Here is a 115343-nt window from a genome sequence, read left to right as displayed (position 1 = left end):
TTCGAGCAACTTTAGGGTTAACCCATAGGTTATTTTCACTTTTAAGGGCATTTAAATTAGGATTATTTGCTGTTCTACTAAAAGTGTGCATAGGAGATCTACCATAGTTTAATCTATAAAATCCTTGAGGTGGTTCAGGATGTGCTGTATAGGTTGGCATTGGGTCAAAACCTAGATCTTTTAATTCTTGAGAGTAAAATTCTATTTTGCCACTAGCTGTTCCAAATTGATGTGTTTCATCCTCATTTAAATACATTGGTCCAGATTTTCTTGGGTATCTTTTTACGCCAATTTTTGCCATCTCTTCTTTTGAAGTTCCTAATTCTTTCAGTTGCCAATCAATTACCTCATCAAAATCTTTATAATTATAATATTTGCTTAAGCCTAAACGTTCGCCTATTTCTTTTGCTATCCAAGCTCCTGGTTTAGAGTTGTATTTAGGAGTGACAGCGGCAAATCTAACAGCAATAGAAGGTTGTCTGTTGGTTGCTGAACGTACAATATCTGAACGTTCTAAATAAGTACATTCTGGCAAAATAACATCAGCATAACCAGTAATGTCTGTAGGCATAGTATCTATAACAACTAAAAAATCTAAAGCGTCCATTGCCTTTTTTAATTGTATTGTATCAGGAATTGATTTAATTAAATTTGTTCCAGCAACCATCCATGCTTTAATAGGGTATTTGTTGTTTTTATTTGGTATTGAGGCGTTTATTAATTCATTTGTGATTCCCATTTGAGCTAATGGAAAATTTTCTCCAATTTCTTTCCAACCCCATTTTGGTTCTGGATATGCTGGATGTGGAAAATTAGGAACATTAATTTTTTCTTTAAAATAGAATCCACCACGTCTTCCCCATGAACCTAATAAACCATTTAAAATAGCAATGGCTCTTTCTCGTTGGGTATCATCTCCATACCAAACCACATGACGGCCTGGATGAACAATTGCAGCTGGAGCTGCATGCCCCATTGCTCTAGCAGTTTTTCTAATTTCTTCTGGTTTAATTGTTGTAATTCCGTAGGCCCATTCTGGTGTAAATTGACGTACATATTCTTTTAATTCATTAAAACCTAAACCATATTTTTCTACATATTCTTTATCATATAATTCTTCTTTAATTAATACATGCATCCAAGAAAGTAATAATGCTATGTCTGTAGAAGGTTTAATTGCTAACCAATGTTTTGATTTACTTGCCGCGGTTGAAAAACGAGGGTCAACAGTAATAATGGTTGCTCCATTATCAATAGCATCAGACATTTCTTGTACTTGAGAATTGTGCATATTCTCTCCAATATGAGAGCCTATTAACACCAAACATTTTGTATCTCTAATATCAGTTGGTTCGGGAGAACCTACCCAAGAACCAAAAGTTAAAGCAAAACCAGTTTCTCTAGGACCTCTACATTGTGCGTAAGCAGGCTCAGCTATAGTATCAGAACCAAGAGATTTATATAAATGTTCAAAATGCCAACCAGGGCATCCATGTTTTAGTAAAGCTAGAGATTCGGCACCATGTTTTTCTTTTATTCCGTTAAATTTTGAGGCAATTAAATCTAAAGCTTCATCCCAACTAGCTTCTCTAAAAGTTTCTTCGCCATTAACAGTTGTTCTAATTAATGGAGTTTTTAAACGGTCTTCATCAGTATACATTCCTACACCACCTGTACCTCTAGGACATAAGCGTCCATGACAGTGTGGGTCATCTTCATTACCAATAATTTTTTTGATTTCTCCGTCCTCGTTGGTATATGCCCAAGCAGCACATTTCCAAAAACAAACTTCGCAATAAGTAGGAGTAATTTTAAATTTTTCACCAACATTTTCTTTTACAAGCGTATTTAAATATGAATTTGAACCAAACATATTAATGGCACTTGTTGTTGCTGCAACACCTCCTAAACCCAAAGCTGAAATTTTAATAAATTTTCTTCTTGAAGTAGTCATATGGTTATTTGTTTGTTTTAATGTAAAGATATTTACAAGAGTAACTTTATAGTATGACAAAAGTCATAAAACCTAAACAGGCATAGTAACATAGGTTACATAAGGCATTGATACTGAGTTTTTAAAATGTAACAAATGTAGCTAAACCCACTAAAACAACTAATCCTAAGGTGTTTATGCGATAATTTCAGTTTTATTGAAGATTTTAAAATGTTGTAGCTTTGTTATAAGTATTACTTATGAAGAAAAAGGGTTCTATATTTTGGTTTTTATTGGTTGTTATTGTTGGAATTGCATTGTTTTATATTCTTAAGAATGTGAATACTATAAATTCCATAATTGTTGAAGATGAAAATTATACAATTATTGAAAACAATTTAAAAGAATCTTGTTTAAAATGTCATGAGAATACAAAGGGATATTCCAAGTATCATAATCCAGATTTAATTGGTTGTTCAAGTTGTCATTTAGGGAATACAACCACAAATGATAAGGCTGAATCACATAAAGGAATGGTTTTAATTCCGGGAAATCTGAATGATGCAGGGCAAACTTGTGGAAAATGTCACCCAAAAGAACTTCATAAAATTAAAAATTCTTTAATGACTACCAATAGTGGTTTGGTTGCAGTAGATAAATATATTTTTGGAGAGGCTGATTCACCAAATTATCAGTATCATATTCAACAAATTAAGAATTCAGCATCTGATAACCATTTACGTGATTTATGTGCAAATTGTCATTTGGGAGCAGAGAAAAAGGATTTTGGGGCAATTACTCAATTAAGTAGAGGTGGAGGTTGCAATGCCTGTCATTTAAATTATTCAACAGAAGCAACAAAAGATCTTCAGACATATATTACTTCGAACAAAACAAAATTACCAGAGGCGCACCCATCAACAGATATTTTTATAACAAATGAGCATTGTTTTGGATGTCATAGTAGATCTAGTAGAATTTCCACAAATTATGAAGGGTTACAAGAAACTTTATTAGATGAAGATGAAATTATTGATAAAACTGGCTATGAAGTAATGGAGGACAAGCGTGTGTATAAGTATATTGAGGAAGATGTGCACCATACTAAAGGATTGTTATGTATTGATTGTCATTCTTCTCATGAAGTTATGGGAGATGGTAAAAAATATACACATGAAGAACAAGCAGTTATGGTTCAATGTTCGGATTGTCACTTTAAAGATCAGCCTAATACCATGCCTTATGATTCATTAGATATTGAAAGTATATTGGTATTCATGCATAGAGAATATTCTCATAATGACAAACAAATTATTTCGGTAAAAAATGGAGGGCATCCACTTGTAAATACTTTTATTGATTCTGTTGGGAATGCATTTCTAATAGGTAAAAAAGATGGGGAATTACATAAAATGAACCCTCAAAGTGAAATATGTTCACGAGATAATGTACACAAAAATGTTAGTTGTTCTACTTGTCATTCTTCTTGGACTTCACGTTGTATTGGCTGTCATAATGAATATGATAAAAATGAGCCAAGAGCCTTTGATTTGTTAGATAAAAAGTATAAAAAAGGACAATGGAAAGAATTTGTAGCCGAATTTAGTTCATCTCTTCCTGCTATGGGAGTTCGCGAGAATGGAGAGGTAAAGAAAATTGAACCTGCTGTTCCTGGTATGATTTTAACTATTGACAAAGGGAGTTATGTAGGAAAAGAACTTGGCGATGATGTATCTTTTCATAGATTGTATGCGCCAAATTCACCACATACAACTATTTCAAAGGCAAGAGATTGTAAAAGCTGTCATTCAAACCCAGCTACTTTAGGTTATGGAAATGGAGCTTTAGTTTATGAAATTAATAAAGGAGTAGGTAAGTGGCATTTTAAAGCTGAATACGCTTTAAATGAGAATGATAATTTACCAGAAGATGCTTGGGTGCCATTTTTAACCGAAAGTTCAATAGGACAGGTAAATTCAACCAGAACAGATTTTAGACCGTTTACATTAAAAGAACAAAAAGAATTATTAACAGTTGGGGCTTGTTTACAATGCCATAAAGAAGATTCTAAAGTAATGAATAAAAGTTTAATAATAGGATTGAAACCTTTAATGAACCAAATTAGTGATAAATGCGTGCTGCCAAATTGGGATTAAAACTTTATTAATTTTCCAATTATAGGGATTTTTTTCCGTTCACACCAAAGGACTATTAAACTCAATAAAAACAAGAATAAGGCCATAAAGAATAGTAAACCTCCATCATTGTTTATCTCTATTCCAAGTAGTGTTAAATGCATTAAAACTGCACCAGATATAACACCAAAAGTTAATAAAGCTCCTGCCCAAACTGTTTTAGGAATTAGAACTAAAATAGCTGCAATTAATTCAATCATTCCAATTGTGATTCTACCAAATGGTTCTAATCCAACTTTTGTGAATATGTAAACGCTATCTGGGTGTGCGGTGAATTTAAAACGTAAAGTTTGAATTAATAGAATTGCAATAACAATTCTAATAATAAGCAGTAATTTTTTGTTCATTGTCTAAAGTTTTAGGTTTAGACGAATTTTTGTAGAATTATTACAATTACCAATATAAATATCTAAAATTGAAGTTGTTAAAATTGTAACTTAATATCAATAAGTTTTGAGATGTCAGAAATTATAGTCTCATTTTTTATAGGTATTCTTATTCCTCTTCCTTCAGTATATTTTTTAGCTTCACTTAAATCATTTTTAATGAATTCAGAAACATTACTTTTTAAGATTTCTTCAAAAGCCTTATTTCCAAAAACAAAAGCTACCTTAAAATTATCCTTAAGAGGTAAAAAGTAAATAATCGCTCTTTTTTTATCTTTTATTCTATAGCTCCATCCATATTTTTTACCTGGAAAGTTCCACTGAGCTAAACCGTTTGGATATTTGAAGAAAACTAAATCGTAAATATTCTTCCACAATTTAAATGAATCACCTAATTTTTCAATTAAATCGGCTTCTGTTGGTATTACAGTTTTGTCCATAAATATACTTGTAGGTTCCATTATATCAGTTATTTAATAAAATTACAATAATTAATGTTTTTTACTTAAAAGTAAGTGATTAACGTTTAAAAATTTGATAGACAGAAGTTTAATTTGTAATTAATATAGTTTGTTAGAAAATTAAATTTTAGGTTTAATCAACTAAAAACTCAATAATTTTTTCTAAAATTGGATTGCGATTGTTTTTACTCCAAACAGCTGATAAAATTGTTCTTTGTGGAATAGATTTTAGTTCAATAAATTTTGCGTTTAAAGTATTTCCAAGTTGAAGAGAAGTAGGAACAATAGAAATTCCAAAGTTATGTTCTACCAATTTATAAATTGAAGATGCATGAACTGTTCTGTGAGAAATAATAGGTGTAAAACCGTAATAATCAAAAATTTGCATTATTTTTTGGTGATAGTTTGGGCTGTAAGATGGATCAAACATTATAAAAGGTTCATCTTTTAGTTGAGATAAATCCTTAAAATTATTAGAATTTAATTTATGATTTTTGGGCAATACCAATGAAAAAGTATCTTCTAAAATAGGTTGAATTTTTAATTCATTAGGAACTCGTTCCAATCTTACAAACCCTATGTCAATTTCTTGCGTATGTAGGTTGTCTAGTTGTTTTTGATTGTCCATTTCTTTTAAATTGAAATGAATATTGGGGTATTTACTTCGTATTTTAACTAAAAGTTCTGGAATAATATTTTGCATTGCCGAGCCAACATAACCAAAATTTAAATTACCATCAATTCCCTTATGAATTCGTTTTGCATTTTTTAAAACTGTATCTAAAACCTTTAAATTTATGGATATTTCCTTTTGAAGATATTCTCCAGCTTTTGTTAAAGTTACATTTCTATTATCTCGTTCAAATAAAACAATGCCTAAATCTTGCTCCATTTGTTTTATTTGTCTGCTCAATCCAGGTTGTGAAATAAATAGTTTATCAGCCGCCTTCCTAAAATGTAATTCTTCTGCAACGGCTAAAAAATAACGAAGATGTCTCAATTCTAATTGATAACTCATAATTATTAAATATTGATAAAGATGGTATTAATAAGCATCAAATATAATGGTAAATTTGTTATAAGAAAAACCATATATATATGTTTAAATACGGGCTAGATTCTCTTACTGTTGGTAAGGTGTTACATATTCTTAAAGGAAAACTAAAAGGTGTTATAACTAATGAGGCAAAAAACAACATTAAAAAATGTCATGATATAGTTATTGCTACAGCAAAAAAAGATAAAGCAGTTTATGGTATTAATACAGGTTTTGGACCTTTATGTGATACCATTATTTCAAAAGAAAATACAAGTATTTTACAGCGTAAAATTCTATTAAGTCACGCTGTAGGTGTTGGGAAACCAATTGATAAGGATTTAGCTAAACTAATGCTTATTTTAAAAGTTCACTCACTTTCAAAAGGGTATTCGGGTATTTCAATTAAAATATTAAACCGTATAATATGGTTTATAGAAAATGATATTATACCTATGGTTCCTGAGCAAGGTTCTGTTGGAGCATCAGGAGATCTTTGTCCGTTGGCACATTTATTTTTACCATTAATTGGAGAAGGTAAAGTGTATTATAAAAATGAATTAGTACCAACTCAACAAGTTTTATTAGAGTTTAAACTTCAACCAATAATATTGCATCCAAAAGCTGGTTTGGCATTAATAAATGGAACTCAGTTTATTTTGGCGCATGCAGTTATGGTTGTTGACAAAATGTACAAATGTTTATCGCATGCCGATTTAATAGGTAGTTTAATGATTGAAGGTTTAATGGGGTCTCAAACACCATTTTATAAAGAATTACACCAAACGCGTCCTTTTAAAGGAATTATTCATGTAGCAAGTAGAATGAGAACTTTTTTAAAGGATTCTGAAATTGGAGCCTCTCATCAAAATTGTGGAAAAGTACAAGACCCTTATTCAATGCGTTGTATTCCTCAGGTTCATGGTAGTTCAAGAAATGCTTGGTTGCATTTAAAAGAAATGGTTGAAACCGAAATGAATTCTGTAACAGATAATCCAATAATTATTTCAGAAGATTTAATTATTAGCGGAGGTAGTTTTCACGGACAACCATTGGCAATGCCTTTAGATTATGCGTGTTTAGCGGTGGCGGAATTAGGAAGTATTTCAGACAGACGTATTTATTTATCCTTAGGAGGGAAATATGAGGGAACTCCAAGATTATTGTTAAAAGATACAGGATTAAATTCAGGGTTTATGATTTTACAATATGCATCAGCTGCTTTGGTTAGTGAAAATAAAGGCTTGTGCTTTCCGTCAAGTGCAGATAGTATACCAACTTCTTTAGGGCAAGAAGATCACGTAAGTATGGGGTCTATTTCCAGTAGAAAAGCATTACAGGTTATTGGTAATTTAGAAAAAATTTTAGCAATTGAATTATTGTGTGCAGCACAAGCATTTGATTTTAGAAAACCATTAAAATCGAGTAAAACATTAGATGAGGTTCACAATTTAGTACGTTCAAAAATTGAACATGCAACTGAAGATCGAATTTTTTCTTTAGATATTGAAAAAGCAATAGCAATTTTAAAATCTAATTCTTTATTAGAAATCACAAAACAAAATATAAATTCTTATAGCGAGTTTGATACTGAATTTGAAACTTATTAATACAGCAATATGAGTACTACTTATACTGATTTTCAAGAAATAATACTTCAAGGTATTCCAATAGAATTACCTAATAAAAAAGCTTATCCCAAAAATGGTAATCCAGCACCAAAGCGTAAAGATATTCTTACAATTGAAGAAAAAAAATTAGCAATTAGAAATGCACTACGTTACTTCCCTAGTAAATGGCATGCTGTTTTGGCTGTTGAATTTGCTGAAGAGTTAAAAACATTTGGTAGAATTTATATGCATCGTTTTAAACCAAATTACGATTTATATGCAAGGCCCATTAAAGCATATCCTGCAAAAACACAACAGGCAGCTGGTATTATGTTAATGATTCAAAATAATTTAAATCCAGAGGTAGCGCAACATCCAAATGAGTTAATTACTTATGGTGGAAATGGGGCTGTTTTTCAAAATTGGGCACAATACCTTTTAACAATGCAATATCTGGCTATCATGACAGATGAGCAAACCTTAAATATGTATTCGGGTCACCCAATGGGATTGTTTCCTTCTTCAAAAAGTGCACCTAGAGTTGTGGTTACAAATGGGATGATGGTTCCCAACTATTCTAAACAAGATGATTGGGAAAAATTTAATGCTTTAGGAGTTACTCAATATGGGCAAATGACTGCAGGATCATTTATGTATATAGGACCTCAAGGGATTGTTCATGGGACAACTATTACGTTAATTAATGCCTTTAGAAAAATATTGAAAACAAATGAAAATTCTACAGGAAAAATATTTTTAACATCCGGTTTAGGCGGTATGAGTGGTGCGCAGCCTAAAGCAGGAAATATAGCTGGTTGCATTACAGTTTGCGCTGAAGTAAATGCAAATGCTGCAACAAAAAGATATGAACAAGGCTGGGTAGATGTTTTAACTGATAATTTAAAAGATTTAGTAATAAAAGTGAAACAAGCTCAAATTAAAAAGGAGGATGTTTCTATTGCGTATATTGGTAATGTTGTTGATGTTTGGGAGCAATTTGATAAAGAAAATATTTATATACACGTTGGTTCAGATCAAACTTCTTTGCACAATCCTTGGTCAGGAGGATATTATCCGGTTGATTTAACTTTTGAAGAAAGTAATATTTTAATTAAAAATAATCCAGAAAAATTCAAAAAACATGTAAAAGCTTCGTTAGTTCGTCAGGCTGATGCTATAAATAAACATGCCGTAAAAGGTACTTACTTTTTTGATTATGGAAATGCTTTTTTATTAGAAGCGTCTCGTGCTGGAGCAAATGTGTTTGCCAAAAATAATATAGATTTTAAATATCCTTCCTATGTTCAGGATATACTAGGGCCAATGTGTTTTGATTATGGTTTTGGTCCTTTTAGATGGGTTTGTGCTTCAGGAAAGCAAGAAGATTTAGATAAAACAGATGCAATTGCAATGAAGGTTTTAACTGAAATTATGATTGAATCTCCAAAAGAGATTCAATTGCAAATGCAAGATAATATTACTTGGATTAAAAATGCTAAAGCAAATAAATTAGTAGTTGGCTCAAAGGCTCGTATTTTATATGCAGATGCTGAAGGGCGTTCAAAAATTGCAGAAGCTTTTAACAATGCTATTTCAAAAGGTGAAATTGGAGCAGTGGTTTTAGGTCGTGATCATCATGATGTAAGTGGAACAGATTCTCCGTATAGAGAAACCAGTAATATTTATGATGGCAGTAGATTTACAGCAGATATGGCAATTCAGAATGTAATTGGAGATAGTTTTAGAGGCGCAACTTGGGTTTCAATTCATAATGGAGGTGGAGTTGGTTGGGGAGAAGTTATAAATGGAGGCTTTGGAATGTTGTTAGACGGAACCAAAGAAGCTGATGAACGTTTAAAAAACATGCTGTTTTATGATGTAAATAATGGAATTGCACGTAGAAGTTGGGCCAGAAATAATGAGGCGCTATTTGCTATTAAACGAGAAATGAAACGTAGACCCGAATTAAAAGTTACACTTCCAAATTTGGTTGAGGATTCACTTTTAAAAGGTTTATTTTGAGTGTTTTAGTTGTTAAAGGTAAATTGTTTAAAAGTAAATAAAAATTATCTGTTCTACTAAAATAAATAATAGTTACGGATTTTTTTACTTCCAAAGACTATTTTTGTGTTATAAAAATAGTTTAATACTTATGAAGTACATGAATATAGAATTGAATTTGAATAGAGTGTTTTTGATTATAATCACCGTAGTTTTATTTACTTCTTGTAGCAGCGATGATAATGCAATTGATGAAGATGATAATACTCAAATTAATGAAGAAGAAGATACTTTAAATAATGAAGGTGGAGATGAAGTTGATTTTACTAATATTGATCCAAACAAACCTTCTTTTGTATCCATAGATGATACAACTCCTAATGATATGAAATGGGTGAAAGTAGAAAGTTTATCAGATGAATTTGATTCATGGAATTCTACTAAATGGTTTAAACCTCTATGGAATTATGGTGTTCCTGTAAAAATGAAAGCTGAAAACTCAGGAGTTTCTGAGGGTAATTTATGGATAAAAGCAACGCTTGAAGAGGGGGATGAAAGATGGTTTAATACATCTAGAGTACAATCAAGAACGCAAATTAATTATCCAATGTATACTGAAAGTAGCATAAAAACTGCACATATTTCTGCATTTAATACATTTTGGTTGAATAATGGTAATAGCGCTGATAGAAATGAAATTGACATAATTGAAAATAACTCTAATCCATCATGTAATTGTAAGGAAGATTTTCCTTGGCAGATGAATTCTCAATATTTTCATGTTGTAGATAATGATGTTAAAAGAAATGATGGGAATTTTGATAATAGAAATTTATCAGAAAAGAATCCTTTAAAAGGAAAAAAATGGAATGAAGAATACCATACAGTAGGTGTTTGGTGGAAAGATGCTACTCATATTCAATTTTATTTAGATGGTGAACCTGCAGATAATGTTGTTTCTGAAAGAGATTTTACAAGAGATTTAAATATTATTTGGGATCTATGGACATTTGATGTAGATTGGTTAGGTGGCCTTGCAGTTAAAAATGATTTACTGGACACTTCAATAAATACTATGAAAATTGATTGGGTTAGAACCTGGGAATTGAAAAGTAAGTAGAAATTAAAAAAGTAACTTATTTTAGATTCTCAAGTGTGGTAATTTCCTTTTGCACTCTAAGAGTTACAAGGTATTACCTTTAAACTTCCATCTTTTTAATTTTTACTTTTACAGATTTAGAAGAAGGCGTATGACTAATATGGGCTGTTAATTCTAATGGAACTAACGGATTTGCTTCGGGGAAGTAAGTAGCCAAACAACCTTTTGGAATATTGTAAGGAACTACGGCAAAACCAGATACTTCACGTTTTGTATTACTATAATTATTATATAAACTTACTAAATCTCCTTTTTGTAGGTTTAGATTTGCAACATCTTCTTCATTCATAAAAACAACCATTCTTCCATTATAAATACCTCTATATCTATCATCTAATCCATAAATTGTTGTGTTAAATTGATCGTGACTTCTTGTAGTCATCATAATAAATTCATTATTATCAAATTTTGTTTGGCTCACTTTATTTACAGTAAATTTCGCTTTTTTTGTTGGGGTTGTAAAGTTTCCTGTTCTGGCACCATTTGGTAATTCAAACCCAATTGGATTTTTAACGCGTTCATTATAATTTTCAAAACCTGCAATTGTTTTGTCAATTAAATCTCTAATATTTCCAAAATCATTGGTTAAAAAATCCCAATCTACTTTACTTTGTTTTAAGGTTGCTTTTGCAATATTAGCGACAATAAGAGGTTCACTTTCAACCATTGAAGATGGTGGAGTAAGTTTTCCTTGTGAAGAATGCACAATTCCCATGGAGTTTTCAACAGTTACAAATTCTTCTTTTCCATTTTGTATGAATTTATCAGTTCTACCCATTGAAGGAAGAATTAATCCAATTTTTCCATGAGTTAAATGAGAACGATTTAATTTAGTTGAAATATGAACTGTTAAATCACATTTTTCCAATGCTTGTTCTGTAAAATTAGTGTCTGGAGCTGCTGATAAAAAATTACCACCCATAGCTATAAATACTTTTACCTTTTCTTGATGCATAGCAGCAATAGATTCAACTACTGATAGACCACTTTCTTTTGGTGGGGTAAATCCAAAATTTTCACTAATTTTTTCAAGTAATTGTTTTGATGGTCGTTCAGCTATCCCCATAGTTCTGTCTCCTTGTACATTACTATGACCGCGCACAGGACAGGTACCAGCGCCTTCTTTACCAATACTTCCTTTCATTAATAAAAGGTTTACAACTTCTTGAATATTATCAACACCGTTTACGTGCTGTGTTAATCCCATTCCCCAACAAGCAATAATTTTTTTTCTTGGAACAATTAAATCAACAAAAGCATCTATTTCACTTTCATTAAGTCCTGTTCTAGTTATTAATTCTTCAATATTTTGCGAGGTTATTTCTTTCTTAAAACTTTCAAAATCTATTGTTTTATTATTGATAAAGTTAGAATCTATAATAGAAGGGGAGGTAGCTGCTTTTTTAAACAATTTATACATTACTGCTTTTAATAAGGCTACATCTTCATTTATTTTAAGCTGTAAGTATAAATCAGATATTGTAGTTCCTTTTCCTATAATTCCTTTTGCTGTTTGTGGATTTTTAAAATTCACCAATCCCGCTTCTTTTAGAGGATTAATAGAAACTATTTTCGCTCCATTTTTTTTAGCTTTTTCAAGAGCTACAAGCATTCTTGGATGATTTGTTGCAGGATTTTGACCAAATATTAGTATTAATTCGGCTTTATAAAGATCATTTAAAGTTACAGAACCTTTTCCAATTCCAACAGTATTATATAGAGCTGCACCACTAGATTCATGACACATATTAGAACAATCTGGCAGGTTATTTGTTCCATACATACGAACAAATAATTGGTATAGAAAAGCAGCTTCATTGCTAGTTCTTCCTGAAGTATAAAATGTAGCTTTATTAGGATTACTTAGATTGTTTAAATTTTCGCCAATAATTTTATAAGCTTTTTCCCAAGAAATTGGAGCGTAATTAGAATTTCCAGATTCAATAATCATGGGATTTGTTAATCGTCCTTGTTGACCTAGCCAATAATCACTTTGTTTTTTTAATTCGGATAATGAGTATTTAGAAAAAAAAGCAGAATTTGCCCTTTTATCCATAGCCTCCTCAGCTATTGCTTTAACCCCATTTTCACAAAATTCACCTAATTTAGATCTATGGGTAGGATCAGGCCAAGCACATCCTGGACAATCAGTTCCCTTTTTTTGGTTTAAATTCTTGAGTGCTTTAAAAGTATTATAAAAAGACATTCTTTTTGTAATTTGTTGTATTGAAATAAAAACAGCTTTTATTCCAGCAGCACTTTTTGGAGGAACTCCAATTGTAAGGTTTTTACTTTCTTTCATTCTTTTTTAATTAGTAATGCTAAAAATAAGAAGATTTACTAAATAATAGGTTTTATTGCGGTTTTAATTATAAAAGGTGTTGTAATTTAAAATAAACCTAAAGAAAGATGTGAAAGTATTGAGGATTTGTAAAAAAATAAATGTCTGTGAAATAGAAAAATCACAGACATTTAATTATAAAAATAATTTATTTTGAGAACACTTGGTTATGTTGTTCTTGAACTCTTATAAAAGTAGTTCTTTTTGTAAGTTCTTTTAATCTACTAGCACCAACATAGGTACAGGTAGATCTTAGTCCACCTAAAAAATCTTGAACGGTATTTTCAACAGGTCCTCTAAACGGAATTTCAACTGTTTTTCCTTCCGAGGCTCTATAATTTGCAACACCACCAACATGTTTATTCATAGCCGTTTCTGAACTCATACCATAAAACTGTTTAAATTTTTCGCCATTAATTTCAATAGTTTTACCGCCACTTTCTTCATGACCAGCTAACATACCACCTAACATTACAAAATCTGCTCCACCTCCAAATGCTTTAGCAATATCACCAGGAACTTTACAGCCACCGTCAGATACAATTTGACCTCCTAAGCCGTGCGCTGCATCTGCACATTCTATAATGGCGGAAAGTTGTGGGTAACCAACACCCGTTTTTACACGTGTTGTGCAAACAGACCCAGGTCCAATACCAACTTTTACAATGTCTGCACCGGCAAGAATTAGTTCTTCAACCATTTCTCCAGTTACTACATTTCCAGCCATAATTACTTTGTTAGGGTATTTTTGACGTGTTTTTTTTACAAACTTCACAAAATGTTCTGAATAACCATTTGCAACATCAATACATATAAATTTTAACTGTGGATTTTGCTCAAAAATAATGGATATTTTTTTTGCATCGGTTTCGCTAGTTCCAGTGCTTACGGCAATGTATTCTGAAATAGATTCATCTATAGAATCCATAAATACTTTCCATTCTTCTATTGAATAATGCTTATGAATTGCAGTGAAAATTTTATGTTTACCAAGAGCTTTAGCCATTTCAAAAGTACCAACCGTGTCCATGTTGGCAGCCATGATTGGAACTCCATTCCATTTATATTTGCTGTGTAAAAAAGTAAATTCTCTATCTAATGCTACTTGAGCTCTTGAGCTAAGTGTGGATCTTTTAGGTCTAATCATTACATCTTTAAAACCTAACTTCAATCCTGTTTCAATTCTCATCTTTATTTTATTTAACTTATTGTTTATTTTAAACGATAATACTTTTTCCTTTACTAGCGATGTTTTTATTACTATCAAAATAAAAATCTACGCGCCCTACATTTATTCCGTAACAACCAACTTGATTTATTAAAACATTTTCACCAATACTGTTTTTTGTAACTGTAGGTTTTGGTAAAAAAGTGTGGGTATGGCCACCAATTATTAAATCTATATTTTTTGTTTTTGCTGCTAAATTTAAATCACTAATTTTAGATGGAGCACTTTTGTAATAGTATCCTAAATGAGAAAGGCAGATAACTAAATCGCAATGTTCTTCATCTTTTAAAATACGGCTCATATCTTGGGCTATTTCAATTGGATCAAGATATTTAGTTTCTTTAAATAAATCTTTTTCAACCAATCCATCTAGTTTAATTCCTAAACCAAAAATTCCAATTTTAATTCCATCTTTAATAAATGTTTTATAAGGCTTAACGTGCGTATCTAAAACTGTATTTTTAAAATTATAATTAGCTGAAACAAAATTAAATTTAGCATGAGGTAGTTGGGCATATAATCCATTAATTCCATTGTCAAAATCGTGATTTCCAATAGTAGCAAGGTCATATTTTAGCATACTCATTAGCTTAAATTCTAATTCACCTCCGTAAAAATTAAAATAAGGTGTTCCTTGAAATATGTCACCAGCATCCAATAATAATGTATTTGGATTTTCTTTTCTAATATTTTCTACAAGAGTAGCTCTTCTTGCTACACCTCCTAAATTTGGGTATTTATAGTGATTTACATCAAAAGGTTGAATATGACTATGAACGTCATTTGTATGCAATATTGTAATATGTTTTCTGGTTGATTTACCAAATGATTCTAAACTTAAACCACCTAAGGTTAAAAATGCCGCTGTAGCTGTAGATTTTTGTATAAAATTTCTTCTTTTCATCTGCTATTTTATTTGAATAAATCTATTGTCTAAATTTGAATATATGGTGTCTTTTTCTGAAAAATAATCAATAATAGCATTACGCACTTTATAATCTAAAAGGTTTATAGAAACTGGATTGCTAAAAAAAGTCATTTGATCTCCACCTTTTTGTAAATAGTTTGAGGTAAGCACAAAATAGGTTTTGGCAGGGTCAAGTTTTTTATTTTTTATTTTTAAATCATAACTATTATCAGAAATTGCTAATTTAATATGTTTTGAAATTGGGTTTGCTATATGTTTATCAATTAAATATTGAACTAATTCATTAACTTTTTTAGCCGTTAATTCAACAACTACTAAAGAGTTTTCAAAAGGCATTAAATTAAACGCATTTGCAGTTGTAATGTCTCCTTTTGTTATACCAGCTCTTATTCCTCCATAATTAAATAGTGCAAAATCAATATTTTTTCCAGTTCTTGAATTAAATATAGGGTTGGCTCTTTCAAAACACATATCAGCCATTAAATTACCTAAAGAACTTTCTAATATTCCGTCAGTGCGTACCAAATCTTTTTTAGTATAGGAGAGTATGGTATTCATCTCTTTTTCAACCTTTAATTTGTAAGGTAAAATAAAAGAATCAATTTGTTGAACGCTTTTTATTTCTTTGGTAATTGGGAGTAATTTACCTTCAATTCTTACTAAAGATTGAGTTTCTTTTTTACAACTATTTAAGATAATTATTGATAAAAAGAAAAGAATATATTTTTTCATTGTTAAAATACTATAGATTTTATTTAGCTTTGTGAATCAAGCGTAAATATAAATGATTTTTACAGGAATAAAGCGGAAAAGCAATCAATTATTTTTTAACAAGAAAGCAAAAGAATTTGTTGAAAATAACGTGAATGAAAATTCGGGAAAAATAAAAAATGTTATTGTTTTATTAGATGATATTAATGAAAATGAAACTCTTGTTAAAGAGTTGAAAAAAGAATTAAATCTTAACGAGAAGGGGTTAAAAGTAGTAGTGATCCATCAACAAAACAATAAAAACAAAGAGGATGAAATAGGTTTTTATCCTCAAGATTTTGGTTGGTATGGGAAAATTAAATCAGAAGAATTAAAAAATATTTTAACAAAAAAATACGATTTGTTAATTAACTACAGCAAAATTGATAATTTATATAACAACCTAGTATTATTGCAGAGTAAATCTTCATTTAGAGTAGGGTTTGCACATTTAGACAATCGTTTTTATGATTTACTTATAGATTGTAAATCAACAAAAACAAGTCTTTTTAATAAGGAATTAAAAAAATACTTAACGATATTAAATAAATTATAATGCAAGAATTATTAGGAACCGGAGTAGCTTTAGTAACACCATTTAATAGTGATAAATCTGTTGATGTTGAAGGCTTAAAGCGTTTGGTAGAATTCCAAATTAACTATGGTGTAAATTATTTAGTTGTTTTAGGAACAACTGCTGAAGCTGCAACCTTAACTGCCGAAGAAAAGGAGTTAGTAAAGGCTACAATAATTAAAACTAATAACGGAAGGTTACCTTTAGTAATTGGTATTGGAGGTAATAATACCTTAAGTGTAGTTGCAGAAATACAAAATTCGGACTTAAGTAATTTTGATGCTATTTTATCTGTTTCACCTTATTATAATAAACCAAACCAAGAAGGGTTGTATCAGCATTTTAAAGCGATAGCACAATGTACTAAAACACCAATTATTTTATATAATGTTCCTGGAAGAACTGGACAAAATGTTTCTCCTGAGACTATTATTAGATTGGCAAATGACTTTGAAAATGTTGTTGCTGTTAAAGAAGCTGCGGGTAATTTGGTTCAAGCAATGAATATTATTCAGAACAAGCCAAAAGATTTTATGGTAATATCTGGAGATGATATGATTGCTTTACCCATTATTTTAGCTGGTGGTTCTGGTGTGATTTCAGTAATTGGACAAGGATTACCAAAAGACTTTTCAAAATTAATTCAATTAGGTTTAGAAGGTAAAAATGCAGAAGCTTTTAATTTACATTATAAATTAGCTAATAGTATTGATTATATTTTTGAAGAAGGAAATCCTGTAGGAATTAAAGCAATGCTAAATAAATTAAATATTTGTTCTGCAGAAGTACGTTTACCACTGGTGAAAGCCTCTGAAGAATTACAAGAAAAAATTAATAGTTTTATTGATAATTATTAGTAATTTTACTTCGGTTTTAATTAAAGTAATTTTAAAATAAGAAATATGTTATCAGAAAACATGCAAGCTGCATTAAATAAGCAAATTAGAATAGAAGCAGAGTCTTCTCAAATATATTTAGCAATGGCTTCTTATGCTGAAAGTAAAGGTTTAGAAGGTGCATCTCAATTTATGTATGATGCTTCTGATGAAGAACGTTTACATATGTTAAAAATGTTTAAGTATGTAAATGAACGTGGAGGACATGCAAAAGTTACTGAATTAAGTCAGCCAGCTTTAAAATTTGGTTCAATTAAAGAAATGTTTGAAACTTTATTTAATCACGAAGTTTTTGTGTCTAAAAGTATTAATGAGCTAGTTCATATTACATTAGAAGAAAAAGATTATGCTACACATAATTTTTTACAATGGTATGTTGCAGAGCAAATTGAAGAAGAAGCGCAAGCAAGAACTATTTTAGATAAAATAAATTTAATTGGAGACGATAAAGGTGGTTTATACTTATTTGATAATGATATAAAACAACTTAATGTTGTTAGCTCTGTAGCACCTGGAGCATAACATTAACAAACAATTAAGATAGCTGTATACTTTACTATAGTAAAAGCAAGTTATTTTTGTGGTTTACTAAAGGTTAAAAAATCATTTTAATAATCCATAATAAATAACTATTTTTGCCAAATGCTTAAAAATAAAATTTATATACTTATTTTATTAATACCTTTTGGGATTTCATCTTGTGGTGAATACCAAAAAGTATTGAATAAAGGTAAAGTAGAAGAGCAATATGCAATGGCTACTGAATTATACGAAGCACAAAAGTATAATAAAGCCATTCAATTATTTGAGAAAATAACACCTTCATACAGAAATAAACCTCAAATGGAGCGTATCCAATTTATGGTAGCGCAATCTCATTATAATGTTAAACTGTATACTTTAGCAGCATATTACTATGATAAGTTTGTGAAAAATTATCCTAAAAGTTCTAAAGTAGAGGAAGCTGCATATTTTTCAGCTCATAGTCATTTTTTAGCATCGCCAGTATTTAGTTTAGATCAAAAAGATACTAATGAAGCAATTACTTCTTTACAGAATTTTATGTATAAGTATCCAGAATCTGAACACATTGCCGAGGCAAATGACAATATAAAAATTCTAACAAAAAAATTAGAACAAAAATCATTTGAAATAGCAAAACAATACTATCATACTGAAGATTATATTGCTGCAATTGTAGCATTTGATAATTTATTAGGAGAATATTTAGGAACTTCATATAAAGAAGAAGCTTTGTATCTTAAATTTAAATCAGCTTATAAATTAAGTGTGAATAGTTTTATTTTGAAAAAAGAAACTAGAATAAAAGAAGCTGTTAAAGCTTTTGATAGATTTAAAAGAAGTTACCCAGAGTCTGATTATATGCCTGAATTAATTAAATTAGATAATATCTTAGAACAGGAGTTAAACTCTGTAATTGCACTAAAAACTGAAACAAATGGATTATAAAAACACAAAAGCTGCTTCATCAACTATTACTTACGATAAAACTAAAATTGAAGCACCTACTGAAAACATCTATGAAGCTATTACAATAATAGCAAAAAGAGCAGAGCAAATTGCTGGTGATTTAAAAAGCGAACTAATTGAAAAGTTAGAAGAATTTGCAACTTATACAGATAGTTTAGACGAGGTTTTTGAAAATAAAGAACAAATTGAAGTTTCTAAATTTTATGAAAAATTACCAAAATCTACTGCCATTGCTGTTGAAGAATGGTTAGAAGGTAAAGTTTATCATAGAAATCCTGAAACAGACATTAAAGAATAATTATGTCTGTTTTAAGCGGTAAAAACATACTTTTAGGAGTTACTGCTGGTATTGCTGCTTATAAAACAGCACATTTAGTACGACTTTTTATAAAAGCAGGTGCACAAGTTAAAGTTGTAATGACACCTGCTTCAAAAGATTTTGTTACACCATTAACATTATCTACACTATCAAACAATCCAGTATATAGCTCTTTTTACGAAAAAGGTGAACAGGGAACTGAAGAATGGAACAGTCATGTAGAATTAGGCCTCTGGGCTGACTATATGTTAGTTGCTCCTGCTACGGCAAATACATTGGCTAAAATGTCCAATGGGGTTTGTGATAACTTATTGTTAGCAGTCTATTTATCGGCAAAATGCAAAGTTTATTTTGCACCTACAATGGATTTGGATATGTATAAACATGCATCTACAAAAAAGAGCATTGCAAAATTACAAAGTTTTGGAAACGTATTTATTTCACCGTCATCAGGTTTTTTAGCAAGTGGGTTAATTGGTGAAGGTAGAATGGAGGAACCAGAAAATATGATTTCATTTATTGAAAATGATATTGTTAAAAGTCTTCCTTTAATCAATAAAAAAGTATTGATAACTGCTGGACCAACTTATGAAGCTATAGATCCTGTTCGTTTTATAGGAAATCACTCTTCTGGTAAAATGGGTTTTGAATTAGCAAAACAAGCAGCTAATTTAGGAGCTACTGTTTATTTAGTATCAGGTCCTTCAAATGAAACTGTATCAAATAAACGTATTAATAGAATAGATGTTATTAGTGCTGAAGATATGTATAATGAAGTACATAAATATTTTAATTCAGTAGATATAGCGATTCTTTCAGCTGCAGTTGCAGATTATAAACCAAAATTTGTATCAGATAAAAAGATTAAAAAATCTTCAGAAGAAATGTCTATAGATTTGGTTAAAACCAAAGATATTTTGGCTTCATTAGGTAAAGTAAAAAAATCTCAATTTTTAGTAGGTTTCGCTTTGGAAACAAATAATGAACTGGAAAATGCAAAGAAGAAATTAAACAATAAAAATTTAGATTTAATTGTTTTAAATTCACTTCAAGATAAAGGAGCAGGGTTTAAAAAAGAAACAAATAAAGTTACAATTATTGATAAATTAGAAAATATTTCGGAATTTGGGCTTAAATCTAAATCTAAAGTTGCTGAAGACATATTTAATGTGATTTTGAAAAAAAATTATGCGTAAAATTATTCAATTTCTTATTGTTTTTATTGTTAGTGTTCAATTATATTCTCAAGAATTAAATTGTACTATAACTGTGAATGCAGATAAAATTCCTGGATCAAATAAACAGGTTTTTACAACGCTTCAAAATTCATTAAATGAATTTGTAAATCAAAAGAGATGGACAAATTTAAATTATAAATCTCAAGAATTAATAAATTGTAATTTAACATTAACAATTTTAGAATATAATGGAGGGGATTTTAAAGGACATATTCAAATACAGTCTTCAAGACCGGTTTATAATTCTACATATTTAACACCCGTTTTTAATTTTAAAGATGATAATGTATCGTTTAATTACGCAGAATATGAACCAATTCAATTTAATGAAAATAGTTTTGAGTCTAATTTAGTATCGGTTGTTACTTTTTATGTATATACCATTTTAGGGATGGATGCTGATACTTTTACACTTAATGGAGGAACGCCTTATTATACAAAAGCACAAAATGTTGTTGTGCAAGCACAGCAAAGTGGTTATAAAGGATGGAATCAAAGTGATGGATCTAAAACAAGATTTACATTAATAGATAACTTGTTGTCACCAACGTATAAATTGTTTAGAGAATCAATGTTTCAATACCATTTAAAAGGGTTGGATATGATGAGTAAAGACAAGAAAAAAGCAAAACAATCTATATATGAATCTGTTTTAACTTTAAAATCAATTTACGATTCTAGGCCTAACGCATTTTTATTACGTGTATTTATGGATTCAAAATCAGATGAAATAGTTGATGTTTTTTCTGATGGTCCAAGATTTGATACAAGTAAACTAAAAGACGATCTGTTAAAAATGTCTCCTTTGAACGGAACAAAATGGAATAAAATAAAGTAACTTTTTTAAATAGATAGAATGCTTACAAACCTTTCCATAAAAAATTATGCTTTAATTGAAAGTTTATCTGTTAATTTTCAAGATAATTTATCTATTATAACAGGTGAAACAGGAGCAGGGAAATCTATTTTATTAGGTGCTCTTGGTCTGGTTTTAGGAAAGCGTGCCGATTTAGGAACTTTAAAAGATTCTAAAAGTAAGTGTATAATTGAGGCAAAGTTTTCAGTTTTAAATTATAAATTAGAAGGTTTCTTTGAAGAACATGATATTGATTTTGAAGAAGAAACAATAGTAAGACGTGAAATTTTACCGAGTGGAAAATCAAGAGCGTTTATTAATGATACTCCTACAACTTTACAAGTATTACAGGTTTTAAGTGGAAAATTAATTGATGTTCATTCACAACATCAAACATTACAACTTTCTGATGTGAATTTTCAATTTCAAATAATTGACGCTTTGGCTGAAAATTATAATAAAATTGAATCATATAAAAGAGGTTTAAAGTTATACAATCAATTGGTAAAAGAATTGAAATCTCTTAAGGATTCTGAGCAATCGGCAAAGGAACTTTACGAATATAATTTGCATTTATATGAAGAGTTAGAGGCTGCCAGTTTAAAGAAAGATGAGCAAGAAGTTTTAGAGCAAAATTTAGATAAAATTAATAATGTTGAAGAAATTAAATTAAATTTAACAGAGGCTCAAGCAACAACACTTAATGAAGAAGTTGGTATACAGGCTTTAATGGTTTCTTTTTCTGCTAATTTAAATAGAATTAAATCTTTTGCTCCCGAATATAAAGAATTGTTTGAAAGAGTCTCAAGTTTAAAAATTGAACTAGATGATATTTGTAGTGATATTGAAGTTTTAAATGAAAATGTTGAATTTGATCCAATTGAATTAGAGAAACTAAACAATAGATTACAATTAATATATAATTTACAAAAAAAGCACAGTGTTTCAACTATTGAAGATTTATTAGATATACAGGAAGCTCTTTCTGTAAAAGTAGATGCTGTAAAAAATTCTTCAAAAATAATAACAGAAAAAGAAAATGAAATAAAAGATGTTTCATTAAAGATTGATAAATTGGCAAAAACCATTTATTCAAAAAGAGAAAAAGCAATTCCAATTTTTATTAAAAAATTAGAAGGAATATTGTTTAATCTAGGAATGGAGAATACAAGGTTTAAAATGAATTTAATTCATTCAGATCAATATTTTTTAAATGGTAAAGATGAATTAGAGTTGCTTATATCAGCAAATAAAGGAACTAATTTTGGAGAATTAAAAAAAGTAGCTTCAGGAGGTGAATTATCTAGAATAATGTTATCTGTAAAAGCAATTCTTTCAGAATATTCTAATTTGCCAACTATAATTTTTGATGAAATAGATACAGGAGTTTCAGGAGATGTTTCGCAAAAAATGGCAGATATTATGAAACAAATGAGTGATAACATGCAAGTGATTACAATAACTCATTTACCTCAAATTGCTAGTAAAGGAAAACAACATTATAAAGTTTACAAAGAAGACATAAAAAATAATATAGTAACTAAATTAAAAGAACTAAATCAAGAGGAGCGAATTAATGAAATTGCAGAAATGTTAAGTGGTAAAAATGCTTCTGAAACTGCAATTGAACATGCAAAACAATTGTTAAACTAAGATTTTGCTATATTTGCATCCAATTAACTTAAAAATTGAAACCAAAAAACAACTATGTATAATTTATTAAAGGGTAAAAAAGGGATTATTTTTGGAGCGTTAGATTCAAATTCTATAGCCTGGAAAGTTGCAGAGCGTGCACATGAAGAAGGTGCAACTTTTGTATTGACAAATGCACCTGTGGCTATGAGATTAGGAACAATATCTAAATTAGCTGAAAAAACTGGTTCTCAAGTTATACCTGCAGATGCTACTTCAATGGAAGACCTTGAAAATCTTGTAGATAAATCAATGGAGATTCTAGGTGGTAAAATTGATTTTGTACTACATTCAATAGGAATGTCAGTTAATGTAAGAAGAGGAAACCATTATACTAATCAAGACTATAATTTTACAAAAACAGGTTTTGATGTATCAGCATTATCATTTCATAGAGTAATGAGTGTGTTATACAAAAAAGATGCAATGAATGAATGGGGAAGTGTTGTTGCTTTATCATATATGGCTGCTCAACGTGTGTTTCCAGATTATAATGATATGGCTGATAATAAAGCATATTTAGAATCAATTGCACGTAGTTTTGGTTATTTCTTTGGTAGAGATAAAAAAGTTAGAGTAAATACAATTTCTCAATCTCCTACACCTACAACTGCAGGAAGTGGAGTTAAAGGTTTTGATGGTTTTATTGCCTATGCAGAAAAAATGTCACCTCTAGGTAATGCAAGTGCATTGGAATGTGCAGATTATACAATAACATTATTTTCAGACCTTACAAAAAAGGTAACACTTCAAAATTTATATCACGATGGTGGATTTTCAAATATGGGAGTGAGTACAGGAATTATGAATGAATTTATGGAAAAAGAAATTCCTAAAGATGCAAAATCTGAATAAAAATAGTTTATTATGATATTTTAAAAAAAGCGATAATTTTTCAATTATCGCTTTTTTTTATACTTAATTTTAGAAATAAAAACAGCCTTTAAAATCTAAAGTTAAAGCGTGTTATTTAAAATTAAAAAAATTAAATTTGACCTACTAAAAATTAAATTTTGTGAAGTTTCAATTTTCAATAATTATTCCTGTTTATAATAGACCAAATGAAATTGATGAGTTATTGTCTAGTTTAATGAAGCAAACTTATTCTAATTCTTTTGAAATTATTGTAGTTGAGGATGGCTCTACAATTAGAGCAAATGAAGTAGTTTTAAAATATGTTGAGAACTTAAATATTCAATACTATTTTAAAGAAAATAGTGGGGCAGGAGCAAGTAGAAATTTTGGAATGGAAAAAGCTTCCGGGAATTACTTTATTATTTTTGATTCAGATTGTATTATTCCACCCAATTATTTAGTTGAAGTTGAAGATGCTCTTACCACATGTTTTACAGATGCATATGGAGGTGCGGATGCAGCTCATGATTCTTTTACAATTATTCAAAAAGCAATAAATTACAGTATGACTTCATTTTTTACAACTGGAGGAATACGTGGAAGTAAAAAAGCAGTTGATAAATTTCAGCCTAGAAGTTTTAATCTTGGTATTTCAAAAAAAGCATTTAAAATTACAAGAGGTTTTAGTAAAATGAAAATAGGAGAGGATATAGATTTAACTTTTAGATTGTGGGAGCATAATTTAGAAACTCAGTTTATTGAAAATGCCTTTGTTTATCATAAAAGAAGATCTACGTTTAAGCAATTTTTTAAGCAAACCTTTGCATTTGGAAATGGAAGACCTTTTTTAAATAGAAAGTACCCAAAAACGGCAAAACTAACCTATTGGTTTCCTTCATTATTTGTTTTAGGGTTAATTTTTTCAATAGCTTGTTCATTAATTGGATTCCATTTCTTTTTATATTTTTATGCTTTTTATTTTATAATACTGTTTGTAGATTCTTTATTAAATAGTAAAAATTTAAAGGTAGCTTTTGTAAGTGTTTTAACTTCAATAATTCAGTTTTTTGGGTATGGCTTGGGTTTTTTAAAAGGATTATTAGTTAAGAATTAAAAAATGCCGTTTATAATAGATTTAATAAAAAAATCCTGCTAAAAATATTTTTAGCAGGATTTTTTAGAAAGTTTAAAATTTATTTATTTTTCAGCTTTCTTTTTTCCTTTTTTTATTTTAATTGATAATTCATCTTTTTCTTTATCTAACTCCATAAAAATGGAATCTCCTTCACTTAGTTTTGAATTTACAATTTCTTCGGCTAAAGCATCTTCAATATATTTTTGAATTGCACGTTTTAAAGGTCTTGCCCCATATTGTTTGTCAAATCCTTTATTAGCAATATAATCTTTTGCATCAGAAGATAAGCTAAGATTATATCCTAGTCCTTCGATACGTTTTATTAATTTTTGCAATTCAATATCAATAATAGAGTGAATGTCTTCACGTTCTAAAGCGTTAAATACAATTACATCATCAATTCTATTTAAGAATTCAGGTGCAAAAGATTTTTTAAGAGCATTTTCTATAACTTTTTTAGCGTTTGCATCTGCTTGATCTTTTTTAGAAGAGGTTCCAAAACCAACACCAGTACCAAAGTCTTTTAATTGACGAGAACCAATATTAGATGTCATAATGATAATAGTATTTCTAAAATCAATTTTTCTTCCTAAACTATCAGTTATATGTCCATCATCTAAAATTTGCAATAGCATATTAAAAACATCAGGATGTGCCTTTTCAATCTCATCTAATAATACAATAGCATATGGTTTTCTTCTAATTTTTTCAGTAAGTTGACCACCTTCTTCGTAACCAACATATCCAGGAGGAGCACCAATTAATCTAGAAATTGCAAATTTTTCCATATACTCACTCATGTCTATTCTTACTAAAGCATCCTCATTATCAAATAATTCGGTAGCCAATACTTTTGCAAGTTGTGTTTTACCTACTCCTGTTTGACCTAAGAAAATAAATGACCCAATTGGTTTATTAGGATCTTTTAATCCAACACGGTTACGTTGAATGGCCTTAACAACCTTTGAAACAGCTTCATCTTGACCAATAACTTTACCTTTTATAAGGTTTGGTAAATCATGAAGTCTATGACTTTCAGCTTCAGCAACTCTATTAACCGGAATTCCAGTCATCATTGAAACAACTTCGGCTACATTATCTTCAGTTACAATTTCTCTATTAAGTTTAGATGATTCTTCCCATTTCTGTTGTTCAATCTTTAAAGAACTTTCAATTCTTTTTTCATCATCACGTAATCTGGCAGCTTCTTCATATTTTTGGCCATTAACAGCTGCAGTTTTGTCTGTTTTTACTTGTTCTAATTGTTTTTCTAAATGAAGAACTTCTTTTGGAACAACAATGTTTGTAATATGAATTCTAGATCCAGCTTCATCCATAGCATCAATAGCTTTGTCTGGTAAAAATCTATCTGTCATATATCTATTTGTTAAATTAACACAGGCTTTAATAGCGTCATCAGTGTAATCAACATTATGGTGGTCTTCATATTTATCTTTAATATTTTGCAATATTTGTATAGTTTCCTCTACAGAAGTAGGCTCAACAATTACTTTTTGAAATCTTCTTTCTAAAGCACCATCTTTTTCAATATTTGTTCTAAATTCATCTAAAGTTGTGGCTCCAATACATTGAATTTCACCACGAGCTAATGCTGGTTTTAACATATTAGAAGCATCTAAAGATCCAGTAGCTCCACCTGCACCAACAATTGTATGAATTTCGTCAATGAATAAAATTATATCTTCATTTTTTTCAAGTTCATTCATTAAAGCTTTCATTCGCTCTTCAAACTGTCCACGGTATTTTGTTCCTGCTACTAAACTGGCAAGATCAAGTGATACGATACGTTTATTAAATAAAATTCTTGAAACTTTTCTTTGTATTATCCTTAAAGCTAAACCTTCTGCAATTGCAGATTTCCCAACTCCAGGTTCTCCAATAAGCATTGGATTGTTCTTTTTTCTACGACTTAAAATTTGAGAAACACGTTCTATTTCTTTTTTTCTACCAACAACAGGGTCAAGGTTCCCTTCTTCTGCCATACGCGTTAAATCACGTCCAAAGTTATCTAAAACAGGAGTTTTAGACTTCTTTTGAGCCCCTTGATCTCCTTTTGGTTGTTCAAAAGGATTTGATTTTGGTTTGTCAAAATCATCGTCAGATCTACTTTCAGCTTTTGGTAAATCTATTTCTTCATTTAAAAAGAGCTGTTTAAAAATAGTTTTAACGTCTTCATAACTAGTATCAAAATTATGTAACAATTTTGTAGTTGGGTCGTTTTCATTTCTTAAAATACACAGTAACAAATGTGCTGTGTTTATTGATGGGCTGTGATACAATTTAGCTTCTAAAAAAGTAGTTTTTAAAGCTTTTTCAGCCTGCCTAGTTAAGCGAATATTTTTTGGGTCTATAGTAGGTTCTATTGTAGGATTTAAAGGACTAAGTCCTTCAATCTTTCTTCTTAAATGATCTAAATTAATATCTAATGTATTTAATATATCAATAGCTTTGCCTTTACCTTTTCTAATTAGCCCTAACATTAAGTGTTCAGTGCCAATAAAATCATGACCCAATCTTAGCGCTTCTTCTTTGCTATAGGCAATTACATCTTTAACTTTTGGTGAGAAATTATCGTCCATATGTATATGTTTATATTGTAAATTTAACTGATTTTTTTCTTTTTTTATTGCAAAAACAACACCAGTTTTATCTTTATGTGAAAAGTATGTCTAAATGTCAGTTTAAAAGTATTGAATATCAGTAGATTACGCAAGTAGATAAATAATGTTTTAATGTTGATAAATTTTATAAAAACATCTGGATAAATAAGTTCTAAAAAAATGAAAAATTGTATATTGCTTTGTTAAAAAATGACACTAAAATAAATTAAAAAACAAATGGCAGACGGAGAAAAACTGATTCCAATTAACATAGAAGATGAAATGAAATCTGCGTACATTGATTATTCAATGTCGGTAATAGTTTCAAGAGCATTACCAGATGTACGAGATGGTTTAAAACCAGTACATAGAAGGGTATTGTACGGGATGCATGAGTTAGGAATTAAAGCAACAGGATCTTATAAGAAATCGGCAAGAATTGTTGGGGAAGTACTTGGTAAGTATCACCCGCATGGAGATACTTCGGTGTATGACTCGATGGTGCGTATGGCTCAAGATTGGAGCGTACGATATATGATGGTTGATGGTCAAGGTAACTTTGGGTCGGTTGATGGTGATAGCCCTGCAGCAATGCGTTATACAGAGGTTCGAATGCAAAAAATATCGGAAGATATGCTTGCTGATATTGAAAAAGATACTGTAGATCATAAATTAAACTTTGATGATACTTTACAAGAACCAACAGTTTTACCAACAAGAATTCCTAACTTATTAGTTAATGGAGCTTCTGGTATTGCAGTTGGTATGGCAACAAATATGGCGCCGCATAACTTAACAGAAGTTATAAATGGAACATTGGCTTATATTGATAATCGTGAAATCGAGATTTCAGAGTTAATGCAACATATTACAGCTCCAGATTTTCCAACAGGAGGTACTATTTATGGATATGATGGTGTAAAAGAAGCTTTTGAAACAGGTAGAGGTAGAATTGTAATGCGTGCTAAAACTTCTTTTGAAGAGGTAAAAGGACGTGAGTGCATTATTGTTACAGAAATCCCTTATCAGGTTAATAAGGCAGATATGATTAAAAAAACTGCCGATTTAGTTAATGAGAAAAAACTAGAGGGTATTTCAAATATTAGAGATGAGTCTGATAGAAATGGAATGCGTGTAGTTTATATATTGAAAAGAGATGCCATTCCTAATATTGTTTTAAATAAATTATTTAAATACACAGCACTTCAAACATCATTTAGTGTAAATAATATTGCATTAGTAAAAGGTAGACCTGAGCAATTAAATCTAAAACAGTTAATCCATTACTTTGTTGAACATAGACATGAAGTAATTGTAAGAAGAACAGAATTTGAACTTAGAAAAGCAGAAGCAAGAGCACATATCTTAGAAGGATTAATAATTGCAAGTGATAATATTGATGAAGTAATTAAAATTATTAGAGCTTCTTCTAATGCAGATGAAGCTAGAGAAAGTTTAATTGAACGATTCGAATTATCTGAAATTCAAGCAAAAGCAATTGTTGAAATGAGACTGCGTCAGTTAACTGGTCTTGAGCAAGATAAGTTAAGAGCTGAATATGATGAAATTATTAAATTAATTGCTGATTTAAAAGATATTTTATCAAATGAAGTTAGACGGTATGATATTATAAAAGAAGAATTGGTTGCCATAAGAGATAAATATGGGGATGAAAGAAGATCGGTAATTGAATATGCTGGTGGAGATTTATCAATTGAAGATATGATTCCAAATTCTAACGTAGTTGTTACAGTTTCACATGCAGGTTATGTAAAGCGGACTAATTTAGATGAATATAAAGTTCAAAATAGAGGTGGACGTGGACAAAAAGGTGTTACAACCAGAAATGAAGATTTCTTAGAGCATTTATTTATAGGTACAAATCATCAATATATGCTATTCTTTACTCAGAAAGGAAAAGTATTTTGGATGCGTGTTTATGAAATTCCAGAAGGAAGTAAAACTTCAAAAGGAAGAGCGCTTGTTAATTTAATAAATCTGGAAAAGGATGATAAGGTAAAAGCTTTCTTGGTTACTGAAGATTTAAAGAATGAAGAGTATGTGAATAATCATTATATAATAATGGCAACTAAGAAAGGTCAGGTTAAAAAGACTTCATTAGAACAATATTCTCGTCCGAGAACTAATGGTATTAATGCTATTACTATTAAAGAAGGTGATGAATTACTAGAAGCTAAATTAACAAATGGTGATAGCCAAGTTATGATTGCTTTAAAATCTGGTAAATCTATTCGTTTTGAAGAAAGTAAAACACGTCCAATGGGTAGAAATGCTTCAGGGGTTCGTGGTATTAGATTATCAAATGAACAAGACGAAGTTGTAGGAATGATTGCTGTTAATGATTTAGATAGTAATATACTTGTAGTTTCAGAAAATGGTTATGGTAAGCGTTCAAGTTTAGAAGATTATAGAATTACAAACCGTGGAGGTAAAGGTGTAAAAACTATAAACGTAACAGAAAAAACAGGAGGTTTAGTTGCTATTAAAAATGTTACAAATGATGATGATTTAATGATAATTAATAAATCTGGTATTACAATTAGAATGGCAATTGCAGATTTAAGAGTTATGGGACGCGCAACTCAGGGTGTTAAACTAATAAATATTAAAGGAAATGATTCAATAGCTGCTGTAGCTAAAGTGTTGCATGAGGATGAAAACGAGGATGAAAATGATACGGAAATTGAGAATGGCACAGATATTGAAACAAACAATGACGAGAGTACAAATCAAGAATAATATATTAAGAATAAATTTACAAGGATGAGAAAACAACTATTAATTCTGTCTGCTTTTTTTATAAGCATGACAATTTTCGGACAAAAAAATGAAATTAAATCGGCAGAGAAGGCTATTAAAATAGCGGATTTTGCTACTGCAATTTCTTCAATTAAACAAGCAGAAGGGTTGATTGGTAATGCTGATCAAAAAACTAAGGCTAAGTTCTATTATTTAAAAGCGATGGCTTTGTATGAAGGAGGAAAAAATACAAATGTTAAAGAAATTTCTTCTGCTTTTAGTGATCTAATTAAATTTGAAAAAGAAACAAATAAACTAAAATACTCTAAAGAAATTAAAGGTTTAAAAAGTGCTTTAGTTCAAAAAACAGCTACAAGAGCTTCTGAAAATTATAAAAAAGCATCAGAATCAAAAGAACCTGGAGATTTTGTAAAAGCAGCTAAAGGATTTGAGCAAGTTTATACTTTAAGTCCTTCAGATACATCTTTTTTAGATAATGCAGCTTTAGTTTATTTTTTAGGGAAAGATTATGAAAATTCTAAAAAGTCTTATTCTAAACTTTTAGAATTAGGATATACAGGTGTTGCAACTGAGTATATTGCTACTAATAAACAAACAGGGCAAGATGTTAGTTACCCTGATAAAAAGAGTATGGATTTACAAGTTAAACTTGGTTTGGCTAAAGATCCTAGAGAAGAAGTTAAAGACTCAAGACGTGAATTAATCTTCAAAAATTTAGCTCAAAATTATACTAAATTAGAAAATAATGAAAAAGCTTTAGAAGTGATTGCTGAAGGTAGAAAAGAATTTCCTAAAAGTTATTCTTTACTAATTGATGAGGCTAATTTATATTATAATGCAGGAGATAATAATAAATTTAAAGAAAAATTAGAAGAAGCAATTAGTTTAAATCCAACTGAGCCTACTTTATATTATAATGTAGGGGTAATGAACATGGATCAAGGAAATACTGAGGAAGCTATTAAATATTTCAAAAAATCTATAGAATTAAATCCAACTTATGCTGATTCTTATAACAATATTGGTGCAGCAATTATAGATAAAGCAGCTCCAATTATTGAAGAAATGAATAAGAATTTATCAGATTTTGCTAAATATGATAAATTACAAGCTGAACAATTTGAGATATATAAAGAAGCTTTACCTTATTACGAAAAGGCTTATGAGTTAAGTTCTGATAATTTAAATATTGTACAAACTTTAATGGGATTGTATGAAAACTTAGATATGCAAGATAAATTATCTGCTATTAAAGAAGTGTATGAAAAATTAAAATAGTACTTAAAAATAGTATAAAAAAAACCTCTCAAGAAATTGAGAGGTTTTTTTTATACTATTTTTTTAATAACTCTAAGTTTATGAGAATGTTTTTGAGTGTCGAGATTAAATATTCCGCTATGATCAATCATATCTATTCTTACCTTTCCATGGGCATGAATAATATAATTATCTTTCATAATAATTCCTACATGAGTAATAACACCTTCACTATTGTCAAAAAAAGCTAGATCTCCCGGTTCACTTTCTTCAATAAAGCTCAAAACTTCACCTTGTGTAGCTTGTTGAGAAGCATCACGTAACAATTTATAACCACACAGTTTATAAACCATTTGTGTTAATCCTGAACAATCTATACCAAAAGGCGATCTTCCACCCCATAAATATGGAGTGTTTAAAAATTTAAATGCAACTTCAACAATAGAATCTTTTGAAAGTAGGCTGTTGAATACCATTCCTTCATAATGAAAACTAGTATTGTTAATTACAAGATTTTTACTTTGAAAAAATGGTAAATGCGAACCAATTACTACATTTGAAAATTTTTCATTTATATCTGTAGCAAAATCAATTAACTCCCCAGCAAGAGTAGTGCTTGAGTCTTTAATTTTATTATAAGTTTCTTCAGATATTTCTTCGTATTGTTTATTATCTACCCAGCCTTCATAATTATCAAAGGCAATTCTAATTTTGCTCCATTTTTTTCGCTGTTCTAGAACCTTAAAATGCTCTCCAAATAATAGCTGTGTAACCATTTCTGTAGCATCATTGGGTTCAATTCTAACAGGGATAATACTTAAATTACAAATACCGTATTGCATAAAATAAAATTACATGCGTTCAATTACAATTGCACTAGCACCGCCACCTCCATTACATATTCCTGCAGCTCCAATTTTCGCATTATTTTGATTTAATATTGATGTTAGAGCAATAACAATTCTAGCTCCAGACATTCCTAATGGATGACCTAAAGAAACGGCACCACCATTTACATTTACTTTTTTAGAATTTAAACCAAGTAGTTTAATATTTGCCAATCCAACAACAGAAAAAGCTTCGTTTAACTCAAAGTAATCAACTTCATTTATTGATACTCCGGCTTTTTTAAGGGCCTTTGGTAACGCTTTAGCAGGTGCGGTGGTAAACCATTTCGGTTCTTGAGATGCATCAGCATAGCCTCTAATTTTAGCTATTGGTTTTAAATTTAATTCGGTTGCTTTATCTAAACTCATTAATACTAATGCTGCGGCTCCATCATTTAAAGTTGAAGCATTAGCAGCTGTTACTGTACCATCTTTACTAAATACAGGTTTTAAAAAAGGGATTTTCTCTTCATTAAAAATTTTATATTCTTCATCTTCAGAAAAAAGAATTGGATCACCTTTTCTTTGAGGAATTTCTACAGGAACAATTTCATCTTTAAATAAGTTGTTTTTCCAGGCATTTGCAGATCTTTTGTAAGATTCAATAGCAAAATTATCTTGATCTTCTCTTGTGAAATTGTATTCTAAAGCACATAAATCACCACAAGTTCCCATATGTTTTTGGTCATAAACATCAGTTAAACCATCTACTAAAAGTCCATCGGAGACATTAATGTTGCCAAATTTTGTGCTTTTTCTTCCAGATAAATAATGTGGTATGTTACTCATACTTTCCATTCCTCCAGCAATAATAATATCAGCATCACCAATTGCAATTGATTGACTAGCTAACATAATTGATTTCATACCTGAAGCACATACTTTGTTAATAGCAGTACAAGGCACAGTATCTGGAATTCCAGCATAAATAGCAGCTTGTTTAGCCGGTGCTTGTTTTAATCCTGCTGAAATTACATTTCCCATATAAACTTCATCAACAGAGTTAGGATCCAAACTAATTTTATCTAAGGCACCTTTTATTGCAGTGGCTCCAAGTTTGGTAGCCGAAATATTGGATAAACTTCCTAAAAAGCTTCCAATTGGTGTCCTAGCAACAGATACAATTACAACTTCTTTCATGATTTTTTTAATTACTAATTGCGAATTTAATCAAATTTATACAATCTTTTTGTTTTAAAGTTTAGTTTGTAAAAGTATGTTGAATTATTATTGAAACGGCTTTTGTAAATTATTACAATAGAGAAAATTATAAAAAATAGAATGAAGGAAATACTATTGTAATAATAATTACTATTTTTGAAGTGCTAAAGCAAACTTCGTGAAAAACATTATAAATAAATTACTTGCAAATCATTCGTTTTTATATAAACTGTTTTTATACATAGGTACTATTGTTTTAGTAGTTTATTTATTTCCTAAGGGAGGACAGTTTAAGTATGAATTTCAAAAAGGAAAACCTTGGGAATTTGAAAACTATTATGCACCCTTTGATTTTGCTATTCAAAAATCAGAAGATGAAATTACATTAGAAAAGCAACAAATAACTAAAGCATCTAAACATTTTTATAATTATGATGAAGGTGTTGTAACCACTGTTAAAGCGGCAATAAAAGAAAAAGTTAATACTTTATTATCTAATTCAACTTTAAGTGAAGAACAGAAAAACAAACTTAATTATTTGGTTGATGATGTTGTGGCAAGTATTTATGAATACGGTTATTTAAATGTTAGTGCAGAAGTAAACGAAGGTTATAATTTAATAACTCTTCGAAAAGGACAAAAAGGGATTGAAGTAGAATTAAATAAGCTTTTTAAAGCGTCACAAATTTTAAACTTTATAAATTCTAAAATAGGTATTTTACCTTATTTTGGCGAGGAAAATGCAATAATGAATATTTTGTATGATGAGTTAAAACCTAATGTGACTTTTGATGCTGATTTTACAGATAGAGTATTACAAGAAAATTTGGATAAAATTTCTTATACAAAAGGGCTTGTATCTGAAAATGAGAGAATTATATTTAAAGGAGATATTGTTGAAGGTGATAAATTAATAAAATTAAATTCAATAAAAAGTGAATTTGAATCGCAGGTTTGGAGTAAATCAAATTATAATTGGATTGTTTTTGGTTATACATTATTAGTGGCATTGGCATTTTTAATGCTGTTACTATTTTTAAGAAAATATAGACAAGATATTTTTGAGAATAACACTAAAGTAACATTCATATTTTTTAACATTATATTAATTGTATTGCTAATTACATTAATAGTTAAATATGATGCAAAATACATTTACATAGCTCCAATTGTAATACTACCTTTAGTTTTAAAAGCCTTTTTTGATGCCCGTTTAGGTCTTTTTACACACGTTCTTACAGTATTACTTTTAGGTTTTATTGTACCCAATAGTTTTGAATTTATCTTTTTACAAATAATAGCAGGGATTGTAACAATTTTAACAATTTCTGAATTGTATAAACGTGCTAATTTATTTATTTCAGTATTTCAAATTACGTTTGTTTATTTCATAGCATATTTTGCATTTGCAATTATTCAGGAAGGAAATGCCCAAAATTTAGATTGGGAAAAATATATATATTTTACAATTAACGGAGGTGCTACATTATTTGTTTTACCCTTAATATATGTTTTTGAAAAACTATTTGGACTTGTTTCTGATGAATCATTAAAAGAGCTTTCAAATACAAATTCTAAACTATTAAGAGAATTATCAGAAAAGGCCCCTGGAACCTTTCAACATTCATTACAAGTTGCAAATTTAGCCGAGGCAGCAGCCAATGAGATTAATGCAAATTCAATGTTAGTAAGAACAGGAGCATTGTATCATGATATTGGGAAAATGGCAAACCCAATGTATTTTACAGAAAATCAATCTACAAATGTAAATCCACATAATGAATTAACGCCTAGAGATAGTGCACAAATAATAATTAATCATATTATTGATGGAGTTGAATTGGCTAAGAAAAATAGATTACCAGATAGGATAACTGATTTTATAAGAACTCATCATGGTACATCATTAGTATATTATTTTTATAAGCAAGAAGAAAAACTTATTGGAGGAGAGGTAGAGGCTAAATATTTTCAATACCCAGGACCAATTCCATTTTCTAAAGAAACTGCTATATTAATGATGTGTGACTCTGTTGAAGCCGCTTCTAAAAGTATTAAAGAACCTAGCGCCCAAGCTTTTGATACTTTGGTTGAAAAAATTGTGAATAAGCAAATGGAAGATGGGCAATTTATGAACGCAGATATTACTTTTAAGGAGTTACAGATAATAAAAAAGGTGTTAAAAAAGAAATTAAAAAACATCTATCATGTTAGAATTGAGTACCCTGAGTAATTAAGTAAAAAAAAAAGTAAAAAAAAGTGAAAAAAATGTTGTGTAAATGCAATTTGAAATCTATATTTGCACTCGCAAAAATAGGTTCATAAACATATTTTTGGAGAGGTGCCTGAGTGGCCGAAAGGACTTGTTTGCTAAACAAGCGTACTCTAACCGGGTACCCGGGGTTCGAATCCCCGTCTCTCCGCAGAATAAAGATAACCATTCGGGGTGTAGCGTAGCCCGGTTATCGCGCCACGTTTGGGACGTGGAGGCCGCAGGTTCGAATCCTGCCACCCCGACAATATCTATTTGGATTATTATATAATCCTAATGGTCGCGTAGCTCAGCTGGATAGAGCATCTGCCTTCTAAGCAGACGGTCATAGGTTCGAATCCTATCGCGATCACTTAATAACTCACTGTTTTTCAGTGAGTTATTTTTGTTTTAGGACGTTTTGTAATTTCTTCAAAAAACCATTTGCACATAATTTGCACAAAAAAATCACCAATATTACAAATTTTAATATTTATATATTAGAATTAATTAAAGTCTATTTAATAATAGATAACATAATTTAAACAATTAGAAATTATTATATTTGAGTATAATTCTTTTAAAAATTTATTCATGTTTTTTATAATTAAACCTCCTTTAATATAAATTGAAAACTAATTTTCCAACTTACATTGTTACTGCTGCCATAATTCAAAAAGGAAATAAGATCTTAATTGCTCGGCGTGCTCCTAATAAACACCTTTCAGGTTATTGGGAATTTCCGGGTGGAAAAATAGAAGAAGGTGAAACACCTGAAGATTGTTTAAAGCGCGAGATAATGGAAGAATTAGGACTAGAAATAAATGTTCGATCTTTTTTTATGGAAAATGAACATATTTATTCTGATAAAAAAATAATTTTAAAGGCTTATTTGTGTGAATTAATTTCTGGAAAAATTCAATTGAATGATCATGATCTTTTTGAGTGGTCCGAAGTATCAGATCTTGAAAATTATAAATTAGCACCTGCTGATATTCCATTTGTTAAAGCTTTAAACAATGAATAAGAAATTTCAAAGAACTGTTTATTCCATTTATTCTTTTTTAAAAGTTGATGTAAGTACCTGGGGTAGTTTGTTGAAAGAACATCATATTGATTGTATGGATGAACCAGCCAGTTACTCTCAAAGAAAGGCTTGGTTTGATTGTTATAATATTTTAATAGAAGAGTTTACTAAACTTGATTTAAGCCGAGATTTAGCTGAAAATGTTTTTGTAATATTTGAATATGAATTGCCAAGAGAAAGAGGGCGTCGTCCTGATGTTTTGCTATTAAGTGGTAATAATTTAATTGTATTAGAATTTAAAGGATATTCTCTAGAAAATCAAGCGCAAATTGATCAGGCTAAACACTACGCTAGAGATTTAAGAAACTATCATGAGCAATCACATAAATTAAATGTTATTCCTGTCTTAGTGTTAGCAGCTGCAACAGAAGTAAACCATATATCTGATGAAGTTCAGATAATATCTAGAGATAATTTACATCTTTTTTTAGAAAGTTTGACTGAAACCAGATTCAAGAATATTAATGCTTGGTTTGAAAGTGAATATGCACCATTACCTTCATTAATTCAATCTGCTCAGTTATTATTTAAAGAAAATGAATTTCCTCAAATTAAAAGAGCACAAAGCATAGGTATTCCTTTGGTTTTAGAAAAATTAGATCAAATTATTCAAAAATCAAATTTAGAAAAAACTCATAATTTAGCATTGATAACAGGTGTCCCTGGAGCTGGAAAAACGCTTGTTGGATTACAATTTGTATTCGAAAAGTATGTTCAAAATAAGATACAAACTGGTGTGTTTTTATCTGGAAATGGGCCATTGGTGAAAGTATTACAATTTAGTTTAGGTAATAATCATTTTGTACAATCTGTACATGGGTTTTTAAAGCAATATGCTCACTCTGATAAAAATCCTTCTGAAAATGTTATTATTTATGATGAGGCTCAACGAGCTTGGGATTCTGAAAAAGTTTCTAATTCTCGTAGGGATAGTAAAAATGCTGAACCAACCGATTTTATAAATATTGGAAATAGAAAAAATCATTGTTTATTAGTTGGTTTAATAGGAGAGGGGCAGGAAATATATTTAGGAGAAGAGAGTGGCATTGGGTTATGGTCTGACGCAGTAGAACAATCAAAAGTAAATTGGACTATTCATTGCCCTGAAAAACTGCAAAATAATTTTCAAAAATCAAATGTTGAAATTGTAAAGGAGTTTAATTTAACAAAGTCCTTAAGAACACATCAAGCACTCACCTTACAAAGTTGGGTTGAAAATTTGCTTGAAGGTAATTTTGTAACATCAAAAAGTTTAGCTAGTAAATTGTTTGAAGAAGGTTATCCTATTTATGTTACTAGGGAACTTGAAAAGGCTAAATCTTATGTCAAATTAAAATATGACAAAGAACCTAATAAAACATTTGGTTTAATTTCAAGTTCAAAAAGTAAAATCTTGCCTAAGTACGGAGTGAAAAATGACTATAATTCTTCGAAAATATTTTCAGTATCACAATATTACGTTGAATCAGGTTGTCCTTTTTATTGTCGTAATTTAACAAGTGTTGTTACTGAGTTCGGCTGTCAGGGTTTAGAATTGGATATGCCAATACTAGCTTGGGAGGGTGATTGGGTTTATAATAATGGTTGGATTGATAGGGTTCCAAATAAGAAGGCGAAAAATTCAAATAAGTTAAGAATGAATAGTTATAGAGTCCTTTTAACAAGAGGACGAGATGGTTTAATAATATTTGTTCCTAATGAAAATATACTAAATAATACTTATCAAGTTTTACTTGATGCAGGATGTAAAAACTTGTAATTATGGCTGATTATCAATTTGGAAATATAGAAAATGTAAAAGAAGGTGATAAATTCGTAAATAGGCAGGCTTTAAGAGATGCTGGTATTCATTTGGCTCCAGTTGCAGGGATTGACGGTAATCCGCGAGTAGGTGCGCCATCCATAGTGCTTAACGGAGGTTATGTGGATGATTTAGATCTTGGAGACGAAATTATATATACAGGTCACGGAGGGAATGATCCTAGTTCCAAAAAACAAATAAAGGATCAAAGTTGGGATGCAACAGGGAATAAAGCACTTATTGTAAGTGAAATGCAAGGATTGCCAATTAGAGTTACTAGAGGCTTTAAACATAAATCTAAATTTAGCCCAAAAGAAGGATATGTATATGGTGGTTTGTACTATGTAACAGATCATTTTGAAGAAAAAGGGAAAAATGGTTTTGTAATATGTAGGTATAAGCTAGAGAAAGTTTCACCATCTGAAACTTGGCAAAATCTGGTAAAAAAAGAATTACCACTTGGCAATGAAAATTCAAAAAGAATAGCAACTGAAGTTTTAAGAATTGTAAGAGATACTAAACTTTCTAAAGAGATAAAGAAGTTATATAATTACGAATGCCAAATTTGTGGTACAACAATTTCTGTAAGAGGCGCTAGGTATGCAGAAGCAGCTCACATTAAACCTTTAGGGAAACCTCATAATGGAAACGATCAACCAGGAAATTTAATTTGTTTATGTCCAAACCATCATGTGATGTTTGATAAAGGTGTTTTTGCAATTGAGAACGATTTATCTCTGGTTGGTATTGAAGGTAGTTTAAGCCTTCATAAAAACCATACAATTGAGAAGAGTAATTTTGATTATCATAAAGAGCATATTTTTATTAATGAATAAATTTTAAAAATACGTTTATAGAATGTAATTAGTATGAAAAATAGCTCAATTTTAATTTTTAGAGAGGTTAAAAAAAACCTGATAAAAAAAGGTTATCAGGTTTTATAAGTGCCTCGAATAGGTGCTTTTAAATGGTTTGTATGGTTGGTATGTAGTGTTTTACATTTTTTTAAGTGCCAATTTTTTAGCTAAAAATTGGGTGAAACACTAACATTAACCAATTTTAATTTTACAATCTACAACCAAAAGATTTTCCATTAACAATATATAGGGTGTTAATTAGCTCTAATTTTCCATTTTTCATAGGCTTGAATTTCTTCATTAACAAAGCTAACGCATATTGCCATAATAGCAGCATCATCAACATAACCAATAAATGGTAAAAAATCTGGAATGAGATCAATTGGGTTAATTACATATAAAAAGGTAGACCCAATTACAGTAATTACATACCAAGGAACCTCTGTGTAAGATCCAGAAATATAATCTTTTAACATTGAAATAAAAAGTTTAAATTTTTTGTAAAATTTACGAAGTTTTCCTTCTTCTTTAAATTTAGAATTTAGTTCTTCACTTTTTTCTAAAATTCTTTTTAAATCGTTTTGACTAAAATCATTTTGCCCGTTTTGAAATTCTTCATTAAAATCTTTCATGTTTTTTAATTTTAAGTATTAGCTTAGTTACCAAATACAGGTCAAAACTAAAACGTAATTGCGAATAGTTAAAAACCAATCTGTGCAGAAAAGACTTTGTAATATTTAAAAATTCTTAAAGAAAGAACGGACTATATTAAATTCTTTACCAAAAGGACCCCCTTTTCTATAACAATTTTATAATCCTTACTATCCCCACAAATTTCAACTGGAGTTGTATTGTAGTTAACCAATTTATTATAACAAACTAGTTTATCATTTTTAACATGGAATATAGAAGGGTTATAAGACAGCCTTAGTGGTGAAACACTGGATTTTGCTTTTTTAGGCGAATGAATTTTTATAAAAAAATTTCTAAAACCAAATTCCCCCAAATATTTGTTTGATAATTTCAATCGAATTTCTTCTAAAACTTCTTTATTATGATTAATTTTAAAATTTTCATTTGATAAGTTAGTGTTTTTCAATTTTCCGTTTTCTGAAATAAGAACAGGGTATGTAGCTTTTGCTAAATGTAAAAAAAAGGCGATTTTACTTACATCCTCAAATAAATCATTTCTCCCATGAGAATGCTGTATCAATATTTTAGAGCATTTTCCTTCCACCTTAATAAAATGATATGGCTTCGAGGACTTATCAATATCAAAACTATAAATTCTATTATAAAAATTAATAAAATCCCTTTTATATGCTTTATTAATTCTTTTAATATCTTTTGTTTTTGGAAAAATTAATTGTGCTGGCAATGGAACCTTTTGATGTTTAAAAATTATCTTATTAATCTCAGGAATTATTTTATAAAAATATAAGTAAAGGTATTTATAATCATTCGTGCTAAGTTCTAAAATTATTGTTTCCAAATTGGGGTCTCCATAAATTAGAATTGAATAATTTTTATGTTTCAAATCACAACTTATACCATAATTAAACAATTCAACATTATCCATCTCCTGCCACAACATTTGAAATTGTAATTTAATCTCTCTCATAATTGGGATAACTGGCAGAAATTCAGCAAACCACTTTAAATATATTTTATCATTATCAAAAGTTAGATTTGATACTTTGTTGATAACATCTGATTGGGAGCAAGATTTATTTATTTCACTCTCATTCAAAAATTTAAATATTTCTTCAATTGAGATTCTTTTGTTATTTAAATATAATTCCTTTAATCTAGGGAAGCTATTACTAAGTATATTCCAGTTTCTCGAGGTAAATTCGAATCCAGAATTATCTAGATCTAAAGAAGTTAAAGAATTATTAATATAATTTTTATCTGGAAGCAGGAAGAATGACTTTAAAAAATTATTGTCTAGTGCAAGACCTTTTAACCTCAATGGAATATGGCTAATACGAAAATGCTCTGTATCGTTATTACTTAACAATAAGTTTTTAGTGTGCTTCGCTAATCCGTTAATAGCTTCTTGAACATTTATCGCATTATTATCCAAATCCAACAATAACAAATTCAAATTACTAAGATTAATGTCCTCTACTTTCATTGGATACAAAAATTGAATTTTTAGTTTTTCCAAACTTATTGGTAAATTGGTAATGACTTTGTTGTAATTATTAATTAATGAAAGGTCCGTAATGCCTTCCGAAAAAGAAATTACGTTTAAATCATTATCTGTTAGATACAATGATTGAATTTCTAAACTAGTTACATTTGATGTAATTATTTTCTTTAAAAACTCACCAATACCTGTATCAATTTTTTCTTGCTTAAGTTCTTCTGTAAATTTATTATGAATGTTCAAAAAATTAGTGATTTTTTGCTTATTCTCACTAGAATGGAAAACGAATTTTGACTCTTCTATTCTTGCATTTAATTCTATAAACCTTTTAAATAATAAGTCATTATTTTTTATAATATCCAAAAAATCATCGTATGCTGTAATTTTTACGGATGAAACTGATCGTGGAATTTCAAATTCTGCTAATTGACATGATAAACCTCCAAATTCTATGTATTCCAGATTTTGAAACAGCCTTAAGTCAACCTCTTTTATATTTTTAAATTCCTTAAGTATCTTTTTATTTTCAAGATCGAAAAGATAAATCAAATCATTCTCTCCATCTGGATATTCATAAAATAAAACAAATTCTTCATGTGAAATTATCTTATCATCATAATTTATTTCAGGATCAAAGTACTTGTGCAGATTTGCTTTGTATAAGCTAACTTTTTTAACATTACATAAATCCATTAAATTCAAGATATTAATTAGTAATTATTTTAATTTTATGAATTGGAAACTAGAGTCAATTTTTTTAATGAATTTCAATTGATTATTGAGGACTTATATTTATAAAAATTAACCATTTAATAGTTCAACAGAATTTCTACTTATTACATTCTTTAAACAAAAATCAATCTTATTTTTTATCAAGTCTGATAATTCACCTTTTTGATCTAACTCTTCAGCCCGTTTTAATGGTATTTCATAAATGAATGCTAAACCAGGACATACATTTATTTTTTCCATTTTACTATTGTATATTTTATTTTTTAAACCTTCATCATCATTATTAATAACGTCTTCTATTACAAGTTCTCTTACAAACTTCTTTAGCTCAATGTGATTTGGTATTTGCCTTAGTTTTTCAGTATTTTGATTCCAATAATCAATGTACTTTCTAATGTCATTTGAAGAAAACCATATTATATTTGAAGTCATAAATCCAAAATGAAAATTAGGATGAATTATCCAACCCTCCTTTTCAAATTCATTGATATCAATATTTACAGGATACAACCCTCTAGCTTGACCCTGGGTGTCAGCAAAATAAAGGCTCAATTTTAAACAATTTTCTTTAGGATGAAAAATTAAACCAATTTTTCTAATAGAATTATAAGGCAACTCAATATAAAAACCCCACCCTTGATGATATTTAACTTTATCTTCGTCTTTAACAATGAATTTTAATATTGTACTAATTCTCTTTAAAATTAAGGAGTGATTTCCCTTACAAAGATCAAATCTATCAAATGGATTTAAATAACTGTAATTCTCATTAACAAAAGATAAAAAATCTTCAACTATAAGCCTTTCCGAATAATTATGTTGATTTGAAAATGCAAACTCATTTAACCAAGTTATGATACTGCTCCACATAATAACGACAGGCATAGAAATAATTTCAATGTCATCACTTAAATTTTCCTTTGATGGACAAAGCTGATCTTGCCAAACATTATTCCTATCTGGTTTAGTTTCAATAATAATTGTAAGATTATCCCCTAAAGTAATTACGCCATCATAAGTTGCCGTTCTACAACTCGGTTTTATTAATATGTCATCTGTATAATAATCATTTGTAATAAGTATTGATAACAACTTAACTGTCTCAAATTTAGCACTACTTACTTGTGTTTGAATCTCGATATTCTTATTAATTAAAGAATATAAATTTGGAAGCTCTTCTCTAAACTTAGAGCGTTGTTTTATTGCTTCATAAAAAAAACTAAATGAAGATGGTGAATACCTTAATAAAACTAAAAAAGCTCTTGTTAATCTATCTTCGTGATTATTTGTTTTATTAATATAAGGGTTGAAATAATTTAATCTATTCATAGTTGTAAATTTCACTTACTTAATCGCTTATTCCAAAATACCATTTTTAATACTAAATTTTTAGATTTTATTGAAACATTAGCAATTTCTTCTAATTATATTTCTTGTTTATCTTATCCTAATATTTTGCTTTACCATTTCACAATAAGATAGTTTATCGATTTTATAATTATAAAGTTGATAATTTCATTAATTCAGTTTTGTATGAGTCATAAAGCGATACTGATGCTTTATTAATTATAAAGTCTAAAAAAAACCAATGTACTCTAGCATAAGGTATTAAATAAAAACCTATGATGGAGTTTTTAAACGATTTTAAAGCCTGATCATAATCGTTATCAATATCTATAATTTCTTCTGCTAGAATATAATCATAAAAAAGACCTGTCCAATTTTCAATAAATGGAATTAAAGTTTCTTCTATCCACCTATCACTAATTTTGAAAAAATTATTCCATTTATCAATTAAATCTTGATGGTTAGCATCTTGTCCTTTAAAATTAAATTTCCAATCTCCAAAATCATCAACTTTAGGGGTAGGTTCCCTGAGGCATATTAGACTAATTTCAAGTTCTCCGTTCCAACTATATGGATGCATAAAACTTTGCCTTTTTGATCTTTTGTCATCCGTCCAAATTATCTCCTTTTCACCTTTGACTTTAGAGCAGTTACAACCATCACCTAAGGGAATTAAATTATTGAAGTGAACAGATGTTAATGGGTATTTGGATTTACACAACCAATGATCTAAAGCACCTCTATTTTCGTATTTGTTTGACTTAAATGGTTCGTTGTGGCATACGGGGCAAATATGTAACCTATTTATTCTTTTGAAACTCTTTAAATACTCAAGTACTTTTGTCTCAGTACATTTATTTAACCAATCAGAGTCTAAAGAACTGTACAATGCTATGAAAAAATTTTTCGCTGTATCAAATAAATTTGGATCTATTTTTTCACAGTAAAATAAAGTAGAGTTAACATCCTTACAGTGTTCTGATATATTTTTAGAATTTGTATATCCAGCAATTATATCTTCTTCTTTTTTCGATTTTTTAATTTCAATAAAAAATAGCTTTGCCTTTTTATATAATCCATCCTGTCTATTTCCATATTTATCCTTGAACCAATCAGGTAACAATTCGTAGCCGAAAATAGAATAATTAGGGACTTCTTTAAAAAAAGTATCAGGGATTTCTTCGATTCTTTTTAAATTCGAATCAACTTGATTTATTTCAGTTATCATTTGTTGTCTAATTCAATTAACCTTTTATATAACATTGTTTTAGAATGAGACTCCCCGTAATTATCAATTTCATCAAGAATTTGATCGTAGCTCTTTTTTGACAGCTCTTCGATCTCTTTATTCGGTAAAAGAGGGGTTAATGAAGTGTTTTTAAATAACCACTGGCAATCTTTTCCAATATATTTTTTGTTTCTTTTGTCGGCTATATGCTTTTCTTGGATATTACCTGCTTTAATAGTTTTGAACCTAAAACTGGATTCTCTAGCTTGCTTAATCTTTTCATTTTCTAGTAAGGATAATAGCTTATCATTATCAATTTTTTTACTTTTTTGTGCTGTCTCAAAAGCTTTTAAGTTTAATTTTAACTCTCTAAGAAGCATGTCTTTTGTAGCGCGATTTTTCTTAACTAAGTCGCCTAACGAAGATATTAAAACACTAATATTTGTTACTGAAGAAAGCCAATTCATACTCATTTTATTTAATATTAAATTATCATTTTTAAAATTGCTTTCCGATAATTCAAGCATTCATCTGTCAATAGAAAATCAAATACAGCGTACTTTATAAAGTTGTATTCATGGTAATAATTGGTGTTAAAACTCATTCTTTTCAACTTAATTTCAGCTTCTAATCTTTTTAAATTCCATTTTACATAAATACCACTTTCTTTCTCAAAAAGAACCCTATTCGCTTTGTCAATTCTAAATGCATTAATTAATTTATCACACTCAGTTTCATGTTTTGATTTATCTATTTTTTCCAAAAAATCTTCTTTACACCTAGCAGTAATATCAAAAACATTATCCCAAGTTTTGACTTCAGTTGAATTGGGCGTGATATTTACTTTCCAAATCCTTTTTAATGGATCACTTGACATATTACTACCTTTTAGGTCAAAACGAGGTTGAATTATATCAAAATAGGGGTTTACAGCTGACCTGTAATTCCCTTTGTCATCCATTAGTAGATCTTTTGTTTTTTTATGAATGCGATTACATTTAATACCCATTGGTACCAAATTATACATGTTTATGGATGCAACTGGATAAACTGCCTTGTATAGTAAATGATCATAGTCTTGTTTAAATCTATTAAATGAAATAAACTTTTCCATTCCACAGAATGGACACCAAGAATCTCTCTTCTCTTTATAAACCTTTTTATAATGATCTTTTATCCCATATTTATTTAAAATTTTTTCATATAGATTTAAAAACAAAGCTTTTGAAGATTTCTTTAGACCATTTGGATAATTAGGCAATCTTATAGCTGTATTTGGATTTGCAAATTGAGTTCTTACATCATTAGTTTGATTAAATATTAGGATGAACCGATTTCGATCTCCCTGATTTAAATTTAGAAATGACTCTTGAAATTCTTCAATTAAATCTCTTGTGTTTTTACTTTTAGTCTTTCTTTTAATACCTATAAAACCCGAAAGTTTCTTATCACAATGACTAGGATTAAAAATAGTGCCTTTTGGTAAATTTTGAATTGTATTCAAATAATTTTGAACAGAAACTTGTAGCTCTTTTACTGGATGGTTTTTTATGTCTATACACTCCTGAAGCATAATTACTTTTTATTTTTTTCTTTCTCAGATTTCATTTCTTCAATTCTATGATAAAGCATCATTTTTTTAATAGAATCACCAAAGCCTAATGCTTCTTTCTCCAATTCTTCTATAGATTTAGTTTTGCTGTTTATTAATTTAGAAATTGCAGCAACAGATAGCTTCGCGACTGGCGGAGCTACTCCAAACGCTATCTCCAACAATTTATCAATTGCTGCTCCATAGGTCTGAATTTCGGGTTGCTCTATATTTATATTTTTTTTAGTTTTATTAAAAATATAGACATCTTCACTTTTGGAATCAGAAAGTAAAAATGGTGAATGGGTAGTAATGAGATACTCTTGTTTGTTTTTCCCAGTAGCACTTTTCATATTAGAGATAAAAGCAGACCTCCATTGTGGATTAAAGTGTGTTTCTGGCTCATCCATGAGAAATAAGACATTGTCTTTATTTACCATGTTTAATGTGCCAAAAACATGTAAATATTGATGTTCTCCATCACTCAAATCGTTATAATTCAATATTGCATTATTATTTTTATGATTAAGTCTTATATGAGAGATACTAAATGCTTTCTGGTAATCTGGCACAATAGGTCTATCTAGAACTTCTCCAGTATTTTTCTCGATGCTTCTTATTTCATCTAAATCTGATCTAATAATTACATGATTTAACAAATCAAGTTGAAAAAGGTCTATATATAATTGCAATTTGCTATTGAAGTATTTTATAAAAGCTTTTTCGGTTGCTTCGCAATTATAAAAATCAAGAATTAGAGTATTCTCTTTTGATAAATTCGTGGTGGTTGTAGCGCAACGCTTTAATTTATTAATTATTTCCTCTTGCTCTTCTGCAGGTATAATTCCATTGGAAGGCCCATTCTTAGGCTTAAGTTTTATTGTAATTCTAAATGATCTTAAAGATCTGATATTAATTACTTTGGAAATGTTAGACCAATCAGACTCTTCTGTAAATCCTAGAACTGCATTAGCTATAAAAACCAAGTTATTCATTGTAAAATCCACCCAGAGAAAATGAGGCAACTCAGGTAACTTATCAATTCTCTTTTCCTTATAGGTTGGAATTGCCCTTTCCTGATAATATTTTGCAAATCTTTCATTATAAGGTTTAAAAAATTTGCTCAATGATTCGTTTTCTCCTGAAGTATACCCTACTACAATTTCTGGTAGATAGTTTTTAATTTCCTTATTATCTAAAGACAATTCTAAATTATCTTGGTTGCTACCCAAATAGCATTGCGACTTTTTATTAGCAATAGTTTTAATAAACCTTACATATTTATGACCTCTTTTAATTTTAATTAGATAGTCTATTTGAAAGGATAATTCTTTATTATCAAGTTCTGTGATAAAATCAGAATATTCACCAACCAAATGCTCCATAACTTGAGCTATACACTCTAATAATTTAGATTTACCAGAGCCATTAATCCCAACCAAACAAATAGGATGAAATCCTTCTTCCAAAAAGTTTTCATTTCTAAATGCTTCGTCAAATCCATTTAAGGGGTGAGAACTATTAGCATTGTTATATTTAAAATGGATTAACTTCATTATTTATATAATTTGAGGTATAAACTTCCTTTTTCAAATAATAGTTTTAATTTAGGCTTCGTTTCAGAGATTTCTCCATCCATAAGCTTAAATAATGCTATTCTAAAACTGTCATAGCTATGATTAAAAGGAATTGAAATTTCTCCATAAGTAAATTTTTTATTTCCAAAAGTTTCACTTAGATATTCTAATATTTTTTTGTGATTATTAATTTCTTGAGTTTTTATATTAAGCTGAGCTTTAACTTGTGATCTTCCTTCTGATTTACCAACTAGGCTAACTGTTTTTTTCTTTTGTAATGATTTTGGACTTTTTAAAGTCTTCTTTCTAGTTGTTTTTTTGGTAGTCTCTTTAGCTTTTTCCTTAAGCTTCTTAATCTCCTCCAACAAATCTTTAGCATCTCCATCACTTTCTAATTGAGGAACCAGCTCTCCTTTAAACGCTTTGTGCAATAATGCTTGTGGTAAACTATCTATTTTTTCTTTTAAAGTTTTGTATTGTTGCTCAATAGCATCAGCTTTTGAAAATAATTTTTCAACAGAAATTAGAATTTGAGTCTGTTCTTTAATTTGAGGAAGTGGAATTTCTAAGTTTTGTATTTGTGCTTTTGTTAATGCCTGTCTAGTTACTCCATAATTTTCATTTAAGATGTAGTTTTGAATTATGGATGAAGCTAAATAAATATTCAAAAATCCCGGAATAAGATCATTAGTGGGTCTAATTATGCAAACGTGTTGATTTACTCTACCACCTGAAACTGATTTATCTGCTAAACAAACTCTACCAATAGAAGCTCCAGTGATATTTAATAAAACATCATTATATTCAATAATAACATTTTTTAATTTTTCTGCTTGCTCATCATCAATGAAAGCTAGTCCTTTTAATCTTATTCCATTAAAATGAATATTCATTGACCGAACTAATGGTATTCCATCTGTTTTGTAATTTTCAGAACCTCCTTTTGGGGTAGAACCACTACCGATTTTAGTAGTATAATCTTTTAAGATAACTTTATCCCAGCCAGCTATATCTTTACTTTTCCTCCATTCCTCAGTCAACTTTCCAGTAACAGCTTGTGTAAGTATTTGCTGACGAAAATCTTTAAGCAATAATGGTATTTTTTCTAAACTGGTTTTTATAGTTTCCAATTGTGAAAAAAGAGCGTCTAATTTGTTAACAATTCTATTTTGTTCTAGAATTGGAGGAAGTGGAAATTTTAAACTCCATAAAACAGTTGGATCTACATGAGGTATTCCAACACCTCTTGTATTAGAATTGATAAAAGGGTATTTTTCTAATAAATAATAAAATAAATAATCTGCTTTAAAACATAATGGCTTAATTGCAACAATTGTAGAACCAATTGCTCCAAAATTTGTTTTTGAAACCCACCCGCTTCTTGCTCCATCCCATACCATTGCAACATCGCCCTTTTCAAATAATTTAGAACTTTCCTTATCAGCAAACTGCCTAATTATATTATGCTCTAATGCCTTAATATCCATATAAGGAGTAGAGTTTTCAAATTCAATTTCAGATTGTATTTTTGGCTTTTTTCCTTTTACAGATTTTATTATTTCTTTTAGAGGAACTTCTATCCAATTTTTAGGTAGTTGATTTTCCATTAATTCAATTCTTTTATAATAGCATTTAATTGCTTGGTAATACTTTGCAATTCTTTTAATGCTTCTTTGGCAATATCAATGGGTTCACCTAAGTCCTCACTATTTATTAAACTACTATCTGAGATTAACCCTAAATCTAAACTATCTCCTTTTTTTGCAATAAATTCACGAGGGATGCATTGCCAACGTTCGTTTTTTATTGTTTTTCTTTTTTCATCACTTACAATGCCATCATATTTTTCTTCTACATGATTAAATGAAATACCTCCAGTATATGCTATAATAAAATCTTCAAAGGCTTTTTCGGCAAAAGGAGTGCGCTTCCCATAGTTTGGTGTATTGGTTCGCATATCATAAAACCAAACATTTTTTGTATTCTTAGTTTCGGTTGTACCACGTGTAAAAAATAATACATTGGTTTTCACACCAGCAGCATAAAAAATACCAGTTGGTAATCTTAAAATCGTATGTAAATTACATTTATCCATTAAATCTCGGCGTATTTTTTGCCCATCACCATCTTCAAATAATACGTTATCAGGTAAAACTACAGCAGCTCTCGCTTTTCCGTCTTTTTTTAAGCTACGGTAAATATGTTGTAAAAAGTTTAATTGCTTGTTGCTTGTTGGAAAGGTAAAATCATCACGAGAAGGACGATCTCCACCTTGTTTTGTTCCAAAAGGCGGATTTGCCAAAACACCATCAAAGTTCTTTAGACTTTTCCCTAAATCGGTTAACGTATCGCCTAAATAAATGCGGCTTTCCATTCCGTGTAAGCGTGCATTCATCAATGCTAATCTATGCGCATCACCAACCAATTCAACACCGCTAAATGCTTCAGCTTCTTGAAACTTTCTTTCCTTTTCAGAAAGTTTATAATAGTCGTCATTTTTACTTCTTAAATAATGGTCGGCTGAGATCATAAACCCAAAAGTACCAGCAGCAGGATCATTCCATTTTTCACCTATTTTAGGCACCATTAAATCAACCATTACATTAATTAATGGCCTAGGTGTAAAATATTGTCCTGCACCACTTTTTTTCTCACCCGCATTTTTTTCTAATAAACTCTCGTAAATATCACCCATCACATCACGATCGTTTTCTTCATACCAGTCAAGTTTGTCAATCGCTTGTACTAGCGTATTAAAGTTAACAGGCTTACGTAAACTGGTAGAAGCATCAGCATAAATTTCTTTAATACTTTCACTAGTAGTTAAAGCACTAATTTCAGCTAAAAATTTACGATATTGTAAAAAGGCTTCATTATTATCGTGTTCATTTACAAAGGTTTTCCATTGGTATTGCTCAGGAATATGCTCTTCAAAATTTTTAACTTCCGATAATTTTAAGAAAAGAATATAGGTTAGTTCATTTAAATACTGGTGATAGGTAACTCCATCATCACGTAATACATTACATAAATTCCAAAGTTTATTGGCTATTTCATCTGCGCTCATCTATATTTTTTTGTTTTTTAAATTAATTTAAGCAGTGTATAAATTTTGGTTCAAATCTACAATAAGGTTTTCCAAATCATTGTCAAATATCTTATTTAATCGTTTAAAACCACCATCATTTATAAAAGGTTTTTTGTTTAAGTCTTCTAAATTTAAAACAGTTTCTTTTAATAATTGAGCCTCAAAACGTTCAATCCATTTTAATTGAATTTTATTCCAAGGTTTTAACTGTTTTATTTTTTCAACAGCATTCTTAATTCTTTGTTCATGATTGACCAAAGGAGTGTCCAAGGCCATTGTTCTTATAAAAGAAATAATATCAGCTGCAATATCCTCATTTTTAGTAGTTTTCCAAGCTGTATTTAAGGACATTGCATTGAATTTTTCTTGCTCTAGTAGCAGTTTCAAATCTTTTAAAGATGCTCTGTCCAATTCAGAAGGTTTTGAACAAACAATATTAAGAGCAGCTATTTTATTTCTATTCTCCTGAATGAATTTTTTAAACGCTTCAATATAATCTTCTGGTTTTACTGATTTACCATAACCACGTTCCACTGCAATTATTTCATCTTCATGTTCAGAAAGTAACTGATATTTAGGTTGATAAATTTTTTCATCTAAAAATTGCCATAAATTACTAAAACCACCTAAAATTTCTTTTGCTTTGTCTCCTTCAATAGTTTTTAATACTTCAATTAAATCTTCAGGAGTATCACCTTTAGACAAATAAATAAATTGTTCTAAATTATCGTGAACTATAGACTTCTTTTTACGTTGTAATTTTGCAATAATTTGTTGAATTTGTTTTTTAGCACGATCCGGATCCTCAATATAATCTAATTCCTCTACTAATTTGGAAAATGAAATAGAAGGATTTGAGACTGTTTTCATTTGAGTGTATCCTTCTAAGGCTTCATAAACACGTACGGCATCATAAATTCTAAAATATTGTTTGTCAATTTCTGGACATAAACGAGTAGCACGCCCAATCATTTGTTCAAATAAAATTCTGGAACGTACTCTTCTAATAAATGCAATATTTGTTATTTCAGGAACATCAATTCCAGTTGATAATAAATCAACTGTAACAACAATGTTAGGATACTTTTCGTTTTTAAAACGTTTGGTTAAACCTTCTGGATCGTAAACCTTTCCAGTTATTTTTTCAATAACTCCCGTTGGTAAATCAACTCCAATAGCCGAAAATTCTTCATATAATAATTTTACAATTAAATCCGCGTGAGAATTTCTTACAGCAAAAATTAACGTTTTTTCATCACTATCCGGATCTAATTTCTGTACTAGTTGTTTTATGACAGCTCTATTAAATGGCTCCGTAATAACCATTTTATTAAACTGTTCAATTTCAATAAGCAATTCATCTTCTAATGCAGCTAGCTCTTCAATAGTATTTGTTTCAGCTATAAATACTTTAGGTCTTTCCCCTTTTTGCCACAAAATGCCATTTTCACTTAACTTTGTTTTTAAAAGGTATGGTGGTTCGTGATCACAAAGAAAACCATCAATTACAGCTTCTCTATAAGAATAATTATGAACAGCATTTCCAAAAATTTCAGTAGTGTGAAGGGCAGGTGTGGCCGTTAATCCAATAATATAAGCATTGAAATACTCAATAACTCGTTTGTATTGTCCTACATAATCGTTTTCATCTTTAAACGATAAATCTCCTTCATCAATTTCCTTATCTAAATTATAACCTCTATGTGCCTCGTCAATAATAATACAATCATAAGTATCAATAGGTAGTATGTCATTTTCTGAATAAAACAAACGTTTCACCATACTCTGTACAGTTGCAAAATGAACACGTGTTGTGTCTTCAGGAGAAGCAATTTTTAAACCTTCCATTTGATAAACATTTGCAAATGAATTAATACCTTCAATTTTATTATCTGTGAAATTTCCAATGGCTTGTATGGCTAATAATCGCCTATCAGTTAGAAATAAAATTCGTTTAAAACGATTTGACCTTATAAAACGATAAGCTAAACCAATTACAGTTCTTGTTTTTCCGGTTCCAGTAGCCATTACCAATAATGAACGCTTATCATAAGGCTGTGTAGTTAATTTATTTTCAACAGCTTTAATAGCATCAATTTGATAGTAACGTAAACTTAAACCCCTGTCACTTTTTAAATAATCATAATCACTTTCAAGTAATCTTTTATTTGCATTTTCAACATCACGCTCATATAAATCAACTAGGCCTTGTGGAGAAAACCATCCTCTTAAAGCATCAGCTCTATTTAACTCTTTTCTAACATCTAAAAACCAAATACCACTTTTTGTTTTTAATTGCTCTAAATAAGGTCGTCCGTTGGTTGAAAAAAGAAAAGGCACATTATATGTTCTCCATTTATTTAATATCTTATAATTATCATTTGGAGTAACTAACTCTGCATAAATTTTTGATTGCCGTAAATCTGTTGAAATATCACTCGCATATTTTTTTGCTTCTACTACTCCATATAATTCAGTACCAACGAACAATGCGTAGTCTGCCCATTTTTTTTGACAAGGCCATTCTGCAATAGCTATATTTCTACCTTTTTCAGGCAATGTTTTTTTTGATTTATAGTTTAATTCTGTTGTATCACATTCCCAGCCAGCTAATCTCAATTTTTCATCAATAATCTCCCTTGTTTCAGCTTCGCTTTTCTCAATATTGTTTGCACTTTTTACAGATCGTTTTTTACGTTCTTCAATTATTTGAGGAGATACATTTAGTGAAGCTATTTTTTTCTGATAATCAATAACCTCTATTGATAAGCGACTTAATTCAGCATTAAGCTCATCAATATTATTTTGCTCAGCATTTTCTGGTAGTTCATATTTATCTTGCTCTAAATAATCATTCTCATAGGTTTCATAAAACCACCTTGTTAATTGAAAACATTTTTTTAAAACAAATAAGGCTTCAGAATATGATCCATTTCCATCATGACTTGCCTTGTTACCAGACTTTCTAATTACATGCAATATATCCTTGATTATTTCTGGAATACAATTTCTATACGACAACTGATTAATACGTTCAATTTGATTGCCATCAAAAAAATCTAAATCTTCAAATTTCCAGATCAATAAACTTAATTTCTCAGAAAGTAATCTTGATTTTGTTAATGAAGAACTAGGATCTATATAAATTAGTTTTTCTGCTAACTCCGAAATTGTAAATAATTCAGGGTAATTATCTTTTAAAAAGTTAAATTTTGAGGTGCTCATTATTTATAGCAATTAATGAAAACCAAATATAATTAATTAAAGTGATACTTTTTCCCTCTAGTTAGTAGATTTTATATTTAGATACAGTAACAAAATGCAATTGAAAATATCAAAACTAAATTAAAGGATTACAAAATATTGTTGTATTTACGAACTAATGACCCAAAGATATTTGAAGGTTTGAAGCGTAAAAAATGAAAATTTATAGTGATCATTTAGAAAAACCTCTTAATATATCTTCTAGATCACAATTATACCAGCCTTCATTTTTTAACTGGTCATCAGTTTTCCCATTGGTCATATCCCAAACTTTTGCATCAATCCCCAGTTCTTTTAAAAAAGGTAGTTTTTTATTCATTATAGTTACTGCATTTTCACTAAGGTCTGGCACCAGTATTATTTTTCGACCAATTAATACATTTAATTTGTCTCTGGTTAACCCATTTATACCTCCGTAAGACAACCAGGTATATTCTGGAATATATAGAGCACAAATAATTGCTGTTTTTTCACTTTCAGCCAGAATTATCGTTTTATTTTTATTTTCAGGTAAATTGATTAAATGCTCTCCAAAAAGGCAACTGTAATAACCATCACTATTTTTAAAGGGGACTTTAAATTTGTTAGTTCGTTTTCCTTTTTTTGTATAATATGAAACCTTTGCTTTTTGTGCTTTTTGATTTTTGTTGATATTCCAAAAAACAGTTCCACCATCTTTACTCGAACCTATGTAATACAACTTTTTAACTAATTCCGTGTTTTTATTGCCATACGTAAGACGAATGTATTGCAACAAGTTATTTTCTGGTTTATGGTCTTTATACCTTAAAATTAGGGCTTTTGGTATGTATTTAGGCTCAATTGCAACAAAATTTTTAGCTGTCTTACAGTGACCGACTGCTTGGTCAGCCATTTGTAGTACATTTTGGGAGTACATCTGTAAGACAACAGGTTCAAAACAATTATTTGTAATATTCCATTCATATTGCAATCCATTTTCATCATTATAGCGAGTGGGGGGTAAGGTTGATTTACCACAAGAATGGCAATAACCATATTTTTCTGGTAAATGTTTGTAATTGGAAAATTTACCATCCTTATTCGATTTATGACAACAAGGTGTAACTAATTGATAGTTCCTTTTTGGATTAAACTCTAATTTCAGCTCTATTTTACTTAATTTATTTTTCACAACTGGAAACTGGAAACTTTTAATTTATTGATAATTATGTATAAGTCTTTATATTTAAGTACTTTATCCTGTATTGTTGAGTGTGTTTGAAGTTTCCAGTTGCTTGTTGTTTTTACCCTTATTCCAACATTTAGAAACGGTACTTTTATTACACCCCATAATTTCTGAAACAGCTTTTTGACTGGCTCCATTTTTCTTTGCCAATTGAACAACATTATCAAGTGTTGGTTCTTGTTTAATAATTTTCAAATTTTCATTAATAATTATTTTGAAATTGTTAAAATAAAACTCATTTAACAAAATGGCTAAATCAACTGTATTTTCATCTAAAACTTTAGTGTAATCCATATTGAATGATATTTTCATCATATGAACAAGTAAGCAAAACTTATGAATGGATATTTGCATTTTGGCTAAATATCCCTGAATAATAGGTTTCGAAATTTCTTTTTTATCTATTAATTCTTGTGTATAGTTAAACAATTTTTCGTCCGCAGCTTTAGTAAGATTTATTTTAAACTGTTTCTTTTCTTGATTGGTGTTTTCACTTTCCTTCTTATAAGCTAGAATGTTAAGAACTAACTTAGTGTAATTGCTTATCACTTCTGAAGATATTTGCCCCCTACTTAATTTATTATTGCTTGTAAGTTTAGGAGTAAATAATTGACGATCAAAAAATCCGCTTTCTAAATTACCATTAGTAATAAATTTTGTAACAAATTCACTTTGTATTCCCCCTAATAAAGATGGACTAGTTTCTTTAATTCTAAAACTTTTAGTTGTTTTTCTTGAGATATCCACATGACCATTTGTATAACCTGAAAGTAAAAAATCTCTCCATTCTAATCCATCTCTGCTGTTTGGGTTTCCCATTTTTTCTATCAGAGTGTAAATTTCATCGATAAAGATTCCGATAGAATTTGGGTTTTCTGAATGAATTTTATGCACAGCTTCAATTGTTGAATTTTGAATCAATAATTGTTTCCTAATTGGTTCCTCCTCAGCTTCTGAATTATAATTTTTTATTTCAGAACAGTAATCATCGTAAGATTTATCATCCGACTCTTTTAATGGAATAGTTGCAAGTTTTAAGCTTTCTGATTTTGTATCCCCTCTACTTCCAACTATAGTAAAGTAGAGATTTGCAGAATTTTTATAGCCTAACGCTTTTATATAAAAAGTCAGTCCAGTTGCTGTAGAAATTGTGAACAATATTGAGCTTAATAAATATTCTTTAGGTATTCTTTTATATATAAAAGCCTGATTTATTAATTCAGAGTATTCCTTTGGAAGTTGTTTCAGAATTTGGTTTAACATTTCAATAGATTTACCCCTTCTGTCTTGTGATAAATCATCTAATTTATCTTTGACCTCTTTAATTGACTGTATCATCGTAATTCAGATTAAAGTGTTACATTTTTGACTCCACAATTCTTGTTGAATATGAAATAGTTTAATGTTGAGTAATTGAAATTTGGAAAATTTCCTTTTGAAAAATCCAATTGATTATACTTTAAAAATATATTCTGTTGAACTTTTATTAAGTCAGCAAGTACTTTTTTAAATTCATTTTTTAAGTTTGAATTTATCTTTTCACTAGAATGAATATTAATAATTGTTTCTTGGAAATTCATATATTGTTCATTTGATAATTGGATTGTTGAAGCTGATCGCTGATAGTAAATCCAGCAGACTAGTTTTAAAAAATCTACTGAAAAAACAACATCCGTTTTTTTTAGATCTTCACAAACCACTTCTAATTTTTTATTTTCTGTCTTTAATAACTCATATTTATTCTCTAATTCATACAATTCATTTTTGACAGTATTACATTCTTCTTCATAATCAATTTCATTTTCATTAATCTCATTTAGTTCCTGATCATCGACATCAATATCCTCTTCTTGATAATCATTTTTAGGATTGCAAAATTCTTCTAAAATACTTCGTGTTAATTCAGAAGTTGAAATTCCCTCTGCTTGTGCTTTTTCATCCAATTGATCTCTAAGATCATCTGGAATCCTAATGGTAATTTTATTTTTCATACTTTTATTTTGATTTTTTTGATAGAAATTTGTCTAATTTTTCAGATGGAGTATTAACCTTTGAACTACTTATTAACCATTGCTTAATTTCACTTAATAAAAAATAAAGTTTACCATCTTTCTTATGAAATGGTATTTCATTTCTATTAACTTTTCCGTAAATAGTTTGTTTGGCGTATCCTAAATAGTTGGATAATTCAGTAATGCTAATAGGTCTTTCAATTTCAAAATCTTTGAAATTGTTTCTACTTCCATTCTCCAAGTATGGTAAAATGTTTTCTAAAATTTTCTCTGAAAGTACTTTTATTCCTTCGTCAGAGAGTTTGTTTATTGTATTAATCATACCCCAAATTTCCGCACATATTTAAGTTAAATTGTGGTGTGTAGGTATGACCTAGGTACGACCTAGGTTTTTTAAAGTGAAGAAAATGAGTGGCTTATGTTAAGTAGATTTATTAAAAGTTCTATTTTAAGTTGATAAAATAGTTTATTATTATATATTATTTTTTATTATTGTTAATAGTTCTTTAGTTTTTTTTAGATTTAATGATGTAATTTTTTTCTGTAGTAATTCTATTTTGGCTATTTTTTTTTGTCTACTTAAATTGTAATAGTCAATACCTTTTGAAAGTTTATTATACAATGTTATTTTAGAAGTTTGTTTTTTAGAGAATATTTCATATTCTTGAATACCTTGTGTAATAGTTATTATTCTTAGAAACTCTGCCAATGGTATTTCAGATTTATTTTTTTTTGAAGACTCAAATAATAAATGCAGTAATAATATTTTTTCATCTTCACTAATTTTCCCTACTTCAAGTTGTATATCTGATTGTTTAATATCTAATATTTGTGAATCTAGTTTTGTATCCACAAGATTGTTTGAAAGCTTAGGCATAAAGTTGAAATCCTTAGGCTCATCCTGAATTTTTAAATATTCTTTATGATCCTTTATTTTGATAAAATCTATTTCGTTAAACCTTTTATTCTTCGCAAGTGTCTCATAAATGTGGCTATTAGTATCTATAAGGGACTTATATTCTTCTAAAGACTTAATGATTGCTATTTTTTTTATTAAATCAATGTAATCGATTTTCAATTGCTTTTTTTTGAGATTATATTGATCCAATAAATACTTGTTTAAACAATTTTCTGTATGATTTTTTCGATATTTACATGTACCAGTTTGATAGTCTTTGTAAATATCTAAATAATCTGAATTTAACAAATCAATATTTTTACGGTGTGTATTATATAATTTAAGTTCAAAGTTATCTATTGCATCTGTGATATATAGCTCCTCATTATAATGATATCTTAATTCTTTAATAAAGTAATATAGAACTATATTTTTAACCCTGTTGAAAGTATTATTATAGGTATCCAAGTAGTTATTGGTCATTTAAAAATTCATTAAATTGTTAGAAAATTCTTTTTTAGTGTCATCTTCAAATCCAGCAAAATAGTTTTTTGTAACGCTTAGGTTACTATGGTTTAAAGCTTCGCTAATAAATTCCATAGATACACCATTCCTAATTGATAATGTAGCAAAGGAGTGTCGAGCCCAATACGTGGAGATTTTAAAATTGAAACCTAAACTTTTAGCATATTTGTTAAAATGAAGATTTACAAAGCTGACAAAATTTTTAATTTTTCTTTTTTGCTCATAAGCATCATCACTTTCTAAAAGAATTGAAAAAATATAGTTATCATCAGACTCAATATTTTTAGCATATTTATTAATTATTGATTTGGCATAATCATTTAAATGAATAGAAATTTCACTTAGATTTCCTTTTTTCGTAGTTTTTGTTTTTTCTCTGTAATACACTAAACTTTCCTCTATTATATTTTTTTTCTTTAAAAGTAAAATATCTTTAAAATTCATTCCATATAACGCATAACTTAAAAACCAAAAATCTTTTGCTTTTTCTTGTTCCTTGGTATTTGGTTTAGAATTAAATAAAAGTGAGATTTCTTCATTTTTTAGAGCCTTTTTAGTTTTTGAAGAAACAGGTATTTGGTATTTCCCCCTATTAATTCCAAAAGGATAGATATCTTGTTTAATATCATTTTGGCTTATAGCATCATTGAAGATGGTTCTTAGACATCGTAAATACATAGATACCGTAGTAGTCGATTTTAAATTATCAACAATCATAAAGTTCTCATAATCCTTTAACCATTGATCATTAATATCATAAAATGTGAGGTTTTTAACAGCTTTATTTATTTCTTTCTCTTTTTGTTGCAAATCAATAAATTCAACTTTGTTTAAAACAAATGTTCCTATAGATTTTAAACTAAGGTCATAATTACTAGCAGTTCCAATTTGATTGTTTTTTCTTAATGAAGCTATTTTTTGTTTGTAATGAAATAAAACACTTATTCCAGCAGTTTTATTTCTGAATAATTTCTTTTCAAAAGTTAAGAAGGTGAAAGGAGTTAGGTCTTTCGCAACATTGTTTGCTCTTTCTTCAAACTCATTAAGATATAACTGAATATCTTTATCTTTTTTATTGAGCCTTTTTTTAGGGTTGAATATATTTCCGAATTGAATTTCAGTTAATGAAACATTGGTGCTATAAAGTTTTTTCTTTTTTGTTAGTTTTGAATATACTTTCAGCTTTACTGGAAAAATATTAGTAGATCCTTTTACAGCTCTTCGTGAGTCTAAATAAATTGAAGTATTAAAATCCATAAAAATAATTGTATTACAAAGTAAATGAATAAAATCCAATTTGCACAAAATTTGCACAAAATTTGCACAAAAAAATATAATATAAGATAAGTTTTAATAAAATAAAATTCATTAAAAAAGTATAAATAGTTGATAAACAGTAGTAAAAATAAATTTTGATAAGAGGTGATAAGTAAGACGATACGCCTTCTAAGCAGACGGTCATAGGTTCGAATCCTATCGCGATCACTTTTACAGTGTTCAAAACACTTCAAAACCTTGTAAACCTTATGTTTTACAAGGTTTTTTGTTTTTTAGACCATCATATAATTTAATATTATTTCATATATTGTGGTAGCTAAAAGGTAAACAGATTAAAAATGTAAATTTTGTTTACCAATTTGCAAGCTTAGCCCCTATAAAATAAGGGTTTTAATATATTTATAGTATTAAAATTAGCTAGTAAAAGAAACGTCTATTATCTCTTAGATTATTAAAAAAGGTAAACGTTTTTGATATTTGAAACACTAACATAGTTGATTTGACTTTCGTCTTAAATAAAGTTTAACTTAAAAAAGACGACAACTATGAAGACTTCAGAAACCTTTTCAGTCCTAATTTGGGCCAATGTATCACGTGCAAAAAATAATGAAGCACTGCTTTATGCCCGTGTAACTGTAAACCAAAAACGAGTAAGTATTGGATTAAAAAGAAAAGTAAATCTCACCGTATGGGATCCGAAAAAAGCAATGGTGACAAATCGTGACCAAAATGCAAGATTAACCAACAAATATATTGATCAAGTAAAAGCGCAATTATTTCAAGCTTTTCAGGAGTTGAAAGGTGAAGGTAAAATGATTACTTCAAGTGCTATTAAAGAACGATATTTAGGAACCGATAAGGAATATCAGTCGATACAAGATTTAATTGATTATCACAATACTACATTTAGTAAAAAACTTCATAAAGATACTATGAAACATTATAAAACGAGTCAAAAGTATATTATGGAATTTGTTGAGCAAAAATACAAATCATCTGATATTTATCTAAAAGATCTAAATTATGCCTTTTTGGTAAAGTTTGAGCATTTTTTGAGAACCTATGAGCTATCTGAAAATAGAAGACCAATAGGAAACAATACTATAATGAAACATATTCAGAGGTTACGAAAAATGGTAACCTTGGCATTTCATCTGGAATGGATTTTAAGAGATCCTTTTGTAAAATTTAAATCATCATTTACAAAAAGTGAACGTACCTTTTTAACAGAACAAGAATTACAAAATATTATGGATTATAACCCTACTATTACAAGGCTCAGAATAGTTAAGGATTTATTTGTATTCAGTTGTTATACAGGTATTTCATATATAGATATAATTAAATTAAAACCAGATAATGTTTTAATAGGAATAGATGGCAATACTTGGATTGTAACAAAGAGACAAAAAACAGATACGTCAGTGAAAGTTCCATTATTGGAAAAAGCTGAAGAACTAATTGCAAAGTACAAAGATGATATTAGAGCCAATAAAACTGAAACGTTATTCCCGGTAATTTCCAATCAAAAAACAAATAGTTACTTAAAAGAAATAGCGGACGTTTGTGGAATAAAAAAAAACTTAACATTCCATATGGCTCGTCATACATTTGCAACAACAGTAACTCTATCAAACGGAGTACCAATTGAAACAGTGTCTAAAATGTTAGGACATACAAAGATAGCTACAACTCAAATTTATGCAAGAGTAATTGAAAGTAAGGTTAGTAATGATATGAATGCTTTGAAAACACTATTAAACAGTAAATCAATACAACGGTCAAAGAAAAATGATAGTAAATCAAGTAGTTAGGTGTTATTTAGTTTTTTTTATTATTTTAGGGTGCTAAAAAAATTGAAAACCCCATTATGAAAAGTATAACATTAACCTTTAATAAGTACAAAAAAGCTATTGCTGAAATTGAAAAATCAGATCTCCAAAATATTAAAAATTTAGATGAGGGAATAAAAATATCCAGAACTTGTTTAAACGAATTTAGTATTTTAGTTAGGTCAAATAAATTTTCTTCAAAAGGAAATGAAATTACTTTTTTTAAGTATCAGAAACCTTTTATTGAAGGTAGGCTACTGTATTTTAAAAGTTTACGTAATTATTGGTTAGAAAGACCAGTGTTAGGTGTTTCAAAGCAACGTAAGTTTATTGTAAATGAGCTTAAGAAAATAGACACTAGAAAATGTAAACAATTAGAATTTGTAAAATATTATAGATTAAAAAAAAGGAAGTTAGATCATATTTATTTTTTGAGAAGTTCAGACCAATTAGAACTATTTGTCGATACATCACATCATTTTAAAGATCCTGAATTTACTACAAGTCACGATTACCTTGTGTCCAAAATAGTTGCACAAGATTTATTAATTACATTTTTTTCTAATGAGTTAGAAGCACTTAAAAAGAAGAAATCAAATGTAATAGATGAAAATATCAAACCTATTATATTTGAGGATCTACAATGGACCGGGACTAAAACAGAATTACTGGAGTTAATTTTTGCATTACATTCTTCAGATTGTTTAAGAAATGGTAATTCAGATTTAAAAAGAACAGTGGAGCTAGCTGAAAAACTTTTTAATGTAGAATTAGGAAACATAAATAAAACATTAGAGCAAATTAAATCAAGAAAAAAGGATTTGACAAAATTTTTAAATAAATTAACAATCTCTTTATCAAAAGAATTAACTTTTGAAGTATAAAATTTGATGATATTTAAGAGCTTTAAAGATTTTCATCTCTTTTAAAAAAGTTTTTAGAATTTTAAAAAATTGCATTTTCACCCCTTTTTATAAAATATAATACTAAAAGTGTATTTTTTCTTGATAATAAGAAAAATACACTTTTTTAAATACTGATATACAGTGTCTTAAATTAATTCTTTTAGTATTTCTAAAAAATACTAAAAGAATAATAGAATCTTTTTTTTGTGAAAAATGCCCTTTATTTGTAGAGAATAATTTCTCTTTTTAAGAGAAAATTTAAGCCAAAATACTAAAAAAATACGATGTTTTATACTTTTGAAGATGTTATGAATTTGTTTATCAGTAATATACAAAATTTTAAATGTTAAAATTTTTAGTATTCTTAGTAATTACTAAAAAACCTCAACTAAACAATTCAGCTTTGTAGCACGAAAGTCAAATCGCTATAAAATTTATTAACTAAAAAAAAGCTGAAAAATGCCAACACAAATTATCACTACAGACGACCTAAGAGAATTCAAAATTGAATTATTAGAAGACATTAAAAAACTCTTATCAGAAAGAACTTCATCAGGAGTAAAAAAGTATTTGAAATCTGCCGAGTTAATGGAGTTATTAAAAGTAAGTCCAGGAACACTTCAAACTTTAAGAATTAACGGAACGCTACCATACACAAAAATTGGAGGGATTATTTTCTATGATGCAGAAGAAATTGAAAAAGTGATGAAAGAGAACAGTATTCACAACAAATTTTAATTCTAACGTCATTCTGAACTTGTTTCAGAACCTCATCATATTTAAATTATGAATTACATAACACACCTAAACGGTGTATTTCTTCAATTCTCCAAAGACAGTCGATTAAACCCGACGCATATAAGCCTATATATAGCATTATTTCATATGTGGAACTACAACAGGTTTCCAAAAGATTTTTTTATAAATCGAGAAGAAGTTATGTCATTTTCTAAAATTGGCTCAAAATCCACATATCACAGATGTATAAGAGAATTAAGTAATTGGAAATATATTAATTACAGTCCATCTCATAATCCGTTTAAAGGAAGTCGGGTTAAGATGTTCAAATTTGAGACAAGTTCTAAAACAACTAGTAGTCAAGAAGTGGATTTAAACAATCCCATAAAAGGACAAGCATTGGTATCTAATATAAACATTAATAAACATAATATAAACTTTATTAAACTAGAGGCAATTGCAAAAGAAAAATTGATTTTAGATTTTTTTAAAAAAGAAAATTATCCAGAATTGGAAGCTAAAAAGTTTTTCAATCATTACCAGGGGATAGGATGGAAGGTAGGTGGAAAATCAAAAATTGTAGATTGGCAAGCAACGGCCAGGAGTTGGATGCTAAAATCTGAAGAAATGAATTTATCAGTTCGAACGCAGTCGAGAACAAACAATCCAAACGCTTTACCACTTGACCAAAATCAAGACAACCTCCACACCAATCAAAACAAAAATTACGATGAACCACTTTAAACGTCATTCTCAGCTTGACTGGGGATCTTATCAATTTAATCTGAATCAAACTCGGCATACCGAGCATATCTCGTAAAATTTGAAAAGAGAATTCGTAAAGTTTCAGGCTGTTTGAGCCAAATAGATTTCACTTTTTATTTCAAGTTTTATTGGCGAGTTTCTGAAATTTAGAATTTGATTAAAAAATTTAGAGATAGGTTCGTAAGGCTAGATTTTTTGTTTCTTTTTCATCAATGGAAAAAGAAAGTTTAAATCAAAAATGAATAAAACAAATAAGATAAACCACTATGAACTCACAACCACACATAAAAATCGAAGGAAACTCAAAATTCCAGATAGGAGAAATAAGAAACAATACAGTTCACTATGAATTCGAAAAAATAAAAACCTACTTCAACATAAAAGGCCATTTATTATTTGGAAAAAAATTTAAAATCCACAAAGAAGACGAACCTCTGTTATTTAAACTATGCTGCTACTTCATTCAAGACCATAACAGCTGTGCACAAATGGGAATCGACACCAACAAAGGATTATTATTATCGGGTCCTGTAGGCAGAGGTAAAACTTCTTTAATGAAATTATTAATGCATTTAGCACCTCACAAAACAAACTATGAAATTATTCCAACACGAAACATTGTTTTCAATTTCAATGCATCCGGATTTGATGTAATAGAAAACTACAACCAAAATATAAACTATTGCTTTGATGATTTAGGAGTAGAACCAACAGGCTCTCATTACGCAAAAGAATGCAATGTAATGGGTGAAATCCTACTTTCTAGATATGATCTATTTTGTCATCCTGAGCAGCAGCGAAGGATCTGTACTCACATCACAACAAACCTCAACGCTCAAGAAATAGAAAAACGATACGGAAACCGAGTAAGAAGCAGAATGAGAGCAATGTTTAACCTAATTAGTTTCGATGAAAATTCTAGAGATAAAAGAAAATAAAAACATTTATTTTAACTTGAACTATTTAGAATCGATTTAAAACATTTATAAGGCTAAAGTAAATTCTATTAATTCTTACCTTTGGGTAATTGCTAAATTTTAAAAAGAAGAAATGGAAAATTATACAATTCCTGTAAATGAAAACAAATTTACAGCTAAATGTAGAGCACTATAATCAAAATACCGTATAGAAACTTTAAAAGAACCATTTGGAAAAGGGCCAACAAAAAACAGTAAAAAATGTTATGGAAATATGCTAGTGAATGGAGAGCAAACCGGAGCTAATTTTTTATCAAAGTAAGCATTTGAATTTGCGCACCAAAAAAACAAGGATAAGCAAATAAATAAAGACCTAACAATAGACGAATACAGATTATTTAACAATATGTTAAGTAGTATGCCAATGTGTTTTAATTTGTTTGCAGACTTACGTAAAATGTTACTAAAAGATACAAAAGAAGTAACAGAAATAGTAAAGTTGATGTTTAAAGAAATCGACTGGATAGATCAGGTTAATTATATCGACGTTGAATTTATTCCAACACCAATAGCTCATTATATAAATGATAAATCTGCATTTGATGCAATGATTTTAGTCCAAGATAAAAATGGAAAAAAGGGTTTAATTAGCATTGAAACAAAATACACAGATTTATTGGGCAGCAACACAGCAAAAGATTCAGATACAAAAAATAAAATAGTAAAAGAAGGAAAGTTTTTCGATGAATCTTTAATGAGTGAACTAAAAGAAAAAGGATATAAGCAAATACATAGAAATTTTTTACTGACGTATGCTTATGCAAAAAAGAATAAAATTTCAAATTTCACAAATGTAATTATATCTCCAGAAGAAGATAAAATATCAGTTACGGAGTTAGATGAATTAAAAAAGCATATGATTAAACTCGAAGAAAATATTTTTAAAATTTCTTTAGACGAGATTGTTAAAAGAACGAGTAATATAAAAAATGAACAGTTCTCTAATTTGATGAAACAATTTCAAAAAAGATACTTAAGTTTTAATTAAAGAAAATAAAAACCCCACCTTTTCAGGTGGGGAAAATTGCTATGAAATGAGCTTAACTATTTAAATTTTAGAAGTGGATTTTCCATAAGTGAATTCCTTAAGTCCAAAATATAAAATAAAAGAGCTCTTAAAAAATGAGCTTTTCGCTCGAAGATTATTTTGTTAAAATCACATTTAGCGAATTCAAGCTACACTAAAAAAAATAAAAGACAGTAGCTTAAAAAGATTAGGTCTATGAAAACCTAACAATTCAAATATAGCTATTATTAATATAAATAAATCTCTTTAATACAACTTTAACAATGCACGCATAGAACTTGTTAAATGATATTATAAAATTGAATATGCCATTACATTTCGTAGCGTTTAATTTTAAATGATATTCATATTTGTAATTGCTTACAACTAATTGTTTTCTTAATTTTGAATAAAATTGCAGAAAATTACTTCAGAAAGCTGATTGACTATGAAAATTCAATATTAAAGCTTTATTGGATGACAGCAGTTTCTAAATAAAACACTACGGATTCCCATAATAAAATCTAACGCTATTTACTTTAATTTGTTTAATACGAAATATTTAAAAAATGAACCTTTTAAACCTAAAGAAACAATCAATACCAATCTAACTAAAAAAGTAAGTTTTATCATAAAACACTTCATATTTTTTAAGTACTTTTAACCTTATTTGTGTGTTGAAGAAAAAGGACAAACTTAATTTTTAACAATAATTCAAACTTAATTTATAATTGAATAGCTTTTGAATTAAAAAAACGCACAATTTTCATCAAAAATAATTAAAGTTATAATTTATAAATGTCAACTAAATTTTTCACCAATCAAGATCAAAATACATTACTAAATAAATTCAAAGGAATATTTGAACACAATACAGATATCGAAAATTTTGATGCATTAGTTGGTTATTTTAGAGCTTCAGGTTATTTTAAATTAAGACCATTTTTAGAAAAAGTGCCAAATATTAGAATCTTGGTAGGTATTAATGTCGATGAAATATTGGCGAAATATCAATCTAAAGGATTACTATTCAAAGGAGATGCAAATCAAACCTTGATAGAATTTTTAAGCGATACTAAAAAAGACATCCAAGAAGCTAAATATAGTAAGGAAGTTGAAAATGGTATTTTACAATTCATAGAAGACATTTCCTCAAAAAAAATACAAATCAAGGCACACCCAAGTAAGAAACTACATGCAAAGATATATATCTTTAAGCCAAAAGGATGGAATGAACACAAACCAGGTAATGTAATTACAGGGTCCAGTAATTTAACTGAAAATGGTATTGGTGGAAATGACAATCACAATTACGAGTTTAATGTACAATTACGTGATTTTGATGATGTACAATTTGCATCTGAAGAGTTTGAGCGATTATGGATTGAAGGAATTCCTATTCTACCTTTTGAAATTTCAAAAATTAAAAATGAAACGTATTTAAATGATGAGTTTACACCTTTTGAGGTCTACATTAAATTTTTAATAGAGTATTTTGGGAAAAGCGTTGAGTTCGATCCTAATTCTATTACAGATCTACCAGATGGTTTTAAAAGACTCTCCTATCAAATAGATGCCGTTAGCGAAGGATATAAATTATTACAAAAACACAATGGTTTTTTCTTATCGGATGTTGTTGGTTTGGGTAAAACAGTTGTTGGTGCCTTAATTGCAAGAAAATTCTTTCATTCGAATGATTTCCCCACACATTTATCAAATACATTAGTCATTGTTCCTCCAGCACTAAAAGACAACTGGAGAGAAACATTAGATAAATTTCAATTAAGTAATTATAGAATTGTAACTAATGGAAGTTTACATAAAGTCAGAGATCCTAAAAAATATGATTTAATTATTATTGATGAAGCTCATAAATTTAGAAATGATACTGCTGAAGCATATAATGAGCTTCAGAAATTATGTAAAACTAAAACGAAAAGACGCTTAAAGAATAACACTTTTGCTGATAAAAAAGTAATTTTAATTTCTGCAACTCCATTAAACAATAGACCAGAAGATATTGCCAATCAGGTGTATTTATTTCAAGACTCAAAAGACTCAACACTTGAAATTTCCAATTTGCAGCATTTTTTCAGAAAACGCATAGATCAATATAAAAAATTAAAAAACAACCCAGATATAAGAGCTGTACAAGACGAAGTAAAAGTAATCTATAAAGACATTCGTGAAAAGGTAATTCAACCTTTAACAGTAAGAAGAACAAGAAGTGATTTAAATGAACACGCTCAGTATAAAGATGATTTAGTAGAACAAGGAATTGTGTTTCCAGACATTCAAAAACCTCAAAAAATATTTTATGAATTAGATGATGAATTAGATGAATTGTACGATAAAACAATGATACTCTTAAGTGATTCATTTAAAGGAATAAAATATTTTAGGTATCAAGCTATTAAGTTTCTTGTAGAAGATAAAAAATTAAAATACAAAAATGCCGATGTTGCTTCCGAAGCATTAGCCAAGTTAATGAAAACATTGTTGGTAAAACGAATAGACAGTAGTTTTTATGCATTTAAAAAATCATTAAACCGTTTTGCACAAGCAACGGAAGCAATGATTAAAATGTTTGAAAAAGGCGTTATTTTCATCGCTCCAAATGTCAATGTGAATGAATATATATTAGAAGAAAAGGAAGAGGAATTATTAACCAAACTTATAGCCTTAAAAGAAACAGATCCTACAATTGAAATTTGTACACCTGATGATTTTTTACCTGCATACTTGGAGGGGTTAAAAAGAGATTCTGAAATATTAAAAGAATTAAATAAAAGCTGGAAAGGGGTAGATCAAGATCCTAAATTAGATGAATTTATTAGACGTTTAGACAATGAATTATTACAAAAATCCATCAACCCAGAGCAAAAATTAGTGGTGTTTTCTGAATCTAAAGAAACCACCAATTATTTAGCAAAACATTTAAAAGATAGTGGTAGAACAGATGTATTAGAAATTCATTCTCACAATAGAAATAAGTTAAAAGAGGTAGTACGTGAAAATTTTGATGCAAATATCCCTCGTGAACAATATAAATCTGATTTCAATATTATAATTGCTACAGAGGTATTAGCTGAAGGTGTTAATTTACACAGGGCAAATGTCATTGTAAATTATGACACTCCTTGGAATTCAACGAGGTTAATGCAACGTATTGGTAGAGTTAACCGTATTGGTTCTATAGCGCCTAAAGTATATATTTTTAATTTTTATCCTACAGCAAAAGTAAATAGCGATATAGAGTTAGAAAAAAAGGCAATAATGAAGTTACAAGCTTTTCACTCCGCTTTGGGAGAAGACAGTGAAATTTATTCTCCTGATGAAGAAACACAATCCTTCGGACTCTTTGAAAAAGATGTAGATGAAGACAAAGATGAAAAACTAATTTATTTAATGGAGCTTAGAAAGTTTAAGGCTGAAAGTCCTGAATTATTCCGTAAAATTAAAAACCTCCCTTTAAGAGCCAGAGTTGGTAGACTCTCAAAAACATTGAATAAAACAACCATTTCTTATATGAAAAATAAACGTAGAGATGCGTTTTATTATATAAGACACGACAATTCTATAGAGGAGCTTACGTTTATTGAAACAGCCAAAGAGTTTAGAGCATTGGCTAACGAAAAATCAATTAAATTGCCCAATAATCACCACGAGCAAATTGATATTGCATTAAACGATTTTCATAATAAAGTGCAACAAGAAATGGCAAGTGCACAAGTAGTAGACACTACACAAGGGCCAAATGAAAAAAGAGCCTTAGCTTATTTAGATGGGTTTTTAACTTTTCCTTTTGCTTCAGAAGAAGAAATAAATCTAATTAAAGCAGCGAAACAAGCTATTAAATTAGGAAAGTTTCAAAAATTACAACGAGATGTAAACAAATTGAAACGAAATACAAAAGTGACCAAGTTAAAAGCTGTTGATTTAATGGATGCAATGATAAAAATTATTAACCTATATCCCGTGATGCAGTCTGGTAATTTTGAAGAACAACCTTTAATATCAATCAAATCTTTAGATAAATTAAAACCTGAAATTATTATATCCGAATCATTTTCAGATAATAAATAACAATTGCTAGTTAAAAAATACGATGGATCAAAAAGAATTACAAAAATTACTAAATCAACCTTATAAACAAGAAAACTGGAAAGAAATAGTACAGTTTGTGTTTCCTAATGTATCAATATTTTCAAGTCAAATAGATATACCTCATAACGATATAAGAATAAAACGCTTTTGTCAGTTAGGAAATGTGCGTTTATCTGATGGTAAAAATTTAGCACTTTTTGAGCTAATGTTAAATGAAGGTATAAACCTTAAGAAAAATAGAGTTTCTTTAAACAAAATTGTATCAGATCATATTGATCAGGAACAAATTCACGGAATACTATCTGTTTTTGAGCAGGGGAATGACGATTATCGTTTTACATTTTCAGCAAGAAGCAGCGAGTTTGATGAAGAAGAAAGTGATTTTGTAACCAAAAAAACCGATACAAAACGATTTACCTATTTATTGGGTAAAAACGAAAGTTGTAAAACACCTTCTGAACGCTTTTTTCAATTAAGTCAAAAAAAGGAAGAAGTAGATATCTCATCCGTTCAAAATGCTTTCTCTGTAGAACAAGTTTCTAAAGAATTTTTCAAAAAATATACAGAGCAATTTAAAAAGTTTTGGACTTATATTGCTGCTAAAAAAGAATATGCGCAATTATTTGACCATTCTGATAAAGATAAGAAAGAACTAAAAATTAGAGATTTTACTAAAAAACTCTTAGGCCGTATTGTTTTTCTTCATTTTTTACAAAAAAAAGGTTGGATGGGTTGTAATCCTTCACTTAAAGATTGGCAAGATGGCGATAAGCAATTTATGCAACATTTTTTTGAAGATGCTGAAAACAAAGAAACCTTTCATAGCCATTATTTATACCAATTATTTTTTAAGGCATTAAATAAAAAAAGAGGGAATGATATTTTTACAGTTGATGGTATTTTCAAGCAATTAAACAATACGAAAATCCCGTATTTAAACGGTGGTTTATTTGATACAGATGCTAATATTTCTAAAAAAATAGATTTTCCAGAAACGTATTTCACAGACCTATTCGAGTTTTTTGGACAATACAATTTCACCATTGATGAAAACGATCCAAACGACCACGAGGTTGGGATTGATCCTGAAATGTTAGGGCATATATTTGAAAATTTACTGGAAGACAATAAGGACAAAGGTGCTTTTTACACACCAAAAGCCATTGTACAGTATATGTGCCAGGAAAGTTTGATAGAATATTTAAAAACAAGTTTAAATATAGAAGAAACACAAAAAGAGGAACAAGCCGCTATTGAAAAATTGGTACGTGAAAAATTAGCCCAAGAAATTTCAGACTTTGATGCGGTTACACTTATTGCAATGGCTTTATATGAAGTGAAGATTTGTGACCCAGCTATCGGTTCTGGTGCTTTCCCTATGGGAATGCTAAATGAAATTTACCAAATAATTGAAGAGTTACACATTGTACAACCTGATGCGGTAGCACCTATTTGGCAAATAAGCGAGTCTGAATGGCAACCACATATAGTAAAAAAGAATATTATACAGCACAGTATTTATGGGGTGGATATTGAAAGTGGAGCCGTAGATATTGCTCGCCTACGTTTTTGGTTAGCCTTAATTGTAGATGAAACAGAACCTTTGCCTTTGCCTAATTTAGACTACAAAATTATGCAGGGCAATAGCTTATTAGAAAGTTTTGAAGGTATTGATTTAAGCCAAATTTCTAATGCCGAGGCTTATGAAGGTATTTACGAAACTACTCAAATAGATATGTTTACTGGTGAAGCTAAAAAAAAGGTACAAATTTCCCTACATTATGAAGATGTAAATGCATTAATGGAGCAATATTTCAATGCCAATGATCCAAATCAGAAGAAAGAAATTCATAGGAAAATTGATAAACAAGTAATAAATCACATAAAATTCACATTACTAAAACATAAAAAGGAGTTACAAGCCATAAGTAAAAAACTTAAAAAAGATTTAAATTTTAAAGAAGGAAGAGCAAGCACTTGGCAACAAAAAGAAAAAATACGTACTACAAGTAAAGATGCAAAGGAATTAGCGAAAATAAGTAAAACATTAAACGAGCTAAACAATAAAGAAATTGCCTTAGGAAAATTGTCAAATTCTAATGAACGTCCTTTCTTTCTATGGAATTTATTTTTTAAAGAAGTGTTCGACAATGGTGGGTTTGATATTATAATTGGAAATCCACCATATCTTGGAGAGAAAGGGAGTAAACCAATATTTAGACCAATCCAATATTCGTCATTGGGAAGAAGGTTCTATAAAGGTCAAATGGATTTATTCTATTATTTTTTTCATAAAAGTTTGGACATATTAAAATCAAAAGGAGTTCTAAGTTTTATTACTACAAATTATTTTATCACTGCTGATGGAGCAATCAAATTAAGAACTGATATAAGAGATAGAACTCAAATAATAAAAATGTTAAATTTTAATGAACTTCGTATTTTTGAAACAGCGCTAGGGCAGCATAATTTAATCACCTTTCTAAAAAAAGATAAAGAGCAATTGATTAAATCAAAAATTCAAGTTTCTACTTTTAAAAACAGCTTTAGATTATCAAACGTAATAGATTTTCTTAAAGGGAAATCAAATAATATGATAAATTTCCAATCATATTCAGGTTCATTGTTTGAGTCCAAAAAAAACTATATTAGACTTTACAACCAAGACATTAACTCTCCAAAAGAAGGGGTTTTTAAAAAGTTAAAGAAAAAATCGAAACCGCTTGGAGAGGTGTTCAAAGTAAATGCTGGTATAGGAGTAACTATTGGTAAAATATCTCCTAAACACCTTAAAGATTATCCAAATCTAAATATTTCTAAAGGAGATGGTGTTTTTGTCGTTAACAAAATTGAAAGTAATAGTCTTGAAGAAGAAATTGTTAAACCATTTATTAAAAATAGTGATATTAAAAACTACACTTCTAATTTAAGTGATAACAAATTAATTTATTTAACCAAAAGTCATAACCTTGATAATTTTCCAAATGTAAAAAAGCACATGAGGAAATTTAAACCTATTCTTGATGACCAAATAATCTCTTATGAAGAAGAATTTCCTTGGTTTGCATTAAATAGACCACGAACAAGGGAGGTATTTGAAGATTGTGATAAAATAATATTTCCTTATAGAAGTAAAATAAACACATTCTCTTATAGTGATAAAGCCGTATATGGTAGTCGAGATGTTTTATTTATAAGAAAAAACAAATCTAATCAATCGATTAAATCTCTTCTTACATTTTTAAACTCAAGACTTGTTTATTTTTGGTTATATAATAAAGGCAAGAGAAAAGGAGAAGTTTTAGAAATGTATATAACTCCTATATCTGATATTCCTATTCAAAATTTTGATAACAAAATTAATTCTTTATTTGAAAATAAGGCTAATCAAATTATTAATCTGACTAACAGTTGTGATATAAAAAAAAGAATGAATGAAATAGATGTTTTATATTACATTTTATATGAATTAAACTATGAAGAAGTTTTAATTATAGAGCCAGAATTTTCAGAACGTATGAGTAAAGAGGAATATGAAGCATTTACAATAGAATAAAAGGAAGTAAAAAATTAGCTATGAATTTTTTAAAAGATAATTTAAAAGTTTTTATTGTTTTTATAATTTCAGTATCACTTTCATTAATATTTATTGCGCCACTGAGTAATTTATTATTACTGTTAGGAAGAGTTTTGGATTACGATTCAACTTCTTTTAAATTAGGAGGTTATTCAATCTTTATTATTCTAATTTTAGCCTATTTATATCTAATTGATAAAGCATTTATTCATAATAAACGTCTTTCTTTTTTAATATTTTATTCGGTTACAACTTATTTCTTTATAAGACTTGTTTTTACAAATCACACTGGTGTTTTATTGCAGAAGAGATCATTTATTTTTTTAGACTTAATATTTTTGTTGGCAGCAGCTCATTTAATAAATTTAATAAGAGGATGGACAAAAGAAATTGAAAGAGAAGAGAATTACAAAAAGCAAAGGTTAAATTTTGAATTAACAGGTGTTGATCCAAATTTTTTCATTGAAGATAAAGTATTTAAAAATGAAGAAATAGACAATGAAGCAATACTTCAAAAATTAATTAAAGTTGTTACTGGTTTTAAACCAGAAATTGCTTTTAGTATTGGTATAAATGCTGTTTGGGGGTATGGGAAAAGCAGTTTCTTAGAAAGGTTTGAAAAAATATACAAAAAAAATAATAAAAAGTCTATTGTTTTTTGGTACCATATATGGAAAAATAAAGGGTCAACAGCAATTATAGAAAACTTTTTTGATGAATTAAAACAAAGTTTAAAACCTTATTCTGCTGAAATTTCTGAAGACATTAATAATTATGTAAAATCTATTTTGAGCCTTTCTAACAGTGATTTAAATAAAGTTATTTCTGTTGGTATGGATGTACTTTCAGAAAATCAGACATTAGAAAAATATCATAAAAGTATAAATGATAGTATCAAAAAAATTGATAAACAAATTGTAATACTTTTAGATGATTTAGATCGATTAGAGAAGGATGAAATATTAAATTCACTTAAATTAATTAGAACATTATCAGACTTTAATAATGTTGTTTTTATTGCAGGGTATGATAGAGAATATGTAGTTAAAACAATTGAGAAGTCTAAAGATAATTATTTAGATAAAATTTTCAATGTTGAAATAAATTTATTGCCTTTCGATTATCAATTAATACAAGATGAACTATTAAGGCAAATTGACATTGCATTCTCTATTAATAAAAATGAGGAAGCTCTTGTTGGTTTCAATAGTGGTTTTAGAGAATTATTTACAAAAAAACAATTAAATATCGATGATATAAATATTGATGTTGCTTTAGGTTCAAATAAGTTTAATTGTTCAAATTATGAACTAAGTTATAAGGATTTTTTTAAAACTTATAGGGATGTGAAACGTTTTGTGAATGAGTTTAAATTTAATGCAACGCTAACTAAAATTGAGAAAAATGTAATAGCTGAGGAATATATTTTATTAAAATTACTAACTTTTAAATATAGGGAATTACCAAACCTAGTCTTTGACCGGATTAATGAAATTTTAAAATCTGGTCAACTTGATGTTGAGAATAATAAAATTCAAGTTTTTGGAGGTTCAATATCTAATGATATTTACTTTTACGATAATGAGTCAAAGAATAATTTAATAAACCTTTTGGATGGTATCTATTCTACCGAAAACATTGAAATTATTAATGCTGTTATATGTAAGTTGTTTTCTGAAAAACCTAAAGAGTACTATCAATTAAATCAAAACTCAATTTCAAAAATTTATTATACTAATATTTATTTAAGAAATAATATTCTAGGGGCAGCAATTACAATTACTGAACTTCAAAAAGCCTTTGAAGAAAATGATGTTTTTTCCTTTTCTAAAAAATTTGTTAGTTCAAAATCTCAGTCAAAACCTCAACTTTTAAATGAAATTAAACAATTTATTTATAATAATAAGACAACGTCAAAAGAACAATTTATAGATTCATTAAAATCATTAAACATTATTTCGTTTAATCAAGGTTTCAGTGATAATCAAAAAGTAGTTGAAATTATTAGTCAAGGCTATTTAGATTTTTATAGTGAAGACAAAAATGAACTAGTAAAGGATATAATTAAACTTATTTTAAACCCTGATATTAATTATCTGGAGCAACTTTTAAGTGAATTAAATATTAACGCTGAAAGAAAGAAAAGTAAACAGAATTATGGTGCAGGAATAGTTACATATAAAAATAATCCTTATAGTTCAGTTCAGTTAAAAGAAATACTTTTAAGTAAACTTCAATATACAATTGAGCAAAAATCAGATCCAATAGTTGTTTTTAAAGCTTACCATTTACATACGGAAAAAATAGTTTCGGATAAAACAATTATACAATCAAAAGAAGCAAATAAATTATTAAGGCTAGATATAGAACAAAGATTTAGAACTTATTTATCTTCAGATTATTTTGATTTTATGTCAACTATTCCGATGGTTGAAACTGATTTTGAATTTGATGGATGGCAACCTAATTATTTCTTTGCGCAAGTTTTTTCAAAAGAGAGAACATATGATGAATTAATGGCAAATCCTGATAATAAGGAGTTATATAAATTATTTATTGCCGAAGGCTGGGATAATTTTAGAAATTTTATTGAATCAATCAATGTTTTGGAACTTGATTTAAATGAGAAGCGTCAAATGAGTATGAATATTGGTAAAAAATTAGTTCAAGCTTTTATAAAAAATAATTATACACAGCTTAATTGGTCACAGTATTCTTCCATCTGGAATAAAGAATGAACTTATAAAAAGAGTAATAAATTTTTATTAAAATAAAAAATATGAAATGGAATAAATTTTGGCTTAAACTAATTATTATTGTAGGACTAGCCTTTGTTTTAGGAGCCCTTTTGGCTCCATACTTTCTTCTAAAAGAAAATATATTTCCTGAAGTAAATTTTGAGTCTGGAAATAAATTAGGTGCTGCTTTTGGCGGACTAATTGGACCATTCGTTGCTATAGGTGCTGCTCTTTTAACTTTTGCTGCATTTATGGTGCAATATGAAGCGAATAAAAAAATTCAAGGGCAATTTAAAAAACAACAATTTGAAAGTCATTTCTTTAAAATGCTTGATCTTCATGTTAGAAATGTTGAAGCCTTACAAATAGATCGATTTGAATACAATCCAAAAACAGGTATAAATGGGAAATCAAAAATTAATGGTAGAAGAGTTTTTCTTTCAATGGTTGAAGAATTTCATAAAATACTAGATATTGTATATAAAATCCACAAAATTGATATTTGTAAAAAAAAGGAGGATCTAAATACTTTAGCATATCAAATCTTTTTTTTCGGTAGTAATTCAGAGCACGTTAAACCTATTAAATCTAAAGAGAAAATTCTTATAAAATTGGTTGAAAGACTAAAAGGACTTAAAGGAAGGTTTAGAAACTCTGAAAGTGAGAAACGAACAATGACAATTTATAGCGAACTTTTTGAAATTAGAACTAGACATGTACCTTTTTCTGGTCACGAATCACGTTTGGCACACTATTACAGGCACCTATATGAAATTGTAAAATATACAGTGGAAAGTCAAAATAATGAAGTTATAGAATATAAAGATGCTAGACAGTATTTAAAAATTTTAAGAGCACAACTTTCAAATCAAGAACAATTGCTACTTTATTATAATTATCAATGCGGTTTCGGGAAGAATTGGGATAAGAAAGGTAAAAAACATAGGTTCTTCACTTATTATAGAATGTTGCATAATATTCCATTAGATGATAATAGAATTCATAACGCTTTTGAACATCCAAGGGATCATTTCTGTGAGTTTATTTATGGTCCGGATAGATCTGATAAAGATGAGCTTTTTGAATGGGGTGATAATTTCAGTGAAGAAAATAGAATAAAATGTTTTGAAAAATCAAATTAGCTATGGAAACACATTTTGAAATACTAATTGATGCCTCAGGTAGTATGGGCTATATGAAGGGCTCAAAAGAATACGAAAATAAATACCTACTCCCAGATGGAAGCACACGAACAGATTTAGTAAAAAAAATATTAGGAAACAGCATAGTTCCTAAATTAAGTTTTGCAAATACTTTTAAGATCTCTACCTTCAGAAATGAATTTAACTTAGACAAAAATGGGGAAAGAATTGTTGTGAATAATAGCTATAAAGATTACCCAAATATTAAACCAATATATTCAGGGGAGTTTGATAAAGATTTAATAAATAGTTCAATCAATCAAATTATAAACCCGGATATAGGAGGAACACCTCTTTTTTGGGCTTTGGCAATTCTAATTAATAAATCGGTTTCTAAATCACTTAATATAATTGTATTAAGCGATGGAGATGCAAATGATAGAACTCAATTTGATATTGAAATATTAAATGTAATTAAGAATAAAAAAATTGAATGTAAAATTTATTTTATTGGGATAGACCAGGATGAAGTAGCAATTAAAAAATCAAAAAATCTAGCAAGCTCAACAGGTGGATTCTATGTCAATTTAGATATTATGAACTATGATGAAAGTAAATTTGAGAGTCTTTTATTCGATTTCAAAACAACATTAACTAGTACTGCACTTTCTGGAATTACTGAACTACAGGAGAATGTAGAAGAAGAGAAACCAATTAAAGTTAATATTGAAAATAATGAAAAAGTTGAAGAGCCTAAAAGTATTAAACTTTCAGAAAAGGTTGCAGAAAACAGTAAATCATTACAATTAATTTCTAATCAACTAGACAATATTGTTAATGAATTGAAATATTTAAGAACTTCCAAAAATTCAGGTGACTTAACAAACGAATTTGAATTTGATGAAGATGAAGAGCACAACAAAAAAATAGGGCGAAAATGTGAAAATTTCCTGTACAAGCATTTTCAAAAAGACAATTGCGAGGAAGTATTATGGCTCAATGAAAAAGAGGAACAAGGCTCTCCATTTGACATCAGGGTAAAAGTTAAAGGGGAATATTTTTTTATAGAATGTAAAGGAACATCTACAAGTTCTAAGGAGTTCTATCTTACTAAAAATGAGTGGAAATTCTACTTAGAAAACAGAAAGAATTATAGGTTGTATTTTGTTTCCGAAATTAATTCAGATAATCCAAAAATTATAAGAATAGAAGATTTAATTTCTAGCTTAGAGAAATTAGAATTGATACCATTCTCTTCAATTAACAGAAGGCTTAAAGCTGATAGAACTGTATTTCAAATTCAATAATTCATAAAAAAGCTATGCTAACAATTGGAAATTACTTTGAAAACGTAGAATGTGAAAGTTTTAAAGACATTGGAACTGGCAGAATTAGAATTAGACCTCTTAAGGGGTGCCTACAAAAATAGTTATTGAATGTAGTGCAGCTGAACGCAAGGCATATTCTATTGGCACTAAATTTAAAACAGAAAATGTTCGTGTATGTAAAAAACCAGATGGTAGAAATTACTTAAGAGCCAAAGATCAAACAATTTATAAAATATAAATATAACCCCAACTATGAAAAATTTTGAAATAACATTTAAAAACGGATTACTAATTGATAAAAAAACAGGAAAAGTAATAAACCTAGCGCCTTTTAACACCTATTATATTCAAGGTGATGACGATAGCTTTATAATAGAAGAAAATAAACAAGTAAAAGCTATTCCGCTCTCTTCAGACAAAAAAATAGCGTCTTTACAAAAAAGACATAAAAATTTCAAACTTGAAAAAATAGGGACTGCTGGCGATGTGCTTTATTACAGAATTGGATTAGGGAAACCTAGTAATGAAGACATTCAAAGTGAATTTCTATTCAATGCTGTTTTAGATGAAGATTTATACATTAAAAGTAAAGATTTAAATAAATGGACGCTATGCAAATGTATATGTAAAACAACAAAAATTATTGAAGGTGAATTAGGTCTAGAGTTTCAAAATGTTGACGCTGACTCATTAAGTGAGTTATATGCAAATGTGGTAAGCACCTATTTTAATAAAAAAAGAAGTACAGCTTGTAATGCTTTTAAAACTTTCTGTCATGCACCTGAAGGGCAGTCGCCAAGTTTGAATTGGATAAAAAACAAACCTAACTTAGTCTTAGATTTAAGACGTAATGCACTTATAATTAAACCTAAACAAAAAGAAGTGTTAGCTAAATTAAGTTAATCCGTAACAACTGCTAAAACATTAAAAAAATGCTATTTGATAAAGTTAAACCCGAGCACATACTATTTGGAATCAGAGACTTTGAAGAAAAAGGGTTGCCAAAGGGGTTTGGTCCCTCAACATCATATGATCTTTTGTTTAAAGGAAAAAAGTATCCTCCAAAAGCCGTAATGGCTTATGCTAATTTTTACGCTTCCGGTAGAAAAGTTGAACGTTACTTTAAAGGAGGTGACGATACAGAATGCTTTCAAGTATTAAGAGACAATGGCTTTATAGTTGAGGAAAAAACAAAAATTGAAACTAAGATAAATACAAAACTAGAATTTTCATCTTGGTTATTAAAAAACGCTCCTGACTCCTACAATCAATATTTAGGAGGTTCAACACAATCAGTAATTGAACGTCTCAATGAAATTCAAGAGTTTTTTCCAGAACTAGATTTTTTCAATGTGAATGAAACCAATTATTCTAGTTTGATTAATCAAATTCTATTTAGCTTAAAAAAGAAAGAACGCTTAAAAAAACCTAAATTTATAGAATATGATCAGTTTCATAGTAATGGAATTCCAAAAGCAGTTGTTGGTAAAAATAATTACGTAAAATTTCTAGAAGAAAAGTTTAATACTAAAAATAATTCAAAAAGCAGTAATCTCTTTACGTGGGTTCAAACACATAAGGAATTAGCGCAATATCTTTTAACAAAAGAAAATAACCAACTTGAATTAATAGATTTGTTAAAATCTGCAAGTGTGTCAGGCTTTAAAGATGGTGAAGAAAATGGCAAAGAAATAGAGTTAAAAGAAATGGATCCTTTTACATTTTTCTTTTTTATTTATAAATATGGCCCTGATCGAAGACTTAGTATTTTACAAAATATTGCTAAAAAACTACACTTAACTATACCAACAGACGATACTGGTATTCCATCTGTTCAACCGTTAAAAGTTTGTTTGTTTCCTTTTAAAGAATTTAGAAACAACAATGAAATTGCAAGACTTTGGGCCTTTTTCAGAAAAACATTAAATAATACTATTTCTGAGGAAGAATTCTCAGACATCTTAACAATTAATAGTACGGGTAAAACAAAACTATCTGAAGGAATGTTTGATGTATATCCTGATGCTTTTTTTCCAATAAACGGACCAACAAAACCTTATTTGAAAGAAATTTTTGGTATTGATCCAAATTTCAATACTTACTCAGAATATCAAGAAATACTAGAAAGTATTCGTCAAATAACCTCAAAGCCTTTTTATGAAATTTCTTATGATGCTTGGAAATGGAATAACACAAGAGATAAAACAAATTATTGGATCTTTCAGGGAAATCCAACAATTTATAATATTACCAATGCATTAAAAGCAGGTCATTTAAAAAGTTGGAAAATTACAGCGCATAAATCCAATATTAAAATAGATGATAAAGTTATTATATGGCAAACTGGTGAAGATGCAGGTTGTTATGCTTTAGCTGAAGTAACTTCTAAAGTTGATAAATTTGAAGAGGAGGATTTTGAATTATTGTATTATAAATTACCGCAAAATTCTAAAAGTTCAGAACGGGTAAAGTTAAAAATCACAAATTATTTCGCTGATAGTCCTATTTTATGGAAAGACTTAAAAAATATGCCCGAATTCACCAATTTTAAGGCTGGAAATCAGGGCACCAATTTTAGGGCTACTCAAGAAGAATTTGAAGCAATATTAAATTTTAAGAAGAATACAAATACTATGGAAAAAGAATCTAATTTAGTTTTAAACAAAATATTATTTGGCCCTCCTGGAACAGGTAAAACATATCATACCATAAATGAAGCTATTAAAATTGCAGATCCTGATTTTTATGAATTAAATAAAAACAATAGAGATAAATTAAAAGAACGCTTCAAATTACTGTTGCTAAATTCGGATAACGAAGGAAATGGGCAAATTGCGTTTACAACCTTTCATCAATCATTTAGTTATGAGGATTTTGTAGAAGGTATAAAACCAACAGAACCAAAAGAAGGTGATGAATATTTAAAATATGAAATACAAGAAGGTGTATTTAAAAAAATATGCAGGATGGCTAGTGATAGCTTAAAGGCTGTTGATGTAAATTCAGATACTTTAATTTCTATCTCTGAAGAAGAATTCAATCAATCCAATTTTTACAAAATGTCCTTAGGAAATTCACAACAGGATGACGATCAGGATATTTTTGACTATTGTGCTCAAAATAATTGCATTTCCATAGGTTTTGGAAATAATTTAGATTTTTCAGGTTTAGATGAAAAAGATTTAAAAACCTTTGGAAAAGATAATAATCTGGAAGCCTTTCCTATTCAGGCAATGAACCTTTTTAAAAACTATTTAAAAAATGGAAATTTTGTAGTCATTTCTCACGGTAATAATTATGTAAGAGCTATTGGGAGAGTTATTGGGGATTATGAATACAGAGATGAATCACCATTCCCAAATAATCCTACTTTCAATCATTTTAGAAAAGTGGAGTGGATTTTTAATGATAAAGAAATTGCTTCAAAAGATATTTATCATAAAAACTTATCTCAACAAACCATTTATAAACTACTGAAAACTGAAATTAAAAAAGAGTTTTTTGTAAAAGAAAAAAAGATAGATACCCTTAGATTACCAAAGAACCCCAAAAATTATGTCATAGTTATTGATGAAATAAATCGTGGGAATGTATCATCTATATTCGGTGAGTTAATCACTTTAATTGAAAAAGATAAAAGAGCTGGCGGTGATGAAGAGTTAAGTGTAATTCTTCCTTATTCGAAAAAGGAATTTAAAGTACCTCAAAACGTATTTATTATTGGAACAATGAATACTGCAGATAGAAGTATTGAAGCTTTAGATACAGCGCTTAGAAGACGTTTTTCTTTTAAAGAAATGCCTCCAAAAGCGTCATTAATTTTAAATGATAGTAAATTACAAAATGGTAAAATAGGAACAATTGATGTGGTAGAGATTTTAGAAACCATTAACAATCGAATTGAAAAGTTAATTGATAAGGATCATAAAATTGGGCATTCATACTTTTTAGCTATTGAAACAAAAGAAGATTTAATAAATGTATTTGAAAACGAAATTATTCCATTATTAGAAGAATATTTCTTCGGTGATTTAGGTAAAATTGGGTTAATATTAGGGAATTCATTTATTACTAAAAATAATAAATCAGAAATGAAATTCGCAAAATTTGATGAATACGATCCTTCAATTGTAAATGACTTATTAGAAAGAAATGTGTTTGAAATTACGCCTCAAGAAAATTGGAATTTTGAAAGTATTTATGAAATAAACTAGTTTTAAATGTCTAGAGTAATACAAGTATTTGAATTTGAAAAACTCACCATTCACAAAGATGAGTTAGATCGTCAGTTAACAAAAAAAGAACTGGAAAAACTATACGAATTCAATGATAAAAATGACAATTGTTATTTTACAGGAATTCGTGATGGTGTAAAATTCAAAAATTTTGTGGGTGTTATTCAAATAGGAGGGCTTACCATTGAGATATTACCAAAAACAGATAAAAATAAATCAATCAAAGAAGACTATAACACTTGGCATAAAGCGTTAATAAATATGTTGCGAATATGTAAACATATAAATATAACCTCAATGTCTGAAGCTAATTTAAAAAAGAAACACAATTCAATATTAGAGTTGTATTTCGAAATGTATTTAGATGAGGTTGAGCAGTTATTACGTGTTGGGTTAATTAAAAAATACCGTAAATATTCATCTAATATCTTAGCGTTAAAGGGTCGATTAGATTTCAATAAAAATATTCAACAAAATTTAATTCATCAAGAACGGTTTTACACAAGTCATCAAATTTATGATTATGAGAATATTGTCAATCAAATTTTATTGAGAGGATTAACAATATTAAAATCCTTAACAAATAATTCTATACTAAGTGATCGTATTAATAGGGTTAATTTAAATTTTCCTGAAATTAAGGAAATCTCAATTCAAAAACATCATTTTGAACAGATAAAAGATAATCGTAAAATAGTGCCTTATAGTAAGGCTTTACAAATAGCTAAAATGTTAATTTTGAACTATTCACCAGACATAATTTCGGGTCAAGAGAATATGTTAACACTGTTATTTGATATGAATAAATTGTGGGAAGAATATATATATAGAATGTTAATACGAAGTAAATCAGAGGTTTTTAACGTATCTCCCCAAGACAATCAAAAGTTTTGGGAGAACAGAACAATTCGACCAGATATCGTAATAACACATAAAAACAGTGATATTTCAGAAACCTATATTATTGATACTAAATGGAAAATTATTGAAGCCAACAAACCCAGTGATAACGACTTAAAACAAATGTTTGCTTACAATATGTATTGGGATGCAAAAAAAAGTATGCTATTATATCCTAGCTCAAAATCAATAATAGAAGGCTTTGGAAATTATCATAAAGGTAGAGAGTTAAAAGAATACGAAAAAGATGTTGAAATTGAATATGATAGAACAAACCAATGTAAAGTTGGTTTTATAAATGTTTTAGATGAAAACAACCAACTCAATTTGGATATTGGGAAAGATATATTTGAGAAAATTGTAATGAAATAAAATCCAAAATTGCTACGCTATGGCATATGAAGAAAAAGAACAAAATAAAAGTGATTATCAAAATGATTGGGCTAAGGATATAAAAGGTGAGCCTATACATATTAACAATGCTAATAGCGGTGCAAATGGGTACTATTGTATGGGGTGTGATAAGGAGATGCAGGCAGTAAAATTTAAAAATCCTAAATACCAATCTTACTTTAGACATCACGCTAAAAATATTGATAAAGAAAAAACTGAGTGCGTTGTTGCTAGTAGAAATTACAGAGAACGTTTAGCGGCTTTTATTTTAAACCGTATTAAGTTTATCAATGTTCCTCCTATTTATAAGTATCCTCCATTAAAAGAAGAGGGCTTAGAAATGTTTTTAAAAGACAGAGAAACTATAAAAGCTCATAAAGTTGTTTCAGAACTTACTTTTTATGAAGATGAACAGGGAAATATTCTACATGGTAAAAATCCAAAAATAGAAGATAGGTATTTATTGGTTAGACCAGATGTGACTTTTTTTGATGAAAAAAATGAAGCAATATTGTTTATCGAATTTGTGGTTACACATAAATTATCAGAAGAAAAAAAAGTAAAATTAAGTCGTTTAGGTATAAATACGGTTCAAATAATTATTCCGAAAGTACCCGAAGTAGAAATAGAAAAAGCATTAAAATCATCAAGAAAATTTAAATGGATTTATAATGAACTCGAAGCAAACACCGAATACATATCAATTCCCAAAGGAAATACAGAAGGAGTACCACCAATTGATGAAATCCAAAGAAAACTTTTTGAAGAATCTTACTCCTGCAGAGCAGCAAAAATTAACAATCTTGTACGCAACATTAACAAGTGCTTACGTTCAGAATCTTACAGACGAACTGAACGTCTCTTTAACTCTGAAATATCAAGAGTTAAGGGGAATACAGAATCAGCTCAAAAAAGATTGGGAGATTTGGAAGAACAATATAGAAAAGAAGCACTTGATAGAAATAGAGAGTCTCACGGACAAATTAAAATCAAATACAGAGATTTGGAAAAAAGATATAACGATAAAAATCAAGAACTTCAGCAAGCTACCGAAGAATATAATTCCGACCAGCGAATTAGAGAATCAATACAATACCAAATTAGCAGAGAGGAAACTCTTATCTGCAATATTAAAAGAGAAACAGAAAAATTCGAAGGAAGAGCTGGACTTGATGAAAGCAGAATGGGAGAAGAAATTTGGGATCAATTTAGCCCAGAAACAGAAATGATTGAAAGAGGAATCGAAGAAATTAGAATTAAGAACGATAACATTGAAGAAAAAATACGAACATCTGTTAATTCCCAAATCGAAGCAGCTGAATGGAGCATTAGAGACATTAGAATAGAGCAAGAACGAGTTGAGAGTACAATTTGGGAGGGATTTAAAGCTAACATCGAATTTGAAAAATCAGAAATCCAAAGAATTGAAAGAAAAGAAAAAGGAATTGAAAAAACAATTAGAGAAAAATTTTTAACAAGGGAACATGGAAAAGAGGGTAAAACCTTAGAATGGTTTATGGAAACATATAAGGATGAAATAGAGAAATCATAAAATATGTTTAGGCTACTTTGATAATATTAATTTAAATATCCAATTAAGTTTAAAATGAATAACACAACCAAAGGACATAAATTTCAAGAATATTTTGTCAGTAATTTAATTAATTCAAAAGATTTTACCCTGTTAACATCTTATCCAAAAGAGGGAGTAAAAGGAAAAACGAGTACAAATTTTATATTACAATCTGAATTAATTAGGGCTAGATTTAAGCTTTCAAAAAATGTAGTAAACTTATTTGCCTTCATAACTAATAATGAAAATCTTCTTTTTTACATTAGAAAAAAACCTAATGAATTTTTAACAGAAAAGTTACAGCTTCGTTTTAAAAATCAAATTAAAACCAATTCAGCTAACGAAATCACCATTAATTTAAATTCTTTAAAAGATATTGATGATTTAATTCAGCTTTTATTTATTGAGCATTTAAAATCTTCAGTTTCAAAAAAGTTAAAATATTCAGATAACTTAGAAGCAATTAATTTTAATAACGAGTTAGATTCCATTATTCTAGCGAACCATCAAAATCCAATAGCTTATAAAGAAGCAATCGTAAAGATTAGAACATCTCAAACTAAATATAGAGATAACTTGATGGGGAAATGGGAGAATAAATGTGGCTTAACAAATATTTCAAAAAAAGAGTTGTTAGAGGCTTGTCATATAAAACCCTTTTGTGAATGCGATAATAATGAATATTACGATTTGAATAACGGCATTATACTAACACCTACAATTCATAAATTATTTGATAAGTTTTTAATATCATTTGATAATTCAGGGAAAATAATGTTATCAAAACGAATGAATGAAACAGATTTACATAAATTGAATATTAATGAAAATATGACATTAAATTTTCATAACCTCAAAATGGAAGTGTATTTAAAACTTCATAGAACGAAGTTCTTAGCTAACGAAATCTAAAATTAGAATTATTTCAAAATTTATAATAATTCAACAAGCTAGAAATACTCGGTTGTTCAACACGAATTATTTTCCCACATCTCCAGCACTATTCCATTCCGTTAGCACTTCATTGCATAAAGCTTCCAATTACCGCACAGTAAGAACCACCGAAAAGGTGGTACTTACTTTTAGCCTTTGCGCTAACTTTCGTCACTATCAACGGTCATTGAGCGGAGTCGAAATGTGTTCAAAATCTCATCATAATAGCAACAATTGAAATTCGTTTCCAAAACAAACAGCTGAACAAAGTACAAACATCCGTGCAGGTAATTAGCCGTAACACCTTAGCCATTTATTTCTGTTCATTACCTAACTTTATCAATTCGGCTGCCGTCATTAATTTTGCGTTGCCGTCTCGATGCATAAATTCGCCTCGTCGTTTCATTGCGGCTCTCATTTCGTCTTTAGTAAAAGATCTCTTTTTTATGTTTGCTTACAGGTTTTAAAACCTGTTAGATTTGGTATTTTAAAGCTAAAATTATTATATTTTCCTGCCTTGAAGTATTTTTAAAGTCACCAAACTAAAGAAAATTCCAAAGGAAATATAGCACATTGGAAAACCGTTTTCCATTTTTGGGCATTGTATATTTCCTAATAACTGACCCATAGTTGCATAAGTTGCAATAGCCAAAGCAACTAAGGTGAACAAAAAATAAATCACTTTTCCTTTATTAAAAATATGGGCAACAAAAGGAATTAACAAACAACCGAAAATAATATAACAAGCTGGTATTACACCTAATTTAGGGCAGGTTCCTTCATGTAAAAATTCCGTATAGGCCAAGTTTCCGGCACCTAGAATACCAAAAATAAAAACGAGATAAATGCTATAATTAATAATTTTCTTCATTATTAAAGATACATTACTGTTTTCCAACACTAACAGTAGTGTTTATAGCAACATTTTCCAATACTTGCGAATTTCCTTTTGAATCTTTTATGGTGATCGCCGAGATATTTTGAGCGTTGCCCAAACCAAAAATTAGTGTATTAGACTGGTCGCTGCACAATCCTTCGCCAATAACATTGTAGTTTGTTTGTGAACCATTTTCTGTGGTGACAGTTACAACAGCACCAATTAATTCAGCTTTATCCTGCATTCTAACTTTTACAAAATTTGCTTTCCCTCCATTGTTTATATACACTTTAGCATTTCCGTTTAAATTTGCGTAAACCAAATCTGGATAACCATCATTGTTAAAATCACTGCTTAAAGGTGTAATTGCATAATTTTTATTAACCACATTAGCCTGCTCTTCTGTTGCAGCAAAAGTTCCATTATCTAATTGTACTAAAAAACGACATGGTAATTTAAAAAGTGCTTGAGGAGGAAATGCAATATAATTTTCTGCAACCACCAAATCTTGTTTTCCATCTAAATTAAAGTCTTCAAAAATAGCTCCCCAAGAAAATTCAAATTTTGCGATGTTTGTGTTTCTTGATGTATTTGTAAAAGCACCATTTCCATCATTACTAAATAAAATCCAGTCTGTAAAAAGTTCTTGATCTTCTTTTAAATCTCCTTTTGCTAAAGCTTTTGGTACGGAAGTTCCTGTGTTTGAAAAAAAGAAATCAGGAGTATTATTGTTGTTATAATCTCCCACTGCAATCCCCATTGGATAGGCAAATTTTCCAGTTAAAGGGTTACTCTTCAGTTTAAAAGATGTTCCGTCTTGGTTAATATATATTCGAGGTTCACCAGTGTCATACGCTACCACTAAATCTAGTTTACTATCATTATTTACATCTACAAAAATACCTTGAAATGTATTGTGAATGTACTCTAATCCTGCAGATTTCGTAATATCAGTAAAAGTATTGTCGCCATTATTCAACAACAATACGCTAGAACCACCGTATTTTTTATCGTTAAAAATGGTTTGCCCTTCCATTAATTCCTTTTTAATGTACCCTGCCACAAATAGATCTATAAATCCATCTTGGTTAAAGTCTCCTAACGTCACAGAAATTGGTGTTGTTTTTTCATTCAAATGCACATTTATTTCTTCTGAAGAAAAAGTACCATTATTGTTCAATAAAACAAAAACACCACTGTCTCTAGTAACTATAATATCTGTAAATCCATCCTGATTAAAATCGTAGGAAACAGCACCTAATGTATTTCCTATTTTTGAAGGTAATTTTACATCTTTAGAAATATTTTTGAAGGCTTTATCACTATATTGAAATAAACCATCTTCCTGTTCACTTCCACCTCCAATAAAAAGTTCATCAATACCATCATTATCTATATCAATAAGGCAAGAACCTAAAACTGGCAAACTAGTTTCATCATTAAATTGGTGCGTAAAATCTATACTTGCTTCACTAAATTTTGGTATTATGGAATCGGGAACGGTTAAATCACAACCTTTAATAGATAGCGGACTTGCAACATAAGGGTTGATAGTGTCTTTCCAAAAATAGGTTAATAAAGCTCCAATAAGTAGTATTACTATTAACGGTAAAATCCATTTTAATCTTTTTCTCATAATGTTATTTTATTTTTAAGGGGTTTTAAAATGCGATGCATTTTATTTTATATTTTTTTTGAGTTAATTTTTATAAGTATCAATGACAATCCAAATACTATAAAATGTACCACATTCATCGCAATTGGACCAATAATAAACCCTAAGGAAGGCATTATTTTGTAGATAACCAATACTGAAAGTAAAATAACAATAGGGTTAAATATTGCCATCCATTTTGGATATAAGGTATTGCCTTTTAAAATTGGAATTACAAATAATATGGAAATTGCTGCAACCCAAACTCTTAACGATTTCACTAAAATTTCAGCGTGATTTTTATAAACTTCTATTAACGATTGCAAAGCGGTATCATTTGGAAATTCAGCTATTTTATGCACCAAATAACCCAATTGTGCTCTTGAGGAAATCCACATACCACCAATCATAAAAGCGATAACTCCCAAAACAAAAATTGCTGTAGCTATTTTTGGATTTTTTTCTTTGAAAACCAAATATAAATGATAATAACCGGCAATATAAAACGGAACAAATGAAACCGCCACAAAATGCCCTAACGTTAATCTGCTTAAAGGAATTTGATTAAAAAATTCGAAATTACTTCCGTCGTAACCAATCCCTCCAGGAGAATAGTGCAATAAAAACTCACCAATTCCCACTCCAATAGCGCCAATAAGTCCAAGAATTCCAGAAATAAATAATAGTTTGTCTGTTGATTTTTTCATTTTTAGTAGGTCGAAATAAATACCATTACTTACAAGCTCAAAATTTTAACAAGTGTAATAAAAGCTAGTATACCCGTTAAAACACTTAATACCAAATTTAAGTTTTTTGCCAAACCTTTTGATTTACTTTGTATTAGCCTTGCATAATGGGCATACATATATAACAATGCAAAAGTGCCAAGTGCAGAGCCTATAACAAAAATGAATATGTTTTGTTGTGTAAACTGCAACCATCCTGCAACATCTAAAGCAGTTGTAACTCCACAATAAAAAGGGATAGAAAACATATTTAATACGGAAAGTAGTAAACCAACCATAAAACTGTTGCCAGTTTTTTCTTTAACCGTTTCTGTTGGGGCTTTATCTTTTTTGGATTGACGATAAAAATAAAAGGACAATAGCGCAAAAATAACAACTGCAATTTGTTGAAGCGATTGTACAAAAGCAGGATTGTTTCTTAAAAATTTAGTAAATAAAATAGCTATATAAACTTGCCCTAATACAATAACTGAAACACCTGCAGCAAATTTAATGGCTTCAAATTTACTTTTATCCAAACTAATTTTGGCGGTTTTCATATTTAACATACTGGGAGTTAGAGTACCTAAAAAAGAAGTGATGAATCCTAAAATAAAGTGTAAAATTAAAGTCATTGGATCGTTAGTAAATGTTAATAATTATAAATTAACACATAAGTCGTTTTAAAACTTTAAAAATTACCGAAATATTTTTTTTTACTTTTTTAAAAGTTAAAATAACTATCAATTTAAGATAAACAAATCAGTTATATTAAAAAAATAATATATTTATCATCACAAAAATTTAATTAATTAAATTAATGGAAGAAACTAAAGTAACTACAAAAGTTATGTTTGAAAATTGGGTTGCCCAATTTAGTGACGAACTTTTTTCTTGGGCATATTATAAAACATCTTCTAAAGAAACTGCTGAAGATTTAGTACAAGATACTTTTGTTTCAGCCTATCATAATATAGATTCTTTCAAAGGTAAAAGTCAACCAAAAACCTGGTTATTTACAATTTTAAACAATAAAATTATTGATTATTACCGAAAAAAATCGAAACAATTTGTTATTTCCTCAGACGATTACTCACAACAAATAAAAACAACCAATAATTTTTTTGATGAACATGACAAATGGAAAAAAGAAATTGACACCAACGAACAACATTGGTTAGACAATCCTGAGTTTAATAGTATACTTTTAGCTTGTATTAAAGACCTACCAGAAAATTGGCAATTTATTATTCAATCTAAATATATTTTAGATAAGAAAAGTGCAGACATATGTCAGGAACTAGAAATCTCTAAGTCTAATTATTGGCAAATAAGTCATAGAGCTAAATTGTTATTAAAAAAATGTATAGAACTAAATTGGGTAAGCAAATGAAAAAAATGATGAACATATTAATGCTTTCTTGTAAAAAAGCTACCGAATTAATTGAAAAAAGACTGGTTATTAAATTATCAATTATTGAAAAAATTCAATTAAAAATGCATACTGCTGTTTGCAGCCAATGTTCAGCCTACGAAAAGCAAAGTGAAATTATTGAAAATAGCATTGCTGAAATTCATCAGCCAACTAAAGAAAAATTAAAACTTTCTTCTGAAAGAAAGGAACAGATTTTAAAACAATTAGAAAAGTAAAAATAGTTTAAAGTTATTCTGTTTTTGTTGCTTGTGCAGAATTGAATCTTATACCTAATTTTCAATAATTTATTTATAATTTATGAGAAACCTATTTCTTACAATAGCTGCACTAACTACGGTATTTTTTCCAAGCGCACAACAAGCAACAATTAAAAATGTTAATTCAACCGAATTTAAAAAATTAATTACCAAAAAAGATGGTATACTATTAGATGTTCGCACACTATACGAATTTAAAAATGGCCATTTAAAAGAAGCCGATCAATTAAATTACTATTCCTTTAGTTTTAAAGATAATTTGCTTTTGTTACCAAAAAATAAACCGATTTATGTGTATTGTAAAACCGGTTACAGAAGTAAAAAAACTGCTGAAATATTAATTAAAAATGGCTATACAAAAGTTTATAATTTACAATATGGAATTAAAGAATGGAAAGAAAATAACTTTCCAATAGTAAAAGACACTTCAAATTAAATAAAAAAACATCAACATAACACCTTAAAAACAAGGCGATTAAATACAGTAAATAAAAAAATATTTATTTTTTGTCAGGAAATAAAACTACTAAAGTCTATTCATTCAGTTAACACAAAATAAACAAACTGAAAGATGACAACAAAAAAGAAAATCTTAAAAATTGCACTCATACTTATAGGAGTGGGAATATTAATTGGAGGAAGTGTGGGATATTATATGTTCAACAAACCGGCAAGGGATGTTCAAAATACCAAAACCGATTTTAGTTATAATGCTAGTGAAATTATAAACGAATATTTAACCGATTCCCAAATGGCAAACGATAAATATTTAGCTGAGAATGGAGAATCAAAAGTGTTGGAAATAACTGGGATTGCTTCCGAAATTTCGGAAGATTTTAATAATCAAAAAGTTATTCTTTTAAAAGCTGAGGGAGACAAAGCCGGCGTAAGTTGCACGTTTACTCCTGAAACAAATGCTAATACACAAAATATTAAAATTGGAGACAAAATTACCATTAAAGGTGTTATTCGCTCAGGTGCTTCTTTTGATGAAGATTTAGAAATGTACGAAAACGTAATTATAGAAAAAAGTGACATAGTGTCAAATAAATAAAGTAAATAACAATAAATTAAAAATTTTTAAAATGAAAAAAACAACAATCCTTTCAATACTTACAGTAGTGGTAATTTCATTAACTTCAATAACAGCTTCGGCTCAAAAATTAGTAAGTTCAACAACACATTTTAAATTCTATTCAACAACACCTGCGGAAGACATTGAAGCTAATAATTACAAGGCGGTGGGTACTATTGAAACAAGTACTGGAGATCTTGTATTTTCAGTTCCAATGCAAAGTTTTGAATTTGAAAAAGCATTAATGCAAGAGCATTTTAACAGTAAAAAGTTTTTAGATACCAAAGCAAATCCAAAAGCAAAACTAGTAGGTAAAATTACAGATATTTCAAAAGTAAATTTCACAAAAGATGGTTCTTATCCCGTTAATGTTACTGGAAATTTAACTATTAATGGTGTTACAAATGCTATTAACGAAAAAGCTACAATTAGTGTAAAAAGCGGAAAAATATCATTAATGTCTAAATTGAATGTTACTCTTGCAGATTATGAAGTAGCATTTAAAAAAGGAAAACCTTCAACAAATATTGCAAAAACAGTTGAAGTAACAGTGCACGCAAATTATTAATAACCCCAATTAAATTCGTAGGATAGAATTAGTTCATATTCAAAAATATTATTGAATATCTAATTTTATCCTACGTACTAATTATACACCCTGAATAAATATAATTTGTACTAAAATGAAAACCTATTGCCAACAAAATTTAGAAGAAATTAAAAAGTTAGTAATTCAATTGTCTGATCAACAATATGCTTATGGTGCTAAATTACTGTCAGATACCTCTATTGGACAACATGTTCGTCATATTTTAGAATTTTACCAAAGCGTATTAAATGGTTTAGATTCAAAAATTATAAATTACGACAACCGAAAAAGAAATTTGCTGATTGAAACAGATAAAGACGTTGCCATTGAAATGATTGATACTATTTGTTTTAAACTAGCAATGGATTTAACAGATACACTATGCTTTTTGGAAGGTAATTTTTCTGCAAATGAAGGAAATGAAAATCAAATAAAAACTACAGTTTTTAGAGAATTAGCTTATTGTTTAGAACACAGTATTCATCATCAGGCTTTAATAAAAGTTGGTTTATTGGAGTTAAACATCGCATCGTTTATAGATGAAACTTTTGGGTTAGCTCCTGCAACTATTAGATATAAAAAGGTATGTGTACAGTAACCTTTGTTCCTATTAAAAGTGGTTTTATTTTCACATCCAATAGAGATGAAAAGATAAATAGACCAACTATATCACCTAAAATATACGAAGATTTACATTACAAATTAATGTACCCGAAAGATAAGAAAGCTGGTGGAACTTGGATTGTTGCAAAAAATGACGGAACATGTATAGTATTGCTCAATGGTGCTTTTGAAAAACACCAATTAAAAGCCAATTACACAAGAAGCAGAGGAAAAGTATTGATGGAAATGATAGCATCTGCAAATCCTATAAAACATTTTTCTTCTATTATTTTAAAAGGTGTTGAACCTTTTACTCTCATTGTTTTTCAAAATAATAAATTAATGGAATTAAAATGGGATGAAATCGAGAAATATGCAATTCCGCACACAACAACAGAAGCACATATTTGGTCATCTTCAACTCTATATAATTTAGAGCAACGGAATTTACGTAAACTTTGGTTTGAAAATTATAAACAAAAAAACGCCCCTATTTCCCCTGAAGACACACTTTATTTTCATAAAAACACACATCCTGAAAATGAAAATTACGGCTTGGTAATAAACAGAGATAATAGCATTAAAACTGTTAGCATTACTCAGTTATTTTCTCAGAATAATAAAATTGAATTGACTTATGTTGATATGAACAATAATGAAAAAACAGAAAAATTAGCGTTTTGAGAAAATTAAAAAACACCATTCATAAAATTTTAAATTGGGAATATTGGCCAATGAACGTTGTTTATTTTCCAATTTATTTCTATTGGATTTTTTTAAGTTTAAAAGCAAAATCATTAGGTTTTTTTAATGCTAGCAATCCTAAAATTAAAAATGGAGGATTTGCAATGGAAAGTAAAAAAGAAATTTATGATTTAATTCCGAAGCAATATTATCCTGAAACATTGCTTTTTAATAACAACGAAAAGTTAGAAACAATCTTAAAAGAAATAGATAATTCTAATATTAAATTTCCATTTATTATAAAACCAGACATTGGCTTGCAGGGTCTTCGAGTTGAAAAAATCCATTCTAAAAAAGAGTTAACAGCATATTTAAAAAATGCAAATCACGATTTTTTAATTCAAGAATTTTCAGAATTTCCTTTAGAAATTGGACTGTTTTATTATAGAATGCCTAATGAAACAAAAGGGAAAATAACAGGTATTGTATATAAAGATTTTCTAATTGTAAAAGGAAATGGAACAAATACAATTCAAGAGTTGATTATTCAAAACCCAAGATTTGCATTGCAATTAGATGCCTTAAAAGAAAGATTTGGAGAAAAATTAAATGAAATATTACCAAAAGATAAAAACCTTAATTTAGTGCCATTTGGAAACCATGTTCGTGGCAGTAAATTTACCGATGTAAGCCATTGGATAAATGATAAATTAACGGAAACCTTTAATAACATTTGTTTACAAATACCTGATTTTTATTTTGGTAGATTAGATATTATGTTTAAATCCAGAGAAGATTTAGAAAAAGGTGAAAATTTCTCAATTATAGAACTTAATGGAGCAGGTAGCGAACCTACACACATGTACGACCCCAAGCATTCTATCTTTTTTGCGTGGAAAGAAATTATAAAACATTACAATATTTTATATAAAATAAGTACTTATAATTATAAAAAAGGACATCCCTATTTAAGTATTAAACAATGTAAAATAATGATAAAAGAAAGTAAAAATTTAAAATACAGCCTAAAACTAATTAGTTAAATTGAACAATATTCAAAAACACTTACCAAAAAACAAACCGTTAGTAGTTGGGTTCCTAATTAGTTTAATAGGTACTTTACCTTTGGGTTACCTTAATGTAATTGGTTTACAATTGTTACTGGAAAATGGACATTTGGCAACCATTCAATTTATTTTAGGTATAGTTTTTATAGAGTTTTTTGTTTTAAAAGTGGTGAGTTATGGATCAAAGTGGTTGGTTCAACAACAAAAATTATTACTATTTATTGATATTTTCACCATACTATTCTTTTCAATTTCAGCCTTCTATTTTTATGCTACAATTGGAAATGAACAAAATTTTAGTTTAAAACAATTACAATTAATTCAAGTACCATTTGTATTGGGATTGACACTAAATATCTTAAATTTTATGCAGTGGCCTTATTGGTCTGGGGTCTATTTATATTTATTTAGAACGCAAAAAATAAAACCAAATAGCAATCAAAATAACTTTTTTATTGTAGGTGCACTCGTTGGTACTTTTGTAGGAATGATTTTATTTACTGAAGCGGGCAACTATTTTTTAACTGATAAAAAAGCCATTATTAGCAAATACCTCAACATCATTTTTACAATCTTATTTTCTGCTTTAGCTTTAATTCAAATCATAAATTTCTTTTTGAAAAGGAATAATAACAATGCAACTTTAAAACAAAAAACCATTAAAATAAAAATTTAAATATGAATACAAATGCTATTTTTAAAACTGTAAATCAAGCCAAAGGGATAAGTGTAGGCTTAATTGTAAAAGATTTTTCAGCAAAAGATATTTTTGACAAAACATTTAAATTAAGTAATTCATTAAAAAATGGAAACCTAGTTGTAATTTTTATTCGTGGTCAATGGTGTCCGTTTTGCAACAAACATTTAAAAGAATTACAAGAACAATTTTATCAGATTTATGAAAAAGGTGCTTCGGTAGTGGTTGTAACTCCTGAAAAGTCTGAATTCATCAAAAAAACCATTAAAAAAACAGGAGCTGAATTCACTATTTTATATGATGAAAATTATAAAATAGCGGAAGCTTTTAATGTGCTTTTTCGTCCAAGTAAAGTTATGCGTTTTATATATAATACTATTTTAAGTGCAAAATTAAAAGAAAGCCATACTGACGAAAGCGAACAATTACCAATTCCTGCAACTTTTATTATTTCAAAAGAAATGAAAGTAAAATGGAGACATTTTGACCCAGATTATAAAAAACGATCAAAAATGACTGACATTATTGCGAATTTAAATTAAAAAATTATTGAATTAAGTAAAAAATCAGTGATAATTATTTGATGTACTAAAAAATATTTTCTAAAGATATCGATATAAATGTCAGGGAAAATTTAAAAAGGAGTCTATTTTGTTGGGTTTATTCTATATTTAAAAGTAAATACCCTTTTCACTAATCAAAAAAAAAAATTATTATAGCATGAAACCAAGAGAAATTTTTATCACAACAGCTATTTCAATCTTATTATTTATTACAATCATTTCATTTTTTTGGAAACCAATTTTATGGAGTTTGCTATTTATTATTCCATTAATCTTGATTGGAATTAAAGATATCCTTCAAAAAAAACATACTATAAAAAATAATTTTCCAGTAATTGGTCATTTCAGGTATTTATTGGAAGGTTTTCGCCCAGAAATTCAACAATATTTTGTGGAAACTGATATGGAAGGTACTCCAGTAAATAGAATTTTTAGATCTTTAATTTATTCAAGAGCTAAAAATGAAAATGATACCACTCCTTTTGGAACTAAAACTGATGTATACAAAATTGGATACGAGTGCATGACACATTCTTTATATCCTAAAAAACAAGCCGATTTAGATCCAAATCCTCGAATAGCGATTGGAGGTAAAAATTGTAAACTCCCATATAATTCAAGTATTTTAAATATTTCTGCTATGAGTTTTGGAGCATTAAGCCAAAATGCCGTTTTAGCTTTAAATAAAGGAGCTAAACTAGGTGGTTTTGCCCACAATACGGGTGAAGGCGGTATAAGTCCTTATCATTTAGAAGGTGGTGGAGATTTGATTTGGCAAGTTGGTACTGGTTATTTTGGGTGTAGAACAGTTGAAGGTAATTTTTGTAAAGACACTTTCAAAAAAAATGCCATGCAGAAAAATGTCAAAATGATTGAAATAAAACTTTCTCAAGGTGCAAAACCAGGTCACGGAGGTATTTTACCCGCAGCTAAAAACACTGAAGAAATTGCTAAAATTAGAGATGTAAAACCATTTACAGATGTGCATTCTCCTCCCTATCATACAGCTTTTAGCAATGCAGAAGGCTTAATGTATTTTATTCAACAATTAAGAGAACTTTCCAACGGAAAACCTATTGGTATTAAACTTTGCGTTGGCAGCAAAGAAGAGTTTATTGAACTGTGCGAAGCAATGAAAAACACAAATATTTCACCCGATTTTATAACTGTTGACGGTGGTGAAGGTGGTACTGGTGCTGCACCTGTAGAATTTTCAAATTCGTTGGGTTTGCCTTTACGTGAAGGATTGTCTTTTGTGGTAAATGCCTTAAAAAAATATGAGTTAAAAACAGATATAAAAGTAATTGCTTCGGGAAAAGTGTTTTCTGCCTTTCATATGATTCGCTTAATGGCTTTGGGGGCAGACGGCATAAATAGTGCGCGCGCCATGATGATGGCTATTGGATGCATTCAAGCGTTGCAATGCAACACAAATAAATGTCCTGTAGGCGTTGCAACTCAAAATAAAAGTTTAATGAAAGGGTTGGATGTAAATGAAAAATACATACGTGTAAGCAATTATCATAAAAATATTATTCACAGTTTTGTTGAAATGTTATCCGCAGCAGGATTGACAAAATCGAATGAAATTAACAGAAAACATATTTTACATAGAACAGGACCAAATAAATTAGTGTCTTATCAAGAATTATATTCTGAAAGTGTATAATTAAAAATTAAATTACAATTATAAAAACAATTTTAAAAACTTCAAAAATGAAAAACAGCTTATTAATTGGACTTATCATTATTGCATTTGTTATGATTGCAATTAGTATTTCAGCAAAAATTCTTCCTCCTGCACTTACAGGTGTTGGTTTTATAATTATAGCAAGTTTGCTTTATAAAAAGAAGGAATAATTAATAAATAAAATTAAGTATCCCTTTTAATATTTTTAGCTCACTTATTACTTGTTAAAAGCAACCGAAAACTACTTTAAACAAATGCAAAATCTAGCATTTAAATAAACCAAATTCTGTTTGAAAAATACCCAAAGCGCTTGATAAAATATTTGAAATTATAATTTTAAAGAATCAAAAAGTAATTTTCCAATTGAAGGATTAAAAACTCAATACAATGAAAAAAGCACTTTATTTTATGCCAGATATCAGCGGATTTACAAAATTTGTGAATAATACGGAGATTGAACACGGCATTCATATTATTGCAGAATTGCTGGAATTGTTAATTGACAGTGCCACTATAAATTTAGAATTGGTTGAAATTGAAGGTGATGCCTTATTTATGTTTACATCTAAAATACCAGATTACGGGCAACTTTTAGAACAAACAACCGCTATGCTTAAAAAATTTCATAAACACACTAAAAGTTACGAATCGAAACGAATTTGCAATTGCGGATCTTGCCGAACTACAACTAACCTAGAACTCAAATTTTTGGTGCATTATGGTGATTTGGCTTTTATAAAAGTAAAAGATATCGTAAAACCCTATGGCAAAGATGTAATTAAAATTCACAGTTCCCTAAAAAACAAGGTGCCAGTTAATGAGTATATTTTATTAACAAATAACGCTTACGATTTGTATAAAGATAATGTAGATGAAACTTGGATTAAAATAAACGAAAGTTATAATTCAAAACAGCTTGAATATTTTTATAAAAATCTAGAAAATATTCAAAATAATGTAGAATTAGTGGATGAAAAAAATGAAATTAAAAACAAAGAAATCAGTAAACCTTCAATAACTATTAAAGAAGATTTTGATGGAAATGTTCAAGAAATTTATACATATATCAGTGAATTAAAATACCGCCATCTTTGGGATAAAGAAGTCAAAAAAATTAAATTTGACGAAAACAGAGTAAACAGAATTGGCACCCAACACAATTGCATACTTAAGGTTGGTAATCTGAATTTTGAAACCATTGCAAATACTACTTCAGATGATTTGGTTTATGGTGAAAATACTAAAGACTTAATGTTTGCTAAAAACTTTTCATATTTAATAAAACTCCATAAAATAGATAAAAATAAAACAAAAGTGGAAGTGAATTTATATTTGGAATTAAATACACTAGGTGCTTTTATGAAATCGAATATATACAGAATGATTAAAAAAATATGGAAAAATAAACTGTTTGAACTACAATTGGTTTTAAAAAACAATTCCCAAATTTTATAGTATGAAAGAAATACTTTTAAAAGCAGAAACCTTTGTGCTTAAGAGTTTAAATAAAAACTTAAAAAGCGCTTTTGTTTATCATACATTTAGCCATACACAATTTGTAGTTTCTAAAATAAATGAAATCATTAAAAATGAAAATATAACCGATGAAGATAAAGAAATTGTGTTACTTTCTGGTTGGCTTCATGACATTGGATATACTGTAGACAAAACAAAACATGAAGATAATAGTATTGTAATTGCAAAAGATTTTTTAACAAAAGAAGGATATGATGAATATAAAATACAGCAAATATTGGCGTGTATTAATGCTACAAAATTAAATGAAACGCCTTTAAACCTACTTCAAGAAATTATTTGTGATGCCGATTTTGCACATTTTGCCTCAAAAAATTATAACAAACTGGCAAATCAATTGCGGGAGGAATTTAAAAATACTGATTGCGGCACTTACACAAATATAGAATGGATGAAGGAAAATATTATCGTTTTCAAACAACATAAATATTATACTAAATTTGCCATTTTAAATTGGAATATTGCTAAAAACGAAAACTTAATTTCAATAAAAAAGAAACTTGAAAAAGAAACAAAAAAAGCGAATCAAAAAATAATTTCAGAAAACAGATTTGAAAAAAGTATTAATACACAATTTTTATGATTGGTATTATTACTTCTGTAATTGCTTTTGCAATTTCTTACAAAGTTTTTGACCTATAAAAAATAAAATAAATATATGATTTCTAAAAAAATAACCTTTAAAAATACCAAAGGAATGGTGTTAGCTGCTCGATTGGAATTACCTGAAAACGAACCAACTGCGTATGCGCTTTTTGCACATTGCTTTACGTGTAATAAAAACCTAACCGCTGTGCGCACTATAGGAAGAACCTTAACAGAAAAAAATATCGCAGTTTTACGTTTTGATTTTACTGGTTTGGGAGAAAGTGAAGGCGATTTTGAACATACTAATTTTTCTTCAAATATTGAAGATTTATACAGTGCAGCACAGTTTTTAAAAGAAAATTATCAGGCACCTTCACTTTTAATTGGACACTCTTTAGGTGGTGCTGCAGTAATTTATGCCTCTGCAAAAATTCCATCAGTAAAAGCCATAGCAACAATTGGAGCACCTTCAAATCCAAAACATGTTTCTCATTTATTTCATAGCAGTATTAATGAAATTAAGGAGATGGGAAGCGCTATAGTTAGTATTGGAGGAAGGGAATTTACTATTCAAAAACAATTTATTGAAGATATTCAAGAGAATAACCTGAAACATATTTTAAACAATTTTAGAAATTCAATTTTAATATTGCATTCACCACAAGATACAACCGTTGGAATTGAAAATGCAGCAGAAATTTATTCAGCGGCAAGGCATCCAAAAAGTTTTATTTCATTAAATGGCGCAGACCATTTATTGAGCAACAAAAGGGATTCTAAATATGTTGGAAACATTATTGCAACTTGGGCAGATAGGTATTTATAAATTTAAAAAGGAATAAAAAGTAAATTTCAGAATAGCCTTAATTCAATAAAAAATTTCTCCTTTATTAATTGGAGAGGTTATTCCCAATGTTGTATTAAAATCATCTAATGCAAGTGACCATTCTGGTTTACTATCATTTGTCGGTAATTTTTCATTTAAAAATTAACAATTTAAGTTCTTATTGCTCAAAAATGTTATGCATTTAAAATCGGAATAATCTAAATGAACATTAAATTAGGTTGTTTTTTGTTTCTTATAAATTTATCGTGTTTAAATATAACAAGTAATTTGTTCCCCATCTCCAGCAGTATTCCGTTCCATTACATTCCACTACATACAGCTTCCAATTCCGCATAGTAAAAACCACTGAAAAAGTGGTATTTACTTTTTGCCTTTGCCCTAACGTCACCTTCATCTTGACTGGAGGTCTCATAATCCGAACTACCAACAAATCCATTTCCATTAATTAAAGTAGAACAAACCAGAAACATCCGTGCAGGTAATAAGGTGTTCGTCACACGCTCCATTTAGTTCCGTAAAATACAATTACAAGGGCATTCTAAATAAAACGTCATTGCGAGCGAAGCGAAGCAATCTCACAATTCGGAACTAAAATTTCAACTTGTAATCCCCTTGTACTTGCCATTCATTGCACTACAATTTGTGCTCCAGTGGGTGCTCATTGCAGCACACTCAATTATTTTATTACACACATTCCATGTATTACTCACGCATAGCTATCTTTTGCCCTTAAAATCCTTTTAGGTTTTGCCACGCAAGTCTTTTAATTAAGGGCAAACCGCTATTACACTATTTTCGCTCGCCTGCTGCTCACTTCGGGCTAATCAGGTTGTCACAGTTTTTGCAGTACTTACTTCAGAAAAAGAAAACCCATTTTGCATATTATTTAACCACTCCTTGCCACTCGAGATTAAACCATATTGCAAACGCTCACAAGAGCAACATATTCCGTTTAAATCATACTTTTAAAACAACATTTACTTTAAAACCCAACTCACCAAAACGACCTATTAAAATAGCTGTAGAAATAGAAGTTATCGAAACGTATGAGTAATCCAAAGAGCTAAGCGGTCTGGATACAAAAGTGAGGTAACGTAGTATTCTAGGCTATTTTAATAAGTCTTGATTTTTTGGTTCGTTTTGCATCAAGGCTACTGCGAAGCACATCACGAACACTTAATAAAATAATTGAGTCCGTGAGTAAAATGAACATAGTGTAAATGAAAACCACTTCATATCTTGCACTTGCCTTTCCAACTTCATAAATTTAAATACGAAAAAGTACAGCAAAAACTCCGCCAACCTTGCGTGTACCACGTAGTTGTTGCACGTACTTATGCCGTTGGCAACGTACTTTTACCCCAACACCCTTCGTTCAACTCGCTAGGCGGCTCGCTTTAATGCTTCGCGATTACCTGCTAATATCAACTTTAAACACAGTTTTTAATATCATATTTCGAACTTCAGTATCGTTAATTAATTTGATTTTACCTTTTTTTTCTCATTAAATTAGCATTAGCTTCTTGTTCAATATCCTTTATCGTCTTAACTTTATTTTCTAATACCCATTTATCAATTTCATATTTATTAAAATAAAGTTTTTTACCTCTATTTTTTGAATGTGGTATTTCTCTAGTACTTGTCAATTTATAAATATGACTTTTAGAAAGCCCAAGATATTCACATAACTCTTTTAAGTTCATAACTTCTTTATAACCATCATCATTATATTTAGTTTCTAATTTGTGTTCAATTGATGCAAGTCTTTTTTCAATAACAGTTAGTTTCTCTACAATAATTTCAAAAGGGTTTTCCATAATACTATAATTTAGATTTAAAGTAAAAATAAAAAAGATAGCTAAAATAGGTTGTTCCCTTCACCAGCCACACTAATGCAATTAAGGTCTAGCCCTACGGGTTTTGAAAAAAATCTCCACCTCATATACATTCGGTTTCGTTTCAACATTCTATACAGGTTGTATTTTTTCCAAAAACCTTGACAGCCTTCTCCTCACAACCAGCATCATAGCTGTCTTTTTTCTTCTTCCAAAAGTTTAATGCGCGAAGCGCTAGCGAAGCATATAATTTTAATTGGAGAACTATGTCAACTTATGAAATCAGAACCCATCAGGTAGGAAGAACCTACAGTGCACCACACTTTTTTATTTTGAACAAAGGCTTGAACAGTGGTAAGCCACTTGATCAATCTTGTCCAAATTGTTTTGTAGTAACTACTCAAAATCAGGAGCAACGAGAACAGCTTTTTTACTTATGCCTATCTCTTAAAGTTGGAAAGTACTTCCTCTATTATTTAAAAGGAAGTGTCATTCCTTTTATATGTATAACCGATACTAAAATGGTTATTAATACAGCATTAAATAATTACGTGAAACAGCAATGGGAAACTAAGGTTAAAAAACTGGTAAAAATTACCGTTTTTGAAGAAAACCTGCAGCAACAACTCGCAGCAATTGCACAATTAAAAATTGCATTATTGAGGTCCTAAAATTATTGGAGCCTGCACAGAGCGCAGTCGAAGTGTCATCCTGGACTTGACTTGTGATTTCATCAAGGAGTCCGTCATTCTGAACTTGATTCAGAATCTCACCATTTAAAACTAAAAACTATGAAACTAATAATAGCAGGAGGACGTACTTTCAATGATTATAAAAAGCTATGTGCCGAATGTGATAACATTCTCCAGGATCAAAACAATGTTGAAATTGTATCTGGAGCTTATTACAAAGGAGCCGACAAACTTGGAGAGCAATACGCAAAAGAAAGAGGATATATTGTAACAAAGTTTCCTGCAGATTGGAAAAGATTTGGAAAAGCTGCAGGACCAAAACGTAATGAACAAATGGCAAATTATGCCGATGCTTTAATTGCCTTTTGGGATGGGAAAAGTAGAGGCACTATGAATATGATTGATTTATCAGAACAATTTGGTTTATTCTTGAAAATTAGTTGTTATTAAAAAGCATTCTAAAATAACCTGTATCAATAATCAATTTAAATAAATAAATTTTATTGAAATATAATTTCATTTACTGTAATTTAGTAGCAAAATAATTGCAAGCTATATCGTATTGATTTTATTAAAATAGGTGAAACCTTGGTTTATCCCTTGTTTTATCTTAATAACTAGTGGAGTTAGTTTGTATATAACAAGTTAGGGCACATTATGATAAAAAATTACAATGGAAAAGAATAAGAATCAATTAGCTAGTCCGAAAGAATATCTTGAAAAAAGTTTTTTAGAGGAATTAAACTATAAAATTTGGTCTACAAAAGGAGCAAGATTTAATGCGGATAAAAGATTAAAAATAAAAGCTAACTTATCGAATATTAGTTTGGCTATTCTATCTGCATATCTAATTATTGCCAGTTTGATTTCTGTTTATAATATAAATTCAGGAAATGATGAGAATATCATTAATTATTTCATAACTGCACTTTCAATTTTAGTTCTTGTATTCAGTCAGTTTGAAAATGCTCAAGATTATAAATTAAAGGCTAAAATATTTCACGATTGTGGACTTGATTTATCTGAACTTTATAATGATTTGAGAATATTTAAAACACAAAAGAAAAAACCTTCAGAATATGAAACTTATAGCTTTGTGAAAAATTTGTCTAATAAATATCAAATAGTATTGAGGAATTATCAAAATCATTCACCAATTGATTATGATTTATTTCAGATAAATAATATTGAATATTTTAAAAAAATTGCACCAAGTAAAGCTACTCCAAAAAATATTAAGAAAGTAAGGAGAAGGTATAATTGGCAGATTTATGGTTGGTATACAATTATGATTGTTGCTCCACCGATTTTAATTATTGGAATTTTGATATTTTTAAATTGTACCGGTAACAACGTGCTCTAATCGAGTAGACGGCTCCGTCCATAATTGAACGGAGTGCGCCTCTCACACCACCGTACATACGGGTCTCGTATACGGCGGTTCATTAATCATCTCTACAACCGCTCTTTACACCAGTTGAAGCTATTTCCTACTTTTATAAAAGGCTATAATTCTACTAGAATACTATCAGTAACGTAGAAATTACTCCCAATTCAATTTCAGAAAGATTAATGTTCAGTCCTTCCCTACTTGTGAGACCTCTGTGATTTTACACAGCTCATTTCTGGTAGGTACTATGACCTCTGCTGACTTCTCTGCTATATCAACTCGTGATTACAGAGACCTCCCCAGGTAATAACATCTTCTTTCTCTCAATTACTGCCGTATCTACATATAAACCCTTTTGGTATTCGTTGGGCGTTACAATGATGTGCTTGCTTACCCAAGTTTATATGCCTCATATACGATTCCTGTTCGTCAGTACCGAGTTTTGTAGTCTCGCTTCCTTCAATTCTAACCTCACGGTTAACAACCTTGCGACTTACTAATGGTTCAAAGCGTTACCCTTGCCCATAAGGGACTTGCACCCTCTAGATTAATTATTTACCTTTCAGTAAATTAAAGATGCCCATGCTGGGCACACACAACTGGTATATTTTATTGTTTGGTTCTAGCACACTTACGAAAATCCTAAAGGGATTTTCTTGGTCAGTAATTATTTACTAAATTTAGTGCTTAAACACTCAACAAAACATACCAAAAATCGTTAGTATAAATGGCTCGACTGATATTTTCGTTCGACAAATTACAGTAGAAAAAGCCTTTTAAAGTATTCAGATTTAGAGCAAAAAGAGTAATGATAAAATTAAACGGTAAAATGATTACAAATAGAGAAAACAAATATGAATTCACAAAATGATCTACGTAAAGCTTGGCTGAGTTTTATAGAAAAATTTATGAGTGAACAACTTGAATTAGTTGAAGAGGTAGTCAACACTGACAACATTCAATTTGAAGTGAAAAATTTCTTAGGAACAGGAATCAACCTTAATAATAGTTATGGATTTCTGACCGTTGATTTTAGAGATAAGGAATGCAGATGGGACGTTCAAGATTTTATAGCAGTTACACAAATAACCTACGAATCAAAAAGAATAGAAAAAATGACTTTGAAATCAACGAATTGGTCTTCTGAAGATTATCCTTGTCGAATATATGGAGCAGATAATAAAGGGAAAATTCGATTTTATAGAAGCGATAAAATTACTGATTTTGATGAATTACTCAATAGTTTCATTACTGTATTTCAAAGCGTAATGTTCGCAATTATTCGGTTAAAAGTTAGAACTGCGTCAGAATAATAATTGAATTTACAACCAATACTAACAACACGTATAATTACAAGTAAGATCGAAAAAACAACAAACAAGGTAATAATTGAATCGTGGGATTTAAAAGTTGTTACGGTTAATTTCACAACAGACAAATCTCAGAAAATAGAAAAATTCTATTATTAGCAAATCGTTTCGCCAAATATACTAACAATGCATATAAAAAAAGCCTGACTTAAAATTTAGCTAGGCTTTTTTTTGTTTTCAAATAGTTTTCTTAGAACTAGAGATACAAAAAAACTAACAACAGCTCCAATAGCAGCCATAACAACAGTAAAAATCACATCGTTTAAGCTTATATTTAAAACAGTGGATAGCAAAGTCCCACCTATAACCCCAGACTTTATTTGAATATTGTTTCCCACTTCAATTTCTAAATTTATGAGTTAGTTAATTTTAGAATCTAAATCTTTGTCTTTCTTTTTATCAGAAACAACAGCTTGGCTTACAGCCGTAGCTACCGTTCCGGCAACTGTTAAATAAGTTGCAATAGTAATTACTGCAGCAGGTAATGAAATTGGAGCAGCAATAATAACACCACCAGCTGTGGCCAATGCAATTCCAATGTTTCTTAATTTTCTAAAAAATGGAGGAGTAGGTTTTTTATAACGTTGTTTTAAGTTCATAATTTATGATTTAATGGTTAAGATTACTTTTTCTTTTCGTTCAAATGCTTGGTAGCATAGCGATACAATTTTTTGAAATAAAGGCGTTGAAGTCAATCCTTTTCCAATTCCTGTAAGTGAACTAATAGGAGCAATGCAACCACGCAATTCTTTTTTAGCATCATTAGCAGGGTGAATTAATATTAAGCTTCTACCTTCAACATTTTCCAACTGTAAATGATGTTTAAACTTTTCAGAAAAGCGAGGTTTTAGAGTATAAACACCTTCAGGAATACAAGAAAAGGATCGTTTGTTTTCCTTCCAAGGCAATTCAATTATAAAACCAAAGAAGGCACCTTTATAAAAGAGGACCCCATTGGTGCCCTCTTTTAAATAAGTTCTATGTAAAAGGAAATGCATTATACAGTATCAATTTCTACAATTGATAAAGCATTATATGCACCATTTTTCAAAGTGTACATTTGTCCATTTACTTCTTGGTAAAACTCAATACCTAAAACAATAATTACAGGTTGGGTTGAATTTGCAGGAGCACTCATTGTTAACGCAGCCGTTGCTGTGTTTGCATTATCGTAAGGCAAAATTGCAGTTTCATCATTCTGAAAAGATGAACTTTCATTTGCAAAATCTAAATCAGATACACCAGCCACAACTTTAAAATGCGTTGTTCCTGCAGGAGCAGCAACTCTAACCATAGGAGCAAATGCCGCAATATCTAATGTCGCATCTCCAGATACTCTATCAAAAGTAGTTGTAAAAGGAGTAAATAAAGTTGAACCAAGTTTTCCATTCAAGTTAAATTCAAAACCTTTTAAAGAACTCATATTACCATCTTGAATAGTTCTTAAACCACGCGCGTTTGATGTATCGGTTTTAACAACTTTTAGAAGTTGGGTAGTTAATCTACTAACAACTCTTTTGTCTTTTGCATTTTGTAATAAAATACGAATTGCGCTTCTAAGTGTTTTACCGCCTTTACCTGCAGCACCAAATTCAGAACCATTTTCACGAGTTCTTTGAAACGCAGGATCGTTTGCAATTCTAGATTTGTCCACACCGCCTTTTTCACGAGCAAGGTGTCCATCACTTGTTTTATAAAAGGAAATACCACCAATGGTTCCTTTTAATTTAATAATACCAGTTTGTTTAGCCATAATGTTATAAATTTTTAAATTCAAACAAATGAAGCTATCTTTATAAGGAAAATCAAAAATAGGAATCCATTCAATCCGAAATGAACTTTTAATTCCGAAATAGGGTATAGGTTCGTTTAGTATTATAGTAGGATAAAGTATAGATAGTGTATGAAAATTGTAAGAACGTGTATATATCCAAAAGATATTCAGTGCATCACTGGGCGTAGTGAAAGATATGGGCGTAAACTTTTAAATACAATGAAATTACATTTCGGAAAACAGAAACACCAATTTATAACTTCAGAAGAATTCTCAGATTATAGCGGTATTAAACTAGAAATTGTGAATGAATATCTGAGTAAGGTATCTTAAATTTTTTTATATGTTTATACATATAAAAAGGTAGATATAGATATTATTGTATTTATTTGCATATAATTTATAGCATTCGATCTACCTTAAAACCTAAAATATATAAGTGTTTTTCATAAATATTAAATAATATTAAGTGTTTTTCATAGCTTATAATTGATTTTCACGTATATTTGATTTAATTATATTTCACAAATAGATATGGAAATTAAGTTTTTTTCACAAAATATAACTGTTTTTCACGGGAGAACTGTTCCTGAAATTGGTAGTTTAGTGGGGTATGGAGCATTAATAGAGGTATTTAAACTAGAAATACCTATGCCATTTAAATTAGCATTAATAAGTACTAAAAACCGACAATATAAAACAGAGGAATGGCAGGTATTTACACCGCGACATCGACCAGCAGAATCTCTTTATAAGCAATTGATATTTGCTTTAAGATATGAGGGTGTTAACTTATTATTTTTTAAAAAACTATTTGAAAGATTATCTGTTAAGGAAATAGAGGAGTTGGTTCAAATAGAACCTTTAGGACAATATAGTCGTAAAATATGGTTTTTATATGAATGGTTATTTAATCAACAATTAAACATTCCAAATTTAAAGTCGGGAAATTTTGTAGCATTGATAGATGGTAAAATTCAATATGCAATTCAAGGTTCAAATGTTTCAAGACAACGTATTGTAAATAATTTACCAGGAACACCTAATTTTTGTCCATTAATTTTTAAGACTGAAAAGCTAGAAAAATATATTGAGGCTAACTTAGAGGTAAAAAAGAGTGATTATCTGAAAAATATTAGAAAAGATGCTTTGCAACGAGCTTCAGCATTTTTATTATTAAAAGATTCTAAAGCATCTTTTACAATTGAAGGTGAAAATCCTACAAATAAAAGAGCAGTTCTATGGGGAAAGACAATAGGGCAGGCGGGTACCAAAAACTTAAGCAAAGAGGAGCTGATAAGATTGCAGCAAATGGTAATAGAGAATAGTAGGTTTGTTAAAATGGGGTTTAGGAAAGAAGCTGGTTTTGTAGGGGAGCACGATAGAATGTCAGGAGAACCAATACCGGAACACATCTCTGCGAAATGGCAAGATGTTGAAGAGTTGATAAATGGACTAATAGAAAGTTTTGAAAGAATGGAACAGTCAAGCTTTAATGCTGTTTTAATTGCTGCTAATATTGCTTTTGGCTTTGTATTCATTCATCCATTTGTTGATGGTAATGGGAGAATACATCGGTATTTAATTCATCATATTTTAGCCAAAATGAATTTTGCTCAACAGGGTATAATATTTCCAATCTCAGCTTCAATATTGAACCATATTACCGATTATAGAAAGGTGTTAGAATCGTATTCACATTCGTTATTAGAATTTATAAAATGGCAAAAAACTGAAAACAACAATGTTGAAGTTTTAAATAATACAATTGATTTATATAAATATTTTGATGCTACATTGCAAGCTGAATTTTTATATGATTGTGTGAATGATACTCTAGAAAATGTAATTCCTGATGAGGTGAATTATTTACGCAAATTTGATGAAATGAAGTATTTTCTGGAGAATACATTTGAAATGCCAGATAAAATGGTTGCCTTGTTAATTCGTTTTTTAGAACAGAATCAAGGGCTGCTTTCAAAGAGAGCTCAAAAGAATGAGTTTGTGGAATTAACAGCTGATGAAATTATTAGTATTGAAGGTCAGTTTAAAGAAATATTTTTAGAAGATTAAATCCTAAATTATAGATTTTTTTTGAAAAAGCCCATAAAATTTGAAGCTATTTATAGCTGTTTAGTAGTGCTAATTTTGTATCTTTATAATTAGACCGAAGGTCAAATCGATTGAAGTATTATCAAATATTATGGTAGCTAATCGGTCAACAAAACGCAACAAGGAAAAGTTAATCCCTTTATTTTTAAGGGCTTGTGGATAGGGTTCGAATCCTATCGCGATCACGTTATAACCTACTGAATTTCAGTAGGTTATTTTGTTTTTAGACGTTTTTGTTTTCTTTAAAAAATAATCTGTGCACAAAATTTGCACAAAAACGGCTTCTTATTTCTCATAATAAGTGGTTTTTTGTCGATTAAAATGCAATGATAATTTAAATATTTTGTCAAATAATCAAACTACAAAAAAGGTGTATTTCACAATTCTACATCGAATTATCTAAAAAATAGGTTCATTTCAGACTTTTTGGAAATAATTAATGAAGAATTTTTCTTTTTGGGATCATTTATAGTTCTAATTTAAAAATTAGAAAAAAACTGGTTTTTGTGAATTTTACAAATAAAAAACTCACATCGTAGAGATGTGGGTAAATTGCTATGAAAAAGTTAGACCTTAAGGTCTAGAAGTCAATTATAGTATAATAACTGAAATTAAAAAATATTTTTTTAGGAGTTAAGAAAAATAATTGCCAGTGAGGAGTGATAACTGTTTGTATAGTTCCTTTAATTAACTTTTACCTTAATTAAGATATTAGCACATTTTTTGACTTTATAAAATTACGGAAATATGAAGATTAATATGTCCAAATATGGACAGGCAGCTTTAAAGCTTGTAGAAGGTTACAAAATCAAAAAGGATTGAAAAGAGGCCTGAAATTTAGCTTTAAAATGTATTTAAGTAGGATTAACGGTATCTCTTTTGAATTATGGTTTTCCATAATGCGAAATAAATTAGATTTCTTACTTTTAATACTTTGTAAAATCTAAGAATCTCTATGAAAATAAACACAAATATTTAGTAACTCTTTTTATCTATTCATTTTAAAAAGCTATTGTTATGTGGCTAAATTATTTAAAATGATTTGGTTAATACTTATTGTTTTATTTCAACAAATATTAATGTTATTTTTAGGTTTCAATTATCGTTCTAAACCAAAAAATATCCATACATTTAACCTTCGTTTAATTGCTAAATTAATTTAACATGTTAAATAATTCTTTTCCATAAAAGCTATAATATTTAACGAAGACTTAAGAGTCAAAATACCGTCTATACTGCATCTAATTCTATTAGGTAATGTCAATTTAAGTCAATGAATGGGCAGGTTACTGTAACGTCATTACTAGGTGAGAAGCAATCTTATAAACAGAACGAAAATAATAGTTTGGTATGGTTGCGAAAGATGGAGAAAGGTATAAAAGAAAAAAAATTAGATAAAAAATAACCTCAAAAAAAACTATGGATGCATTAAATCTAATATATTATTCACCGACAGGAACTACACAAAAAATTGTTCGAGAAATTGGTGAGAATTTAGGAGTAAAGCGTATTTCAGAATATAATATTTCAGAAAATGAAATAGAATCAATACCTGTCTTAAATAATAGTTTAACAATATTTGGACTTCCTGTATATGGTGGTCGTTTACCATTAACTGCTATTGAAACATTGAAAAAGTTTCAATCAAATCAATCTCCAGCGGTAATTGTGGTTGTATATGGGAATAGAGATTACGATGATTCACTTTTAGAGCTTCAAGAAATAGCAAATAATTGTGGATTTAAGGTAATTGCTGGCGCTGCTTTTATTGGAGAACATTCCTATTCATCCAATGAAAAACCAATAGCGCAGAACAGACCTGATAAACAAGATTTAGAAAAATGCAAGGATTTTTCCAAGTTGGTAATTAAAAAAATAAAGCATATAAGTAAGCTTACAGCACCTACAATACCAGGTAATTACCCATATAAAGAGCGTAAACAATTACCTGCAAATGTTCATCCAGAAACAGATAATAAACGATGTAATAAATGTGGTATTTGTGTTGATGTTTGTCCTACCAATGCAATTAGCATAGAAGATTTAGTTATAACAGACGGTGAATTGTGCACCTTATGTTGTGCTTGTGTAAAGTATTGTCCGGAAGAAGCGAGAACATTTGATCATCCAAAAATAAATGAAATTAGAGAGCGACTCTTACTCAATTGTTCAACTAGAAAAGAGCCTTTATTTTTTGTTTAAAGATAAGGTTTTCAAAAAAATTACGAGCTGCGAAATTGGTTATTATCCACTTTAATGAATGTGCAGGTAACAGTAACGTCATTGTAAGGTACGAAGCAATCTTATGATATAATAACTAATAATAAGTTGGGTATGGTTGTGAAGAAAGATGGAGACAGTTATGGAGAAAAATAATTAAAAAATAACAATGATAGATTATAAAGAATACGAAAAAACAGTATATAATTGGTTAATTGATAAAAACAATCAAGACCCTAATTTTACGTTTTCACATAGAATAAAAGGGTCTAAAGGAGCTGAATTAGATTATTTTATTGGTACTGAAAAGTCTCGTTATTTTGGCACAACATTTTAGGCTATACCAGTGGGTTATCCAGGATCATCTTCAGACTGTATTGATCTTTTTTTTAAACAAACATCAAATGGTTACTCCTATTATCTTGAATTTAATCAAACTAATTCACCTGAAAATGATCAAAATTTATCAGTCTTAGAACTTCTTAAATCCCTAAAGGATCCTTTGGTAAATAAGTTTGGATTTAGCTATGAAAGTAAACCAGATAATAAAATTTTTACTTTTATACCAAATCGTAAAAAAGAAAACTATGAAACGATTGAAGAATTATTAGTTGACGTTGAAAAAGATTTAACAACTATTATACCACTAGTTGATAAATATATTTTAAAAGAGCAAAAAAGAAACCCTGATTTTGTAGCGCACAGAATTACTCAAAAAGAGTTTTGTGCTATGAAGAATAAACTTGAAAGGAGGTTAAAAAAATATTCAAATATAAAAGATATGCTATTCAATAAAGTAACCCTTGAAAATGTAAAAACGGCGGTTAATGACCTTAAAGAAAAAGGTATACCAGATGGATTTAACTCTTCTAAATATTATGATGTAAAAATTGATGGAACTTTGTATCCATCAAAACCCATCATGGCAATAGCTAATTATTATGCTACTGGTAGAAAAGTTGAAAATTATTTTTCTGGAGGTATAAATACACCTTGTTTTAAGGCTTATGAGAGATTAGGGATTGAAATAGTAACTAAGTCAAATAATATGGACCCATCACAAACTTTTCTAATTGTAGTTTCGAAAGAACTCAAAGATGATAGACTGCACCCCAAAGTTTAGACAAATTTATAATTAATTTTGATAATAATGAGTTCGATATTGAATCGGACTCATTCCTTTTAAATTTAGTTTAATTCTTTCATTATTATAATATTTTATATACTG

Annotated in this window: 96 protein-coding genes, 3 tRNA genes and 1 pseudogene (1 of these 100 running past the window's edge); 63 read left to right on the top strand and 37 right to left on the bottom strand. The window is 29.0% G+C overall.

The window, feature by feature from the left end:
• Positions 1-1954, bottom strand: partial view of a molybdopterin-containing oxidoreductase family protein gene (locus DAD81_RS15355; protein ID WP_111709187.1) — the 5' portion only. It extends 290 nt beyond the left edge of the window; 1954 of the gene's 2244 nt are visible here — the first part of the coding sequence; the start codon lies at positions 1952-1954; its stop codon lies off the left edge, out of view.
• A gap of 239 nt (positions 1955-2193) precedes the next feature.
• On the opposite strand from DAD81_RS15355, the gene DAD81_RS15350 reads away from it, so the two are divergent.
• Positions 2194-4089: a hypothetical protein gene (locus tag DAD81_RS15350; protein ID WP_111709186.1), complete on the top strand. Its 1896-nt coding sequence runs from the start codon at positions 2194-2196 to the stop codon at positions 4087-4089.
• Here the strand turns inward: DAD81_RS15350 and DAD81_RS15345 are convergent.
• The 3 genes from DAD81_RS15345 to DAD81_RS15335 form a co-directional block, all read right to left on the bottom strand.
• Positions 4086-4475 (bottom strand): DoxX family membrane protein, encoded by a 390-nt coding sequence (locus DAD81_RS15345; protein ID WP_111709185.1) that lies wholly within the window; start codon positions 4473-4475, stop codon positions 4086-4088. The genes DAD81_RS15350 and DAD81_RS15345 overlap by 4 nt on opposite strands.
• 77 nt (positions 4476-4552) lie before the next feature.
• The gene (locus DAD81_RS15340) at positions 4553-4975 is read right to left on the bottom strand and encodes a DUF3788 family protein (protein ID WP_111709184.1); all 423 of its coding nucleotides are present in this window, start codon (positions 4973-4975) and stop codon (positions 4553-4555) included.
• A 133-nt stretch (positions 4976-5108) separates the two neighbouring features.
• A complete protein-coding gene (locus tag DAD81_RS15335) occupies positions 5109-5993 on the bottom strand; it encodes a LysR family transcriptional regulator (protein WP_111709183.1) in 885 nt (294 codons plus the stop codon).
• 80 nt (positions 5994-6073) lie between these two features.
• Here DAD81_RS15335 and hutH point away from each other — a divergent pair, with 80 nt between their 5' ends.
• The 3 genes from hutH (at position 6074) to DAD81_RS15320 (ending at position 10742) form a co-directional block, all read left to right on the top strand.
• Entirely contained in the window at positions 6074-7621 is a 1548-nt protein-coding gene (gene hutH, locus DAD81_RS15330; RefSeq protein WP_111709182.1) for a histidine ammonia-lyase, read from the top strand.
• 9 nt (positions 7622-7630) lie between these two features.
• The gene (locus tag DAD81_RS15325; protein WP_111709181.1) at positions 7631-9643 is read left to right on the top strand and encodes a urocanate hydratase; all 2013 of its coding nucleotides are present in this window, start codon (positions 7631-7633) and stop codon (positions 9641-9643) included.
• A gap of 130 nt (positions 9644-9773) precedes the next feature.
• Entirely contained in the window at positions 9774-10742 is a 969-nt protein-coding gene (locus DAD81_RS15320; RefSeq protein WP_245949314.1) for a LamG domain-containing protein, read from the top strand.
• Positions 10743-10821: 79 nt separating this feature from the next.
• Here DAD81_RS15320 and DAD81_RS15315 read toward each other — a convergent pair whose 3' ends face one another.
• The 4 genes from DAD81_RS15315 to DAD81_RS15300 form a co-directional block, all read right to left on the bottom strand.
• Positions 10822-13083, bottom strand: coding sequence for an FdhF/YdeP family oxidoreductase (locus tag DAD81_RS15315; RefSeq protein WP_111709180.1), 2262 nt, complete (start codon positions 13081-13083; stop codon positions 10822-10824).
• Between the two features lie 187 nt (positions 13084-13270).
• Positions 13271-14311: a GMP reductase gene (locus tag DAD81_RS15310; RefSeq protein ID WP_111709179.1), complete on the bottom strand. Its 1041-nt coding sequence runs from the start codon at positions 14309-14311 to the stop codon at positions 13271-13273.
• A gap of 28 nt (positions 14312-14339) precedes the next feature.
• Positions 14340-15254: a bifunctional metallophosphatase/5'-nucleotidase gene (locus tag DAD81_RS15305; RefSeq protein ID WP_111709178.1), complete on the bottom strand. Its 915-nt coding sequence runs from the start codon at positions 15252-15254 to the stop codon at positions 14340-14342.
• Between the two features lie 3 nt (positions 15255-15257).
• Complete coding sequence (locus DAD81_RS15300; protein ID WP_111709177.1) at positions 15258-16010, bottom strand: 5'-nucleotidase C-terminal domain-containing protein; 753 nt, start codon at positions 16008-16010, stop codon at positions 15258-15260.
• Positions 16011-16062: 52 nt separating this feature from the next.
• Here DAD81_RS15300 and DAD81_RS15295 point away from each other — a divergent pair, with 52 nt between their 5' ends.
• From DAD81_RS15295 to DAD81_RS15250, 10 genes are all read left to right on the top strand, one after another.
• A complete protein-coding gene (locus DAD81_RS15295) occupies positions 16063-16584 on the top strand; it encodes a DUF6913 domain-containing protein (RefSeq protein WP_111709176.1) in 522 nt (173 codons plus the stop codon).
• Positions 16584-17459: a 4-hydroxy-tetrahydrodipicolinate synthase gene (gene dapA, locus DAD81_RS15290; protein ID WP_111709175.1), complete on the top strand. Its 876-nt coding sequence runs from the start codon at positions 16584-16586 to the stop codon at positions 17457-17459. Before DAD81_RS15295 ends, dapA begins: the two co-directional genes overlap by 1 nt.
• A gap of 45 nt (positions 17460-17504) precedes the next feature.
• Entirely contained in the window at positions 17505-18020 is a 516-nt protein-coding gene (locus DAD81_RS15285; RefSeq protein ID WP_111709174.1) for a ferritin, read from the top strand.
• Positions 18021-18140: 120 nt separating this feature from the next.
• Positions 18141-18968 carry an outer membrane protein assembly factor BamD gene (locus DAD81_RS15280; RefSeq protein ID WP_111709173.1) on the top strand — a complete coding sequence of 276 codons (828 nt, stop codon included), beginning with the start codon at positions 18141-18143 and terminating at the stop codon, positions 18966-18968.
• On the top strand, positions 18958-19287 hold the full coding sequence (locus tag DAD81_RS15275) for a DNA-directed RNA polymerase subunit omega (protein WP_111709172.1): 330 nt from the start codon (positions 18958-18960) through the stop codon (positions 19285-19287). Before DAD81_RS15280 ends, DAD81_RS15275 begins: the two co-directional genes overlap by 11 nt.
• Before the next feature lie 2 nt (positions 19288-19289).
• Entirely contained in the window at positions 19290-20504 is a 1215-nt protein-coding gene (gene coaBC, locus DAD81_RS15270) for a bifunctional phosphopantothenoylcysteine decarboxylase/phosphopantothenate--cysteine ligase CoaBC (RefSeq protein ID WP_111709171.1), read from the top strand.
• Positions 20497-21384 carry a type IX secretion system protein PorD gene (porD, locus tag DAD81_RS15265; protein ID WP_111709170.1) on the top strand — a complete coding sequence of 296 codons (888 nt, stop codon included), beginning with the start codon at positions 20497-20499 and terminating at the stop codon, positions 21382-21384. Before coaBC ends, porD begins: the two co-directional genes overlap by 8 nt.
• Before the next feature lie 18 nt (positions 21385-21402).
• Complete coding sequence (recN, locus tag DAD81_RS15260) at positions 21403-23055, top strand: DNA repair protein RecN (RefSeq protein ID WP_111709169.1); 1653 nt, start codon at positions 21403-21405, stop codon at positions 23053-23055.
• Positions 23056-23109: 54 nt separating this feature from the next.
• Positions 23110-23949, top strand: a complete 840-nt coding sequence (locus tag DAD81_RS15255; protein WP_111709168.1) for an enoyl-ACP reductase FabI — start codon at positions 23110-23112, stop codon at positions 23947-23949.
• Positions 23950-24109: 160 nt separating this feature from the next.
• Complete coding sequence (locus DAD81_RS15250) at positions 24110-25063, top strand: glycosyltransferase (protein WP_111709167.1); 954 nt, start codon at positions 24110-24112, stop codon at positions 25061-25063.
• 83 nt (positions 25064-25146) lie between these two features.
• Here the strand turns inward: DAD81_RS15250 and DAD81_RS15245 are convergent, their stop codons facing one another.
• Positions 25147-27684, bottom strand: a complete 2538-nt coding sequence (locus DAD81_RS15245) for an ATP-dependent Clp protease ATP-binding subunit (protein ID WP_111709166.1) — start codon at positions 27682-27684, stop codon at positions 25147-25149.
• A 258-nt stretch (positions 27685-27942) separates the two neighbouring features.
• Here DAD81_RS15245 and gyrA point away from each other — a divergent pair, with 258 nt between their 5' ends.
• Positions 27943-30465: a DNA gyrase subunit A gene (gyrA, locus tag DAD81_RS15240; RefSeq protein ID WP_111709165.1), complete on the top strand. Its 2523-nt coding sequence runs from the start codon at positions 27943-27945 to the stop codon at positions 30463-30465.
• A gap of 24 nt (positions 30466-30489) precedes the next feature.
• Positions 30490-31764, top strand: coding sequence for a tetratricopeptide repeat protein (locus DAD81_RS15235; protein ID WP_111709163.1), 1275 nt, complete (start codon positions 30490-30492; stop codon positions 31762-31764).
• A gap of 50 nt (positions 31765-31814) precedes the next feature.
• On the opposite strand, the gene DAD81_RS15230 is transcribed toward DAD81_RS15235, so the two are convergent.
• Together DAD81_RS15230 and DAD81_RS15225 are read right to left on the bottom strand one after the other, a co-directional pair.
• On the bottom strand, positions 31815-32585 hold the full coding sequence (locus DAD81_RS15230; RefSeq protein WP_111709160.1) for a C40 family peptidase: 771 nt from the start codon (positions 32583-32585) through the stop codon (positions 31815-31817).
• 9 nt (positions 32586-32594) lie between these two features.
• Positions 32595-33770 (bottom strand): acetyl-CoA C-acyltransferase, encoded by a 1176-nt coding sequence (locus DAD81_RS15225; RefSeq protein ID WP_111709158.1) that lies wholly within the window; start codon positions 33768-33770, stop codon positions 32595-32597.
• 199 nt (positions 33771-33969) lie between these two features.
• Between DAD81_RS15225 and DAD81_RS15220 the strand changes: the two genes are divergently transcribed.
• The 7 genes from DAD81_RS15220 to DAD81_RS15190 all read left to right on the top strand — a co-directional run bounded on the left by DAD81_RS15220 (position 33970) and on the right by DAD81_RS15190 (position 39766).
• Complete coding sequence (locus tag DAD81_RS15220) at positions 33970-36024, top strand: HD family phosphohydrolase (protein ID WP_111709156.1); 2055 nt, start codon at positions 33970-33972, stop codon at positions 36022-36024.
• 102 nt (positions 36025-36126) lie between these two features.
• Positions 36127-36214, top strand: a tRNA-Ser gene (locus DAD81_RS15215).
• A 19-nt stretch (positions 36215-36233) separates the two neighbouring features.
• Positions 36234-36308, top strand: a tRNA-Pro gene (locus DAD81_RS15210).
• A gap of 33 nt (positions 36309-36341) precedes the next feature.
• Positions 36342-36415, top strand: a tRNA-Arg gene (locus DAD81_RS15205).
• Between the two features lie 255 nt (positions 36416-36670).
• Positions 36671-37069, top strand: coding sequence for an 8-oxo-dGTP diphosphatase MutT (gene mutT / locus DAD81_RS15200; RefSeq protein ID WP_245949312.1), 399 nt, complete (start codon positions 36671-36673; stop codon positions 37067-37069).
• Positions 37062-38888: a DNA/RNA helicase domain-containing protein gene (locus DAD81_RS15195; protein WP_111709154.1), complete on the top strand. Its 1827-nt coding sequence runs from the start codon at positions 37062-37064 to the stop codon at positions 38886-38888. The genes mutT and DAD81_RS15195 overlap by 8 nt, the downstream gene beginning before the upstream one ends.
• Before the next feature lie 2 nt (positions 38889-38890).
• On the top strand, positions 38891-39766 hold the full coding sequence (locus tag DAD81_RS15190; RefSeq protein ID WP_111709153.1) for a YDG/SRA domain-containing protein: 876 nt from the start codon (positions 38891-38893) through the stop codon (positions 39764-39766).
• 275 nt (positions 39767-40041) lie between these two features.
• Here DAD81_RS15190 and DAD81_RS15185 read toward each other — a convergent pair whose 3' ends face one another.
• The 16 genes from DAD81_RS15185 to DAD81_RS15110 all read right to left on the bottom strand — a co-directional run bounded on the left by DAD81_RS15185 (position 40042) and on the right by DAD81_RS15110 (position 60665).
• The gene (locus DAD81_RS15185; protein WP_111709151.1) at positions 40042-40419 is read right to left on the bottom strand and encodes a YkvA family protein; all 378 of its coding nucleotides are present in this window, start codon (positions 40417-40419) and stop codon (positions 40042-40044) included.
• A gap of 131 nt (positions 40420-40550) precedes the next feature.
• Positions 40551-42632: a hypothetical protein gene (locus DAD81_RS15180; RefSeq protein WP_111709149.1), complete on the bottom strand. Its 2082-nt coding sequence runs from the start codon at positions 42630-42632 to the stop codon at positions 40551-40553.
• Positions 42633-42740: 108 nt separating this feature from the next.
• Positions 42741-44000 (bottom strand): hypothetical protein, encoded by a 1260-nt coding sequence (locus DAD81_RS15175; protein WP_111709147.1) that lies wholly within the window; start codon positions 43998-44000, stop codon positions 42741-42743.
• Positions 44001-44169: 169 nt separating this feature from the next.
• Positions 44170-45246: a hypothetical protein gene (locus DAD81_RS15170; RefSeq protein WP_111709145.1), complete on the bottom strand. Its 1077-nt coding sequence runs from the start codon at positions 45244-45246 to the stop codon at positions 44170-44172.
• Complete coding sequence (locus DAD81_RS15165; RefSeq protein WP_157961157.1) at positions 45243-45719, bottom strand: hypothetical protein; 477 nt, start codon at positions 45717-45719, stop codon at positions 45243-45245. The genes DAD81_RS15170 and DAD81_RS15165 overlap by 4 nt, the downstream gene beginning before the upstream one ends.
• A gap of 11 nt (positions 45720-45730) precedes the next feature.
• Positions 45731-46819, bottom strand: coding sequence for a hypothetical protein (locus tag DAD81_RS15160; protein WP_111709142.1), 1089 nt, complete (start codon positions 46817-46819; stop codon positions 45731-45733).
• Positions 46820-46821: 2 nt separating this feature from the next.
• Positions 46822-48393, bottom strand: a complete 1572-nt coding sequence (locus DAD81_RS15155; RefSeq protein WP_111709140.1) for a restriction system-associated AAA family ATPase — start codon at positions 48391-48393, stop codon at positions 46822-46824.
• Complete coding sequence (locus DAD81_RS15150) at positions 48393-50021, bottom strand: restriction endonuclease subunit S (RefSeq protein WP_111709138.1); 1629 nt, start codon at positions 50019-50021, stop codon at positions 48393-48395. The genes DAD81_RS15155 and DAD81_RS15150 overlap by 1 nt, the downstream gene beginning before the upstream one ends.
• Positions 50021-51481 (bottom strand): class I SAM-dependent DNA methyltransferase, encoded by a 1461-nt coding sequence (locus tag DAD81_RS15145; protein WP_111709136.1) that lies wholly within the window; start codon positions 51479-51481, stop codon positions 50021-50023. Before DAD81_RS15145 ends, DAD81_RS15150 begins: the two co-directional genes overlap by 1 nt.
• 27 nt (positions 51482-51508) lie before the next feature.
• Entirely contained in the window at positions 51509-54727 is a 3219-nt protein-coding gene (hsdR, locus tag DAD81_RS15140) for a type I restriction-modification system endonuclease (protein WP_111709135.1), read from the bottom strand.
• Positions 54728-54938: 211 nt separating this feature from the next.
• Positions 54939-55919 carry a DUF6371 domain-containing protein gene (locus DAD81_RS15135; RefSeq protein ID WP_111709134.1) on the bottom strand — a complete coding sequence of 327 codons (981 nt, stop codon included), beginning with the start codon at positions 55917-55919 and terminating at the stop codon, positions 54939-54941.
• Between the two features lie 63 nt (positions 55920-55982).
• Positions 55983-57311 (bottom strand): DUF3987 domain-containing protein, encoded by a 1329-nt coding sequence (locus tag DAD81_RS15130; RefSeq protein WP_111709133.1) that lies wholly within the window; start codon positions 57309-57311, stop codon positions 55983-55985.
• Positions 57312-57322: 11 nt separating this feature from the next.
• Complete coding sequence (locus DAD81_RS15125; protein ID WP_111709132.1) at positions 57323-57964, bottom strand: ribbon-helix-helix protein, CopG family; 642 nt, start codon at positions 57962-57964, stop codon at positions 57323-57325.
• Between the two features lie 4 nt (positions 57965-57968).
• On the bottom strand, positions 57969-58307 hold the full coding sequence (locus DAD81_RS15120) for a helix-turn-helix domain-containing protein (RefSeq protein WP_111709131.1): 339 nt from the start codon (positions 58305-58307) through the stop codon (positions 57969-57971).
• Between the two features lie 150 nt (positions 58308-58457).
• Positions 58458-59366 carry a hypothetical protein gene (locus DAD81_RS15115; protein ID WP_111709130.1) on the bottom strand — a complete coding sequence of 303 codons (909 nt, stop codon included), beginning with the start codon at positions 59364-59366 and terminating at the stop codon, positions 58458-58460.
• Positions 59367-60665: a tyrosine-type recombinase/integrase gene (locus DAD81_RS15110; RefSeq protein WP_111709129.1), complete on the bottom strand. Its 1299-nt coding sequence runs from the start codon at positions 60663-60665 to the stop codon at positions 59367-59369.
• 566 nt (positions 60666-61231) lie between these two features.
• On the opposite strand from DAD81_RS15110, the gene DAD81_RS15105 reads away from it, so the two are divergent.
• The 17 genes and pseudogenes from DAD81_RS15105 to DAD81_RS15030 all read left to right on the top strand — a co-directional run bounded on the left by DAD81_RS15105 (position 61232) and on the right by DAD81_RS15030 (position 87814).
• Positions 61232-62500, top strand: a complete 1269-nt coding sequence (locus DAD81_RS15105; RefSeq protein WP_111709128.1) for a site-specific integrase — start codon at positions 61232-61234, stop codon at positions 62498-62500.
• Between the two features lie 56 nt (positions 62501-62556).
• The gene (locus tag DAD81_RS15100; RefSeq protein ID WP_111709127.1) at positions 62557-63402 is read left to right on the top strand and encodes an RteC domain-containing protein; all 846 of its coding nucleotides are present in this window, start codon (positions 62557-62559) and stop codon (positions 63400-63402) included.
• Positions 63403-63882: 480 nt separating this feature from the next.
• Positions 63883-64161 (top strand): helix-turn-helix domain-containing protein, encoded by a 279-nt coding sequence (locus DAD81_RS15095; RefSeq protein WP_111709126.1) that lies wholly within the window; start codon positions 63883-63885, stop codon positions 64159-64161.
• Between the two features lie 48 nt (positions 64162-64209).
• Positions 64210-64905 carry a hypothetical protein gene (locus DAD81_RS15090; RefSeq protein WP_245949310.1) on the top strand — a complete coding sequence of 232 codons (696 nt, stop codon included), beginning with the start codon at positions 64210-64212 and terminating at the stop codon, positions 64903-64905.
• Between the two features lie 509 nt (positions 64906-65414).
• Complete coding sequence (locus DAD81_RS15085; protein WP_317047333.1) at positions 65415-65864, top strand: P-loop NTPase family protein; 450 nt, start codon at positions 65415-65417, stop codon at positions 65862-65864.
• 337 nt (positions 65865-66201) lie between these two features.
• A pseudogene (locus tag DAD81_RS15080) lies at positions 66202-66891 on the top strand (PGN_0703 family putative restriction endonuclease); the annotation flags it as partial.
• Between the two features lie 816 nt (positions 66892-67707).
• Positions 67708-70995 (top strand): helicase-related protein, encoded by a 3288-nt coding sequence (locus tag DAD81_RS15075; protein ID WP_111709123.1) that lies wholly within the window; start codon positions 67708-67710, stop codon positions 70993-70995.
• Positions 70996-71017: 22 nt separating this feature from the next.
• Complete coding sequence (locus tag DAD81_RS15070) at positions 71018-74572, top strand: Eco57I restriction-modification methylase domain-containing protein (RefSeq protein ID WP_111709122.1); 3555 nt, start codon at positions 71018-71020, stop codon at positions 74570-74572.
• Between the two features lie 20 nt (positions 74573-74592).
• Positions 74593-77331 carry a KAP family P-loop NTPase fold protein gene (locus DAD81_RS15065; RefSeq protein ID WP_111709121.1) on the top strand — a complete coding sequence of 913 codons (2739 nt, stop codon included), beginning with the start codon at positions 74593-74595 and terminating at the stop codon, positions 77329-77331.
• 41 nt (positions 77332-77372) lie between these two features.
• On the top strand, positions 77373-78473 hold the full coding sequence (locus DAD81_RS15060) for a putative phage abortive infection protein (RefSeq protein ID WP_111709120.1): 1101 nt from the start codon (positions 77373-77375) through the stop codon (positions 78471-78473).
• A 2-nt stretch (positions 78474-78475) separates the two neighbouring features.
• Positions 78476-79780, top strand: coding sequence for a protein NO VEIN domain-containing protein (locus tag DAD81_RS15055; RefSeq protein WP_111709119.1), 1305 nt, complete (start codon positions 78476-78478; stop codon positions 79778-79780).
• Between the two features lie 106 nt (positions 79781-79886).
• Positions 79887-80039: a hypothetical protein gene (locus DAD81_RS20745; protein ID WP_157961156.1), complete on the top strand. Its 153-nt coding sequence runs from the start codon at positions 79887-79889 to the stop codon at positions 80037-80039.
• A 14-nt stretch (positions 80040-80053) separates the two neighbouring features.
• Positions 80054-80704, top strand: coding sequence for a hypothetical protein (locus tag DAD81_RS15050; protein WP_111709118.1), 651 nt, complete (start codon positions 80054-80056; stop codon positions 80702-80704).
• Positions 80705-80733: 29 nt separating this feature from the next.
• Positions 80734-84015, top strand: a complete 3282-nt coding sequence (locus DAD81_RS15045; protein WP_111709117.1) for an EVE domain-containing protein — start codon at positions 80734-80736, stop codon at positions 84013-84015.
• Between the two features lie 6 nt (positions 84016-84021).
• Positions 84022-85308 carry an McrC family protein gene (locus DAD81_RS15040; protein ID WP_111709116.1) on the top strand — a complete coding sequence of 429 codons (1287 nt, stop codon included), beginning with the start codon at positions 84022-84024 and terminating at the stop codon, positions 85306-85308.
• A 19-nt stretch (positions 85309-85327) separates the two neighbouring features.
• A complete protein-coding gene (locus DAD81_RS15035) occupies positions 85328-86881 on the top strand; it encodes a GumC domain-containing protein (RefSeq protein WP_111709115.1) in 1554 nt (517 codons plus the stop codon).
• A 54-nt stretch (positions 86882-86935) separates the two neighbouring features.
• A complete protein-coding gene (locus DAD81_RS15030) occupies positions 86936-87814 on the top strand; it encodes an HNH endonuclease (RefSeq protein ID WP_111709114.1) in 879 nt (292 codons plus the stop codon).
• 523 nt (positions 87815-88337) lie between these two features.
• On the opposite strand, the gene DAD81_RS15025 is transcribed toward DAD81_RS15030, so the two are convergent.
• From DAD81_RS15025 to DAD81_RS15010, 4 genes are read right to left on the bottom strand one after another with little or no spacing between them, the layout of a single operon-like run.
• Positions 88338-88706 (bottom strand): hypothetical protein, encoded by a 369-nt coding sequence (locus DAD81_RS15025; protein WP_157961155.1) that lies wholly within the window; start codon positions 88704-88706, stop codon positions 88338-88340.
• A gap of 13 nt (positions 88707-88719) precedes the next feature.
• Entirely contained in the window at positions 88720-90348 is a 1629-nt protein-coding gene (locus tag DAD81_RS15020; protein WP_111709112.1) for a CRTAC1 family protein, read from the bottom strand.
• A gap of 47 nt (positions 90349-90395) precedes the next feature.
• Complete coding sequence (locus DAD81_RS15015; RefSeq protein WP_111709111.1) at positions 90396-91073, bottom strand: DUF6796 family protein; 678 nt, start codon at positions 91071-91073, stop codon at positions 90396-90398.
• 29 nt (positions 91074-91102) lie between these two features.
• The gene (locus DAD81_RS15010) at positions 91103-91726 is read right to left on the bottom strand and encodes a LysE family transporter (RefSeq protein WP_111709110.1); all 624 of its coding nucleotides are present in this window, start codon (positions 91724-91726) and stop codon (positions 91103-91105) included.
• Between the two features lie 185 nt (positions 91727-91911).
• On the opposite strand from DAD81_RS15010, the gene DAD81_RS15005 reads away from it, so the two are divergent.
• The 15 genes from DAD81_RS15005 (at position 91912) to DAD81_RS14940 (ending at position 102701) form a co-directional block, all read left to right on the top strand.
• Positions 91912-92484 (top strand): sigma-70 family RNA polymerase sigma factor, encoded by a 573-nt coding sequence (locus DAD81_RS15005; RefSeq protein ID WP_111709109.1) that lies wholly within the window; start codon positions 91912-91914, stop codon positions 92482-92484.
• A gap of 5 nt (positions 92485-92489) precedes the next feature.
• The gene (locus DAD81_RS15000; RefSeq protein WP_179950065.1) at positions 92490-92741 is read left to right on the top strand and encodes an anti-sigma factor family protein; all 252 of its coding nucleotides are present in this window, start codon (positions 92490-92492) and stop codon (positions 92739-92741) included.
• 82 nt (positions 92742-92823) lie between these two features.
• Positions 92824-93219, top strand: a complete 396-nt coding sequence (locus tag DAD81_RS14995; RefSeq protein WP_111709107.1) for a rhodanese-like domain-containing protein — start codon at positions 92824-92826, stop codon at positions 93217-93219.
• A 135-nt stretch (positions 93220-93354) separates the two neighbouring features.
• Positions 93355-93837, top strand: coding sequence for an OB-fold protein (locus DAD81_RS14990; protein ID WP_111709106.1), 483 nt, complete (start codon positions 93355-93357; stop codon positions 93835-93837).
• Between the two features lie 31 nt (positions 93838-93868).
• The gene (locus DAD81_RS14985; protein WP_111709105.1) at positions 93869-94426 is read left to right on the top strand and encodes a YceI family protein; all 558 of its coding nucleotides are present in this window, start codon (positions 93869-93871) and stop codon (positions 94424-94426) included.
• Between the two features lie 115 nt (positions 94427-94541).
• Positions 94542-95045, top strand: coding sequence for a DinB family protein (locus tag DAD81_RS14980; RefSeq protein WP_111709104.1), 504 nt, complete (start codon positions 94542-94544; stop codon positions 95043-95045).
• On the top strand, positions 95033-95734 hold the full coding sequence (locus tag DAD81_RS14975) for an NRDE family protein (RefSeq protein ID WP_111709103.1): 702 nt from the start codon (positions 95033-95035) through the stop codon (positions 95732-95734). The genes DAD81_RS14980 and DAD81_RS14975 overlap by 13 nt, the downstream gene beginning before the upstream one ends.
• Positions 95731-96777 (top strand): ATP-grasp domain-containing protein, encoded by a 1047-nt coding sequence (locus DAD81_RS14970; RefSeq protein WP_245949308.1) that lies wholly within the window; start codon positions 95731-95733, stop codon positions 96775-96777. The genes DAD81_RS14975 and DAD81_RS14970 overlap by 4 nt, the downstream gene beginning before the upstream one ends.
• 1 nt (position 96778) lies before the next feature.
• Positions 96779-97477, top strand: coding sequence for a hypothetical protein (locus DAD81_RS14965; protein WP_111709102.1), 699 nt, complete (start codon positions 96779-96781; stop codon positions 97475-97477).
• A 2-nt stretch (positions 97478-97479) separates the two neighbouring features.
• A complete protein-coding gene (locus DAD81_RS14960; protein ID WP_111709101.1) occupies positions 97480-98040 on the top strand; it encodes a peroxiredoxin-like family protein in 561 nt (186 codons plus the stop codon).
• A gap of 178 nt (positions 98041-98218) precedes the next feature.
• Positions 98219-99730: an FMN-binding glutamate synthase family protein gene (locus tag DAD81_RS14955; protein WP_111709100.1), complete on the top strand. Its 1512-nt coding sequence runs from the start codon at positions 98219-98221 to the stop codon at positions 99728-99730.
• A 47-nt stretch (positions 99731-99777) separates the two neighbouring features.
• A complete protein-coding gene (locus DAD81_RS20840; RefSeq protein ID WP_179950064.1) occupies positions 99778-99921 on the top strand; it encodes a hypothetical protein in 144 nt (47 codons plus the stop codon).
• Between the two features lie 217 nt (positions 99922-100138).
• Positions 100139-101206 carry a DUF2652 domain-containing protein gene (locus DAD81_RS14950; protein ID WP_111709099.1) on the top strand — a complete coding sequence of 356 codons (1068 nt, stop codon included), beginning with the start codon at positions 100139-100141 and terminating at the stop codon, positions 101204-101206.
• A 1-nt stretch (position 101207) separates the two neighbouring features.
• The gene (locus DAD81_RS14945) at positions 101208-101870 is read left to right on the top strand and encodes an HD domain-containing protein (protein WP_111709098.1); all 663 of its coding nucleotides are present in this window, start codon (positions 101208-101210) and stop codon (positions 101868-101870) included.
• A 75-nt stretch (positions 101871-101945) separates the two neighbouring features.
• Positions 101946-102701: an alpha/beta hydrolase family protein gene (locus tag DAD81_RS14940; RefSeq protein ID WP_111709097.1), complete on the top strand. Its 756-nt coding sequence runs from the start codon at positions 101946-101948 to the stop codon at positions 102699-102701.
• 320 nt (positions 102702-103021) lie between these two features.
• On the opposite strand, the gene DAD81_RS14935 is transcribed toward DAD81_RS14940, so the two are convergent.
• Both DAD81_RS14935 and DAD81_RS14930 read right to left on the bottom strand, forming a co-directional pair.
• Complete coding sequence (locus tag DAD81_RS14935) at positions 103022-103219, bottom strand: hypothetical protein (RefSeq protein WP_157961153.1); 198 nt, start codon at positions 103217-103219, stop codon at positions 103022-103024.
• A gap of 990 nt (positions 103220-104209) precedes the next feature.
• Positions 104210-104539: a helix-turn-helix domain-containing protein gene (locus tag DAD81_RS14930; protein WP_111709095.1), complete on the bottom strand. Its 330-nt coding sequence runs from the start codon at positions 104537-104539 to the stop codon at positions 104210-104212.
• Between the two features lie 284 nt (positions 104540-104823).
• Here DAD81_RS14930 and DAD81_RS14925 point away from each other — a divergent pair, with 284 nt between their 5' ends.
• The 4 genes from DAD81_RS14925 (at position 104824) to DAD81_RS14910 (ending at position 107952) form a co-directional block, all read left to right on the top strand.
• Complete coding sequence (locus tag DAD81_RS14925; protein ID WP_111709094.1) at positions 104824-105228, top strand: DUF6943 family protein; 405 nt, start codon at positions 104824-104826, stop codon at positions 105226-105228.
• Positions 105229-105348: 120 nt separating this feature from the next.
• Positions 105349-105699 (top strand): DUF2493 domain-containing protein, encoded by a 351-nt coding sequence (locus tag DAD81_RS14920; protein WP_111709093.1) that lies wholly within the window; start codon positions 105349-105351, stop codon positions 105697-105699.
• Positions 105700-105922: 223 nt separating this feature from the next.
• Positions 105923-106612, top strand: coding sequence for an SLATT domain-containing protein (locus DAD81_RS14915; RefSeq protein WP_111709092.1), 690 nt, complete (start codon positions 105923-105925; stop codon positions 106610-106612).
• 935 nt (positions 106613-107547) lie between these two features.
• Positions 107548-107952 (top strand): hypothetical protein, encoded by a 405-nt coding sequence (locus DAD81_RS14910; protein WP_157961152.1) that lies wholly within the window; start codon positions 107548-107550, stop codon positions 107950-107952.
• Between the two features lie 416 nt (positions 107953-108368).
• On the opposite strand, the gene DAD81_RS14900 is transcribed toward DAD81_RS14910, so the two are convergent.
• The 3 genes from DAD81_RS14900 to DAD81_RS14890 are packed head-to-tail and all read right to left on the bottom strand — an operon-like array spanning position 108369 to position 109762.
• Positions 108369-108608: a hypothetical protein gene (locus tag DAD81_RS14900; RefSeq protein WP_111709089.1), complete on the bottom strand. Its 240-nt coding sequence runs from the start codon at positions 108606-108608 to the stop codon at positions 108369-108371.
• A 3-nt stretch (positions 108609-108611) separates the two neighbouring features.
• Positions 108612-109007 (bottom strand): DUF5675 family protein, encoded by a 396-nt coding sequence (locus DAD81_RS14895; RefSeq protein WP_111709088.1) that lies wholly within the window; start codon positions 109005-109007, stop codon positions 108612-108614.
• Entirely contained in the window at positions 109007-109762 is a 756-nt protein-coding gene (locus tag DAD81_RS14890; protein WP_111709087.1) for a hypothetical protein, read from the bottom strand. Before DAD81_RS14890 ends, DAD81_RS14895 begins: the two co-directional genes overlap by 1 nt.
• Positions 109763-110317: 555 nt before the next feature.
• Here DAD81_RS14890 and DAD81_RS14880 point away from each other — a divergent pair.
• From DAD81_RS14880 to DAD81_RS14870, 4 genes are all read left to right on the top strand, one after another.
• The gene (locus tag DAD81_RS14880; RefSeq protein WP_111709085.1) at positions 110318-111856 is read left to right on the top strand and encodes a Fic family protein; all 1539 of its coding nucleotides are present in this window, start codon (positions 110318-110320) and stop codon (positions 111854-111856) included.
• A gap of 1458 nt (positions 111857-113314) precedes the next feature.
• A complete protein-coding gene (locus tag DAD81_RS14875) occupies positions 113315-114097 on the top strand; it encodes an EFR1 family ferrodoxin (RefSeq protein WP_111709084.1) in 783 nt (260 codons plus the stop codon).
• A 187-nt stretch (positions 114098-114284) separates the two neighbouring features.
• The gene (locus tag DAD81_RS20740) at positions 114285-114452 is read left to right on the top strand and encodes a hypothetical protein (protein ID WP_157961151.1); all 168 of its coding nucleotides are present in this window, start codon (positions 114285-114287) and stop codon (positions 114450-114452) included.
• Positions 114453-114461: 9 nt separating this feature from the next.
• Positions 114462-115238 (top strand): hypothetical protein, encoded by a 777-nt coding sequence (locus DAD81_RS14870; protein ID WP_111709083.1) that lies wholly within the window; start codon positions 114462-114464, stop codon positions 115236-115238.
• 12 nt (positions 115239-115250) lie between these two features.
• On the opposite strand, the gene DAD81_RS14865 is transcribed toward DAD81_RS14870, so the two are convergent.
• A partial coding sequence (locus DAD81_RS14865) for an IS3 family transposase (protein WP_157961064.1) occupies positions 115251-115343 on the bottom strand: 93 nt, incomplete at its 5' end.

The sequence above is a fragment of the Lutibacter citreus genome, assembly GCF_003260195.1.
Lineage (GTDB): Bacteria > Bacteroidota > Bacteroidia > Flavobacteriales > Flavobacteriaceae > Lutibacter > Lutibacter citreus.
This window is presented reverse-complemented; position numbering and strand designations above follow the sequence as displayed.

Coding starts and splice junctions, on each gene's coding strand:
- DAD81_RS15350 (WP_111709186.1), top strand. CDS start 2,194: ATGAAGAAAAAGGGTTCTATATTTTGGTTTTTATTGGTTGTTATTGTT.
- DAD81_RS15345 (WP_111709185.1), bottom strand. CDS start 4,475: ATGAACAAAAAATTACTGCTTATTATTAGAATTGTTATTGCAATTCTA.
- DAD81_RS15340 (WP_111709184.1), bottom strand. CDS start 4,975: ATGGAACCTACAAGTATATTTATGGACAAAACTGTAATACCAACAGAA.
- DAD81_RS15335 (WP_111709183.1), bottom strand. CDS start 5,993: ATGAGTTATCAATTAGAATTGAGACATCTTCGTTATTTTTTAGCCGTT.
- hutH (WP_111709182.1), top strand. CDS start 6,074: ATGTTTAAATACGGGCTAGATTCTCTTACTGTTGGTAAGGTGTTACAT.
- DAD81_RS15325 (WP_111709181.1), top strand. CDS start 7,631: ATGAGTACTACTTATACTGATTTTCAAGAAATAATACTTCAAGGTATT.
- DAD81_RS15320 (WP_245949314.1), top strand. CDS start 9,774: ATGAAGTACATGAATATAGAATTGAATTTGAATAGAGTGTTTTTGATT.
- DAD81_RS15315 (WP_111709180.1), bottom strand. CDS start 13,083: ATGAAAGAAAGTAAAAACCTTACAATTGGAGTTCCTCCAAAAAGTGCT.
- DAD81_RS15310 (WP_111709179.1), bottom strand. CDS start 14,311: ATGAGAATTGAAACAGGATTGAAGTTAGGTTTTAAAGATGTAATGATT.
- DAD81_RS15305 (WP_111709178.1), bottom strand. CDS start 15,254: ATGAAAAGAAGAAATTTTATACAAAAATCTACAGCTACAGCGGCATTT.
- DAD81_RS15300 (WP_111709177.1), bottom strand. CDS start 16,010: ATGAAAAAATATATTCTTTTCTTTTTATCAATAATTATCTTAAATAGT.
- DAD81_RS15295 (WP_111709176.1), top strand. CDS start 16,063: ATGATTTTTACAGGAATAAAGCGGAAAAGCAATCAATTATTTTTTAAC.
- dapA (WP_111709175.1), top strand. CDS start 16,584: ATGCAAGAATTATTAGGAACCGGAGTAGCTTTAGTAACACCATTTAAT.
- DAD81_RS15285 (WP_111709174.1), top strand. CDS start 17,505: ATGTTATCAGAAAACATGCAAGCTGCATTAAATAAGCAAATTAGAATA.
- DAD81_RS15280 (WP_111709173.1), top strand. CDS start 18,141: ATGCTTAAAAATAAAATTTATATACTTATTTTATTAATACCTTTTGGG.
- DAD81_RS15275 (WP_111709172.1), top strand. CDS start 18,958: ATGGATTATAAAAACACAAAAGCTGCTTCATCAACTATTACTTACGAT.
- coaBC (WP_111709171.1), top strand. CDS start 19,290: ATGTCTGTTTTAAGCGGTAAAAACATACTTTTAGGAGTTACTGCTGGT.
- porD (WP_111709170.1), top strand. CDS start 20,497: ATGCGTAAAATTATTCAATTTCTTATTGTTTTTATTGTTAGTGTTCAA.
- recN (WP_111709169.1), top strand. CDS start 21,403: ATGCTTACAAACCTTTCCATAAAAAATTATGCTTTAATTGAAAGTTTA.
- DAD81_RS15255 (WP_111709168.1), top strand. CDS start 23,110: ATGTATAATTTATTAAAGGGTAAAAAAGGGATTATTTTTGGAGCGTTA.
- DAD81_RS15245 (WP_111709166.1), bottom strand. CDS start 27,684: ATGGACGATAATTTCTCACCAAAAGTTAAAGATGTAATTGCCTATAGC.
- gyrA (WP_111709165.1), top strand. CDS start 27,943: ATGGCAGACGGAGAAAAACTGATTCCAATTAACATAGAAGATGAAATG.
- DAD81_RS15235 (WP_111709163.1), top strand. CDS start 30,490: ATGAGAAAACAACTATTAATTCTGTCTGCTTTTTTTATAAGCATGACA.
- DAD81_RS15230 (WP_111709160.1), bottom strand. CDS start 32,585: ATGCAATACGGTATTTGTAATTTAAGTATTATCCCTGTTAGAATTGAA.
- DAD81_RS15225 (WP_111709158.1), bottom strand. CDS start 33,770: ATGAAAGAAGTTGTAATTGTATCTGTTGCTAGGACACCAATTGGAAGC.
- DAD81_RS15195 (WP_111709154.1), top strand. CDS start 37,062: ATGAATAAGAAATTTCAAAGAACTGTTTATTCCATTTATTCTTTTTTA.
- DAD81_RS15190 (WP_111709153.1), top strand. CDS start 38,891: ATGGCTGATTATCAATTTGGAAATATAGAAAATGTAAAAGAAGGTGAT.
- DAD81_RS15185 (WP_111709151.1), bottom strand. CDS start 40,419: ATGAAAGATTTTAATGAAGAATTTCAAAACGGGCAAAATGATTTTAGT.
- DAD81_RS15180 (WP_111709149.1), bottom strand. CDS start 42,632: ATGGATTTATGTAATGTTAAAAAAGTTAGCTTATACAAAGCAAATCTG.
- DAD81_RS15175 (WP_111709147.1), bottom strand. CDS start 44,000: ATGAATAGATTAAATTATTTCAACCCTTATATTAATAAAACAAATAAT.
- DAD81_RS15170 (WP_111709145.1), bottom strand. CDS start 45,246: ATGATAACTGAAATAAATCAAGTTGATTCGAATTTAAAAAGAATCGAA.
- DAD81_RS15165 (WP_157961157.1), bottom strand. CDS start 45,719: ATGAGTATGAATTGGCTTTCTTCAGTAACAAATATTAGTGTTTTAATA.
- DAD81_RS15160 (WP_111709142.1), bottom strand. CDS start 46,819: ATGCTTCAGGAGTGTATAGACATAAAAAACCATCCAGTAAAAGAGCTA.
- DAD81_RS15155 (WP_111709140.1), bottom strand. CDS start 48,393: ATGAAGTTAATCCATTTTAAATATAACAATGCTAATAGTTCTCACCCC.
- DAD81_RS15150 (WP_111709138.1), bottom strand. CDS start 50,021: ATGGAAAATCAACTACCTAAAAATTGGATAGAAGTTCCTCTAAAAGAA.
- DAD81_RS15145 (WP_111709136.1), bottom strand. CDS start 51,481: ATGAGCGCAGATGAAATAGCCAATAAACTTTGGAATTTATGTAATGTA.
- hsdR (WP_111709135.1), bottom strand. CDS start 54,727: ATGAGCACCTCAAAATTTAACTTTTTAAAAGATAATTACCCTGAATTA.
- DAD81_RS15130 (WP_111709133.1), bottom strand. CDS start 57,311: ATGATACAGTCAATTAAAGAGGTCAAAGATAAATTAGATGATTTATCA.
- DAD81_RS15125 (WP_111709132.1), bottom strand. CDS start 57,964: ATGAAAAATAAAATTACCATTAGGATTCCAGATGATCTTAGAGATCAA.
- DAD81_RS15120 (WP_111709131.1), bottom strand. CDS start 58,307: ATGATTAATACAATAAACAAACTCTCTGACGAAGGAATAAAAGTACTT.
- DAD81_RS15115 (WP_111709130.1), bottom strand. CDS start 59,366: ATGACCAATAACTACTTGGATACCTATAATAATACTTTCAACAGGGTT.
- DAD81_RS15110 (WP_111709129.1), bottom strand. CDS start 60,665: ATGGATTTTAATACTTCAATTTATTTAGACTCACGAAGAGCTGTAAAA.
- DAD81_RS15105 (WP_111709128.1), top strand. CDS start 61,232: ATGAAGACTTCAGAAACCTTTTCAGTCCTAATTTGGGCCAATGTATCA.
- DAD81_RS15100 (WP_111709127.1), top strand. CDS start 62,557: ATGAAAAGTATAACATTAACCTTTAATAAGTACAAAAAAGCTATTGCT.
- DAD81_RS15095 (WP_111709126.1), top strand. CDS start 63,883: ATGCCAACACAAATTATCACTACAGACGACCTAAGAGAATTCAAAATT.
- DAD81_RS15090 (WP_245949310.1), top strand. CDS start 64,210: ATGAATTACATAACACACCTAAACGGTGTATTTCTTCAATTCTCCAAA.
- DAD81_RS15085 (WP_317047333.1), top strand. CDS start 65,415: ATGGGAATCGACACCAACAAAGGATTATTATTATCGGGTCCTGTAGGC.
- DAD81_RS15075 (WP_111709123.1), top strand. CDS start 67,708: ATGTCAACTAAATTTTTCACCAATCAAGATCAAAATACATTACTAAAT.
- DAD81_RS15070 (WP_111709122.1), top strand. CDS start 71,018: ATGGATCAAAAAGAATTACAAAAATTACTAAATCAACCTTATAAACAA.
- DAD81_RS15065 (WP_111709121.1), top strand. CDS start 74,593: ATGAATTTTTTAAAAGATAATTTAAAAGTTTTTATTGTTTTTATAATT.
- DAD81_RS15060 (WP_111709120.1), top strand. CDS start 77,373: ATGAAATGGAATAAATTTTGGCTTAAACTAATTATTATTGTAGGACTA.
- DAD81_RS15055 (WP_111709119.1), top strand. CDS start 78,476: ATGGAAACACATTTTGAAATACTAATTGATGCCTCAGGTAGTATGGGC.
- DAD81_RS15050 (WP_111709118.1), top strand. CDS start 80,054: ATGAAAAATTTTGAAATAACATTTAAAAACGGATTACTAATTGATAAA.
- DAD81_RS15045 (WP_111709117.1), top strand. CDS start 80,734: ATGCTATTTGATAAAGTTAAACCCGAGCACATACTATTTGGAATCAGA.
- DAD81_RS15040 (WP_111709116.1), top strand. CDS start 84,022: ATGTCTAGAGTAATACAAGTATTTGAATTTGAAAAACTCACCATTCAC.
- DAD81_RS15035 (WP_111709115.1), top strand. CDS start 85,328: ATGGCATATGAAGAAAAAGAACAAAATAAAAGTGATTATCAAAATGAT.
- DAD81_RS15030 (WP_111709114.1), top strand. CDS start 86,936: ATGAATAACACAACCAAAGGACATAAATTTCAAGAATATTTTGTCAGT.
- DAD81_RS15025 (WP_157961155.1), bottom strand. CDS start 88,706: ATGAAGAAAATTATTAATTATAGCATTTATCTCGTTTTTATTTTTGGT.
- DAD81_RS15020 (WP_111709112.1), bottom strand. CDS start 90,348: ATGAGAAAAAGATTAAAATGGATTTTACCGTTAATAGTAATACTACTT.
- DAD81_RS15015 (WP_111709111.1), bottom strand. CDS start 91,073: ATGAAAAAATCAACAGACAAACTATTATTTATTTCTGGAATTCTTGGA.
- DAD81_RS15010 (WP_111709110.1), bottom strand. CDS start 91,726: ATGACTTTAATTTTACACTTTATTTTAGGATTCATCACTTCTTTTTTA.
- DAD81_RS15005 (WP_111709109.1), top strand. CDS start 91,912: ATGGAAGAAACTAAAGTAACTACAAAAGTTATGTTTGAAAATTGGGTT.
- DAD81_RS15000 (WP_179950065.1), top strand. CDS start 92,490: ATGATGAACATATTAATGCTTTCTTGTAAAAAAGCTACCGAATTAATT.
- DAD81_RS14995 (WP_111709107.1), top strand. CDS start 92,824: ATGAGAAACCTATTTCTTACAATAGCTGCACTAACTACGGTATTTTTT.
- DAD81_RS14990 (WP_111709106.1), top strand. CDS start 93,355: ATGACAACAAAAAAGAAAATCTTAAAAATTGCACTCATACTTATAGGA.
- DAD81_RS14985 (WP_111709105.1), top strand. CDS start 93,869: ATGAAAAAAACAACAATCCTTTCAATACTTACAGTAGTGGTAATTTCA.
- DAD81_RS14980 (WP_111709104.1), top strand. CDS start 94,542: ATGAAAACCTATTGCCAACAAAATTTAGAAGAAATTAAAAAGTTAGTA.
- DAD81_RS14975 (WP_111709103.1), top strand. CDS start 95,033: ATGTGTACAGTAACCTTTGTTCCTATTAAAAGTGGTTTTATTTTCACA.
- DAD81_RS14960 (WP_111709101.1), top strand. CDS start 97,480: ATGAATACAAATGCTATTTTTAAAACTGTAAATCAAGCCAAAGGGATA.
- DAD81_RS14955 (WP_111709100.1), top strand. CDS start 98,219: ATGAAACCAAGAGAAATTTTTATCACAACAGCTATTTCAATCTTATTA.
- DAD81_RS20840 (WP_179950064.1), top strand. CDS start 99,778: ATGAAAAACAGCTTATTAATTGGACTTATCATTATTGCATTTGTTATG.
- DAD81_RS14950 (WP_111709099.1), top strand. CDS start 100,139: ATGAAAAAAGCACTTTATTTTATGCCAGATATCAGCGGATTTACAAAA.
- DAD81_RS14945 (WP_111709098.1), top strand. CDS start 101,208: ATGAAAGAAATACTTTTAAAAGCAGAAACCTTTGTGCTTAAGAGTTTA.
- DAD81_RS14940 (WP_111709097.1), top strand. CDS start 101,946: ATGATTTCTAAAAAAATAACCTTTAAAAATACCAAAGGAATGGTGTTA.
- DAD81_RS14930 (WP_111709095.1), bottom strand. CDS start 104,539: ATGGAAAACCCTTTTGAAATTATTGTAGAGAAACTAACTGTTATTGAA.
- DAD81_RS14925 (WP_111709094.1), top strand. CDS start 104,824: ATGTCAACTTATGAAATCAGAACCCATCAGGTAGGAAGAACCTACAGT.
- DAD81_RS14920 (WP_111709093.1), top strand. CDS start 105,349: ATGAAACTAATAATAGCAGGAGGACGTACTTTCAATGATTATAAAAAG.
- DAD81_RS14915 (WP_111709092.1), top strand. CDS start 105,923: ATGGAAAAGAATAAGAATCAATTAGCTAGTCCGAAAGAATATCTTGAA.
- DAD81_RS14910 (WP_157961152.1), top strand. CDS start 107,548: ATGAGTGAACAACTTGAATTAGTTGAAGAGGTAGTCAACACTGACAAC.
- DAD81_RS14900 (WP_111709089.1), bottom strand. CDS start 108,608: ATGAACTTAAAACAACGTTATAAAAAACCTACTCCTCCATTTTTTAGA.
- DAD81_RS14895 (WP_111709088.1), bottom strand. CDS start 109,007: ATGCATTTCCTTTTACATAGAACTTATTTAAAAGAGGGCACCAATGGG.
- DAD81_RS14890 (WP_111709087.1), bottom strand. CDS start 109,762: ATGGCTAAACAAACTGGTATTATTAAATTAAAAGGAACCATTGGTGGT.
- DAD81_RS14880 (WP_111709085.1), top strand. CDS start 110,318: ATGGAAATTAAGTTTTTTTCACAAAATATAACTGTTTTTCACGGGAGA.
- DAD81_RS14875 (WP_111709084.1), top strand. CDS start 113,315: ATGGATGCATTAAATCTAATATATTATTCACCGACAGGAACTACACAA.
- DAD81_RS20740 (WP_157961151.1), top strand. CDS start 114,285: ATGATAGATTATAAAGAATACGAAAAAACAGTATATAATTGGTTAATT.